Source organism: Rathayibacter sp. VKM Ac-2762 (genome assembly GCF_009866585.1).
Taxonomy (GTDB): Bacteria; Actinomycetota; Actinomycetes; order Actinomycetales; family Microbacteriaceae; genus Rathayibacter.
This window is the reverse complement of the sequence record NZ_CP047419.1, coordinates 1,411,482-1,524,654: the sequence shown is the minus strand read 5'-3', so window position 1 is coordinate 1,524,654 and position 113,173 is coordinate 1,411,482. Positions and strand designations below refer to the sequence as shown.

The following is a 113,173-nucleotide window of genomic DNA, read 5'->3' as shown; positions in this document are numbered from 1 at the left end:
TCAGACTGGGCGCGATGCCCTACGCGTTCCGCGGCGACGCCGCCGAGCTCCCCGATCTCGCCTGGCGCGGCTGCAGCACGCAGAAGGAGGTCGTCGACGCGATCGGAGCGTTCGGCGACACCCTCCGCGAGCGCAACGAGGCGGAGGAGCGGCGTCTCGCCTACGTGGCCGTCACGCGGGCGCGTCACCACCTCCTGCTCAGCGGCTCGTGGTGGGCCGGCCAGGCCAAGCCGCGCGGACCGGGCGTCTTCCTCCGCGACCTCGAGGAGGCCGGCACGATCCCGCCGCTGCCGACCGAGCCCGCGAACGAGGAGAACCCGCTCGAGCGGGCCCCGCGCACGTTCCGCTGGCCCCACGATCCGCTCGGCTCCCGCGGCGACCGGGTCCGCGCCGCCGCCGCCCGGGTCCGCAGCGCCGAGCCCGCTCTGCTCGGAGCGCGCGGCGACGACATCCGCCTGCTGCTCGCCGAGCGGGCGGTGCGGCTGGCCGGGGGCGAGCGCACGCCGCTGCCCACCCGCATCCCCGCCTCCCGGTTCAAGGACATCGTCAGCACGCCGGACGAGGTCGCCGCGCAGCTGCGCCGGCCGATGCCGGAGCGCCCCTACCGGCAGACCCGGCTCGGCACGACCTTCCACTCCTGGGTCGAGAACCGCTTCGGCGTCCAGGGCGGGGCGGAGGCGGTCGACACCTTCCCCGACGAGCTCGACGACGCCGGCCCCGCGTCCGTCGAGCAGGAGCGGCTCGACGCCCTGATCGCCACGTTCGAGCGCTCGGAGTGGGCCGACCGGCACCCGGAGGCGGTCGAGATCGAGATCCACCTCCAGCTCGCCGGCCACGTCGTCGTCTGCAAGCTCGACGCGGTGTACCCGACGGAGGACGGCGTGCAGATCGTCGACTGGAAGACCGGGCGGGCGCCGAAGGACGCCGCCGACCTCGAGCTCAAGCAGTTCCAGCTCGCGCTGTACCGGCTCGCCTACTCGCGCTGGCGGGGGGTGCCGCTCGAGAGCGTCGACGCCGTGTTCTACTTCGTCGCCGACGACCTCGTGCTGCGGCCCGAGCGGTTCTACTCCGAGCGCGAGCTCGCGGAGTCGCTCTCCTCGGCGACGGGAGCGAGCCCGCGGCCGTGAGCGGAGGAGCCCGTGCGGGCTCCCGGCGTGCGGTTGAGCAGCTCCTCGACCTCCGAGACCTCCAGCACCGGGCCGGTGTCGGTCGAGAGGGGCGCGGAGAGGTCGCCGAGCACGCTGTCGACCAGCGTGTCCAGCATGGCGACCGCGTCGTCCACGATGGCGGAGTCGTCGGTCTCGGTGCCGTGCAGCAGCCAGCGGGCGAGCTCGAGCTCGGCGTAGAGCTGGGCGCGCTGGCGGATCGTGCGGTCCACTGCTCCCGCGCGCATCCGGGAGTAGGCGGAGAGCGCCGTCTCCGAGCCCGGGGCGCTCAGCAGCCAGTGCAGGTCGCGCGCCGGGTCGCCGACCCGCAGCGCCGCCCAGCCGAGCACGGCCGCGACGACGTCGCCCGAGCGGAGGAAGGAGTCGGCGGTCATCGAGCCGTTCACCACGGTCGGGTCGAACTGCCAGAGCGCCTCGTCGGAGGAGGCCGACTCCCAGCGCGCGACGAGCGCCGCCGGGACGTGGCCGGTGTCGGCCGCGCGCTCGATCACCGCGACCGTCTCGTTCACGCTGTCGCGCGCGGTCGCGATCGGCAGGCCCGCCTCCTGGACGAACGACACCGGGAGCGAGTGGATCGCCCCGATGGCCCGGCCGATCGAGTCCGCGAGCCCGCTCTGCGCGGCCACGTCGTCGATGAGGACGCGATCTCCCTCGAGGTACTCGTAGACGACCGCGCGGGTGCCGTCGAACGGCGTCTGCCCGACGCTCTCCTGCAGATCGAAGGGCAGGCGGCTGCGGATGCCGGCGGTCAGCGCTCGGAGCGCGACGAGGTCGCCGAGCTGCTCCTGCTCCGCGAGCGCGGACGTGGGAACGCGCACGACGAGGCGGGCGCTCTCGCGCGTCGTCAGCAGGGCGGAGTCGAAGTCGCCGTGCGTCGAGGACGTGAAGGGGCGCGCGGAGCGGACGTCGAGGCCCTCGACGGCCGAGGTGGCCAGCGCGGCTAGAGTGAGATGGGATCTGGCCATGGTTTCCAGGGTAGGCGGCTCGTGCCCGGCCGGCCCGCCGCCACGCGCTGTCCCGCCGATGCCGTCGAAGGCCCGCGACAGCGGTCCTCGCGGCCCCCGTCACGAAATGAGCCCCGGATGTCACTGCCCTTCGCCGATCGCCTCCCGCTCTCGCGACAGGCGGCCGACCGCGACGGCGTCGGACGCTCGCGGCCCGCGCTCTTCGACGAGCTGCTCGCCGATCCCGCCACCCGCGTGCTCGTCCTGCACCACGACCGGACCCTGGTCGAGGCCGACCGCCTCCTCCTGCGCCGCCCCGAGGACGTGACCGCCGGAACCCTCCGGATCTACCTCGGCCGCACGCTCGCCGAGGCCCCCGGCGAGCCGGTCGGAACCCCCGTCATCGCGACCGTCCTCACCGACGCGGCCGCCGCCGAGCTCGAGCCCGACGAGGAGCGGTGGAGCGGCCTGCGCCCGATCGCCGAGCGCCTGAGCGACCGCGACGCGGGCCTGTTCACCGAGGCTCTCGCCATCGCGAACTGGCACGCCTCGCACGGCTACTCGCCCCGCAACGGCGACCCGACCGTCGTCGAGCAGGGCGGCTGGGTCCGCCGCTCGCCCACCGACGGCAGCCAGGTCTTCCCGCGCACGGATCCGGCGATCATCGTCTGCGTCCTCGACGCGGACGACCGCCTCCTCCTCGGCTCGAACGCGATGTGGGGCACCGGCCGCTTCTCCCTGCTCGCCGGCTTCGTCGAGCCGGGCGAGTCGCTCGAGGCCGCCGTGATCCGCGAGATCGGCGAGGAGTCGGGCATGCGCGTCGTCGACCCGCAGTACCTCGGCTCGCAGCCCTGGCCCTTCCCCGCCTCCCTCATGGTCGGCTTCATCGCCCGCCTCGCCGAGGACCAGTCCCCGGAGGATCTGCTCCCGGACGGCGAGGAGATCGTCGAGCTGCGCTGGTTCACCCGGCAGCAGCTGCACGACTCGCTCGAGTCCGTGCTGCTGCCCGGCCGCTCGTCCATCGCCCGCGCGATGATCGAGGACTGGTACGGAGGCGAGCTGGAGAACGGCCCGATCGCGTGACCCTGCTCGACGGACTCGATGAGGGGCAGCGCGAGGCTGCGGAGGCGCTGCTGGGGCCGGTCTGCGTCCTCGCGGGAGCGGGCACGGGCAAGACCCGGACGATCACGCACCGCATCGCGCACGGAGTGGCGACCGGCGTCTACACGCCCGGTCGCGTCATGGCCCTGACCTTCACGAGCCGCGCCGCGGCCGAGCTGCGCTCGCGCCTGCGGGTGCTCGGCGCCGGGGGCGTCCAGGCCCGCACCTTCCACGCCGCCGCCCTCTCGCAGCTCGGCTACTTCTGGCCGCAGCTGGTGGGGGGCACGATGCCCCAGCTGCTCGACGGCAAGGCCCGCCTGCTCGGGCACGCGGCCGAGCGGCTCCGCCTGAAGCTCGACACGGCGACGCTCCGCGACCTCTCGGCCGAGATCGAGTGGCGGAAGGTGTCCGCCCTCTCGCTCGAGCAGTACGCCGTCGCCGCCCGCACGCGCCCCCTGCCCGGACGGCTCACCCTGGAGCAGACGGTCGCGCTCGTGGACGAGTACGAGGGGCTGAAGGACCAGCGCCGCCAGATCGACTTCGAGGACGTCCTGCTCGTGACCGCCGGGATGCTCGAGTCCGAGCCCGCGATGGCGATGCAGGTGCGCGAGCAGTACCGCTTCTTCGTCGTCGACGAGTACCAGGACGTCTCGCCGCTGCAGCAGCGGCTCCTGGAGCTCTGGCTCGGCGACCGGAGCGACCTCTGCGTCGTCGGCGACGCCAGCCAGACCATCTACTCCTTCGCGGGTGCGCGGGCCGACTACCTCCTCGACTTCCCGTCCCGCTGGCCGGCCGCCACCGTGGTGCGCCTGGAGGAGAACTACCGCTCGGCCGTGCCGATCGTGCAGACCGCGAACCGCCTCATGCGGGGCAGGCCCGGCGCCCTCTCGCTCCACGCCGTCGCCGCCGCCGAGGCGCCGGAGCCCGCGATCGACGCCTACCCGGACGACATCGCGGAGGCGCGCGGGATCGCGGCGCGGGTCGCGGCCGACATCGAGGCGGGGGTGCGCCCCTCCGACATCGCGGTCCTCTTCCGCACCAACAGCCAGTCGGCGGTCATCGAGCACGCCCTGCACGAGCGGGGAGTGAGCGCGCACATGCGCGGCGGCAAGCGCTTCTTCGACCTCCCCGAGGTGAAGCAGGCCGTGATGCAGCTGCGCGCGGCGTCCGTGTCGATCAGCGGCGAGCCGCTGTTCAAGTCGGTGAGCGACGTCCTCCGCTCGCTCGGCTGGAGCGCCGAGCCCCCGTCGGCGCCCGGTGCGGTGCGCGACCGGTGGGAGTCGCTGGACACGCTGGCCCGCCTCGTCGACGAGGCCCCTGCCGGATGGACCTTCCGGCAGTTCACCGACGACCTGATCGCACGCCAGCAGGTGCACCACGAGCCGGACCGCGGCGCGGTCACCCTCGCCACGCTGCACTCGGCGAAGGGCCTCGAGTGGGAGTCGGTGCACCTGATGGGGCTCGCCGAGGGCCTGCTGCCGATCTCGTACGCCGCCGGCCTCGAGGCGATCGACGAGGAGCGGCGCCTCCTCTACGTCGGCATCACCCGGGCCCGCCGGCGCCTGCGCCTCTCGTGGGCGCGCTCGACGGTCGGCCGCGTCACGCGGAGGGAGCCGTCGCGCTTCCTCGAAGAGCTCGGCACGCGCACTCGGGGTGCGGCTCCCGCTCCCGCACGGTGAACGCTCCGGAGGCGTCGCTGTAGATCCGCTCGGCCCCGCGGAGCCCTCGCCAGCCCGCGAGCAGCCGCCGCAGCACGGCGTCGGCGGCCGCCACGGCGATCGCCGCGCTCGCGAGCGGCGTGCGGGTGGGGGCTGAGCGGCCGAGCACCTGGATCACGAGGCGCGCGCGATCCGGGTCGAGGTCCATCCGGTCCCGCTCGGCGCAGTGCAGGCACGGTCCGGACCCCGGCTCCACCAGGGGCCCGAGGCGCACCGATTCGTCGCCGAACACCACCGCCAGGTGCGGCACGTCGGCCGCGAGCCAGTGCGCGGCGCGGGCGGGGGCGACCGCGAAGTCGGCGATCAGCACGGCGAGGTCCGGCGTCCCGTCGTCGGCGAGCAGTGAGCAGCCCTCGCTCCGGAGCAGCGTGCGCAGTGCGTCCGGTGCCGCGCCCGTCCCCTCGACGACGACCCGCGGTGCCGGGGGAGGGCCTGGCTCGACGCTGCGCAGCAGGACCGGCCGGAGCGCCTCGAGCACCTCGTCGACCCGCGCCTCGCTCGCTCCGGCGCGCGCCGCGATCAGGCGGACGGTGCCGGCGCTGGTGCCCACGCGGAGGGCGTCGAGCAGCAGCTCCTCCGGGTAGCCGATGCCGTCCAGCACCGCGTGCGGCCGGTCGAGGCCGAGCTGCACCGCGGTCGCGGAGCGCCAGAGCAGGGGGAGTCGGGGATCGAGCCGGAGCACCATCCGGCGATCATGACCGAGACCGGCCCGGCGCCGCGCGAGTTGTCCACAGGCGGGCGCCGGACGGGGGGTCAGACGGGGCGGTCGCCCGTGGGGGAGGAGCCGCGGTCGTCGTCGTCCGGCGAGCCGGCGTCGTCGGTCGTGTCCGGAGCGTCTCCGGAGGCGCCGTCGCCCTCGCGCGGCATCGTGCCGTTCAGCAGGTCCTCCAGCGCGCGGTCCATCTCGTCGGGCTCCGGGGTCTCGCCGCGGGCCTCGGCCGTGAGCCGGGCGACGAGCGCGCTCGGGTCGTCCAGGTCCTCCGAGCCGGGGAGCAGGTCGGGGTGCGACCAGAGGGAGTCGCGGGCCTCGGGCCCGACGGCGTCGGTCACGGCCTGCCACATCGCGGCGGCCTCGCGGAGGCGGCGCGGGCGCAGCTCCAGGCCGACGAGGGTGGCGAAGGCGGATTCGGCCGGCCCGCCGGAGGCGCGGCGGCGGCGGACCGTCTCGGCGATCGCCCCGGCGCTGGGCAGGCGGGTGGTCGCCGCCGCGGTGACGACGTCGACCCACCCCTCGATGAGGGCGAGGACGGTCTCGAGGCGGCCGTGCGCGGCGAGCTGCTCCTCCGTCTTCGGCGGGATGAGCGCGCCGGAGGTCATCGCGTCGCGGAGCTCCTCGGGGTTCGACGGGTCGAAGCCCTCGGCCAGCTCCTCGAGGCGGGTGGTGTCGATGCTGATCCCGCGCGCGAAGTCGGTGATCTGCGAGATGAGGGCGAGACGGAGCCACTTGCCGTGCCGGAAGAGGCGGGCGTGCGCGAGCTCGCGGACCGCCAGGTACAGCTGCACCTGGTCGAGCGGGATGTCGAGGCCCTCGCCGAACGCGGCGACGTTCTGCGGCAGGATCGCCGCGTCGTTCTCCTCCAGCAGCGGGATGCCGATGTCGCCGCCCGAGACGACCTCGGCGGCGAGCTGCCCGACGACCTGGCCCAGCTGCAGGGCGAACAGGGTGCCGCCGATCCCGCGCATCATGCCCTCGGCACCGGCGATCATCGCCTGCATCTCCTCCGGGGCCTGCTCGCGGAGCACGCGGGTCAGCGCGTCCGAGATGCTCAGCGCCACCGGCTCGGCGAGCTGGGTCCAGACCGGCATCGTCAGGGAGATCCACTCGAGGCGGCTGATCGAGCGCGGCGTGCGGCTCAGCTCGGAGACGTACGCGACCTCGTCGAGCCAGAGCGCGGCGACGCCGAAGGCCGCGTCGATCGGAGCCCGCACGGAGTCGGACACCGGCGCGGACTCGGCGCGCGCGAGCTGCTTCGCCTGCTCGAGCGAGAGCGTCCAGTTGACGCCGCCGTCGCCGTTCTGCTGCATCGCGCTCTGCAGCTGCGAGAGCAGGTTCTGCAGGGCCACCGGGTCGTTCGGCAGTCCCGCCGCTCCGGCGAGCTGCGAGGGGTCGACCGGGCCGTTCCCCGAGAGGAACTGCCGCAGCATCTCCCGGAACTCGTCCTCGGAGCCGCCGCCCGCTCGGTCCGCACTGTCGCCATCGGCCATCGGGATCAGCCCTCCGTCGCTCACGTGAATCCGGTCGCCGCACCGCCTCCGCGGCCCTGCACAGGGCGCCGGTTCCGGCGCGACTCCCAGTCGTGCAAGCTACGTTAGCCCGAGCGCCCGGGGCCTCGGCGTGCAGAGCACCGCTCGGGCCCAGCCCGCTTCCGCCCGCCGCGAACATCCCGGCGGAGCCGCTCCACCCGTTGCCAGAAAGGCCCCCGTGTCGCTGTTCTCCGACGACCCGCGCCCCTCCTCCTCCCCGCGCCGCCCGTGGGTCGGACCGGTCGTCCTCCTCTCGGGTGTCGCCGTCGTGGTCGGTCTGGGCGTCGCGCCCGCCCCCTACGTGATCGAGCAGCCCGGCCCCGTGTTCGACACTTTGGGCAGCAGCAAGGACGTGCCCCTCATCTCGATCCCGGACCGCACCACCTATCCCACGGCCGGCACGCTCGACATGCTCACCGTGTCGGTCGTCGGCAACCCGCAGAGCCTGCCCACCTGGGTCGAGGTCGCGAGCGCCTGGTTCGACAGGACCAAGGCGGTCGTCCCGGTCGACGCGATCTTCCCTCCCTCCTCCACGGTCGAGGAGCGCGACGAGGCGAACCAGGCCGAGATGACCGACTCCCAGCAGGAGGCGATCGCCGCCGCGCTCACCGAGCTCGGCTACCCCGTCGAGCAGCGCGTCTCGGTCGTGCAGGTGCCCGAGGGCTCCCCGGCCGAGGGCGTCCTGGAGGCGGGGGACGAGATCCTCGCGGTCGCGGGCACCCCTGTCGCCGACGCGACCGCCCTGCGCGCGACCCTGCAGACCCTGGGCACCGGCTCCCCGGTGCAGGTCAGCATCGAGCGCGAGGGCGTCCGGCAGGAGGTGGAGGTCACGCCGCGCGACTCGAACGGCGCCGCCGTCATCGGCGTCCTCCCCGGAGCGGCCTTCGACTTCCCGTTCGAGGTCGACATCCAGCTGGACGACGTGGGCGGGCCGAGCGCGGGCATGATGTTCGCCCTCGGGATCATCGACAAGCTCACCGAGGGCGAGCTCAACGGCGGGCGGAGCGTCGCCGGGACCGGCACGATCGACGCGGCCGGCGAGGTCGGCGCCATCGGCGGGATCCGCCAGAAGCTCTACGGGGCGGAGGGTGCCGGAGCCGAGTACTTCCTCGCCCCCGCGACCAACTGCAACGAGGTCGTCGGCCACGTCCCCGACGGGCTCGACGTGCTCGCGGTCTCGACCCTCGACGACGCCCTCGCCGCACTGAAGGGCATCGCCGCGGGCGACACCTCCGGGCTGCCGGACTGCAGCACCGCCGCTCCCCTCGACTGATCCCGCCCGCCGACCCCGGGTCGACGCCCAGGTGAGCCGGACAGCCGTCGCATAGCATGGGTGGCCTCCCCTCACATCTCGACAGCAAGAGGCCCTCACGTGAGTTCCACAGCAACCGAAACCCCGCCGCGGAAGAGACGGAGCGTCCTCGCCGTCACTGTCGTGGTGGTGGCCGTCCTGGTGGTGGCGTTCTTCGTCTTCGCCGGTCTGTACACCGACATCCTCTGGTACGACCAGCTCGGCTTCCTCTCCGTGCTCACGACGCAGTGGGCGGCGGCGGGCGGTCTCTTCGTCATCGGCTTCGTCGCCATGGCCGTGCCGGTGTTCATCAGCCTGATGCTGGCGTACCGCCTCCGGCCGGTCTACGCGAAGCTCAACTCGCAGATCGACCGCTACCAGCAGGTCGTGGAGCCGCTGCGGCGCCTGGCCACCTTCGGGATCCCCGCGGTGCTCGGCCTCTTCGCCGGCGTCTCCTCCGCCACCCGCTGGCAGACGAGCCTCACCTTCTGGAACCGCACGCCCTCGGGCACCACGGATCCGCAGTTCGGCCTCGACACGTCGTTCTACCTCTTCGAGCTGCCCTTCTACCAGAGCATCGTCGGCTTCGCGTCGGCGGTCCTGCTGATCTCGGCGTTCGCGACCCTCGCCACCGGCTACCTCTACGGAGCGATCCGGGTGAACGGCCGCGAGATCCGCATCTCGAAGGCCTCGCGCATCCAGCTGGCGGTCATCGCCGCCCTCTACCTCGCCGTGCAGGCGGTCAGCCTCTGGCTCGACCAGTACGCGACGCTCGCGCAGCAGGGGCCCCGCATCACCGGCGCCACCTACTCCACCGTCAACGCGACGATCCCGGGCCTGCAGATCCTGGCCGGCATCGCGGCGCTGGTCGCGATCCTCTTCGTCGTCACCGCCTTCATCGGCCGCTGGCGCTTCCCGGTCATCGGCACCGCGCTGCTGATCGTGTCGAGCCTGCTCGTCGGCTCCCTCTACCCCTGGATCGTGCAGAAGTTCCAGGTCGAGCCCAACGAGCGCACGCTCGAGCAGCCCTTCATCCAGAACAACATCGACATGACGCGCCAGGCCTACGGCGTCAGCGACGTCGACGTCATCCCCTACGACGCGACCACCGACGCGGAGCCGGGCGCCCTGCGCTCGGACGCCGAGACCACCGCGAACATCCGCATCCTCGACCCCGCCGTCGTCACCGACGCGTTCTCGCAGCTGCAGCAGTTCCGCCAGTACTACAAGTTCGGCGACACGCAGAACGCGCTCGACGTCGACCGCTACTCCATCGACGGATCGACGCAGGACGCCGTGGTCGGCGTCCGCGAGCTGAACCTCAACGGCCTCGGCACCAACCAGACCTGGTACAACCAGACGCTGGTCTACACCCACGGCTACGGCCTGGTCGCCGCGTACGGCAACCAGCGATCGGCCGACGGCGAGCCGGTGTTCATCGAGTCCGGCGTCCCGACGACGGGCGACCTCGGCGACTACGAGCCGCGGATCTACTTCGGCGAGAACTCCCCGCCGTACTCGATCGTGGGCGGCAACGACTCGCGCGACATCGAGCTCGACTACCCCTCGGGCACCGACGGCGCGCAGCAGACCTACACGACCTTCGACGGCGAGGGCGGCCCCGCTCTCGACAACGTCTTCAAGAAGCTCGTCTACGCGATCAAGTTCCAGTCCGAGCAGATCTTCCTCTCGGACGGCGTGAACGACGACTCGCAGATCCTCTACGACCGCGATCCCGTGCAGCGCGTCCAGAAGGTCGCGCCGTACCTCAAGCTCGACTCCGACGCCTACCCGACCGTCGTCGACGGCCGCGTGAAGTGGGTCGTCGACGGGTACACCACCTCGGCCGACTACCCGTACTCGGAGGTGCAGAGCCTCTCGCAGGCGATCGCCGACACGAACACGCAGCAGCAGTTCCCGACCGACGACGTCAACTACATCCGCAACTCGGTGAAGGCGACCGTCGACGCGTACGACGGCAGCGTCACGCTCTACGCGTGGGACACCGAGGACCCGATCCTGCAGACCTGGCAGAAGATCTTCCCGACCACGGTGAAGCCCGTGAGCGACATGTCGGGCGAGCTGCTCAGCCACGTCCGGTACCCGGAGGACCTCTTCAAGGTCCAGCGCGCGGTCCTCGGCACCTACCACGTCACCGACGCGGGCTCCTTCTACTCCCGCGAGGACGCCTGGGCGACGCCGAACGACCCGACGAGCGGAGCCGCGACCACGGCCGCCGCGACCGGCACCAGCCTGCAGCCTCCGTACTACCTGACGCTGCAGACGCCGGATCAGGACGTGCCGTCGTACTCGCTCTACTCGACGTACATCCCGGCGAGCGTCCAGGGCGCGCAGGCCAGCCGCAACGTGCTGACCGGCTACCTCGTGGCCGACTCCGACGCCGGCTCGACGGCGGGCTCCGTGGCCGACGGCTACGGCACGCTCCGCCTGCTCGAGCTGCCGAAGGACGACACGGTGCCCGGCCCCGGCCAGGTGCAGAACGCGTTCACCACCGACCCGACGGTCGCGAACGAGCTGAACATCCTCTCCCGCGGCGACACCACCGTCACGAGGGGCAATCTGCTCACGCTGCCGGTCGGCGGCGGCCTGCTCTACGTCCAGCCGATCTACGTGCGCTCCAACGGAGACACGAGCTTCCCGCTCCTGCAGAAGGTGCTGGTCGCGTTCGGTGACGACATCGCCTTCGAGGACACCCTCGACGCGGCCCTCGACAGCCTCTTCGGCGGCGACTCGGGAGCCGACGCGGGCGACACCGGCACGCCGACGACTCCGGACGCCGGCACCGGCACCTCGGGCGGCGACACCGGAGGCGACGCGGGCGGCACGACCGGCGGCACCGGCTCCACGCCGGCCACGGGCGACCAGACGGCGCTGCAGCAGGCGCTGAACGACGCGCGGGACGCACTCACGGCTCGCGAGAACGCCCTCAAGGCGGGCGACCTCACCGCCTTCGCGGCGGCGGACGAGCAGCTGACCGAGGCGCTCTCGCGGGCGCTGCAGGCCGAGGGCGGCCAGTAGCCCGCATGGTGCAGGTCGACCGCGGCGAGCACCTCCGCTCGGGGGAGTGGCTCGAGCTGAACCGCACGTACTGGGAGGAGCGCACCGGCGAGGGTGCGCTCCACCCGGAGCTCGTCACCGCGGCGCTCCTCGACCCCGGGCCGAGGATCCTCCAGCTCGGCTCGGGCGACGGGCTCGACGCGCTCGAGCTCGCCGAGCGCGGCGCCCGCGTGGTGGGCGTCGACTTCTCGATGCCCGCGGTGCGCCGAGCACGCGCCGCCGCCGCGGACAGGGACCTCGCCGGCTCCGCCCGCTTCGTCTGCGCGAACCTCTACGAGCTGCGGCACATGCTGCCGGAGCCCGACTCGTTCGACGTCGTGCTCTGCAGCGCCGGCGTCGTCTCGTGGCTCCCCGACCTGGAGGAGTGGGCGCGGCTGGTGGAGTGGTTCGTCGCCCCCGGCGGCGCGGTGCTCGTCGCCGCGTCGTCGTCCGCTCCCGTCGACGCCGACGTCCGCACCTGGTCGCGCACCTCGTCCGAGCTCGCAGCCGCCCTGACGGCGGTCGGGCTGAGCGTGGACGGGAGCGCCGCGCTGCGCGCCGCCAAGCCCGCCTGAGACCGGAGCCCGCTCCCACCGCCGCGTCGATTTGCACCGGCGCCGGAACGCGTGTAATGTCTCTTCTTGTGCCGCGGGGTGGAGCAGTTCGGTAGCTCGCTGGGCTCATAACCCAGAGGTCGTAGGTTCAAATCCTGCCCCCGCAACAAGAAAGCGAAAGCCGGTCCTGAGAAGGGCCGGCTTTCGTCGTTAACACAGGTCGCGGACGTGCTGCCCGCGGCTGACAGTGGGCGGGCGGAGACCTCAATCGCCCTCGATCACGCTCAGCACGTTGCCCGCCGGATCGCGGAACCAGCAGATCGTCGGCCCGTGGCCGCGCATCACTCCGTCCGCATCGGTCGGCAGCGACGGGTCGTCGTAGATCGCCGTGGTGACGCCTGCCGCGTGCAGCTCGGCGACCGCCGCGTCGACGTCCTCCACCGAGAAGTTCAGGATCGTGAACGACGCCGGCTCGTGGTCCGGCTTCGGGTACGCGATCGCGCGGCCTCCGCCCGGCAGCCGGATGTCGAGGATCCCCATCGCGTTCAGCTCGACCTCGAGCCCGAGCACTCCGCCGTAGAAGGCCCGCGCCGCCTCCACGTCGTCCACGCTGAAGCCGCTGAAGGCCCTCTCGCTCCGGATCATCGCCGTCCTCCGTCCCGCGGCCGCACCGTCGCGCCCGCTCCGCTCCGGACGCTACTCCGGTCGCCCGTCCGCGTCACCGTCGGATCCGCCCGCGGCGCCGCCGACCGCGAGCCGGTCTCGCGCGACCCGCATCCGCGGACCGGCCTCCCGACGCTCCGCGCCGACGCGTGTGCCGGACCGGCCCGCACGTTAGGCTCGATCTCGATGCGAGGGGTGCTGCTGTGAGGGACGAACGCGGGGACGACGGCTCGAACGAGGGGCTCGGCGACCGCCCGACCCGGCGGAGCCCGCGGCAGGCGCCGCACGCGCTGCCCGCGGCACGCGTCGCCACTCCGGTCCTCACGCCCGTCCGCCCCGTGCGGCGCCGCCGGGGCCGTGTCTTCCGCGCGACCGTCAGCACGGTCGCCCTCGCCGCCATCGCGGGCCTCGTGGCGGTCTCCGCGCTCCCCGCCTACTCCTTCGACCCGGCACCCGATTCGCAGGCCGCCGTCGAGGCCGCCGCCCGCGTGCAGGCGCTCGGCAACCAGAAGCTCACCGTCGCGCCGACCGCGGTCCAGGAGCAGGTCATCCGCGACTCCTTCACCGCACCGACCCAGGCCCAGCTCGACGAGGCGGCCGCCCAGGCGCGCGCGCTCGCCGCTGCCGAGCAGGCCGCCCGCGACGCCGAGACCGCCCGCCTCGCCCAGGAGGCGCAGGCCGCGGCAGGCACGACCGGCGCGGACGGCGCCGCCGCGGGCAGCGGCGGCACCAGCACCTCGGTCACGCCCCGCGAGGAGGGCGACGACTACCCCTGGCGCGACCAGCTCACCGACGACCAGGGCGGCGGCCTCTCGCCGCTGCGGTACTACTACCGCGAGTGCGTCGACTTCGTCGCCTGGCGGATCAACCGCGACCAGGGCTCGACGAGCGCACCCTTCAAGTGGACCTGGGGCAACATGACCCCGGGCGGAGGCAGCGCCTACGCGTGGGCCGGCCAGTGGGCCTCCCACGGCTGGGTGACCAGCAGCACGCCCGTCCCCGGCGCGGTCGCCTGGTTCACCGGCAACCACGTCGCCTACGTGCAGGCCGTCAACTCCGACGGCACGGTCTCGCTCGAGGAGTACAACTGGGGCAACGACCACGCGTACCACAAGCGCACCATCCCGGCCTCCCAGGTCGCCCTCTTCCTCTACCCGCCGAGCTGATGACCGGCGCCGTCGGCATGGCCGTGGCGCAGTTCGCCCCCTCGACGGACCGGGAGGCGAACATCGCGACGATCGGGCGCCTGGCCCGGATCGCCGCCGAGCGCGGCGCGAGCATGGTGGTGCTGCCGGAGTACAGCTCCGCCTTCACCGATCCGCTCGGGCCCGAGCTGGTCGCGGCGGGCGAGGCGCTCGACGGCCCGTTCGTCACGGCTCTCGCGGCGCTCGCGCGCGAGCTCCGGATCCACCTCGTGGCGGGCATGGTCGAGGCGGTGGACGGGCGCCGCATCGCGAACACGCTCGTCGCGCTCGACCCCGAGGGCGCGCTCGTGGCCCGCTACCGCAAGCTGCACCTGTACGACGCCTTCGGCCAGACCGAGTCGGAGTGGGTCGCCGCGGGGGAGATCGCCGCACCCGAGACGTTCGAGGTCGGCGGCCTCGTCGTCGGGCTGCAGACCTGCTACGACCTGCGCTTCCCGGAGGTCAGCCGCTGGCTGGTCGACGCCGGGGTCGACGTCATCGCGGCACCGGCCGAGTGGGTGCGCGGCCCGCTCAAGGAGGCGCACTGGCGGACGCTGGTCACCGCCCGCGCGCTCGAGAACACGGTGTACCTCGTCGCAGCCGACCAGACCCCGCCGATCGGGGTCGGCACGAGCATGATCGTCGATCCGATGGGCGTCGAGACCGTCACCCTCGGCGAGGTCGAGGATGTCGCCGTCGCCTGGGTCTCGCGCGAGCGGATCGACGCGGCGCGCGCGAAGAACCCCGCTCTGGCGCTGCGGCGCTTCCGGGTGCTGCCGCTCTGACCGCCGCCCCGGCCCGACGGCGCCGGGCATCCGACCGAATCCGCTGAGGCCGGCTCCTCAGCGCGCCATGCGGGCGAGGCCCGCGACCGCCGTCTCCAGCACCTCGAACCGCTTGCAGAAGGCGAAGCGGACGAGCGAGCGGTAGGGAGCGGCGTCCTCGGGGCGGCAGAACGCCGACACGGGCACCGCCACCACTCCCGCGAGATCCGGGAGCGCCCGGCAGAGCGCGACCCCGTCGTCGTAGCCGAGCGGTGCCGCGTCCGCGACGACGAAGTAGCCGCCCGAGGAGGGCGCGACGCCGAAGCCCGCAGCAGCCAGGCCCGCCGACAGCAGGTCCTTCTTGGCCGCAAGAGTCTGCGCCGCGCCGGTGAAGAAGGCGTCCGGGAGCCCGAGCCCGAGGGCGACGGCCCCCTGGAACGTCGAGCCGCTGACGTAGGTGAGGAACTGCTTCACGGCGAGGACGGCCGTGATCAGCTCGCGCGGGCCCGTCACCCAGCCGATCTTCCAGCCCGTGGTGCTGAAGGTCTTGCCCGCCGAGGAGACGGACAGCGTCCGCTCGAAGGCTCCGGGAAGGGAGGCCAGCGGGACGTGCGGGGTGTCGAAGCGCAGGTGCTCGTAGACCTCGTCCGTCAGGATCACGGCGTCGTGCCGCTCGGCGAGCCGCACGATCAGCTCGCGGGTCTCGGCCGGGAGGACGGCACCGGTCGGGTTGTGCGGGTCGTTCACCAGGATGACGCGCGTGCGGTCGCTCACTGCGGCGGTCAGCTCGTCGTGGTCGACCGCGAAGGAGGGGCCGCGCAGGAGCACGGTGCGATGCACCCCTCCGGCGAGGGCGATCAGGGCTCCGTAGGCGTCGTAGTGGGGAGTGAAGGTGACGACCTCGTCGCCCGGCTCGAGCAGGCCCAGCAGAGCCGCGGCCAGGGCCTCGGTGGCGCCCGTGGTGACGAGGACCTCGCCGTCGGGGTCGAGGGCGATCCCGGAGAAGCGCAGCCGGTGCGCGGCGATCGCCTCGCGCAGGACGGGGAAGCCGGGACCCGGCGGGTACTGGTTGAGCCCGGACGCGATGGCGTCGCGCGCGGCGTCGAGGATCTCGCGCGGGCCGTCCTCGTCCGGGAAGCCCTGGCCGAGGTTCACCGCTCCGGTGCGCAGGGCGAGCGCGCTCATCTCGCTGAAGACGGTGGCGGCGACCTCGCCGCCGGGGCCGAGGAGGCCGGCGCCCGCCGCGGCGCGGGACCAGGATCCGGGAATGCTCACGTGCCCAGTGTGCCCGCTCGAGCAGTCCGGCCGGTTTCATTTCCCGCTCGCAGGCCCGTCATAAGAAACCCCCAGGTACGATCGCCAAGCTATCCCCGCTTGGAAGGAGCAGCACCCATGACCGAGAGTCACGAGGGTCCTCGTCAGCCGGAGGAACCCACCACGCCGACGGAGTCCGGCGCCCGAGAGGCGACCGAGCGCACCCCCGGCGAGAGCTCCGGAGCGTCGTCCTCGACCACCGGGCCCACCGAGCCGATCCACCGGGGCGGAGCGCACCGCGAGAGCGAGAACCCGACCGTCCCCTACCCCTCCTCCTCGGCCCCCCAGCCGCCGTACACGCCGAACGCGACGGCCGGCAACGAGGCGCAGCCCGTCTCCCAGCCCGCCCGCTACGGGCAGTACGCGCCGCCCGCCGCGAACACCCTGCACGGCTCCGAGGAGCCGCCCTCCTCGAGCCCCTTCGGCCCGGGCGCCGAGTACACCCCCGCCCCCACCGCCACGAAGCGCCGAGCCGGAGTGGGCGTCGTCGCGGCGCTCGCCATCGGCGCGGTCGTGGGCGGAGTCGCGGGAGCCGGCGTGTTCGGCCTCTGGTCCGCCTCCAACGGCGGCGGGACCCGCGTGGTCTCCGCCGGCGGCTCGCAGACGATCACGGTCAACAACGCCGAGGACGCGACGACCGCCACCGCGGTCGCCGCCAAGGCCACTCCGAGCGTCGTCACCATCGCGGTGAGCGGCAGCTCGTCCGCCGGCACCGGATCGGGCATCGTGCTCTCGAAGGACGGCTACGTCCTGACCAACACCCACGTGGTCACCCTCGACGGCGAGATCGCGAACGGCGCCGTCTCGGTCACGACCAGCGACGGCCGGATCTTCGACGCGACCGTCGTCGGCACCGACCCGACCCTCGACCTCGCCGTCATCAAGCTGACCGGCGCGACCGACCTCAGCCCGATGACGTTCGCGGACTCCACCAAGATCAACGTCGGCGACACGGCGGTCGCCATCGGCGCCCCGCTCGGCCTCTCCGGAACCGTGACCGACGGCATCGTCAGCGCGCTCAACCGCAGCATCCAGGTCGCCTCCTCGGCGGCTCCGGACGACTCGGGCGACAGCTCGAGCGGCGGCACCGAGAGCCCGTTCAACTTCGACATCCCGGGCCAGCAGGCGCCGACCCAGGCGAAGAGCACCATCTCGCTGCCCGTCATCCAGACCGACGCGGCGATCAACCCGGGCAACTCCGGCGGCGCGCTGCTCGACAGCGACGGCGAGCTGATCGGCGTGAACGTCGCGATCGCGAGCGCCGGCCAGTCCTCCTCGAGCGGCCAGTCCGGCAACATCGGAGTCGGATTCGCGATCCCCAGCGCGATCGCCGAGCGCATCGCGAAGGAGATCATCGCGAACGGCTCCGCCTCGCACGGCCTGCTCGGCGCGAGCGTCTCCGACTCGACCGCGGACGTCCTGGGCGCCCGCATCGAGGAGGTCTCCGGAGGCGGTGCCGCGCAGGCGGCCGGTCTCGCCAAGGGCGACATCATCACCGCGATCGACAGCACTCCGATCACGAGCGCGTCCGACCTCACCGCGCAGGTCCGCGCGCAGGCCGCGAACGCCGCGGTCGAGCTGACCTACGTCCGCAACGGCCAGAGCTACCAGGCGAAGGCGACGCTCGGCCAGATGGCCGCCGGCTGACCCTCCGCCGCCGCGCACAGCCCCTCGAGGATCCGTCCCCGGGGGGCTGTGCTCCGCCGCCGCGCACAGCCCCTCGAGGATCCGTCCCCGGGGGGCTGTTCCGCGTCCGGGCCCGGCCCGGGGCGCGGCGCTCCCCGCTGGTAGGGTGGTGGATCCCTGCGCCCGCGCTCCTCCCGCACGAACTGGACCCATGCAGCACGAGATCCCGGAAGACGACCTCTCCGACCTGCCCGGCGTCTCCTACGTCATGCCCGTCCTCAACGAGGTCGCCCACGTGCGCGCCGCGGTCGACTCGCTGCTGCACCAGGACTACACCGGCCCCTTCGACGTCGTCCTCGCCGTCGCCCCGAGCATCGACGGCACGGAGCAGCTCGTCGCCGAGCTGAGCGCGGCCGACCCGCGGATCCGCGTCGTGCCGAACGAGGTCGGCTCCACTCCTGCGGGCCTCAACGCCGCGATCCGCGCCTCGCGCCACCCGGTCGTCGTCCGGGTCGACGCGCACTCCGTCCTGCCGCCCGAGTACGCGCGCACGGCGGTCGAGGCGCTGCAGCGCTCCGGAGCGGCGAACGTCGGCGGAGTGATGGCGGCGGAGGGCCTCACCCCGTTCCAGCGCGCGGTCGCCCGGGCCTACGGCTCCCGCATCGGGCTGGGCGGCACGCCCCACCACGTGGGAGGCGAGGAGGGCCCGGCCGACACGGTGTACCTCGGCGTCTTCCGCCGCTCCGCCCTCGAGCGCGCCGGCCTGTTCGACGAGCGCTTCAAGCGCGGGCAGGACTGGGAGCTGAACCGGCGGCTGCGCGAGCGCGGCGAGGTCGTCTGGTTCACTCCGCGCCTCACCGTCACCTACCGGCCGCGGCCCTCGATGCGCGCGCTGCTCCGGCAGTTCCTCTCGACCGGGATGTGGCGGGGCGAGCTCACCCGGATGTTCCCGGCCTCGCGGTCGCTGCGCTACTTCGCTCCGCCCGTGCTCGTCGCGATGCTCGCGATCGGGCTGCTCGTCGGGCTGGCGGGAGTCGTCCAGGTGCTCGCCGGAGCCGCGCCCTGGCTCCTGCTCGGGTTCGCGGTGCCCGCCGCCTACCTCCTCCTGGTGGCGGCGGCCACTCTCGTGGTCGCGCGGCCGGACGGCGCGCGTGCGATGCTGTGGTTCGCCGTGGTCATCCCGGCGGTCCACGTGGCCTGGGGGACCGGCTTCGTGCTCGGCTTCGCCGGGCTGACCAGCAACATCTCCGCCCACCGCCACCAGCCGCGGTCCGACTCGCCGAGGGGCGCATGACCACGACGACGAGACCCCGCTCCATCGCCGAGCTGCGCGCCGTCGCGCAGCCCCCGGAGGTGCGCGGGCGCCGCAACGCCGAGCACTGGACGGCGTCGCTCTACCTGCGCCGCTTCTCGCCCTACCTGACCTGGCTGCTGCTGAAGACCTCGATCTCGGCGAACGGCGTCACCGGGCTGATGATCCTGGTCGGCTGGAGCGCGGCGGCAGCCCTCCTGATCCCGGGGATCGCCGGAGCGGCGCTGGCGCTGCTCCTCGGCCAGCTGCAGATGCTGGTGGACTGCTGCGACGGCGAGGTCGCGCGCTGGCGCCGCACGTCCTCGCCGGCGGGCGTGTTCCTCGACAAGGTCGGGCACTACACGACCGAGGCGCTGATCCCGATCGCGCTCGGACTGCGGGCGGCGGGCGTCCCGTTCGAGGCGCCGGCGGACTTCCTCTGGACGACGATCGGCTTCGCCCTGGCCCTGGTGATCGTCCTCAACAAGGCGCTCAACGACATGGTGCACGTGGCGCGCGCGAACGCCGGTCTCACGAAGCTGGCGGACACGAAGGGCGAGGCGGTGCCGTCCTCGTCCGGGCTGGCGGGGCTTCGCCGCGCGGCCCGCTTCCTGCCCTTCCACCGCCTCTACCACTCCGTCGAGCTGACGATGCTGGCCTTCGCGACCGCCCTCGTGGGCCTCGTCGTCGGAGCGGGCACGGCCGACCGGGTCCTCGTCGGGGCGCTGCTGCCGCTCGCCCTCCTCGCCCTGGTCGGCCACTTCGTCGCGATCATGGCGTCCAAGCGTGTCCGCTCCTGAGCCGCGGGTCGCCGTCGTCGTCCTGACGCAGGGGACCCGGCCCGACGACCTCGCCGCGGGGCTGGCCGGCGTCCTCGCGCAGGAGGGCGTCGAGCTGGACGTCGTCTGCGTCGGCAACGGCTGGGAGCCCGACGGCCTGCCCGAGGGAGTGCGCGCCCTGGCGCTGCCCGAGAACCTCGGCATCCCCGCGGGCCGGAACGCCGGAGTCGACGCCGTCGCGGGGGAGTACCTCTTCTTCCTCGACGACGACGCCCGGATCCCGTCTCCCCGCTTCCTCGTCGACGCGATCGCGCTGCTCGCCTCGAACCGCCGCATCGGCCTGGTGCAGCCCCGCGTCGACAGCACGGACGGCACGCCGAGCCCAAGGCGCTGGATCCCGCGGATCCTCAAGGGCGACCCCCGCCGCTCCGGCCCCGTCTTCTCGGTCTGGGAGGGAGCGGTCGTGCTGCGGCGCGACGTGTTCGCCCGGACGGGCGGCTGGGCGGCTCCGTTCTTCTACGCGCACGAGGGCATCGAGCTGGCCTGGCGGGTCTGGGACACGGGTCGCACCGCCTGGTACGCGGGAGAGCTCGTCGCCCAGCACCCGGTCATCCAGCCGACCCGTCACGCCGACTACTACCGGCTGAACGCGCGCAACCGCGTCTGGCTCGCCCGCCGCAATCTCGCCGCACCTCTGGCGCTCGTCTACGTGGGGTCCTGGACCGCGATCCAGTGCCTCCGCTGGCGGCGCGACCCGGCCGCCCTGCGCGCCTGGTTCGCCGGCTGGCGGGAGGGATGGCGCTCGGATCCGGGCGGCCGGCGCGTCCTCTCGGCCCGCACGGTGCTCCGGATGGCGTTCGCCGGGCGTCCGCCGATCGTCTAGCATCGGGGAATCCGCCCCCGCCGGGGCCCCCGAAAGGACGACGGTGTTCGATTCGACCCAGCTCTCCCCGCCCGAGCGCGCCGAGGCGGAGGCGACCCCTGCCGGACCGGACCTCCTGACGGCGGTCCGCGAGCGCCTCGGCGCCGTCGACGACGAGTTCTCCGGCCGCCTCGACGAGCACCTCCCGCGCCTGGTCGATCTGCTCGCCACGGTGTACGCCGGCCGCGACGACCTCGAGGACCAGCTGGTCGCGATCGTCGAGCTCGCCGCCGCCTCCTGGGAGGAGCGGCCCGAGGAGCTCCGCGCGCTCGACCGCGCCCGCGAGCAGCACCCGACCTGGTTCCTCTCGAACAAGGCTCTGGGCGGGGTCTGCTACGTCGACCGCTACGCGGGCGACCTCGAGGGGCTGCGCGCCGAGATCCCGTACCTCCGCGAGATCGGCCTGAACTACCTGCACCTGATGCCGCTCTTCGATGCGCCCGAGGGCGAGTCGGACGGGGGCTACGCGGTCTCGAGCTACCGGCGCGTGCGGCCGGACCTCGGCGACATGGAGCAGCTCCGCGGGCTGGCCTCCGAGCTGCGCGAGCAGGGCATCGCACTCGTGGTCGACTTCGTCTTCAACCACACCTCGAACGAGCACGAGTGGGCGCAGCGCGCGCTCGCCGGCGAGCAGCGCTTCGAGGACTACTACTGGATCTACCCGGACCGGGAGCAGCCCGACGCCTTCGAGCGCACGACGCGCGAGATCTTCCCGGACGACCATCCCGGCTCCTTCGTTCAGCTGGAGGACGGGCGCTGGGTCTGGGCCACGTTCCACCGCTACCAGTGGGACCTCAACTACTCCAACCCCGAGGTGTTCCGGGCGATGGCGGGAGAGATGCTCTTCCTCGCCAATCAGGGCGTCGACGCCCTGAGGATGGACGCGGTCGCGTTCATCTGGAAGGAGCTCGGCACCACCTGCGAGTCGCAGCCGCAGGCGCACTTGCTGCTGCGCGCGTTCAACGAGGTCTGCCGCCTGGCCGCTCCGGCGCTGCTGTTCAAGTCCGAGGCGATCGTGCACCCCGACGAGGTGATCGAGTACATCGACGTCGAGGAGTGCCAGCTCTCGTACAACCCGCTGCAGATGGCGCTCACCTGGGAGGCGCTCGCCACCCGTGACGTCCGTCTCCTCTCGCAGGCCCTCGAGCGCCGGCACGCCCTCCCCGAGGGCACGGCCTGGGTCAACTACGTGCGCGGGCACGACGACATCGGCTGGACCTTCGCCGACGAGGACGCCGCCGAGCTCGGGATCGACGCGGCCGGCCACCGCCGGTTCCTCAACGACTTCTACACGGACCGGTTCGACGGCACGTTCGCCCGCGGAGTGCCGTTCCAGGAGAATCCGCGCACCGGCGACCGCCGCGTCTCGGGCACCACCGCGTCCCTCGCCGGAGTGGAGGCGGGCGACGCCTACGGGATCGACCGCGTGCTGCTCGCGCACTCGATCGCCCTGAGCACCGGCGGGCTGCCGCTGCTCTACCTCGGCGACGAGGTCGGCCAGCTCAACGACCACGGCTACCTCGACGATCCGACGACGGCCGGCGACTCGCGCTGGGTGAACCGTCCCCGCCGCCCCGCGGAGCGCTACGACGAGCGCGAGGTCCCGGGGACGGCCGCGAGCGAGGTCTTCGGCGGGCTGCTGCACCTCATCGCCGTGCGCAAGGCCGTTCCGATGTTCGCGGGCACCGAGCTGAGCGTCTTCGACCCGGTCAACGACCACGTGCTCGGCTACCAGCGCCCCGGCGACGGGGAGTCGGTGCTCGTGCTCGCGAACGTGTCGGACGAGGTCCAGGAGGTCGCGGCCGAGCGGTTCGTCGGGTTCGCCGCGGAGGCGGTCGACCTGGTCACCGAGATCGCGGTCGACCTGCGCGAGGGCTTCCGTCTCGCTCCGCTGCAGTTCGTCTGGCTGAGGGTGACCCCGGCCTGATCGGCCCGCGCGACGCCCCCGGCGCGGGGGCCGTCGCCGGTACCCTGGGGCGGATGACTCCCGCTCCCCGTGCCCTGATCGCCCGCCTCCGCACCGACGCGCGACTCGCGCGCAAGGTGGGCGGCGAGCTGCTCGCGGCTCGCCGGGCCCGCCACGCGGTGACCCGGCTGCTCGCGGAGCGCGGGCCGCTGCCCGAGGGCCGGTTCGAGATCGGCGTCTACTTCGCCGACGGCGACATCAACCTGTACCAGCTGCGGCAGTGGTACCGGCCGCTGGCCGAGCTGGCGGAGACGCACCCGGTCGTGCTGCTCAGCCGCAACGCCGGCGCCGCGGAGGTGCTGCTGCGCGAGAGCCCGGTCCCGGTCGCCTACGTCCGCTCCGTCGCCGACCTCGAGAGCACCATCGCGAGCCAGCCGCTGCGGATCGTGCTCTACGTCAACCAGAACGCCCGCAACTTCCAGATGATGCGCTACGGGCGCCGCTGGCACGTCTTCGTCAATCACGGCGAGAGCGACAAGATGTACATGACGACGAACCAGTTCAAGGCGTACGACTACAGCATGATCGCCGGGGACGCCGCCCTCGCCCGGCTGCGCCGCGTGCTCTGGGACTACGACTTCGACAGGCGCGCCCTCGCCATCGGCCGTCCTCAGGCGGACCACTTCGCCGGCGCCGTGCCGTTCACGCCCGACGAGCGCCGCGTGGTGCTCTACGCGCCGACCTGGGAGGGCGACCGCCCCGCCGCGGGCTACGGCTCGATCCGGAGCCACGGCACGGCCCTCGTGCGCGGGCTCCTGGCCGACCCGCGGTTCCGGCTCGTCTACCGCCCGCATCCCCGCAGCGGCGCGGTCGACTCCGACTACGCCGCGGCCGACCGGGCGATCGTCGCGATGATCGCCGCCGCCAACGCGGCCGATCCGCGCGCCGGTCACGTGCACGACACCGGTGCCGAGCTCGGCTGGCAGCTCGCCGCCGCCGACCTCGCGATCCTCGACGTGTCGGCGATGGTCTACGACCGGCTGGCCACGGGGCGCCCGCTGCTGGTCACCCGGCCCGTCAGCGCCGAGGCCGAGGTCGACGAGAGCGGCTACCTCGGCGACGCGGAGTGGCTGCACGCCGAGGACGCCTCCGCGATCATCGCGCGGATCGACAGCGCCGAGCACGATCCGGAGTCGGTCGAGCGGCTGGAGCGCTGGGTGCACCGCTACTTCGGCGACACGTCGCCCGGAGCGGCCACGCGGCGCTTCCACGAGGCGATCGAGCACCTGCTCACCGAGTGGGAGCGGCACGCCGCTCTGCACCGGGGCGACGGCGCGGTCGACGACCACGATCCGGAGGGCTGAGCGGGCGGGAGCACCGCTCGAACGGCCGCGTCAAGGGTGGGCCGGTCGCCGGGCGGCCTCCCGGTGCCCCGCTACGCTCGTCCCATGATGACCCCGCGCGCCTTCGCCCGCTCCCGCCGGCGCCGGTCGGCACCCGCCCAGCCCGCGGTCGAGCCGGACATCGTGGTCTCCGCCGACCCGGAGAAGCCGGTCTTCACGATCCGCTCCTTCCGCATCGGCCTGTTCGGCGCGCTCGGCGTGCTGGTGGCGCTCGTCCTGGGCGGCCTCGTCGTGCAGCTGGGCACGGTGCTGACCTACATCTTCGTGGCGCTGTTCTTCGCGCTCGGCCTCGATCCGCTGGTCTCCTGGCTCGAGAGCAAGCGCCTGCCGAGGCCGCTCGCGATCACGGCGGTCTTCGCCGCGGTGGTGCTGATCTTCGCCGGCCTGCTGGTCTACATCATCCCGATCCTGGTCGAGCAGCTGACGATGTTCGTCACGAGCGCCCCGCAGATCGTCACCGACATCGCCTCGCAGCAGTGGGTGCTCGACCTCGAGCAGCAGCTGCGCGGCGTGATCGACATCGACGAGCTGATCGAGAGCGTCCAGAGCTTCATCGGCAACCCCAACAACCTGCTCTCGCTCGGCGGCGGACTGATCGCGGTCGGGACCGGGATCGCCAGCGGCGTGACCGGCGCCGTCATCGTGCTGATCCTGACGCTGTACTTCCTCGCGTCGCTGCGCTCGATGAAGGCCGTCGCCTACCGCTTCGCCCCCGCCTCGCACCGCGCGAAGGCGCACGAGGTCGGCGACGAGATCACCGGCGCCGTGGGCCGCTACGTGGTCGGCCAGGTCTCGCTCGCCGGCGTGAACGGCGTGCTCACGTTCATCCTGCTGCTCTCGATCGGCGCCCCGGTGCCGGCGCTGCTGGCCTGCGTCGCGTTCCTCGGCTCCCTGATCCCGCTGGTCGGCACGCTCTCGGGCGCCGTGATCATCTCGCTCGCCTGCCTCCTGGCCTCGCCGCTGACCGCGCTGGTCGCCGCGATCTACTACCTCGTCTACATGCAGGTCGAGGCGTACCTCCTCAGCCCCCGCATCATGAACAAGGCCGTCTCGGTCCCCGGTGCGGTCGTCGTGATCGCGGCGGTGGCGGGCGGCACCATCGCGGGCGTGCTCGGCGCCCTGGTCGCGATCCCGGTCGCGGCCTCGGTGATCATCGTCGTGCAGAAGGTCGTCTTCCCCCGTCAGGACGCCAAGTAGCGGACCGCACCGCGACGGCCGGTCCGCTCAGCGCCAGGGCGGCACCGCGCCGTCGACCGCAGCGCTGAAGCGGCGGACCGACTCCGGGACCGCGACGCCCTCCTCCGTCGGCACCGGCGCGAGCGTGCGGGTGACCAGCGGCACGACGCCCGCCCAGACCCCGGCCTCCGGCTCGTCGCCGGCTCCGTGCGCGCGCACCTTCAGGCTCGCCTCGGCCAGGGGGAGGCGCAGCACCAGCGTGGCCGCGATCTCGCGGGCGGTGCTCGCTCGCACCTCCTCGTCGCGCCCCGGCAGGAGGCGTGCCACCAGCAGATCGAGGGCCCGCGCCTTCTCCTCGCCCTCCAGCACCTCGGCCCGGCCGATCACCATCGCCGAGCGGTAGTTCATCGAGCTGTCGAAGGTGGAGCGGGCGACGACCAGTCCGTCGACCAGCGTGACGGAAGCGGTGAGGAGCGAGTGCCGCGCCGCCTCCCGCAGCAGTCCTCCGCCGCTCGACCCGTGCAGCAGGAGGGAGTCGCCGTCGCGGGCGAAGAGGATCGGCAGCACGATCGCGGCGCCGTCCCGCACGACGGCGACGTGGGCGACGAGCGCCTCGTCGAGCAGGGCGTGCAGCTCGGCGGGATCGGTGCGCTGGCGGTCGCGGAGACGGGAGACGCGGGTGCGGTCGGTGACGGGGAGGCTGTCCATGTCGGAATCGTCCCGCGCCGACTGGATCTGCCAGGATGCCACTGGGCCGCGATCGGAGTGGTCCAGAGCGGAGCGGTCGATGGCGTCGGGCGATCTGGAGATCCCGCTCCTCCTCGGGCCGTCGCCGCGCGGCTCGGTCCGCGCCGGGCTCGCCGAGGCGCTGCGCCAGGCGGTGCTGGACGGGCGCTACCGGGCGGGCGATCCGATCCCGTCGAGCCGCGTGCTCGCCGAGCGGCTCGGCGTCTCGCGGGGCTCCGTCGTCGCCGCGGTGGACCAGCTGGTGGGGGAGGGCTACCTCGTCGCCCACCCGCGCGCAGCGGTGACGGTCGCCTCCGACGGACTGCTGGCGCCGGCGCCGCAGGAGCCGCGGCCGGAGTACCGGGAGACCGTCGTCCCGCCCGCCGCGGCGGACCTGAGGCCGGGCCGGCCGGACACCCGCGCCCTCGACACCCCGGAGTGGCGGGCCGCCTGGCGCCTGGCGCTCGCCTCGCCGCCCTCGGCGCCTCCTCGGGGTTCCGGGGACCCGGCCCTGCGGGAGCAGATCGCCGAGCAGCTGCGCCGGTCCCGCGGCGTCGACGTGCAGGCGTCGGACATGGTGGTGACCAGCGGCACCGCGGGCGCCGTCGCGCTCCTGGCCCGCGCCGCCTCGGCCTCGCTCGGACGCGAGGTGCGCGTCGCCGTCGAGGACCCCGGCTACCCGGCCGTCCGGCGCCGCCTGCGCGCCGACGGGCACGAGGTCGTCGGCGTCCCGGTGCGCGGCGACGGCATCGACCTCGACGCTCTCGCGAGCTCCGGCGCGGACGTGGTCGTCGTGACTCCGTCGCACCAGTACCCGACCGGAGGCAGGCTCGCCCTCGCCGAGCGCCTGGAGCTGGTGCGCCGCGCGTCGGCCGGCCCCCTGCTCGTGGTGGAGGACGACTACGACAGCGAGTTCCGCTACGTCGGCGCCCCGCTGCCCGCGCTCGCCTCGCTCGACTCCGGCGGCGGAGTCGCCCATGTCGGGTCGTTCTCGAAGACCGTCTCGCCGTGGCTCCGCATCGCCTACCTGGCCGTTCCGCCGGCGTCCTGGCTCCGCGGGGCGCTGGCCGGCCTCGACGACGAGAAGGACGCCTCCGCCTCGGGTCCGACGCAGGCGGCGCTCGCGCAGTTCATGGCGAGCGGGGCGTTCCGGAGGCATCTCACGCGCTCGAGACGGCGCTACGCCCACCGCCGTGAGCTGGTCCACGCATTCGGGGAGTCGGTGCCGTGGGGGCGCGCGAGCGGACTCGACGGGGGTCTGCACGTCGTCCTCTCCCTGCCCGCGCCTCTGGACGCGCACGCCGTCGCGGCCGCGCTGCTCCGGGAGGGACTGCTCGTCGCCACTCTGCACGAGTACGCCCTGTCGGGACGGGCTGCGACCGAGGCGCTGGTCCTCGGCTACGGCCATGTCGGCGACCTCGAGCTCGCTGCGGCGCTGGACCTCGTCGACCGGACCGTCCGCGCGCTCGCCGCCGGGGCCGTCCGTGGTATCCCTGGAGGATGACCCGCGACTCCGCCCTGCACATCACCGACGATCCCGACGCCGACGCGCTGCTCAGCCGCGACCCGCTGGCGCTGCTGATCGGGATGCTCCTCGACCAGCAGGTCGCGATGGAGACGGCCTTCTCCGGGCCCCGCAAGATCGAGGAGCGCCTCGAGGCGGAGGGCGCCTCCTTCGACGCCGCGTCGATCGCGGGCTTCGACGAGGACGCGTTCTCGGAGCTCTGCCGGACTCCGCCCGCGATCCACCGCTACCCGGCGAGCATGGCGGGGCGCGTGCAGGTCCTCTGCCGCGCTCTGGTCGACGACTGGGACGGCGACGCCGCGGCGGTCTGGACGCGCGACGAGCCCGACGGCCGCACGGTCCTCGCGCGTCTGAAGGCGCTGCCCGGCTTCGGCGAGCAGAAGGCGCGGATCTTCCTCGCCCTGCTCGGCAAACAGCGCGGATTCTCGGGGGAGGGCTGGCGCGCGGCCGCGGGCGCCTACGGAGAGGAGGGCGCCTTCCGCTCGGTCGCCGACATCGTCTCGCCGGAGTCGCTGACGAAGGTCCGCGCCACCAAGCAGGCCGCGAAGGCCGCCGCCAAGGCGGAGAAGTAGGGCCGGGGGCGGCGGCCGGATGGATCGAGCGCTCGACGACGGTCCCGGTCGCCGTCTCCGCAGTCGCAGGCCGAGCAGCCCGACCCGATGATCCCCGCCGCCACCGCCCGGCTGCGCTTCCGCGAGATGACCGCTGAGGACCTCCCCGACATGGCGGACCTGCTCGGCGACCCGGTCGTGATGCGGTACTACCCCGCGCCGAAGGACCGCGAGCAGGCGGCCGCCTGGATCGAGTGGACCGGCGCAACTACCGCGAGCACGGCTTCGGGCTGTGGATCGTCGAGACCCTCGACGGCGAGTTCGTCGGCGACTGCGGGTTGACCTGGCAGCGCGTCGACGGCGGGATCGAGCTCGAGGTCGGCTACCACGTGCGGGCCGGTCTGCACGGCCGCGGCTACGCCACCGAGGCGGCTGCGGCCTGCCGCGACCTCGCGCTCGCCCACCGCCTCGCGGGACGACTCGTGGCGCTCGTGCACCCGGACAACGCCGCCTCGAGGCGCGTCGCCGAGAAGACCGGCCTCCGTGTGATCGCCGAGGACCGCGACGGCGGCGGACTCGTCCGCACCGTGCTCGGGATGCCGCTCGTCGGGCTCGGGCGCCGGCCTCGGGAACGCTGACCGAACGCCTCCGACGGCTCCGGACCATCGCGCGCGGAGCAGGCCCTGAGCTGGAGCAGATCCTGAGCTAGATCCGGTCCTCCAGCGCCGCGATCAGCGCCGCGCGGTCCTCACGGAGGATCGAGGCCCCGCCCCCCGGCACGGTCCGCACCTCGACGCCGCGGCCGGCGAGGACGCCGCTCAGCGAGCCGTGGCCCAGCGGGTCCTCCGGCATCACGGCGAGCGTCGGCACGGGGAACGTCTCGGGGGCCTCGGCCGCACCCCGTGCTGTCAGCCCGCCGGCGGAGTCCTGCTCCCAGAGCGCGTGGGCCGACACGTCGAGCTCGATCTGCTCGTCCGTCCAGATCGGGTGGCGGTGGCGGAGGGAGTCGGCGTCGCCCTTCTCGACGTGCGCGACCGAGCCGCCGCGGTGGAGCGCGCTCGTCAGTCCCCGGGCGTCCGAGAACGCGGGGTCGAGCAGGACGAGCCGGTCGGCGCCGTACTCGGGGGCGAGCCGGGCGGCGACGACGGCGCCGAGGCCGTGGCCGATGACGAGATCGGGGGTCTGCAGCACCGAGGCGCGGACGTCCGACGCCCAGCGCTCCGGCGAGTACACGGGCGACGCCGGCGAGCCGCCGTGACCGGCGAGATCGGGGGCCACCACGCGGTAGCCGTGCTCGTGCAGCGTCGGGACCAGGGCGTACCAGATCCGGGAGTCGGAGCCGAGGCCGTGGAGGAGGAGCGCCGTCCGCTCGCCCGTTCCGCCGTAGTCGCGGACGAACAGCGCCAGCGGCTCGGCCGGCGCGGCGGCCAGCGCCTTCCGCTCGGCGCGGGTCGGCTCGAGCACGAGGGTGTTGCCGAACGCCTGCGGTGCCGGCCCGAACGCGTCGCGCGCGCTCTGGATCACCTTGCGGCCCAGCATCGCGTTGCCGACGCCGCCCAGTGCCGCTCCGATCCCGAACGGCATCGCCCGGCCGACCAGGCCCGCGCCCTGCTGGGCGAGGAAGTGCTTGGCGAAGGACTTCTTCGCGCGGTCCGCCAGCTCGCCCACGAGGAAGGACGGCAGGCCCTTCGTGACCACGGAGCCCCAGTACTGGTTGAGGCCGCTGCCCCCGCCGACGGCCTGCCCGGCCACCTGGCGCACCATCTCGCTGCCGGAGGAGCCCATCATCAGCGTGAGCACGAGGGCCCGCGCGCGGTCCGGGTCCTCGAGCGGGATCCCGTGCACCTCCGTCACCGACTGCGCGAAGAGCGCGCTCGCCTCCAGGAACCCTGCGGCTCCCGCGCCGGAGAGAGCCACCGAGGCGGCCGTGCCGATGCCGGGGACGACGGCGGTCGCCCCGATCGCCGCGCCTCCCGCGGCCACGCTCGAGAGGTACTGCCGCTCGAGCGACGTGATGATCTGCTCCGGAGTCGCCCCGGGACGCCGGCGCCGCAGCAGGCGGATGTTCGCCAGCACGGCCGGGCGCTGCACCGCGAGGAGCCGGTCGAGCAGCTTCGCCAGCTGAGCGTTCTCGGAGCCGTCGGCCTGCTCCACCTCGCCGGCCCTCTCCACGGCGCGCTCGCGCTTGCGGTCCTTCTGGGCCATGTCGTGCACTCCTGCGTCCTCGGGCGCCGCGTGCGGGAGGGGTCAGTCGTCGGAGACGGTGCCCTGGACGGGCGGGCCCTCGGCCGGCGCCGTGCTGCTCCGCGGTGTCGGCGCGTAGTCCTCAGCGTAACGCGCGAGCACCTCCTCGATCGGCGCGTCCAGCACCAGGCGGCCCTTGTCCAGGTAGAGGCCGCGCGTGCAGAAGCGGCGGAGGTCGCGCTCGTTGTGCGAGACGAAGAAGAGGGTGCGGCCGGAGGCGAGCAGCTCCTCGATCCGCGCGTAGCACTTCTCGCGGAACGCCCTGTCGCCGACCGCGAGCACCTCGTCCACCAGGATGATCGGCTCCTCGAGCCGCGACACGACGGAGAAGGCGATGCGCACCTTCATCCCGCTCGAGAGGTGCTTGTAGGGGGTGTCGAGGAAGTCGCCGATCTCGGCGAACTCGATGATCGAGTCGAAGCGCGCGTCGACCTCGCGCTTGGACATCCCGTGGAGACCCGCGGTCAGGTAGACGTTCTCGCGGACGCTCAGGTCGGCCACGAAGCCGCCGGTGATCTCGATGAGCGGAGCGACGCCCCCGCGCACCTCCACCGCGCCCTCGTCCGGCAGCACCACGCCGGCGACGAGCTTGAGCAGCGTCGACTTGCCCTGACCGTTCCGGCCGACGACACCGATCGCCTCGCCCGCCCGCACCTGCACGTCGAGCCCGCGCAGCGCCCAGAACTCGCCGGGCCGCGAGCGGCGGGAGCGGCCGGCGAAGAGGTCCTTGAAGGAGCGGCGGCCCCGCCGGTTGCGGCGGAAGCGGATCCCGAGGCCGCGGCACTCGATGACCACCGGGGCGTCGGCCATCACAGCTCCTTCAGCACCGCGCGCTCGGAGCGGCGGAAGACGACGAGGCCCAGCGCCAGCACGAGCACCGAGATGCCCGCGGAGGCGAGGATGAGCGGGACGTCGAGCTCGCTCTCGAAGAACGCGGAGCGGTAGAGGGCGAAGATCCCGCTGAGCGGGTTGAGCGCCGCGAGCGGCCGGATCTGCTCCGGCAGGTTGGCCGTGGAGTAGATGATCGGCGACGCGTAGAAGAGGAACCGGAGCACGAGCTTCACGGCCCGCTCCAGATCGCGGAAGAACACCACGAGCGGGGCCACCAGCAGACCCACGCCGAGCGTGAGCACCGCCTGCAGCAGGATCGCCACGGGGAACAGCAGCGCCGCCCAGGTCAGGTGCGCGCCGGCGATCACGGCGAAGAGCACCAGCACCGGCAGGCTCGCCACGAACTCGATGCCCTTCGAGAGCACGATCCGCCCGACCCAGATGGTCCGCGGGATCGACGTCGACCGCACCAGCTTCGCCTCGCGGAGGAACGCGCGGGTCGCGTCGGACGTCGCCTGGTTGAACCACATCCACGGCAGCAGGCCCGCGAGCAGGAAGACGATGTACGGGTCCTCGCCGACGGTCCGCCGGAAGACGACGGTGAAGACGAAGAAGTAGATGCCCGACATGACGAGCGGGTCGAGCACCGACCAGACGTAGCCGAGCGCGCTCGTGGCGTACCGGACGGTGAGGTCGCGCCTGGTGAGCAGCCAGAGGGAGTGGCGGTAGCGCCAGGCCCGGGAGCGCCGGTGGCGCAGGGCCGTCTCGGTCGCGAGGGTGTCGGCCGTGCTCACTGCGCGACTCCTCCCGTCGGCTCCGCTCGAGCCGGGGGAGGAGCCGGGAGCGTCAGACGAAGAGGTTCGCGCGCTCGAGGTCCTCGGCGAAGTCCACCTCGACGGCGTAGAGGTCGGAGATGTCCATCGGCTCGACGAGCAGGCGGTCCTGCTCGATCGCCAACTCTATGCCACGCTCGAAGTAGTCCTGGGCGTCGACCCGGGCGAGCTGGCGCACCAGCGCGGCCTTGTCGGAGGCGGACACGTAGTTGATCCCGACCGCCTCGCCGAGGCCGCCGCGCACCGTCTTGGAGAGCTCCTGGATGAAGCCCTCGGCGCTCGTCGTGTACTTGACCTCCTCGTCCGACACCTTCGAGGTGTTGACGGTGACGAAGGAGACGTCCTTCGCGATCAGCGCGGCCGCGCGGTCGAGGATGCGCGGGTCGAAGACGACGTCGCCGTTCATCCAGAGCACGCCGCCCTGCCCGCTCGCCTGCAGTGCGCGGAGGAGGCTCTTGGAGGTGTTGGTCTGGTCGTACTGCTCGTTGTAGACGAACGTCGCCGAGGGGAAGGCCTCGATGATGTGCTCGAGCTTGTAGCCGACGACGATGCTCACCGGGACCTTCGTGCCGAAGGCGTGGTGGATGTTGTCGAACTGCTGCTGCATGATCGTCCGCCCGTCGCTGAGCGGCGTGAGCGGCTTGGGGAGGGAGCGGCCGAGCCGGCTGCCCATCCCTGCGGCGAGGATGACGACGGTGGCGGGGCTGCTGCTCGTCGAACCTGTGTGCATCATCGTGTGTTCTCCTCGAATTAACCGCTGCGTCTCGATCTGGTCGACTCCTCGGGTAGAGACCTAGTGTACAGTTCACGCCCCCCGGGGCCAGGGTGGTTGACCTCTCGCCGTGTCGCCGGGTGTCGGCGCGGGCGCCGGGGGCCCGCGGGCGAGTTGGTACCGTAGCCGGATGACGTCCGTGACGAACGCCGAGCCCGCTGAGGGTGCCGCGGATCCGGACGGCGCCTCGCCCGTCGTCTTCGAGCTGCACCAGCTGACCCGGACCTTCGGGAGGACGGTGGCGGTCGACCGCATCGACCTGGCCGTCCGCGCGGGGACCTTCTACGGGATCATCGGCCCGAACGGCGCGGGCAAGACCACCACGCTCTCGATGATGACGGGCCTTCTTCGACCCGACACCGGCCGCGTCCTCGTGCACGGCGTCGACGTCTGGAAGGACCCGTCGGCCGCGAAGCCGCTGATCGGGGTCCTGCCCGACCGCCTCCGGCTGTTCGACCGGCTCACCGGCGCCCAGTTCCTCGCCTACTCCGCCGCGCTGCGCGGCATCGACCTCGCCACGGCGAAGCAGCGCACGGTCGAGCTGGCCGAGGCGCTCGGCCTCTCCGACGCGCTGGAGCGCCTGATCTCGGACTACTCCGCGGGGATGGCGAAGAAGGTCGCCCTCGCGGCGGCGATGATCCACGCCCCGCGCGTGCTGGTCCTCGACGAGCCGTTCGAGTCGGTGGACCCGGTCTCCTCGGCCGCCGTGATCACCGTGCTGCGCCGCTTCGTCGAGGGCGGCGGCACCGTCGTCCTCTCCAGCCACGGGCTCGACTTCATCGAGCGCGTCTGCGACGACGTGGCCGTGATCGTCGGCGGGCGCGTGCTCGCCTCCGGGACGGTCGCGGAGGTCGCCGGCACCGCGACGCTGGAGGAGCGCTTCCTCGAGCTCGCGGGCGGCAAGCAGATCGCCGAGGGGCTGCAGTGGCTGCACGACTTCTCCGGCTGAGGATCGACGTCCTCCTGGGCGCGTTCCGCTCCGGGCCCGCGCGCTCGGCCGGCGCCGTCCTGGGCGTGCTCGTGGTCGTCGCGGTGACGGCCCTGCTGATCGCGGCGATCGGCGCGCTGCGCTCCTCCGACGCGGCGGCGGGCGCTCTCGTGACCGCCGGCGGCCTCGTCTCCGTCGGCTTCCTGGTGCTGCCCTTCCTGCTCGGCCCGCTCGACCCGATGGATCCGCGCGCGTTCCGCCTCTTCGGCCTTCCGCCGCTCCGCCTCGCCGGGGCGCTCGCCCTGGCCGGCCTCGTCTCGGTCCCCACGCTCGCCCTGCTGGTGGTCGGGCTCGCGAGCGCGCCGCTCGTCCCGGGCGCAGGCGCCTTCGCCGTGGTCGGCCCGCTCCTCGCGGTGGCGACGGCCTCCCTGTTCGCGCGGATCGGCCTCGCCGCCTCCGCCGCCCTCGTCCCCTCCCGGACCGCCCGCGAGCTGCTGGCCGTCCTCGGCCTGGTGCTGATGCTGGGCGGTCCCGCAGCCCTCGGCGCCGCCGCGCTGGTCGACACGGGGGACACCCCGGTGCTCGAGCGCTGGGGTGCGGCGATGGGGGCCACTCCGTTCGGTGCGGCGTGGATGATCGCCCCGGCCGCCCTGACCGGCGACGCGCTCGGCCCGCTCCTGCTGGCCCTGGCGACGCTCGTCGCAGCGGGCGCGCTCTGGTGGCTCGTCGTCCGCCTGCTGACGGAGCGGCCCGAGCGCACGCACCGGCCGCCGCGCGGCCTCCGGCTGGGCTGGTTCGACGTCCTCGGCTCGACCCGGACCGGCGCGATCGCGGCGCGCAGCATCACCTACTGGCTCCGGGATCCGCGCTACCAGGCGTCGCTCGTCGCCGTGCCGGTGCTGCCGGTCGCGGCCCTGCTGCTGCTCGCGGTCGTCGGCGTCCCCTTCCCGCTGCTCTCGCTGCTCCCGGTCCCGCTGATCGCGCTGTTCCTCGGCTGGTTCCTCCACAACGACGTCGCCTACGACGGCTCGGCGTTCTGGCTCCACGTGGCCGCGGGCGTCCGCGGCTGGTCGGACCGGCTCGGCCGCGCCTTCCCGACCCTCCTGCTCGGCGTGCCGGTCGTCGTGCTCGGCTCGCTGATCAGCAGCGCGACCTCGGGGCTCCCCGATGCGCTGCCCGTCGTGCTCGCGGTGAACACCTGCCTCCTGCTCGTCCCCGCCGGCGTCGCCAGCGCCGTCTCGGCACGGCTCGCCTATCCGGCTCCGCGCCCGGGCGACAGCGCGTTCACGCAGCCCCAGGCCCCCGGAGCCAGTGGCGCCGGTCCGCAGTCCCTCGCGTTCGGCCTGGGGTTGCTCCTCTCGGCTCCGGCCGTGGTGCTCGGCGTCCGGGCCCTGTTCGTCGACCCGGAGGCGGCGGGCGACGCCGTGCTCGTCGGCTTCGGCAGCGCCGTGGTCGTCTTCGCCCTCGGCGTGCTCCTCGGCGGCCGGCTGTTCGAGCGCCGCGCGACCGAGCTGGTCGCGTTCACCAGCCGCTACTAGCGCCGCCCGATCCGGAGCGCACGGCCGCGGGCCCGGGCTCCGCGCGTAGGATCGTCGGCATGATTCCGCGCGTCCAGAACAGCAGCACCGACCCCCTCGAGGGAGGCGGAGGAACCGCCACGCTCGACCGCGAGCTCGAGGAGCTCCTCAACCAGGAGTCCATCGAGCCGGGCGACCACGAGCGCTTCTCCCACTACGTGCCGAAGGACAAGATCCTCGAGAGCGCCATCACCGGCAAGCCGGTCCGCGCGCTCTGCGGCAAGAAGTGGCTCCCGGGCCGCGACCCGGAGAAGTTCCCGGTGTGCCCGGCCTGCAAGGAGATCTACGCGAAGATGAAGTGAGCGCCCGCCCGCTCACTCGTAGCGGGTCTGGATGACGGGCTCGCCGCGGCCGAGCCGGAGCGCGTCGATCGGCAGCTCGAGGACCGCGTTCGCGTGGTGCGCGCGGGCTGCCGCCACTCCCTCGATGCCGAGGTGCTCGGGACGGATCGTCCCGTCCTCGATCAGGGGGACGAGCAGCGCCCGCTCGCCCTCGCCGACGGCGCCCTCGGGGCCGGCGCCCACGTGCACGACCTCGGCCTCGGCGATCCCGTCGTCGGAGAGCAGACGGCCGGCGGCCTTCCGTCCGCCGATCGACGCCTTCGAGACCGACTTCTTCGCCACCGCGACCCACTCGCCCGCGTCGTCCTCGTGCGCGACCAGCTTGTAGACCATGCCCGCCGTCGGGTGGCCCGAGCCCGTCGCCACCGAGGTGCCGACGCCGTAGGAGTCGACCGGTGAGGCCGCGAGCGCGGCGATCCCGTACTCGTCGAGGTCGTTGGTGACGGTGATGCGCGTGCCGGTCGCGCCGAGCGCGTCCAGCTGCTGCCGGACGGCGGCCACCTGCTGGGGGAGGTCGCCGGAGTCGATGCGCACAGCGCCGAGGCCGGTGCCGGCGACGCGGACCGCCAGGTCGACGGCGGCCGTCACGTCGTAGGTGTCCACCAGGAGGGTCGTGCCGGGGCCGAGCGCGGCGACCTGCGCGCGGAACGCCTCCTCCTCCGAGTCGTGGAGGAGGGTGAAGGAGTGCGCGGAGGTGCCCATCGTGGGCACGCCGAAGCTGCGGCCCGCCTCCAGGTTCGAGGAGGCGCCGAATCCGGCGATGTAGGCGGCGCGAGCCGCGGCGACGGCGGACCGCTCGCCGGCGCGGCGCGAGCCCATCTCGGCGAGCGGTCGCCCGTCGGCGGCCGAGACCATCCGCGCGGCGGCGCTCGCCACGGCGCTGTCGTGGTTGAGGACGCTGAGCACCAGGGTCTCCAGCAGCACGCCGTCGGCGAAGGGCGCCTCGACGATGAGCACGGGGGAGCCCGGGAGGTAGACCTCACCCTCGCGGTAGCCCCAGACGTCGCCCCGGAAGCGGTAGTCGGCGAGCCAGTCCAGCGTGCGGGAGTCGACGACGCGGTTCTCGCGGAGCCAGGACAGCTCGTCGTCGCCGAAGCGGAAGCGCGAGATCAGCTCGAGGAGCCGGCCGGTGCCCGCGAGCACGCCGTAGCGGCGTCCGGGCGGGAGGCTCCGGGCGAACACCTCGAACATGCAGCGGCGGTCGGCGGTGCCGCTGCCGAGGGCGCCCTCGACCATCGTGAGCTCGTACCGGTCGGTGAGGAAGGCCGTGGAGTCCATCCGCTCAGTGTTCCACGGCCGCCGCCGCGCGGCCCAGGCGCGGGTGCCGGGGCTTGCGCACGCCGCCGGGCCCGGGAACGGCGTGCGGCCGGGACCGGGCCGCAGGGCGCGGGTAGGCTGTTCCTCCGTGACGGACGCACCGCTGGGCATCTTCGACTCCGGAGTCGGCGGGCTCACCGTCGCCCGCTCCGTGATCGACCAGCTGCAGAACGAGTCGATCGTCTACCTCGGCGACACCGCGCACTCGCCCTACGGGCCCAAGCCGCTCGCCGACGTCCGCGCCTACGCCCTCGACACCCTCGACACGCTGGTCGACCAGGGCGCCAAGCTGCTCGTCATCGCCTGCAACACCGCCTCGGCCGCGATGATGCGCGACGCCCGCGAGCGCTACACGCTCGGCCGCGGCATCCCGGTGATCGAGGTCATCCAGCCCGCCGTCCGCAGCGCTGTCCGCGACACGCGCAACCGCCGCGTCGGCGTGATCGGCACGGTCGGGACGATCCGCTCCCGCGCCTACGACGACGCCTTCGTCGCCGCGCCCGACCTGCAGCTGTTCACCGCCGCCTGCCCGCGCTTCGTCGAGTTCGTCGAGGCGGGCGTCACCTGGAGCGACGAGCTGCTCGCGGTGGCGGAGGAGTACCTCGCGCCGCTCAAGGCCGCGGGGGTCGACACGCTCGTCCTCGGCTGCACGCACTACCCGCTGCTGCGCGGTGCCATCGCGTACGTGATGGGGCCGGACGTCCGCCTCGTCTCGAGCGCCGAGGAGACCGCGCTCGACGTCTACCGGACCCTCGTGGCGCACGGCCTGCAGCGCACCTCCGCCGCGCCTCCGACCTACCGGTGGGAGGAGACGGGCTCGAGCGACTTCGTGCGCCTCGCCCGCCGCTTCCTCGGCCCGGAGGTCTCGAGCGTCGACCTCGTCGAGACCGGCACCATCAACCTGCGCGAGCTCGACCGGGCCGCGCTCCCGCACGATCGAGGGAGACCCGAGTGACCGACAGCACCGCATCGAAGGCCGCGCGCAAGGACGGGCGGGCGCCCGACGAGCTGCGCACCGTGACGATCGAGCGCGGCTGGAGCACCCAGGCGGAGGGCTCCGCGCTCGTCTCGTTCGGGAACACCAGGGTGCTCTGCACCGCCTCCTTCACGAACGGCGTGCCGCGCTGGCTGCAGGGCAAGGGCAAGGGCTGGGTCACCGCCGAGTACGCGATGCTGCCCCGCTCCACCAACTCCCGCATGGACCGCGAGTCGGTCAAGGGGAAGGTGGGCGGGCGCACGCACGAGATCTCCCGGCTGATCGGCCGGAGCCTGCGCGCGGTGGTCGACACGAAGGCGCTCGGCGAGAACACCCTCGTCATCGACTGCGACGTCCTCCAGGCCGACGGCGGCACCCGCACCGCGGCGATCACCGGCGCCTACGTGGCGATGGTCGACGCGATCGAGTGGGCGCGCGGCAAGAAGTACGTGGGGCAGAAGGCGCAGCCGCTGATCGACAGCCTCTCGGCGGTGTCCGTCGGCATCATCGACGGCGTGCCGATGCTCGACCTGGCCTACGTCGAGGACGTGCGCGCCGAGACCGACATGAACGTCGTCGTCACCGGACGAGGCCTGTTCGTCGAGGTGCAGGGAACCGCCGAGGGGGCCCCGTTCGACCGCCGCGAGCTCGACGCCCTGCTCGACCTCGCGGTCGCCGGCGCCTCCGACCTCGCCCGCATCCAGGCCGAAGCGCTCGCCGCGGAGCCCGGAGCGTGAGCTTGGACCTCGTCCTCGCCACGCACAACGCGGGCAAGGTGGAGGAGTTCCGCGCCATGCTGGCCGGCGCGCTCCCCGGAGTCGGCGTCCGCGCCTACGACGGACCCGAGCCCGTCGAGGACGGCGTGAGCTTCGCCGAGAACGCGCTGATCAAAGCGCGCGCGGCCGCGGCGCACACCGGCCTCGTGGCGCTCGCGGACGACTCCGGGATCTGCGTCGACGTCCTCGGCGGCGCGCCGGGCATCTTCTCGGCCCGCTGGTCGGGACGCGCGCACGACGCGACGGCCAACCTCGAGCTCCTCCTGGCGCAGCTGCACGACGTGAAGGCGGAGCACCGCGGTGCGCACTTCAGCTGCACCATCGCCCTCGTGGTGCCGGACTCCGTGCTCCCCGGCGGGCAGGAGACGGTGGTCGAGGGCCGCTGGGACGGCGCGATCGCGACGGCGCCGCGCGGTGCGAACGGCCACGGCTACGACCCGGTGTTCGTCCCCGAGGCCGGGGCGCTCACGGCGGCCGAGCTCGCTCCCGAGCAGAAGAACGCCCGGAGCCACCGCGCCCGCGCCTTCACCGCGCTGCGCGCCGAGCTCGCCGCCCTGTCCGCCCGGCTCTGACCCGGCGGGTTCCCACCGCGGGATGCCACTCCGGTGCACGCCTGTCGGCGTGCGGCGTGCCGGAGTGGCATCTCGCGGAGGCGGAGGTCAGGACTTCGGGTACTTGTCGTCCAGGGTGTCGGCGTCAAGCACGTAGGCGGCCGACTCGGTCGAGTCGGTCTCGGGGTCGGCGGCGAGCTTCGCCTTGCGCTGCTGCTGGAAGAAGTGGAACAGCGTCGGCACCAGCGCGAGCACGACCGCGCCGATCAGGATCACGTCGATGTAGTGCGAGACGAAGTCGGCGACCGGCGGGATGAAGGCGAGCAGCCACCCGATCAGGGTGACCCCGCTGCCCCAGATCAGGGCGCCGATGAGGTTGTAGAGGCTGTACTTGCGGTAGTTCATGTGGGCCACGCCGGCCGCGATCGGCGCGAAGGTGCGGACGATCGGCACGAAGCGCGCGAGGATCACGGCGAGGCCGCCGAAGCGCTCGAAGAACGCGTTGGTCCGCTTCACGTTCTCGATGCTGAAGAAGCCGGACTCCTTGCGCTCGAAGATGCGCGGGCCGGCCTTGTGCCCGATCAGGTAGCCGACCTCGCCGCCGACGAAGGCCGAGAACCCGACGGCCAGGCAGATGAGCCAGATCGGGACGCCGAGGCCGCCGTTCGAGGCGTTCTCGTGCGCCAGCAGGCCCGTGATGATCAGCAGCGTGTCGCCCGGGAAGAGGAAGCCGATCAGCAGTCCGGTCTCGGCGAACACGATGAGGCAGACCACGAGCACGCCCCAGGGGCCGAACGAGGTCAGGATCGTCTCCGGATCGAGCCAGGGGACGAGGGCGGCGTGATTCAACGGATCTCCAGTCGACGGGGGCCGGTGGCCGGTCGGCGGTCACGCGAGCGCGCTCAGCGTACCGGCCGATCCCGTGCGGAAGGAGGGACTCGAACCCTCACGCCTCTCGGCACAGGAACCTAAATCCTGCGTGTCTGCCATTCCACCACTCCCGCGTGCGGGCTCCAGTGTAGAGAGGAGGGCTCCGCGCCTCAGCCGCGGGAGGCCGCCCGGGGGAGGTACCGCGGGATCCAGCGGGCGAGCGCCCCCGCTCCGCCCAGACCGAGCACCCCCATCACGACGGCGGCGAAGGGGAGGGAGACGAGGGCGGTGAGCGCCGACACGACGATCGGGGCGGCGGCGTTGCCCGCGTCACCGGTGAAGCGGAACGCGCCGAGGAACGGGGCCGGATCGGCCGGGGGCGCGAGATCGGCGCCGATGGTCATCAGGATCCCGGAGCCGATGCCGTTCGCGGCCGCGAGCACGCAGGCCACGGCGACGAACCAGGGCACCGGATCGAGGGCGAGCACCGAGGCGGCGAGGGCGAGGTGGCCGAGCCCGAGGCCGATCATCGAGGGGATCGCGGTGGCGCCCCGGCCGAAGCGGTCCATCAGCTGGCCGCCGGCGTAGAAGAGGGCGAAGTCGAGCGCGCCGGCGATGCCGATGATGATCGCGGTGTCGGTCTCGGCGAGCCCGATGCTCACCGCCCAGAGGGGGAGGATCAGCGTCCGGCTCGCCCGTAGCGCCCCGATCACGGCGGCGCCGGTCCCCATCCGAGCGAGGACCCCGCGGTGCTCGCGCAGCGTCCCGAGCAGCGACTGCGGCGACTCCGGGACGGTCGCCGACGCCTCCGCGGCGACCACGTCCTCCGGAGCGGCGCGGTCGGCCGCGGCCTGCGCCCGCCGCAGCACCGTCGCGGGGTCGGGCACGAGCAGCAGGACCACGACCGCCGCCACGCAGCAGACGATGTGCACCCAGAAGACGGACTCGACGGAGCCGGTGAGGTGCACCACCCCGGCCGCCAGGAACGGGCCGATCAGCCAGCCGGCGCGGAACGCCCCGGCGAGGGCGCTGAGCGCGCGGGCGCGGTGCGTGATCGGGACGAACGACGTCATGAACGCGTGCCGCGCCAGCGCGAAGACCGCGGTCGCGAGGCCGATCACGAAGACGCCGATCGTCAGCCCGACCCATGACGTCGAGAGCAGGCACACCACGAGCCCGAGGATCGACGCGGCCGAGGCTCCGAGCATCGCGCCGCGCTCGCCGATCCGGGAGACGATCCAGCCGCTCGGGATGTCGCCCGCCAGCTCGCCGATCATGATCATCCCCGCCACGAGGCCCGCCAGGGCCAGCGTCGCGCCGAGGTCGCCGGCCGCGGCCGGCAGGAGGGGGATGATCGCCCCCTCGCCGATGGAGAAGAGGAGGGTGGGGAGGAAGGTCGACAGCAGCAGCGGCCCGACGGGGAAGGGGCGCGGAGCGGTGCTGGTCACCGTCCCCAGGGTACGCCCGGGCCGGAGGGCGGCCCCCGGCCCCCGGTAGTCTGGACGCACCATGCTGGACAACGACTTCACCGAGCAGATCACTGCTCTCCGCTCCACCTTCGCCGACATCCGCGCCGTCATCGACGTGGACGGCCTCCGCTCGAAGATCGCCGAGCTCAGCGAGCAGGCCGGCGCCCCCGACCTGTGGGACGACACGGCCAACGCGCAGAAGGTGACCAGCGCCCTCAGCCACCGCCAGTCCGAGCTCGCGCGGATCACCGCGATCGACCGGCGCCTGGACGACCTCGAGGTGCTCGTCGAGATGGCGAACGAGGCCGAGGACGCCGAGTCCGAGCAGGAGGCGATCGCCGAGCTCTCCTCCCTCCAGAAGGTCATGGGCGAGCTCGAGGTGCAGACCCTGCTCGACGGCGAGTACGACGACCGCCCCGCCGTGGTCACCATCCGCGCGGGAGCGGGCGGCGTCGACGCCTCCGACTTCGCCGAGATGCTCATGCGCATGTACCTCCGCTGGGCCGAGAAGCACAAGTACGCGGCGACCGTCATGGACGCCAGCTACGCGGAGGAGGCGGGCATCAAGTCGGCCACCTTCCAGATCGACGCCCCCTACGCCTTCGGCACGCTCTCGGTCGAGGCCGGAACCCACCGCCTCGTGCGGATGAGCCCCTTCGGCGCCGCGGGCAAGCGCCAGACCTCCTTCGCCGCGGTCGAGGTCATCCCGCTGATGGAGGAGGCCGGGGCGATCGAGATCCCGGACAACGACATCCGCGTGGACGTCTTCCGCTCCTCCGGCCCCGGCGGCCAGTCGGTGAACACCACCGACTCCGCGGTGCGCCTCACCCACCTGCCCACCGGCACCGTCGTGTCGATGCAGAACGAGAAGAGCCAGATCCAGAACCGCGCCGCGGCGATGCGCGTGCTCCAGTCGCGGCTCCTGCTGCTGCAGAAGGAGCAGGAGGCGGCCACCAAGAAGGAGCTCGCCGGCACCATCACCGCGAGCTGGGGCGACCAGATGCGCAGCTACGTCCTCGCTCCGTACCAGATGGTGAAGGACCTGCGCACCGACCACGAGGTCGGCAACCCCTCGCACGTGTTCGACGGCGATCTGGACGGCTTCATCGCCGCCGGGATCCGCTGGCGGAAGTCCTCCTAGCGCGGCTCGGGCGCGTCCCCACCGACGCGCCGCGCGCCCCCTCGGCGGACTCTTCGGGATCGTCGCTTACCCTCGTACCGACATGATTCGCTTCGACAACGTCTCCAAGCAGTATCGGGGCGGCACGAGACCCGCCCTCAACGCCATCGATCTCGAGATCCTCCGGGGCGAGTTCGTCTTCCTCGTCGGCGCCTCCGGCTCCGGCAAGTCGAGCTGCCTCCGCCTGATCCTCAAGGAGGAGCGCCCCTCCTCCGGGTCGATCCACGTGCTCGGGCAGAACCTCGGCAAGATCTCGAGCCGCAAGGTCCCGTACTTCCGCCGCAACATGGGCGTCGTGTTCCAGGACTTCCGGCTGCTGCCGAACAAGTCGGTCTTCGACAACGTCGCGTTCAGCCTCCAGGTGATCGGCAAGTCGAAGGGCTACATCCAGGAGGCCGTCCCGGACACGCTCAAGATGGTGGGCCTCGCGGGCAAGGCGTCGCGCCTGCCCCACGAGCTCTCCGGCGGCGAGCAGCAGCGCGTGGCGATCGCCCGCGCCGTCGTCAACAAGCCGGCCGTCCTGCTGGCCGACGAGCCCACGGGCAACCTCGACCCGACCACGAGCGCCGGCATCATGGCGCTGCTCGAGCGGATCAACGCGGGTGGCACGACCGTGATCATGGCGACCCACGAGGCCGGCATCGTCGACCAGATGAAGCGCCGCGTCATCGAGCTCTCGGCAGGCAGCATCGTCCGCGACGAGAGCCAGGGCGGCTACGGCCAGACCGAGAGCATCACCGTCGTCCACGACGGCGTCGTGGTCGTGGCGGCCGACGACCACGCGGTCGCCGAGCAGCCCGCGCCCCCGGCGATCATCGACAGCGAGCTCGCGCCCGCCGAGGTCCCCGAGATCGACCTGCGCCAGGAGGCCCCGGCCCCGCCGCCCGAGCCGGCCCGCCTCTCGCAGACCGCCGCCCAGCCCCGCGTCCCCGAGGGCCGCCGCTCCGCCGCCGTCGAGCCGGAGCGCGAGCCGGAGCCGGCCGCCGAGCCCGCCGCCGCCCCGCGCGTCGTCGAGCTGCAGAGCCAGACCGGTCCGATCTTCCTCCCCGCCGACACCGGCGCCCTGCCCGAGGAGTCGCTCGCCGCGCGCCTCGGCCTCCGCGCCCACGCGGGCGAGGGCGACGAGACCGGCGACGACCAGCAGAACGTAGGACCCGTCAAGTGAGATTCGCACTGATCTGGTCGGAGGTCGCCAGCGGCCTCCGGCGCAACGTCTCCATGGTCGTCTCGGTGATCCTGGTGACCTTCATCTCCCTCACCTTCGTCGGCACGGCGATCCTGCTCCAGATGCAGATCGGCCAGATGAAGAACTTCTGGTACGACAAGGCGCAGGTCGCGGTGTACATGTGCACTGCCACCTCCGGCGGCTCGAACTGCAGCGGCTCCGACGCCACCGCCGAGCAGATCGACGCGGTGCAGGGCCAGCTCGAGGGCGCCACGCTCGCGCCGTACATCGACCGCTCCTACTTCGAGGACCACGACCAGGCCTACGCGAACTTCCAGGAGCAGTTCGCGGGCAACCCGGTCGCCGAGTACGTCACTCCCGACCTGCTCAACCAGACCTTCTGGATCAACCTGAAGGACCCGACCCAGTCGGACGTCATCGTGGAGAGCCTGTCGAGCGTCTCGGGAGTCGAGAGCGTCACCGACCAGCGGCAGTACCTCGACCAGATCTTCTCGATCCTCAACGCGGCGAGCTACACGGCCATCGGCATCGCCGTCCTGATGCTCGTCGCGGCCGTGCTGCTCATCGCCACGACGATCCGCCTCTCGGCGTTCTCGCGGAGACGGGAGCTGGGCATCATGCGGCTCGTGGGGGCCTCGAACAGGTTCATCCAGACCCCGTTCATCCTCGAGGGGGTCTTCGCCGCGCTGGTCGGCTCGATCCTCGCGGGAGTCGCGGTGGTCGCCATCGTGCAGGTCTTCGTGCAGGGGTTCCTGGCGTACCGGATCCCGTTGACCTCCTTCGTGGGACTCGACGACGCTCTGATCGTCGTGCCGATCCTGATCGTGGTCGGCATCGTCCTGGCCGCGGTCTCGGCGAACGTCGCGATAGCGCGGTACCTGCGGGTCTGATCCCGAACCGGACGTATACTGGTGGGCTGTCCCGTTCGGGGCGGCCCACCGGTGCATCGCCCCGACGATGCCCGCCCCCTTCATCCGCTCGCGACCCGAGGAGCAGCCGTGCCCAGAGAACAGGGACAGAAGGTCGTCGCGACCAACCGCAAGGCGCGCCACGACTACCTCATCGAGGACACCTACGAGGCGGGCCTCGTGCTCACCGGCACCGAGGTGAAGTCCCTCAGGGCCGGCCGCGCCTCGCTGGTCGACGGCTACGCCTTCGTCGACGGGGGAGAGGCGTGGCTCGACGCCGTCCACATCAACGAGTGGGCCCAGGGCACCTGGACGAACCACCCGCCGCGCCGCAAGCGCAAGCTGCTGCTGCACAAGGCGCAGATCCTCAAGATCCACAACAAGGTGAAGGAGGGCGGGTACACGCTGATCCCGCTCTCGCTGTACTTCAGCGACGGCAAGGCCAAGGTCGAGCTTGCCGTGGCCAAGGGCAAGAAGGACTACGACAAGCGCCAGGTCCTCCGAGAGCGCCAGGACCGCCGCGAGGCGGACCGTGCGATGTCGACCCGCCGCCGCCTCGGCGAGTAGGCCCCGGCGGGCACTGTCCGACGGGTGCCGCGCAAGCCTCTTCTTCGCGCCCCGTGCTTTGGGAGACTGGGGCGCGTGACCTCCCCCGAGAACAGCGCCCCCGCCGCCCTGAGCGCCGCCGACGAGAAGACGCGGTGGCGCGCCTTCGCGGTGAGCGTCGGAGTCGCGGCCATCACGATCCTCGACCTCTCGAAGGTCAACGTCGGCCTGCCGTCGATCGAGCGCTCGCTCGGAGCGGATGCGAGCCAGCTGCAGCTGATCGTCGCGGGCTACGCGCTCGCCTTCGGACTGGCGCTCGTGCCGGCCGGCCGGCTGGGCGACATCCGCTCGCGCCGCCTGCTGTTCCTCATCGGGCTGACCGCGTTCACGGTGACGAGCCTGCTCTGCGCGCTCGCGCCGTCGATCGAGCTGCTCGTCGTCGCGCGCTTCCTGCAGGGCGTCGCTGCGGGCATCCAGATGCCCCAGGTCCTCGGGCTGGTGCAGCAGATGTTCACCGGCGCCGAGCGGGCCCGGGCCTTCGGGGTCTTCGGCGCGACCATCGGCCTGTCGACCGCCTTCGGCCCGACCCTCGGCGGCCTCCTGATCGCGATCGGCGGCGAGCAGGACGGCTGGCGCCTGCTGTTCTGGATGAACATCCCGCTGGGCGTCGCCGCGCTGGTCTTCGCCTGGAAGCTCATCCCGAAGAAGCGCTCGCGGCCCGAGGGAGACCGGTCCCTCGACCCGGTCGGCCTGCTCCTGCTGGCGGTCGCGATCTTCGCGTTCATGCTGCCGTTCCTGCTGACCACGGGCTCCTCCTCGGACTCGCCCTACCGCTGGTTCTGGCTGGTCCTCGCCGCGGCCGCCGCCGCCGTCTTCGTGCGCTGGGAGGCGCACTACGCCGCGTCGGGGCGGACGCCCGTCATCGACTTCCGCATCTTCCGGACCAGCTCCTACCGCAACGGCATCCTGGTCGCGACCTCCTACTTCGCCGCGATCCCGGCGACCTTCCTCCTCACCACGCTCTTCCTCCAGCAGGGGCTCGGCCTCGAGCCGGTGTTCGCCGGCATGGTGAGCATCCCGTTCGCGCTGACCTCGGCGGTGACCGCCTGGTACGGCGGCAAGCTCGTGCAGCGCTACGGCCGCGCACTGGTGGTGCTCGGCATCGTGCTCGTGGTCATCGGCTTCACGCTCGTGCTGCTCGCCGCCGAGCTCCTCCCGGCCGAGACCGCCGCCTATGGCATGGGTGCCGCGATGCTCGTCGCCGGTGCCGGCGGCGGCTTCGTCGTGTCGCCGAACCAGACGCTCACCCTCGCCGAGATCCCACCGGCGCAGGGCGGCGTGGCGGGCTCCGTGGGCCAGCTCGGCCAGCGCGTGGGCACCGCGGTCGGCACCGCCTGCGCCTCCGCCGTCTTCTTCGCGACGCTGGCGAGCGAGCAGGGGATGGCGGAGGGGCTGGACCGCTACCACGACGCCTTCCGCAACGGCTACTTCGTCACCCTCGGGCTGATCGCGCTCGCGCTCGTGCTGGGTCTGCTCGATCTGCGCCGCCGCCGGGTGACCGCCCGCGGAGCTGAGGTAGACTAGGACTCGTAACTCCACAGTGTGCGACGAACGACCCACTCCAGCGGCCTCCGGGCCGTCGAGTGCTCGCGGGGATGATCGGTTTCGACATTGCCTGCGAAACTGCGAGAAGCGGGTCGAGGATCCAGGGTCATCTCGTCAACGATCCCTGGAAAACACAGGTGCCGAACAGAAGCGCACCGACTTCGCTCTCGCTGCCTAAGCCAGAGTAGATAGTCCGTCAGCCCGTGGGTGCGTCCTCGCCCCGGATCCTGGCGTCATCTAGAGGACTTGCTGCGTCGTTACGCCTGAGGGCGACGCGGGACTTGCACTCGGGCTGGGCCCGTCGACCGATGCGCCGATGGTAACGGTCGGGGCCGAGCAGAACGCTCTCATCGGCTACACCCGTAGAAGGCGCAGAATCACAGCGATGGACGGGGGTTCGATTCCCCCCATCTCCACCACCGGTCGTCGTCGCACACTGGGAGCTCCGCTCCGCCGCCCTCACGACGGTCGCACGTCGAGCTGTCTGATCCGCCCGTAGAGGGTGAGCATCGCCAGCCGGTCGTCGTCGTCGTGCGCCGGGCCGGCGAGAGCCTGCGGCGGGGCCCAGTCCCGGTAGAGCACGCCCGGCGCCAGCACGGCGACGGCGGTGCCGGCCGGGTAGTGGGCGCTGCGGTCCACCGGCAGCTCGGCGAACGCGTCGGGCAGGAGCCGGTGCAGCACCTCCAGCAGAGGACGGAGGCGTACTGCTCGCGCCTCGTGCACGGAGAGGGTCACGGCGTTCATCGCGGCGAGCGCGGCCACCAGGTGCTCGGCGGCGTCGTCGTCGTCGCACCGCTCGGTGACCAGCAGCGAGACCACACCGCGCGGCTTCAGCCAGCCGAGCGTGGCGGCCTCGGCGTCGCCGTCCACCGAGACGACGCGGTCGGAGGCGTGGGCGTAGTCGTGCAGGAGCCGCGACCAGACGTCGCCCGGGCCGGGCCCGTCGACCTGCGCGACCGCCTCCGCCGCGGCGAGCAGGGAGCTCTGCCGGTGGAGCCTCGGGAACAGGCTGTCCGCCGGTCCCCAGTGCCGCTCGGCCGTGCGCGAGCGCTCGGGGGGTTCCTGATCGTGCCGGTCCTGCATGTCGACTCCTGAGCCGCCGGTCTCCGCGCCCCCTCGCGCCTGCCGGTCGTCCCTTCACCCTGCGCTCCGCCGGAGCGCGTGTCAATGAGCCGAACGGGGGTCGATCGGAGCCGTGGTCAGCGAGCGGAGCCGAAGAGGCTGCCGGTGGTGGAGTCGTCGGCCGGATCGAGGACCGCGCAGACGATCGTGCGGTCCCCGTGGCGCCAGCCGACTTCGGAGGGGACGAGCGAGCGGTACTCGAGGGCGGAGTCGCCGTAGGCGATCCCCATCACGGCGCCGAACTCCGGCTCGCAGCCCGCCTCGGCCTGGGCGAGCAGCGTGTTGCGGCTGGTGTAGCGGTCTCCGGGCTGCGCGAACGTGTGGAAGACCTCCAGTGCGTGCTCCTCGGCGCAGGGAACGACGTCCACGTCGGCGATGCGGTCGTCGCCCGGGTCGGCCAGGCAGTCGCCGCGCCGCAGCGAGAACACGTCGGTGACGCCGGCGGTCGCCACCGTGCCGCCCTCGTCACGCACGGCCTCCGGGCCGTCCGGCCCGACGACGGAGGAGCAGCCCGAGAGGAGCAGGAGGAGCGCCGCCGAGGCGAGCGCGGCCGTCCGGCTCCTCATCGCGGCGCCACGATCGCGAGCACCTCGTCGTGGAGCAGGCCGTTGGTGGCGACGGCGCTGCCGTGCCACGGCCCGTCCTCCCCGTCGGCGGAGGTGAAGCGGCCGCCCGCCTCCTGCACGATCGGCACCAGGGCCGCCAGGTCGTAGGGCTTCACGTCGAACTCGCCCGCACCGTCGAGGAGACCCTCGGCGACGAGCATGTAGGGCCACGCGTCCCCGTACGCCCGGTCGCGCCAGACGGCGCCGGCGAGCTCGAGCAGCTGCGGGAGACGGCCCGCGCCCTCCCACTGCTGGATGCTGTTGTAGCTGAAGGTCGCCGAGGCGAGCGTGTCGATCCCCGAGACGCGCAGCGGTCGCGGCTCGGCCCCGGCCTCCAGCTCGACGGCCCAGGCGCCGGAGCCCTCGGCCGCCCACCAGCGCGTGCCGAGAGCGGGAGCGGAGACGACTCCGACGACGGGGACGCCGTCGACCGCGAGCGCGATCAGTGTCGCCCAGATCGGGACGCCGCGGAGGAAGTGGGCGGTGCCGTCGATCGGGTCGAGGATCCACTGCCGCGAGGCCTCGCCCGAGGTGCCGAACTCCTCGCCGAGGATCGCGTCGTCCGGACGCTCGGCGGCGAGCAGCGCGCGGATCGCCCCCTCGACGGCGCGGTCGGCGTCGGTGACCGGGGTGCGGTCGAGCTTCGTGTCCACGACGAGGTCGAGCGCGCCGAACCGCTCCCGCGAGATCGCATCGGCCGCGTCCGCCAGGCGGAGGGCGAGTCGGAGGTCGTCGTCGAAGCTCTGGTCACTGCTCTGCGGGGTCACGCGACCACGATACCGGTGGGTCCCGCGGAGCCTCCGATCGGTGCCGCGGGCGTTCCGTCGCACTCGATTTGACGAGACGGGGGGAGACGCTGGTAATGTGATCCCTCGGTTCGGCACGCACGATCAGCCGGCCGGAACGCACCTCTAGCTCAATCGGCAGAGCAACTGACTCTTAATCAGTGGGTTCTCGGTTCAAGTCCGAGGGGGTGCACCACCAGCCCCGCACCTCCTCGTGAGGTGCGGGGCTTCGTCGTTCCCGGTCCGAGTCCGTTCCCGACCTCCTCGGAGCGCCCGCGGGGGGAGCGCCGGCCCGTGCTCGCTCGCTGGAGGGTGCGGCGGTCGACGGGTCGAGCAGCGGCAGGACTCCGCGGAAGCCGACGCTCGTGGAGCCGATCCCGATGTCGAGCGCGTCCGAGGCCCGGGCCTGATCGGCGGCGGCGGTCAGGCTCAGGGTGATGCCCGTCCGCCTGAAGGCCCGGGCGACGGTGCTCCAGGCGAGGTCGACGTCTCCATCCGCCGACGCCAACAGGCGCCTGAGCATCCGCACGGTGTCCGGCGCAGAATGCGGACCGACCCCCGTTCGCGTGGCAGGATCTCCGTTCGCTTCCGTTTCCCTCCAGAAAGGACCGATGTGCCCGAAGACGTCCTCCCCGTGATCGGCTCGATCGCGCTCGCCGTGGTGATCGCGGTCGTGATCGCCGTGGTCGCGACCGCCGTCGTCGCCCTCGTGCTGCGCTCGGTCGGCAAGCGCAAGACCTGGGCGCGCCTGCTGATCCGGCGTCTGCGCATCCCGTTCCGCGTGCTTCTGATGACCATCGCGGTCTGGGCCGCGCTCGCCGCCACCGTGACGGGCGACCCCTGGCCGGGTCTCGTGCAGCGGGTGTTCCAGATCGCCACGATCGGCGCGGCGGCGTGGGTGATCGGCTCCCTGTTCGTGTTCCTCGAGGACCTGGGCGCCGAGCGCTACCGGACCGACACGGCCGACAACCGCCGGGCACGCCGCCTCCGCACGCAGATGACGATCATCCGGAGGGTCGCCGTGGCGGCCGTCGTGGTCATCGCGATCGGCGCCTCGCTGCTGACCTTCCCCGAGGCCCGCACGGCCGGTGCGAGCCTCCTGGCCTCGGCCGGCGTGCTCTCGATCGTGGCGGGCCTGGCCGCGCAGTCGAGCCTCACGAACATCTTCGCCGGGATGCAGCTCGCCTTCAGTGACGCCATCCGCCTGGACGACGTGGTGATCGTCGAGACCGAGTGGGGGCGGATCGAGGAGATCACGCTGACCTACGTCGTCGTCCACCTCTGGGACGACCGCCGCCTGGTGCTGCCCACGAACTACTTCACGACCCAGCCGTTCCAGAACTGGACCCGCACCGGGTCCGAGCTGCTCGGCGCCGTCGAGCTCGACCTGGACTGGCGGGTGAGCCCCGAGCAGATGCGCGACGAGCTGCACCGCATGCTCGAGGAGACGGACCTCTGGGACCGGCGCACCAGCGTGCTGCAGGTGACCGACGCGACGGGCGGCTTCGTCCGGATCCGGGTGCTCGTCACCGCGAAGGACGCGCCGACGCTCTTCGACCTGCGCTGCTACGTGCGCGAGCGGCTCGTCTCGTGGCTGCACGAGAACGACCCCGTCGCCCTGCCGCGTCAGCGCGTCGAGATGGAGCGGGAGCCCGCTCCCGCCGCGACCCCGCGCCGGCACGGGTCCTCCGCCCCGGACAACCTGTTCTCGGGCGACGAGCGCTCGAACGAGCGGGGGGCGATGTTCACGGGTCTCATCGACCTGCGGGACACCCCGAAGCGGGACACCCCGAAGCGGGAGCTGCCGCCGCGGGAGTGACTCCTGCGAGGACGCCGCTCGCACGGCCGCACCCGGGGTGCGCGCGGCGAGCGGCGTCCCGCAGGGCGGTCAGCGGTTCACGGAGCTCATGTCGGCGTAGCGGTCGCCGACGGGGGCCTCGAGCGAGCCGAGGACGTCGAGCTGCTCCGCGGTCAGCACGAGGGCGTCCGCGGCGGCGTTCTCCTCGATGCGCGAGACGCGCTTGGTGCCCGGGATCGGAGCGATGTCCTCGCCCTGGGCGAGCAGCCAGGCGAGCGCCACCTGCGCGGCGGTCGCGTCCGCCTCTGCCGCCACACGGTCGACGGCCTCCACGATGCGGAGGTTCGCCTCCAGCGCTCCGTCGGCGAAGCGGGGGTTGTCGCGGCGGAAGTCGTCGCTGCCCAGCTCGGCGACCGAGCGGATGCTGCCCGTGAGGAAGCCGCGGCCCAGCGGCGAGTACGGGACGAAGCCGATGCCGAGCTCGCGGAGGACCGGCAGCACCTCCGCCTCGGGGTCGCGGGTCCAGAGCGAGTACTCGGACTGCACAGCGGTGACCGGGTGCACGGCGTGAGCGCGCCGGATCGTCGCGGGCGCCGCCTCCGAGAGGCCGTAGCCGCGGAGCTTGCCCTCCTGGATCAGCTCCGCGAAGGCCCCGGCGGTCTCCTCGACCGGGACGCCCGGGTCCATGCGGTGCTGGTAGTAGAGGTCGATGCGGTCGGTCCCGAGGCGCGCGAGCGAGCCCTCGACGGCGAGCCGCAGGTTCTCCGGGGAGCCGTCGAGTCCGCGGCCCCCGTCGCCGCGGTGGCGGATCATGCCGAACTTGCTCGCCAGCACGACCTCGTCGCGGCGGCCTGCCAGCGCGCGGCCGAGCAGCTCCTCGTTGGTGTACGGGCCGTAGATCTCGGCGGTGTCGAGGAACGTGACGCCCAGATCGAGGGCGCGGTGCACGGTGCGGATCGACTCCGCGTCGTCGGTGCCGGCGCCGGTGTAGAACGCCGACATGCCCATCGCGCCGAGACCGAGGCGCGAGACCTCGAGGGCGGCGACGTCGGATCCGAGGGTGATCGTCTTCATCAGTGGGTGGTCCTCTCCTGGTACGCCGCGATCTTGATGTCGATCGCGGCGAGGCTGGCGTGTGTCCGGGCGAGCTGCGCCTCGACCTCCTCGCGGTGCGTCCGGAGCAGCGCGAGGCGCTCCGGCTCCGTGGCGGGCCCGATCCGGAGGAGCCGGGCGTACTCGCGGATCCGCGCGATCGGCATCCCGGTCGAGCGGAGCTTGGTGAGGAAGTCGACCCAGCCGACGTCGGCCGGCCGGTAGCGGCGGTGCTGCGACGAGGCGCGCTCGACCGGGTCGAGCATGAGACCGGCGCGCTCGTAGTAGCGCAGGGTGTGCACGGTGAGACCGGTGACGGCGGCGACCTGCGAGATCGACAGCACCTCCGGCTCGGCCGGGGCGGCGGTGGCGGTGGACATGGCGTCAACCTACGACTTCGAGTGCGCTCGAGGTCAAGCGGGAGCGGGCGACTCAGCCGACCTCGCGGCTGAAGCCCAGGAGGGCCTCGGCGATGCGGGCGTCCGCCTCCTCGTGGCTGATGGTCGCCTCGCCGTCGCCCGCCTGCGGCCCGTACCAGCCGAAGTCGGCGTGGTTGGCGCCGTCGATCTCGACGAGGTCGGCGGAGGAGGGCAGCCGGACGCTCGCGTCGGCGACCTTCTCCGGCGTGCTGAGCCCGTCCTCCGATCCGCTGACACTGAGGACGGGGAGCCCGGAGCCCGAGAGGTCGTTCGCGCAGTAGCTGCCGAGCAGCACCAGGCCCGCCACGGCCGGGTCCTCGGCCCACTGGCAGGCCTTCACGCCGCCGAGGGAGTGGCCGCCGACGAGCCAGCGGTCGACGCCCTCGGCCTGGCTGGTGAAGGTCTCGAGCGAGCGGAGGTCGAAGAAGGCCAGGTGCAGGATCGGCCGCGTGATCACGACGGTCGCCCCGGCGTCGACCAGCGGAGCCAGGGTCGCCTCGTAGGAGGAGGCGTCGACCTTCGCTCCGGGGATGAAGACCAGGCCCGTGCCGGCCAGCTCGCCGGTCGAGGTCGGCGTCATCACGAGCGCGTCGTCCGTGCGCTGGACCGCGATCGCCGGATCGGCGCGCACGCGGGCGAGGGCGTCCTCGTCGGGGCCGCTGACGATCGAGCTCCAGGTGAGGAAGCCGAGGACCGCGACTCCGAGGACTCCGCCGATGCTCGCGAGAACGACGCGGCGGCGCCTCATCGGGCTGCCGCGATCGCGTCGGCCGCCTGCACCAGGGCGAGGTGGGAGAGGGCCTGGGGAGTGTTCCCCGCGTGCCGGCGGCCCTCGACGTCGTACTCCTCCGAGAGGAGGCCCACGTCGTTGCAGAGCCCGACGAGCCGGTCCATCAGGGTCCGCGCGTCGTCGATCCGGCCGGAGTCGGCGTACTGCCGGACGAGCCAGAAGGAGCAGGCGAGGAACGGGTGCTCGCCGCCCGCGAGGCCGTCGACCGAGGACTCGGTCCGGTAGCGGTGCAGCAGGCCGTCCTGCAGGAGCACGCGCTCCAGCTCGGCGACGGTGCCCAGCATCCGCGGGTCGTCGGCGGGGACGAAGCCGACCATCGGCAGCACGAGGAGCGACGCGTCGACCTCGGGCGAGCCGTAGGACTGCACGAAGTGGCCGCGCTCGGCGTCGAAGCCCTGGGCCTCGATCTCGGCGCGCACCTCGTCGCGGAGGCGCTCCCAGGTCTCGACCGGACCGGGCAGGCCGTTCTCGCGCACGGCGCGGACGCCCCGATCGAGCGCGGCCCAGATCATGACCCGCGAGTGCGTGAAGTGCCGCGGCTCGCCCCGGATCTCCCAGATGCCGTTGTCCGGCCGCTGCCAGTTGGTCTCGACGAAGCCCAGGAGCGCGCGCTGGAGCGGCCAGGAGAACTCCGTCTCGTCCACTCCGGCCACGCGGGCCTCGTGCAGAGCGACCATCACCTCGCCGATCACGTCCGCCTGGTACTGGTCGACGGCGGCGTTCCCGATCCGCACGGGGGAGGCGCCGTCGTAGCCGGGCAGGCTCGGCATCTCCCGCTCGGGCAGGTCGCGCTCGCCGGCGAGGCCGTACATGATCTGCACGTCCTCCGGCGCGCCCGCGACCGCGCGGAGCAGCCAGGCCCGCCACTTCTGCGCCTCCTGCTCGAACCCGTGCGCGAGCAGGGCCTGCAGGGTGAGCGAGGCGTCGCGGAGCCAGACGTAGCGGTAGTCCCAGTTGCGGGCGCCGCCGAACTGCTCCGGGAGCGAGGTGGTCGCCGCCGCGACGATGCCGCCGGTCTCGTCGTCGGTCAGGGCGCGGAGGGTCAGCAGCGAGCGGACGACGGCGTCGCGGTGCGGCCCGTCGTAGTCGATCGCCGACGCCCACTCGGACCACCAGGAGAGCGTGCGCTCCAGCGCGCGGTCGACGTCGAGGCGCTTCGGCGCCCGCTGGTGCGAGGGGAACCACGCCATCGAGAGGTCGACGACCGCGTCCGCGTCGACGTCGAACTCCGCCGCGTGGGCGTGGTCGACGGCCTTCAACCGCACTCCGCGCACCACGACCGCGTCGGGCCCGGCGACGGCGACGAGCAGCGGATCCTCGTCCGTCCCCTCCTGCCGCACCCACGGCACGGTGCGGGCGTAGTCGAAGCGGATGCGCAGCTCCTGCCGCATCCGGACGGTCCCCGACACTCCGCGCACCCGGCGCACCAGCTCGGCGCGCTCGTCGCGCAGCGGCATCACGTCGACCACCTCGACGACGCCGGTGGGCGTCGTCCACCGGGTGACCAGCGCGAGCGTGTCGCCGAGGTAGTGGCGCTCGCTCGTCGCCTCCCCGTCCACCGGCCGGAGCGACCAGCGCCCCTGGTCGTCGCCGCCGAGGAGGGCGCCGAAGACGGAGGCGGAGTCGAAGCGCGGCAGGCACAGCCAGTCGATCCCCCCGTCGCGGGAGACGAGAGCGGCCGTGCGGCAGTCGGAGAGGACGGCGTAGTCCTCGATCGGGGAGACCATGCGGCGATCCTCTCAGGTGCGGCTGTGGCCTCCCAGTCAAGGCGGAGCGGGGCTCTTCAGCGCCGCCGTAGGGTGAGCCGCATGGCACAGACCGTCTCGACCCTGCTCATCCTCGGAGCGACGGGGGACCTGTCCTCGCGGCTCCTCCTCCCCGCCGTCGGCCAGCTGCTGACCCGCGAGACCGACCGGCGGGTCCATCTCGTCGGCGCGGGACGCGAGGACTGGACCCAGGAGCACTGGCACGAGGTGCTGACCGCCTCCTTCGCCACCGTCGAGGCGCAGGGCGAGGGCGTGGACGCGCTCACCTCCGGCACGCGCTACCAGCAGGTCGACGTCACCGATCCGGAGGAGCTCGCCGCACTGCTCGCGAGCTGCGCCGGTCCGGTGGCGGTCTACTTCGCCCTCCCGCCGGCGATCGCGGCGAAGGCCTGCGAGGCGCTCGCCGCCCACGACCTGCCGGAGGGCACCGTGCTGGCGCTGGAGAAGCCGTTCGGGACCGACGAGGCGAGCGCGCACGCCCTCAACCAGCGCCTCGCCGCGCTGGTCCCCGAGGACCGCATCCACCGCGTCGACCACTTCCTCGGCCGCGCGACCGTGATGAACGTGCTCGGCCTGCGCTTCGCCAACCGGATCCTCGAGCCGCTGTGGTCGGCCGAGCACATCGAGAGCGTCGAGATCGTCTACGACGAGCAGCTGGCCCTCGAGGGGCGGGCGAGCTACTACGACGGCGCGGGCGCGCTGACCGACATGATCCAGAGCCACCTGCTGCAGGTCCTCGCGGTGATCGCGATGGAGCCGCCGTCCTCGCTCGACGCGGCCGACCTCCGGGACGCGAAGTCGATCGTCCTGCGCGCCACCCGCCTGCACGGCGACGACCCCGCCGCGAGCTCGCGCCGCGCCCGCTACACGGCGGGGACGATCGACGGACGCGAGCTGCCCGCCTACGCGGACGAGAAGGGCGTGGACCCCGCTCGCCGGACCGAGACGCTGGCCGAGCTGGTCGTCGAGATCGACACCTGGCGCTGGGCCGGCGTGCCGTTCACCCTCCGCTCCGGCAAGGCGCTCGGGGAGCGGCGGCGCGAAGTGGTCATCCGCTTCAAGCCGGTGCCGCACCTGCCCCGCGGCTTCGTCGGCACCGAGGCGCCGTCCGTGCTGCGGCTGTTCCTCGCGCCCGACCAGATGTCGCTCGAGCTGAACATCAACGGCCCCGGCGACCCGTACACGCTCGAGCGCGCCTCGCTGGAGGCGACCTTCGGCGCGGGCGAGCTGCTGGCGTACGGCGAGGTCATCTCGGGGATCCTCGACGACGACCCGTCGCTCTCGGTCCGCGGGGACGCCGCCGAGGAGTGCTGGCGCATCGTGCAGCCCGCGATCGACGCGTGGCACGCGGACCGGGTGCCGCTCGACGAGTACCCGGCGGGCAGCGAGGGACCCGGGAGCTGGCCGACGCTCTGACGGGCGGCCGGGGGAGGGGCGGCCGCGGGGGATCTCGAGACGGCGGCCGCGCCGCCTCCTCGATCAGCGGGAAGGGCGACGTCGCTCGTCGGGTCGGCCGGAGGGCGAGCCCGCCGGCCGACCGCTCGGGTCAGGAGCGGGTCGCGACGGGGGTGTCGACGGCGACGCCGGCGGGGGCCGGCTCCGCCCAGACGGCGATCGGCTTCGGCTCCCAGGTGAGGGCGGCCGGCTCCACCGGGGGAGTGGAGGCGCGCATCGCGGGGATCGCCTCGGTGACCGGGGACGACGTCCGCTCGGCGCCGGCGCGGAGCTGCTCCTCCTGGATGGCGGTGGAGAGCTCGTGGGCGAGGGAGCGCGCGAGCATCCCGTGGAAGATCGGATCGCGGTCGTCGTGGCTGCGGCGCGTGACGACCCAGGCGCCCTCGGATCCGACGAAGGCCGCGAGCCGCTCGTGGACGACGGCGAAGAGCTCGTCCTGCGTGAGGACGGGGGCCGACTCGACGACCTCGGGGGCCGCCTTGCGACGCCTCAGACGAAACCTCATGACGAACCCCGTTTCCCGTGCCGGCAGCGACTGGGAACAGTGTCCCCGCCACCGGGTCGGGAGACCGGCTGACACGCCGCCCCGCGGGGAGGCGGCGCGTCAGGAGGGCCTAGCGGTCGCGCTTCTTGCCGCGCTCCTCCTTGACGATCTCCTTCGAGTCGTAGGACACGGAGCCCAGGGCGACGGTGACCGAGATGGCCCAGCTGACCCACTGGAGGGCCAGGCGCCAGTCGCGCGGGCCCTTGCGCGTGGTCTGCAGGATCGACCAGCCGCCGACGATCGCGCTGATGACGCTGGAGTTGAGGATGAACTTGCGCATGCGTGTGCCTCCCGTGTTCACCCCGACGCTAGCGGGTGCGAAAGCTCTCAGAGGAACGCTTGACAGCACCGAGGGGTTGTCCCGCTACGGTGGACCGCCGCCGGGACCCGAATCCTCGAGCCGGGGCACGCCGAGGAGAACGGGAACGACATGCGCACGGCTGTGATCGGGGCGGTGCTCCTCGTCGTCGGGGCGGTAGCCGTCGTCACGGGGGTCCTCCCGATGGACGCGCTGGGCGAGCTGGTCGAGCGGACGGCGCCGATCCTCGGCTTCGTGGTCGCGGTGACCGTGGTCGCCGAGCTGGCCTCCGAGGCCGGCGTCTTCACCGTGGTCGCCGAGCGCTCCGCCGAGTGGGGCCGCGGGCGGACCGCGGTGCTCTGGCTGCTGGTGGTGGCGATGGCCGTCGTCAGCACGGTGTTCCTCTCGCTCGACACGACCGCCGTGCTCCTGACCCCGGTCGTGGTCCTGCTCGCGGCGCACGTGCGCGTCCCGCCCCTGCCGTTCGCGATGGCCACGGTCTGGCTGGCGAACTGCGCCTCCCTCCTCCTCCCCGTCTCGAACCTCACCAACCTGCTCGCGCAGCGGCGCCTGGGGGTCGAGGGCCCCTTCGCCTTCGCCGCGCTGACCGCGGTGCCCGCGCTCGTCGCGGCCGTCGTGCCCGTGCTGATCCTCGCGATCCGCTACCGGCGCGAGCTGGCCGGGCGCTACACCCCGGGGGAGCGGACGCCGGTGGAGGACCGGGTGCTGCTCGTCGGCGCGGGGATCGTCGTGGCGCTGCTCCTGCCGGCGCTCGTCTCGGGCCTCGAGGTGTGGATCCCGGCGACGGTCGCCGCGGTCGCGCTGATCGTCCTCTTCGCGGTGCGCCGTCCCGCGGCGCTCGCGCCCGCCCTCCTGCCGTGGCAGCTCGTCGTGTTCGCGTCGGGCCTCTTCGTGGCGATGGAGGCGGCGCACCAGCTCGGGCTGGGCGCGGCGCTCGCCGTGGTCGCGGGGGAGGGGAGCGGGACGCTCGACCTGCTGCGCCTCGCCGGCTCCGGCGCGGTCGCCTCCAACCTGGTCGACAACCTGCCCGCCTACCTCGCCCTCGAGCCCGTCGCGGCGGATCCGCTCCGCCTGGTCGCCCTGCTGATCGGCGTGAACGCCGGACCGCTGATCACCCCGTGGGCCTCGCTCGCCACCCTGCTCTGGCACCAGAGGCTGACCGCGCTGGGCGTGCACGTCTCGTGGCGCCAGTACGCGCTCCTCGGACTCGTCGCGGTCGTCCCGACGGTGGGCGGAGCGACGCTCGCCCTCGCCCTCGTGCAGGGCTGACCCCCCGTCCCCCGTGCGGGGCCGGCTGGTAGCCTCGACGGGCACGACGACGGCTCGACCGACGAAAAGGGACCACCATTCCTCCGCACTCCGCCTCCGCCTCCTCCGCCGCTGACAGGACCGACGCCGGGACCTCGGGAGGGACCGAGCGCAACGCTTTCGTGGTCGTCTCGAACCGCCTCCCCGTGGACCGCGTCGTGGCCGAGAACGGCACCGCCTCCTGGAAGACCTCACCCGGCGGGCTGGTCACCGCGCTCGAGCCGGTGATGCGCGCGAACGAGGGCGCCTGGGTCGGCTGGCCCGGCGTGGCCGATGAGGAGGTCGCCCCGTTCGTCGACAACGGCGTGCAGATCGTCCCCGTCGCCCTCAGCGCGCAGGAGCTCGAGGACTACTACGAGGGCTTCTCGAACGACACGCTCTGGCCGCTGTACCACGACGTGATCGCGCCCCCGACCTACCACCGCGACTGGTGGGACGCCTACGTGCGGGTCAACCAGCGCTTCGCCGAGGCGGCCGCGGCCGTGACGGAGGAGGACGGCGTGGTCTGGGTCCAGGACTACCAGCTCCAGCTCGTGCCCAAGATGCTGCGGGAGCTCCGGCCCGACGTCACGATCGGCTTCTTCAACCACATCCCGTTCCCGCCCTACGGGATCTTCGCGCAGCTCCCGTGGCGCCGGCAGATCGTCGAGGGCCTGCTCGGCGCCGACGTGATCGGCTTCCAGCGCCAGGGCGACGCGGGCAGCTTCCTCCGCGCGGTCCGGCGCCTGCTGGGCTACGACACCCGCAGCACGGTCGTCGAGGTCCCGGTCGAGGAGGAGGCCGTCGGCGGCACCCGCCGCGTCAACCGCTCGCGGCGCGGGGCGAGCGTGCGCCCGGTCGTCGCCCGGCACTTCCCGATCTCGATCGACTCCGCGTCGTTCGAGGCGATGGCGCGCACCCCCGAGATCCAGGCCCGCGCCGCCGAGATCCGCGCCGAGCTGGGCAACCCCGCGACGATCATGCTCGGCGTCGACCGGCTCGACTACACCAAGGGGATCGGCCACCGCCTGAAGGCCTTCGGCGAGCTCCTGGCGGACGGCCGCCTCACCTCCGAGGACGCGGTGCTGGTCCAGGTCGCGAGCCCGAGCCGCGAGCGCGTGGACACCTACCGGCAGCTGCGCGACGACATCGAGCTGCAGGTCGGCCGGATCAACGGCGACTACAGCACGCTCGGGCACCCGGCGATCAGCTACCTCCACCACGGCTACCCGCGCGAGGAGATGGTGGCGCTCTACCTCGCCGCCGACGTCATGCTCGTGACGGCGCTGCGCGACGGGATGAACCTCGTCGCGAAGGAGTACGTCGCGTCCCGCTTCGACAACGACGGCGTGCTCGTGCTGAGCGAGTTCGCCGGAGCGGCCGACGAGCTCAAGCAGGCCGTGCAGGTGAACCCGCACGACATCTCGGGGCTGAAGGACGCGATGGAGGCCTCGGCGCGGATGCCGCGCGTCGAGCGCACCCGGCGCATGCGCGCGCTCCGTCGCCGCGTGCTCGAGAACGACGTGGCGCGCTGGTCCGAGTCGTTCCTCTCCGCTCTCGCGGAGCACGCGGCCGGCCAGCAGCTCGACGTGCGGCCCGCCGCCCGCGGGCAGGAGGCGCCGCACGGCCAGGAGGCCGAGCACCGCGACGACTCGGCGCACGGACAGGCGGCCGAGCTCGAGCGGGAGGCCGCCGACGACCGCGAGCTCGACGGCGGCGCGCGATGAGCGAGGGAGTGCCCGAGCGGCTCGCGGCGGCGCTGCGGGAGCTCGCCGCGACCGATCGGCTCCTGGTGGCCCTCGACTTCGACGGCACCCTCGCGCCCGAGGTCGACGACCCCGCCCGCGCGCGGGCGCTCCCCGAGGCGCGCGAGGCCGTGCTGCGGCTCCTCGCCCTCCCCGGCACCCGGGTCGCGCTGGTCTCCGGCCGGGCGCTCGGGAGCCTGGAGGAGGTCTCGCAGCTGCCGGACGAGGCGCTGCTGGTCGGCTCCCACGGCATCGAGATCCGCCTCGACCCCGAGGAGGACGCGGTCCGGCTCGACGACGACGAGCTCGAGAAGGTGGGAGTGCTCGAGGACGTCCTGAAGGGCATCGCCCGCGGGATCGACAACGTCTGGATCGAGGACAAGCCCGCCGGCTTCGCCCTGCACACCCGCCTCGCGACCGAGCGCCACAGCCGCGTCGCCCACGTCGTCGCCCTCTCCGAGGCGCGCGCCGAGGTGCAGGGGGTCACCGTCCGCGAGGGCAAGAACGTCCTGGAGTTCTCGGTCCGCTCGACCACCAAGGGCGAGGCCGTGCAGCACCTCCGCCGCTACACCGGCGCGACCGCCGTGCTCTACGCGGGCGACGACGTGACGGACGAGGACGCCTTCGCGGTCCTCGGCTCCGGCGACGTCGGCATCAAGAGCGGCGAGGGCACCACCGCGGCCTCCTACCGGGTCCGCGGTCCCGAGCAGGTCGCGCACGCACTCCGGCTGCTCGCCGACCTGCGCGCGGAGTAGCAGCTCCCTCCCGGCGGTCAGCGCCGGCGGGTCCCAGATCGCCGACTCGCCGAGGACGGCCGTCCGCCGACGCGGGGAGCAGCCGTTCGCGACGGGTCGGAGATCCGCGGGGACGTCCGCATCCGGTGCCGCTGCCGGAGGCCGGGGCCGGGACGGGTGCGCGGGCCGGTCCGGGTCCGCCCGGCGAGCAGGGGCACCGCGCGCGAGGCGGTAGCCTCATCGCATGCCGGAAATCGATTGGAAGCCCCGCTCGCGCACCGTCACGGACGGCATCGAGGCCACGACGTCGCGCGGGATGCTGCGGGCGGTCGGGATGGGCGATGACGACTGGGAGAAGCCCCAGATCGGCATCGCGTCCTCGTGGAACGAGATCACCCCCTGCAACCTCTCGCTCGAGCGCCTCGCGCGCTCCGCGAAGGAGGGCGTGCACTCCGGCGGCGGCTACCCGCTCCAGTTCGGCACCATCTCCGTCTCGGACGGCATCTCGATGGGCCACGAGGGCATGCACTTCTCGCTCGTCTCCCGCGAGGTCATCGCCGACTCCGTCGAGACCGTGATGATGGCCGAGCGCCTGGACGGGACCGTCATGCTGGCCGGCTGCGACAAGTCGCTGCCCGGCATGCTGATGGCCGCGGCCCGCCTCGACCTCGCCGCCGTGTTCGTCTACGCCGGCTCGATCGCCCCGGGCTGGGTCAAGCTCTCGGACGGCACCGAGAAGGACATCACGATCATCGACTCCTTCGAGGCCGTCGGCGGCGTCAAGGCCGGGATCATGTCCGAGGAGGACGCCAAGCGCATCGAGTGCGCCTTCGCCCCGGGCGAGGGCTCCTGCGGCGGCATGTACACCGCCAACACCATGGCCAGCGTCGCCGAGGCGCTCGGCATGAGCCTGCCCGGCTCCGCCTCGCCCGCCGCCGCCGACCGCCGCCGCGACTACTTCGCCCGCAAGTCCGGCGAGGCCGTCGTCGAGCTGCTGCGCAACGGCACCACGGCCCGCGACATCCTCACCAAGGAGGCGTTCGAGAACGCGATCGCGGTGGCGATGGCCTTCGGCGGGTCGACCAACGTCATCCTGCACCTGCTCGCGATCGCCAACGAGGCCGAGGTCGACCTCACGATCGACGACTTCAACCGCATCGGCGACACGATCCCGCACATCGGCGACCTCAAGCCCTTCGGCAAGTACGTCATGAACGACGTCGACCGCCACGGCGGTGTCCCGGCCGTGATGAAGGCGCTCCTGGACGCCGGGCTGCTCCACGGCGACTGCCTGACGGTCACCGGGAGGACGGTCGCCGAGAACCTCGCCGCGATGGACATCGCGCCCCTGGACGGCGAGGTCATCCGCACCCTCGACAACCCGATCCACGCGACCGGCGGGCTCACCATCCTCAAGGGCTCGCTCGCCCCCGAGGGCGCGGTCGTCAAGACCGCCGGCTTCGACGCCTCCGTCTTCGAGGGTCCGGCCCGCGTGTTCGAGCGCGAGCGCGCCGCGATGGACGCTCTGACCGAGGGCCGGATCGAGAAGGGCGACGTGGTGGTCATCCGCTACGAGGGCCCCAAGGGCGGTCCCGGCATGCGCGAGATGCTCGCCATCACCGCCGCCATCAAGGGGGCCGGGCTCGGAAAAGATGTACTACTGTTGACGGACGGACGATTCTCAGGCGGCACAACCGGCCTGTGCATCGGCCACATAGCTCCCGAATCGGTGGACGCAGGTCCCATCGCATTCGTTCGCGACGGAGACCCGATTCGGGTCGACATCGCCGCTCGCTCGATCGACCTACTCGTCGACGAGTCCGAGCTCGCCGCCCGCCGAGAAGGCTGGGCCCCTCTCCCTCCGCGCTACACCCGCGGTGTCCTCGCCAAGTACGCCAAGCTCGTCCGCTCGGCAGCCGAGGGCGCCGTCACCGGGTGACCCGGCCCGCTCCGGCCGGCCGCGCACTCGCGTTCCCGGGCACTCGCCTCCGGCTCTGCCCGCCGCCGCACCACCTCCTGAAGGAATCGACACCCGCATGACTCCGGATCCGTCCGCCGTGCAGCCCGCACCGACGCCCCAGCCACCCCGACCCGCCCACGCTCCCGGGGCCGCCCCCGCGGCCGAGGTCCTCACCGGAGCGCAGGCGGTCGTCCGCTCGCTCGAGATGCTCGGGATCGAGGACGTCTTCGGCCTGCCCGGCGGCGCGATCCTCCCGGTCTACGACCCGCTGATGGACTCCTCGAAGATCCGGCACATCCTGGTCCGCCACGAGCAGGGCGCCGGCCACGCCGCCGAGGGCTACGCCTCGGCGACCGGCAAGCTCGGCGTCTGCATCGCGACCTCGGGCCCCGGAGCGACCAACCTGGTCACCGCGATCGCGGACGCCTACATGGACTCGGTTCCGATGCTCGCGATCACCGGCCAGGTGTTCTCGACGCTCATGGGGACCGACGCGTTCCAGGAGGCGGACATCGTCGGCATCACGATGCCGATCACGAAGCACTCCATCCTCGTGACGCGCCCCGAGGACATCCCCTCGGCCCTCGCCTCCGCCGCGCTGATCGCCACCACCGGCCGCCCCGGCCCCGTGCTGGTCGACATCACGAAGGACGCGCAGCAGGACCAGGCGCCGTTCCTCTGGCCGCCGAAGATCGACCTGCCCGGATACCGGCCGGTCACGAAGGCCCACGGCAAGCAGATCCAGGCCGCGGCCCAGCTGCTGGTCGAGTCGAGGAAGCCGGTGCTCTACGTGGGCGGCGGCATCATCCGCGCCCGCGCGGCCGCCGAGCTGAAGGCGTTCGCCGAGGCCTGCGGCGCTCCCGTGGTGACCACGCTGATGGCGCGCGGAGCGTTCCCGGACTCGCACGAGCAGCACCTGGGCATGCCCGGCATGCACGGCACCGTCCCCGCGGTGCTCGCGCTGCAGGAGGCGGACCTGATCCTCGCGCTGGGCTCGCGCTTCGACGACCGCGTGACCGGCAAGGCGGCGCTCTTCGCGCCCCACGCCAAGGTCGTGCACGTCGACATCGATCCGGCCGAGATCTCCAAGATCCGCACCGCCGACGTGCCGATCGTGGGCGACCTGAAGGACGTCCTCCCGGACCTCACCGACGCGTTCGCCAAGGCCTCCGCCGACGGCCGCGCCGACACCTCCGAGTGGTGGAGCTACCTCAAGGGCCTGCAGACGGAGTTCCCGCTCGGCTACACCGAGCCGAACGACGGCCTGCTCTCACCGCAGTACGTCATCAAGCGCATCGGCGAGATCACCGGCCCCGAGGGCGTCTTCGCCTCCGGCGTCGGCCAGCACCAGATGTGGGCGGCGCAGTTCATCAAGTACGAGCGCCCCAACTCGTGGCTGAACTCCGGCGGCGCCGGCACCATGGGCTACTCCGTGCCCGCGGCGATGGGCGCCAAGGTCGGCGAGCCCGAGCGCACCGTGTGGGCGATCGACGGCGACGGCTGCTTCCAGATGACCAATCAGGAGCTCGCCACCTGCACGATCAACGACATCCCGATCAAGGTCGCGGTGATCAACAACTCCTCGCTCGGCATGGTGCGCCAGTGGCAGACCCTGTTCTACGAGGGCCGCTACTCCAACACCGACCTCAACACGGGTCACGACACCGTCCGGGTGCCCGACTTCGTGAAGCTCGCCGACGCCTACGGCGCGCTCGGCATCCGCGTCACGAAGCCGGAGGAGATCGACGACGCCATCCGCCTCGCCATCGCCACCAACGACCGGCCCGTGGTGATCGACTTCGTCGTCAGCCGCGACTCCATGGTCTGGCCGATGGTCCCGCAGGGCGTCTCCAACAGCTACGTCCAGTACGCCCGAGACCACAGCCCGACCTGGGACGACGAGGAGTAGACCCGCATGACGCACCACGTTCTCTCCCTGCTCGTCGAGGACAAGCCGGGACTGCTCACCCGTGTCGCCGGGCTGTTCGCCCGCCGCGGCTTCAACATCGAGTCGCTGGCGGTCGGTCCGACCGAGCTGGCCGGGCTCTCGCGCATCACGGTCGCCGTGGACGTCGAGGACCTGCCGCTCGAGCAGGTCACGAAGCAGCTCAACAAGCTCGTCAACGTGATCAAGATCGTCGAGCTCGACACCGACCAGTCGGTCCAGCGCGAGCACCTGCTCGTCAAGGTCCGCGTCGACAACGTCACGCGCTCGCAGGTGCTCGAGGCCGTCACGCTCTTCCGCGCCCGCGTGGTCGACGTCGCGACCGACGCCCTGGTGATCGAGGTCACCGGCGACACCGGCAAGACCAATGCGTTCCTGCGGGTGATCGAGCCCTACGGCATCAAGGAGATCGCGCAGTCGGGCCTGCTCGCCATCGGGCGCGGCTCCAAGTCGATCACCGAGCGCGTCTTCAAGAACTGACCGCGAACTCTCCACTACAGAAAAGGACTCACCACGTGACCGAGCTCATCTACGACGCCGACGCCGACCTCTCCATCATCCAGTCCAAGAAGGTCGCGATCGTCGGCTACGGCTCGCAGGGCCACGCGCACGCGCAGAACCTCCGCGACTCCGGCGTCCAGGTCGTCATCGCGCTGAAGGAGGGGTCGAAGTCGACCGCCAAGGCCGAGGACGACGGCTTCGAGGTCAAGAGCGTCGCCGACGCCGCGGCCTGGGCCGACCTGATCATGATCCTCGCGCCGGACCAGCACCAGCGCGCGATCTACAGCGAGCAGATCGCCTCCGCGCTGACCGAGGGCAAGACCCTCGCCTTCGCGCACGGCTTCAACATCCGCTTCGGCTACATCGAGGCGCCCGCGGGCGTCGACGTCATCCTCATCGCGCCGAAGGCCCCCGGCCACACCGTGCGCCGCGAGTTCGTCGCCGGCCGCGGCATCCCGGACATCATCGCCGTCGAGAACGACGCGACCGGCACCGCCTGGGAGACCGCGAAGTCCTACGCGAAGGCCATCGGCGGCACCCGCGCCGGCGTCATCAAGACCACCTTCACCGAGGAGACCGAGACCGACCTGTTCGGCGAGCAGGCCGTGCTCTGCGGCGGCACCTCGCAGCTCGTCCAGTACGGCTTCGAGACCCTCGTCGAGGCCGGCTACCAGCCCGAGATCGCCTACTTCGAGGTGCTGCACGAGCTCAAGCTCATCGTCGACCTCATGTGGGAGGGCGGCATCGCCAAGCAGCGCTGGAGCGTCTCCGACACCGCCGAGTACGGCGACTACGTCTCCGGCCCGCGCGTCATCGACCCGCGCGTGAAGGAGAACATGAAGGCCGTCCTCGGCGACATCCAGAGCGGCGCCTTCGCGAAGCGCTTCATCGGCGACCAGGACGCGGGCGGACCCGAGTTCCAGGAGCTGCGCGCGAAGGGCGAGAAGCACCCGATCGAGGAGACCGGCCGCGAGCTGCGCAAGCTCTTCGCCTGGAAGCAGACCGACGAGGACTACACCGACGGCAGCGTCGCGCGCTAGCCGCACCGCGTCGACCGGGGGAGCCCCGGCCCGACGAGGGACCCGTCCACCGGGATCCCCTCGCCGGGCCGGGGCTCCTCCGCGTCCGGGGCGCGCCTACCGCTCGAGCTCGCGGACGAGACGGCGGAGACCGCCCTTCGGCGGGACGAGGACGGGGCCCGGCCACCGGGGCGAGAGGTGGTCGCCGAGCGTCACCCGGCGCAGCTTGCGGCCGACGAGGGGGAGGACCCAGTCGGCCGCCCAGCGGCGCTGCTCGCGCAGCCGTGCTCGGAGGCGGAGCGGCTCGGGAGCGTCCCAGGGCCCGGTCGAGATCGTGTGCGGCACGCCGAGCGTGTCGAGCACGCGGCCGGCCAGGACGCGGTGCCCGCGCTTGGAGAGGTGCATCCGGTCGGGCGACCAGAGCACGGGGGAGTGGAACTCCCGCATCGCCCAGTAGTCGACGAGGATCGCGCCCCGCTCGCGGGCGATCCGGCGGACGGCGCTGTTGTAGAGGTGGTTGCGGCGCAGGAACATCCGCGGGGCGGGCAGTCCCGGGATGTCGACGCCGGTGAAGAGCACGAGGGAGGCGCCGGTGGTCGCGAGCGCGTCGACGAGCGCCTCGTAGCGGGTGATCAGATCGACGGTGTCGGTGCCGAGGTCGAGGATGTCGTTGCCGCCGGCGTACAGCGTGATCAGGGTGGGGCGGAGCGCGAGGGCGGGCGCGAGCTGGTCCTCGGTGATCTGGGCGAGGCGCTTCGAGCGGACGGCGAGGTTCGCGTACTCCCAGCCCGGCTCAGCCTTCGCCAGGCGCTCGGCGACGCGGTCGGCCCAGCCGCGCACCCCGTTCGGCAGGCGCGGGTGCGGGTCGCCGACCCCCTCCGTGAAGGAGTCGCCGAGGGCGACGAAGCGGCGGCGGCGGTCGTCCATCCGCTCAGCCTCGCCCCCGGGGGAGGACGCGGGGTGTCCGCCGGGTGTCGGGGAGGCGGCGGCGGGCTCCGAGCCTCCTGCGAGGTGCGCGCGGCTAGGGTGTTGCGGTGATCGATGGTGGACCGGGCCGCTCCCCGGAGGACGACGACGCGGCGACCCCGCCGGTGGACCGCGGGCCGGACGCCGGCCCGGAGGAAGACGCCGACGACGAGGCCCTGGAGTGGGCGGGCGAGGGCGCGGACCCGACGCTCGCCGCGGGGACGGCGCGCGTGCGCCGGACGCCCCGCACGGTCGCGGGGGCGGGCCCGGCGGACGACGGCTCGGACGACGACGACTCCGAGGACGAGGACCCCGACGACGAGGCCGCGTCCTCGTCCGCTCTGCTGATCGCCGCGGGCATCGCGGCCGGCCTCTACCTCCTGTACGCCATCGCCTGGGCGATCACGGCGACGCGGCAGTCGCCGGTCGCCGCGGCCGGCTTCGCGGGCGATGCGCTCGGCGGCGCCCTCTACTCGCTCGGGCTCTGGCTGGCGGTCCTGGCGCCGCCGGTGTGGTTCGCCGTGGCGCTCCTCGCCACCCGCGACGCCCGGGTGCGCATCCGCGTGCTCTGGCTGGTCGCCGGACTCGTCCTCCTCGCTCCGCTGCCGTTCCTGAAGGGGGCCTGATGACCGACTCGACCCGGGCCACCCTCGGCGGGACCGGCCGGCGCGACCGGACCGGCCGTCGCCTGGCCGCCTCCGTCCTCGTCGCCGTGGTGTTCGCGCTCTTCTTCGCCTGGGACGTCTGGGAGGCGGTCGGCAACCTGATCGGCCTGAGCAGCTACGCGGCCTCCCTCGGCACCGACCTGAACCCGACGGGCTGGGCGGTGCTCCTGCTCGGCCTGGTGCTGCCGGTCGCCTGCTTCGTCGCCGCCGTCCTGCTCGGGCGCCGCCGGGGGCTCCCGGCGCGCATCGGACTGCTCGCGGCGGCCCTCTGCCTCTCGGCGGCGCTCTCGCTCGACGTGCAGCTCGTCCTCGGCGTCGAGAGCCTGGTCTCGCTGAGCTGACCGGCGGCGTCACACGGCGCGGGGCGCGCGCACCCCTCCGCTACAGTGACGGGGGGCTGCCGACGCCCCCGCCTCGGTGCCCGCTCCGTCCCCTCTCCGAAGGAAGCGCCTCTCGTGACAAAGCCGGTCGTCCTGATCGCCGAAGAACTCTCGCCCGCCACCGTGGACGCGCTCGGTCCCGACTTCGAGATCCGCTCCGTGGACGGCACCGACCGCCCGGCGCTGCTCGAGGCCCTCGCCACGGCGCACGCGATCCTGGTGCGCTCCGCGACGCAGGTCGACGCGGAGGCGATCGCCGCGGCCCCCTCGCTCCAGGTGATCGCCCGCGCCGGTGTGGGCCTGGACAACGTCGACATCACCGCCGCGACCGCCGCGGGCGTCATGGTCGTGAACGCGCCGACCTCGAACATCATCTCGGCCGCCGAGCTCACCGTCGGCCACATCCTGAGCCTCGCCCGCCACATCCCCGCCGCGCACAGCGCGCTCGCGCAGGGCCTCTGGAAGCGCTCGAAGTACACGGGCGTCGAGCTCTACGAGAAGACCGTCGGCATCATCGGCCTCGGCCGCATCGGCGCGCTGATCACCGCGCGCCTGCAGGCCTTCGGCGTGAACGTCGTCGCCTACGACCCCTACGTGACCAGCGCCCGCGCGCAGCAGCTCGGCGTCACGCTCCTCTCCCTGGAGGAGCTGCTGGCCGAGAGCGACTTCATCACGATCCACATGCCGAGGACCCCCGAGACGACGGGCATGATCTCGGACGATCAGCTGGCGCTGATGAAGCCGTCGGCGTTCATCGTGAACGTGGCCCGCGGCGGCCTCATCGACGAGGACGCGCTGCACCGCGCGCTCGTCGCGAAGACCATCGCCGGCGCCGGACTCGACGTGTTCGTCAAGGAGCCGCCGACCGGATCGCCGCTGCTCGCCCTCGAGAACGTGGTCGTCACTCCGCACCTCGGGGCCTCGACCGACGAGGCGCAGGAGAAGGCCGGCGTCTCGGTCGCCCGCTCGGTGCGCCTCGCGCTCTCGGGCGAGCTCGTGCCGGACGCCGTGAACGTCGCCGGCGGCGTGATCGACGAGTACGTGCGCCCCGGCATCCCGCTGGTCGAGAAGCTCGGCCAGGTCTTCTCGGGCCTCGCGGACTCGCCGGTCACCTCCATCGACGTCGAGGTGCGCGGCGAGCTGGCCGGCTACGACGTGAAGGTCCTCAAGCTGGCGGCCCTCAAGGGCGTGTTCACCAACGTGGTCTCGGAGACGGTGTCCTACGTCAACGCGCCGGTGCTCGCGGAGCAGCGCGGCATCGAGGTGCGCCTGATCACGGAGCCGGTCTCGGACGAGTACCGCAACGTGATCACGCTGCGCGGCGCGCTCTCGGACGGCTCGCAGATCTCGGTCTCGGGCACGCTGACCGGCACCAAGCAGGTCGAGAAGATCGTGGCGATCAACGGCTACGACGTCGAGGTCCCCCTCGCGAAGCACCTCGTCGTCATGAGCTACGTCGACCGCCCCGGGATCGTCGCGGTCTACGGCCGCGAGTTCGGCGACGCCGCGGTCAACATCGCGGGCATGCAGATCGCGCGCACCGAGGCGGGCGGCAAGGCGCTCTCGGTGATCACCATCGACTCCCCCGCCCCGGACGGCCTGCTCGAGAAGGTCCGCGTCGCGATCGACGCCGACCTCATGCAGGAGATCGACATCACTGAGCAGTGAGCACGCGGCGGTTCGCTCAGGTCGACGTCTTCGGCGCCGCGCCGTTCCGGGGCAACCCGGTGGCGGTCGTCATCGACGGCGACGGCGTGGGCGACGCCGCGATGGCGGAGTTCGCGCGCTGGACGAACCTCTCCGAGACGACCTTCCTCCTCCGCCCGAGCGACCCCGCGGCCGACTACCGGCTGCGGATCTTCACGCCGGGCGGGGAGCTGCCCTTCGCCGGGCACCCGACCCTCGGAAGCGCGCACGCCTGGCTCGCGGCCGGAGGGACGGCCCGCGCGGCGGGGGAGCTCGTGCAGGAGTGCGCCGCGGGTCTCGTCCGACTGCGGGTGACGGAGGAGGGCATCGCCTTCGCCGCCCCGCCCCGCCGGCGGACCGGACCGGTCGACGAGGCGACGCTCGAGCGGGTGGCCGCGGCTCTGCGGATCCCGCGCGCGGAGATCCTCGACCACGAGTGGGTCGACAACGGTCCCGGCTGGCTGGCCGTGCGGCTCGCGTCGGCGGAGCAGGTCCTCGCACTGCGGCCGGACCAGGCTCTCCTCGCCGGGCTCCCCGTCGGCGTCGTGGGCGAGCATCCGGCGGGAGGCGAGTGCGCGGTCGAGGTGCGGGCGTTCATCCCCGACGCCGGTGTGTCCGAGGATCCGGTGACGGGGAGCCTCAACGCGGGGATCGCCCAGTGGCTGATCGGCAGCGGCGTGCTGCCCGAGCGCTACACGGCCGCTCAGGGGGCGGCGCTGGGCCGAGCCGGGCGCGTGCGCGTCGAGAGCACGGACGGCGCGATCTGGATCGGCGGCGCGACGGTGACCCTGATCGACGGCGTCGTCGAGCTGTAGCGGGTCCGCCGGGGCGGCGCGGTTCAGCTCCCGAGGAGGCGCTGGACGACCGCGAGGACGTCCTCGGCCTCGCCGCGCGACGGCGAGCCCGTGGGGAGCAGGGCGGAGTTGTAGTAGAGCCCGTCGCTCATCAGGACGATCGCCCGGGCGACGAGCGGGTCGCCCACGGCGTCGGCGACCACCTCGTTCCAGCTGTCGTGGATCCGCGCGAGGCCGCCGCTGGCGCGCTCGTCGTGCCCCTGCGCGATGCGCGACACGGCGAGGATCGTGCGGTCGAAGGCCGAGTCGGCGGCGAAGGAGGTGCGCAGCAGGTAGGCGACCACGCCCTCGGGAGCGGCGAGGCTCTGCGCGACGTCCGCCTCCCGCCGCGCGTCGAGGCGCTGCAGGAGCCCGTCGACGAGGGCGTCCTTCGAGGGGAAGTGGTAGAGCAGCCCGCCCTTGGAGACTCCGGCCTCGCGGGCGACGGCGTCGAGGGTCGCGGCGCGCTCGCCCTGCTCGATGAGGAGATGCTCGAACGCGTCGAGGACGCGGTCGCGGGCGGGGGCAGGAGGCACGGCGACCATCCTACGGCGGATCAGTGGCGACTGTACCGGCTGGACGGTATACTCTCTCCGTTCTCCTCTGAAAGGTCGTCCCCGTGTCCGCGCGCACCGCTCCCGTCTCCACCCACGACACCGCCGGCGCCGCCGACCGGGTCGGGCGACGCGCCTGGGTGGCGCTCGCGGTGCTGATGCTCCCGGTGCTGCTGGTCTCGGTCGACAACACGGTGCTGAACTTCGCGCTCCCCTCGATCGCCGAGGATCTGGGCCCCTCCGGCACCGAGCTGCTGTGGATCGTCGACGCCTACCCGCTGGTGCTCGCGGGCCTGCTGGTGGCGATGGGCAGCCTCGGCGACCGCGTCGGGCGGCGGCGCCTCCTGCTGGTCGGCGCGGTCGGCTTCGCCGCCGTCTCGGTCGTGGCCGCGTTCGCTCCCACCGCCGCGGCGCTCATCGGCGCCCGCGCGGCACTGGGCTTCTTCGGCGCGATGCTGATGCCCTCGACGCTCTCGCTCCTGCGCAGCGTCTTCCCCGACCGCGACCAGCGCCGCCTCGCGATCGCGATCTGGGCGACCGGCTTCGCCGTGGGCTCGGGCATCGGCCCGCTGGTCGGCGGCGTGCTGCTCGAGCACTTCCCCTGGGGGTCGGTGTTCCTGCTCGCGGTGCCCGTGCTGCTCCCGCTGGTCGTCCTGGTGCCGATCCTGGTGCCGGAGTCGCGCGACCCGCAGCCCGGCCCGGACGACGTGGTCAGCATCCTGCTGTCGCTGGCGACCATGGCGCCGGTCGTCTACGCGGTGAAGTCCTTCGCCGAGCACGGGATCGACGTGGTCGGCGTCGCGGCGCTCGTCGTGGGCGTCGTCTCGGGAGTTCTGTTCGTCCGCCGCCAGCAGCGCCGGGCCTCGCCGATGCTCGATCTCTCGCTCTTCCGCCGCGGCTCGTTCAGTGCGGCGATCGTGGTCAACCTCCTCAGCGTCACCGCGCTGGTCGGCGGGCTCTTCTTCCTCTCGCAGCACCTGCAGCTCGTGGTCGGGCTCTCGCCCCTGGAGGCGGGCCTCGTGCTCGTGCCGGGCCTCGCCGTGATGATCCTGGCCGGGCTCGGCGTGGTGCCGATCGCGCGCCGCGTCGCTCCGCGCCTCGTCGTCCCGGCCGGACTGCTGGTCTCGGCCGTCGGGTACATCCTGCTGGCCCTCGGCAGCGGGGCGCCCGGAGGAGCGTCCGCGCTCACCGTCGCCGTCGCCTTCGCGTTCCTCGGCCTGGGAATCGGTGCGGCCGAGACGGTGTCGAACGAGCTGATCCTGGCCAACGCGCCCGCCGACAAGGCCGGTGCGGCCTCCGCCGTCTCCGAGACCGCCTACGAGCTCGGTGCCGTCCTCGGCACCGCGACGCTCGGCACGGTCCTCACCGCCGTGTACCGCGGGGGAGTCGTGCTGCCCGAGGGCCTCGACGCCGCGCAGGCGCAGCGGGCCGGGGAGACCCTCGGCGGCGCCGTCTCGGTCGCCGGCGAGCTGCCCGCCGACTCCGCCGCGAGCCTCGTCGCGTCGGCGAGCGCGGCGTTCGACTCGGGCGTCGGCTGGTCGGCCTGGCTCGGTGTCGTCCTCGTGCTGGCCGCCGCCGCGGTCGGCGCCTGGCGACTCCGCCGGAGCTGACGCTCCTCCTCTCCTCCCGAGGGAGGCCGCCCGGGACGCGCAGCGCCTCCCCGGCGGCCCTCGCCAGCCCGACGGGGGGCGCGTGCCCCGGACCGCGGCGCGGGCGGGCCGCGAGTACGCTGGGGGGACTCCGACCCCGTACGCCTGAGGACCGCCATGCCCCGCACCGTGAAGCTCGCCGTCATCCCCGGAGACGGGATCGGGCCCGAGGTGACCGCCGAGGCCGTCAAGGTCCTCGACGCCGTCACCGCCGACTCCGACCTGGTGCTCGAGACGACCACCTTCTCGCTCGGCGCCGCCCGCTACCTCGAGACCGGCGACGTCCTCACCGACGAGGACCTCGCGGCGATCGCGGGGCACGACGCGATCCTCCTGGGCGCCGTCGGCGGAGCACCGGGCGACCCGCGCCTCCGGGACGCGAACATCGAGCGCGGGCTGCTCCTGCGGCTGCGCTTCGAGCTCGACCACTACGTCAACCTGCGGCCCACCCGTCTCTACGCGGGCGTCCCCTCGCCGCTCGCGGCTCCCGGCGAGGTCGACTTCGTGGTCGTCCGCGAGGGCACGGAGGGGCCCTACGTCGGCACCGGCGGCTCGATCCGGCAGGGCACCCCGCACGAGGTCGCCAACGAGGTGTCGGTCAACACCGCCTACGGGGTCGAGCGCGTCGTCCGACACGCGTTCGAGCTCGCCCGCACGCGTCGCTCCCGGCTGACGCTCGTCCACAAGACGAACGTCCTCGTCTTCTCCGGCTCGCTCTGGAAGCGGATCGTCGACGAGGTGGGGGCCGCCTTCGAGGACGTGGCCGTCGACTACCTCCACGTGGACGCCGCCACGATCTTCCTCGTGACCGACCCTGCTAGGTTCGACGTCATCGTCACCGACAACCTCTTCGGCGACATCCTGACCGATCTGGCCGGCGCGATCAGCGGCGGCATCGGACTCGCGGCCTCGGGCAACATCAACCCCGACGGCGCGTTCCCCAGCATGTTCGAGCCGGTCCACGGATCCGCGCCCGACATCGCCGGACGGCAGCTCGCCGACCCGACCGCCGCGATCCTCTCGGCCGCGATGCTGCTGGACCACCTCGGCCGGAGCGACGAGGCCGCCCGCGTCACCGCGGCCGTGACCGCCGACATCGAGTCGCGCGACGGCACCCCGCGCTCCACGGCCGCGATCGGCGACTCCGTCGTCGCCCGCCTCCGCTGATCCCCCGCAGAAGGACACCACCACGATGAGCACCGACTCCGCCCCCGCCGACCTCGCCTTCGAGGTGACCGCCGCCCCCGCGCCCCGCTCCGCCGAGGAGCGCGCCCGGATCCTCGCGAACCCCGGCTTCGGCATGCACTTCACCGACCACATGGTCGGCCTCCGCTGGACCCGCACGGACGGCTGGCACAGCGCCCGCGTCGAGCCCTACGGCCCGCTCGCGCTCGACCCCGCCGCCGCCGTCCTGCACTACGCGCAGGAGATCTTCGAGGGGATGAAGGCCTACCGCCACGAGGACGGCTCCGTCTGGACCTTCCGCCCGGAGGCGAACGCGCGCCGCCTGCAGCGCTCGGCCCGCCGCCTCGCGCTGCCGGAGCTCCCGACGGACCTCTTCGTCGAGTCGCTGCGGCAGCTGATCGCGGTCGACGGCGACTGGGTCCCCTCGGAGCCGGAGACCAGCCTCTACCTGCGCCCGTTCATGTTCGCGCAGGAGGCGTTCCTCGGCGTGCGCGCGGCCGAGGACGTCGGCTACTACGTGATCGCCAGCCCCGCCGGCGCCTACTTCTCGGGCGGGGTCGCCCCCGTGTCGATCTGGCTCTCCACCTCCTACGCCCGGGCGGGCAAGGGCGGCACGGGAGCGGCGAAGACGGGCGGCAACTACGCCTCCTCCCTCCTTCCGCAGCAGGAGGCCTACAGCCACGGCTGCGCGCAGGTCCTCTTCCTCGACTCGCAGGAGTCGCAGTGGATCGAGGAGCTCGGCGGCATGAACGTGGTGCTGGTGAAGAAGGACGGCACGCTGGTCACCCCGGAATCGGACTCGATCCTCGAGGGCATCACGCGCGACAGCGTCCTGCAGCTCGCCGAGGACCGCGGCCACCGCGTCGAGCGGCGCCGCGTGAGCATCGACGAGTGGCGCGACGGGGTGGCCTCCGGCGACGTGGTCGAGGTGTTCGCCTGCGGGACCGCCGCCGTGATCACCCCGATCGCCGAGCTCAAGGGCGAGGGCTTCTCCTACGGCCGCGAGGGCGCGCCCGCCGGGGAGCTCACGATGTCGCTCCGCGAGGAGCTGACCGGCATCCAGTACGGACGCCGCGAGGACACGCACGGATGGATGACGAGGCTGGACGCATGAAGATCGCACGATTCGCCACGCAGCGCGACGGGGACAACGGGGGAGCGATCCACTTCGGGATCGTGGACGAGGACGACCTGGTCGTGCTCGCCGGCGACCCGATGTTCGCCGGGTTCGACACCACGGGGGAGCGCATCCCGATCGCGGAGGCGAAGCTCCTCGCGCCGGTGATCCCGCGCTCCAAGGTCGTCGGCATCGGGAAGAACTACGCCGACCACGCGGCCGAGATGGGCGGCGACGCCCCGGCGGAGCCGCTGGTGTTCCTCAAGCCGAACACGTCGGTCATCGGCCCGGACGAGGCGATCGTCCTCCCCGAGGACAGCCAGCAGGTGGAGTTCGAGGGCGAGCTGGCGATCGTGATCGGCGCCGTGGCCCGCAACGTCCGCGCGGAGGACTACGAGGACGTGGTCTTCGGGTACACGATCGCCAACGACGTCACCGCGCGCGACCTCCAGCGCTCCGACGGCCAGTGGGCGCGGGCGAAGGGCTACGACACCTTCTGCCCGCTCGGTCCGGTCATCGAGACCGAGTTCGTCTGGAACGAGAGCGCGATCGAGACGCGCGTCAACGGGCGCGTGCAGCAGTCGGGCAGCACCGGCGACATGATCCACGGGGTGCCCGAGCTCGTGGCCTACGTCTCGCGCATCTTCACGCTGCTCCCCGGGGACGTGATCCTCACCGGGACGCCCGCCGGCGTCGGGCCGATCGCGAACGGCGACACCGTCGCGGTGGACGTCGAGGGCATCGGCACGCTGTTCAACCCGGTGGTCGTCCGGCGCTGAGCCCGGGCCCTCCTCCGCGGAGGGACGAGCGCCTCCGGCCCGCGCGGATCCTCGGATCCGGCGGGCCGGACACGTCCGAGCGGGACGTCAGTCGGCGCTCGCCGGGTCGCTGCCGACCGCGCCCTCGGTCTCGTCCGGCAGGTCGGCGTCGCCGGAGACGGTGTCCCCTCCGCTGTCGCCGTCGGTCACGGCGTCCGTGACACCGCGGTCGATCGCGGTGCCCCCGGGAGCGGCCCCCGCGGCGGAGGCGTCGGGCGCGTCCTCGCCGGGCAGCACCGTCTGCGCGCCGCCGGTGTTCGGAACGGCGTCGCCGCCGGATCCGGGAAGGTCCTCGTTCACGTTCTGGTCGGCCATGTCGGCTCCTCTCGTCGGGGCTCCAGCCCAGCAGGCGACGGGCCCCTCCGCAGGACGTTGACAGCGCGGGGACGAGGGGGCAGAGGCGGGCCGCGAGGCCGGGCGACGCGCCTTCACCGTGCTCCCCGGCGCTGTCAAGCGGACTGCCTCCGGGGCCGTCTGGTCGTAGCGTCGAGCTATGAACTCCTCCCGCACCGACTCTGTCAGCCGCATCGCCCGGGAGGACTTCGGCTGGTCGTCGCTGCTCCCCGGTCAGCGCGAGGCGATCGAGTCGGCGGCCTCCGGGCGCGACACGCTGCTGGTGCTGGCGACGGGCGGCGGCAAGTCCGCGGTCTACCAGATCGCCGGAGCCGAGCGCGGCGGCGTCGTCCTGGTCGTCTCCCCGCTCGTCGCCCTGCAGGCCGACCAGCTCGCCGCGATCGAGGCGGCTCCGGCGGCCCCGCCCGCCGTCGCGATCAACTCCTCCCAGGGCGCCGCGGCCGTCGCCCGCGCCTGGGATCGGATCGACGAGGGCGGCCCGCTCTACGTGCTCCTGGCGCCCGAGCAGCTCGCCAAGCCCGAGAACGTGGCGCGCCTGGCGGCCGCGGGAGTGTCGCTCCTGGTCGTCGACGAGGCGCACTGCGTCTCCTCCTGGGGCCACGACTTCCGCCCCGACTACCTCCGCCTGGCCGATGTGCGCGGCGAGCTCGGCGACCCGCCGGTGCTCGCGATGACCGCCACCGCCTCCGGGCCGGTGCGCGACGAGATCATCGAGCGCCTCCGGATGACCGACCCCGAGATCCAGGTGCACGGCGTCGACCGTCCGGAGATCCGGCTGGTGGTGCACCGCCACGAGAGCGAGAACGAGAAGCGCGCCGCCGTGGTCGAGGAGGCGCGCAGCTGGACGGCTCCGGGCCTGGTCTACGTCGCCACCCGCAAGGAGACGGAGGCCTACGCGGCCGACATCGCGGCGGAGGGGCGCCGGGTCGCGGCGTACCACGCCGGACTCAAGGTGTCCGAGCGCAAGGTCGTGCACGAGCAGTGGCGCGCCGGCGAGCTCGACGTCGTCGTCGCGACCTCGGCCTTCGGGATGGGCATCGACCGGGCCGACGTCCGCTTCGTGCTGCACGCGACGACCACCGAGTCGCTCGACGCGTACTACCAGGAGATCGGCCGCGCGGGCCGCGACGGCGAGCCGGCGACGGGCGCTCTGCACTACCGCGCCGAGGACCTCGGTCTCCGCCGCTTCTTCGCCAAGCGCTCGGTCGACAAGGCCGCGCTGCGCGTGATCTGGGCGGCCGTCTCGGAGCAGCCGGGGCTCGACTCCGCGGCTCTCGCGAGGGAGCTGGGGAAGCCGGCCCGCACGATCGCCCGGATCGTCAACGATCTCGCGGACGCGGGGCTGGTGGAGACCGGGTCCGGTCTGCGCGCGACGCGCGAGGCCTCGGGTGACGAGGCCGTGCACGCGGTGAAGGAGGCTCTGGCCTCCCGCGAGCGGATCGCGGAGTCGCGCCTGTCGATGATGCGCGCGTACGCGGAGACCAGCCAGTGCCGCCGCCGGGTCCTGCTGGACTACTTCGGCGTGGAGTCGGCCGAATGGTGCGGCAACTGCGACGGCTGCGAGCGGCACGAGGCGAGCGGCGAGACCGTGGAGGCGCCCGTGGACGCACCTCTGAGCGTCGACGAGTCGGTGGAGCACCGCGAGTGGGGCGCCGGCACCGTGATGAGCGTGGAGGCCGACCGGGCGACGATCTTCTTCGAGTCCGAGGGCTACAAGGTGCTGTCGTTCCAGGCGCTCGAGTCCGGCGTCCTGCGCGAGCGCGAGCACGCCTCCGCCTGACCTCGGCTCTCCGCGCCGGCCGATCGCCGATCGCGGGACGCCGCTCCGGCACGGCAGGCACGGCGTGCCGTGTACCGGAGCGGCGTCCCGCGGAGGGTGATCAGACCTTCGAGACGGCCGAGCTCACGTCGGTGGGCTTCTCGTAGTCGCCGTCCGGGATCGCACGGAGGGCCTCGAGGACGTCGCCGTCCGCGCCCTCCTTCTCGGCGGTCTCGACGATCGTGTCCTTCGAGGCGGGGTAGTCGATGCCCGACAGGTACTTCTGGATCTGGATCGGGTTGGGTGCGTCCATCGTGCTGTCCTTTCGTCGCCTTGCTGAGTGTTACGAGTGCTCTTCGGCGAAGAGCCGGTCGAAGGCGTCGACGCGCCGGTCGGTGACCGTCGTGGGCGTCTCGAGGTGCACGGCGCCGCTGGGCACGAGGCCCGCGCCGCCGAAGCGCTCCATGACGCGCCACTGCGCGGCGACGTCCTCACCGCTGTGCTCCGGGGGCAGCTGCTCCCAGAAGTCGAAGCCGCCGACGGCCAGGAGGGCGTCGCGGCGGTAGAGGACGCACGCGCCCAGCCAGGCGACCCGGTACGCGCGCCAGGCGCCCTCCGGGACGTCGAGGCGGGCGGCGACGTGCGTGAGATTGGCCGCGTTGTGCAGCGGCCAGCGCTCGAACTCCGGGGTTCCGCGCCGCACCCGCTCGGGCTCCACGCGCTCCTCCCAGGTCTCGAACGACTCGGTCTCGTGCGGGCGCACGTCCTCGAGGTAGGACAGGCCCTGCACCGCGGAGCCGACGAAGCCGCAGTCGAGGCGCTCGAGGGCCTCGTGCAGCCGCGAGAGCGTGCCCGGCTCGAGCCACACGTCGTCGTCGAGGAAGAGGACGGCCGGGGCGGTGGCGAGGGAGAGGAGGTAGTGCCTCTGCTCCGCGAGCCCGCGCCGGGGCAGGTGCCGGCGCACCACCGGAGCCCGGCCCTGCGCCTCCAGCACGCGCAGCATCGCGAGGATCGTCGGGTCGCTCTCGGCGACCGCGTCGTCGGACTGGTCGCTGACGATCACGCGGAAGGGCGGGTCGTCCTGGGCGGCGAGTCCGGCGAGCGTGGCGGCGAGCTCGGCACGGCGGCCGACCGTCGGCACCAGCACGTCGATCAGCGGCTGCCGGGGAGCCTCCGGGAGCCCCCAGCGCCCGGACCACCGGCGGCTGGTCACGGCGCGGCCGATCGGATGCGCTGGACCATCTCGGTCGTGGAGTGCTCCGAGACGTAGCCGACCGTGGTGACGACGCCCCCGTAGGAGCGGACGACGGCCGCCTCCGCGAGCATGTCGGGGTTGTAGTCCCCGCCCTTCACGTAGACGTCGGGCTGCACGCGCTCGAGCAGCGGGATGGGGGTGTCTCCGCCGAAGAGAGTCACGTAGTCGACGCAGCCCAGCTCGGCGATCACACCCGCGCGGTCGCCCTCCGGGTTGATCGGCCGTCCCTCGCCCTTCAGCCGCCGGACGGAGTCGTCGTCGTTCACCGCGACCACGAGCACATCGCCGAGCTCGCGGGCCTGGCGGAGGTAGGCGGTGTGGCCGCGGTGCAGGACGTCGAAGCAGCCGTTGGTGAACACCACGCGGCGACCGCGGCGCGACTGCTCCGCGAGGACCTCGACGAGGGCGTCCTCGCCGAGCACGACGGCGCCGGGAGCGGCGAGGGAGGCGAGCAGGTCATCGCCCGAGCAGACGGAGGTGCCGGGACGCTGCACGACCACGTCGGCGGCGGCCTGCGCCAGATCGACGGCGGTGGCCAGGGAGCGGCCGGCGGCGAGGGCGAGGGTGGCGGTCGCGGCGAAGGTGTCTCCGGCGCCGGACGCCTGCTTCTCCTCCGCGGGCTGAGCGAAGGTGCGGCTGACCGTGCCGTCGGCGTCGAGGGCGGTGGAGCCGTCCCGGTCGAGGGTGACCACGACGTGCCGGGCGCCCGAGCGGGCGCGCAGGTCGTCCGCCGCGTCGCGCACGGCGGCGGCCCGCTCCGTCCCGCGGCCGAGGGAGCCGCCGAGCAGCCGCTCCGCCTCCTTGGCGTTCGGGGTGACGAGGTCCGGCCGGGCGAAGGCCCAGTCGGCGAGCTCGTGCGCGTCGATCACGAGGAGGCCGGGGCGCCCGACGGCGAGCAGGCGCTCGACGGCCTCGCGGAGGATCCCCGAGCCGTAGTCGCAGACCAGGACGGCGTCGGCGCCCGCGGCGGCCTCGGCGGCGGCACCGGCGAGCAGGGCCAGCTCGTCGTCGGCCGGGCGGTGCGGGCCGGAGTCGACGCGCAGCATCACGCTGTCGCCGCCGACCACGCGGGTCTTGATCGTCGTCGCGGCGCCGGTGCGGACGACCCGGGAGGTGTCCAGGCCGGCCCGCTCGAGCGCGCGCACGAGCCGGTCGCCCTCGGAGTCGCGTCCGGCCACGCCGACCGTGCGGACGACGGCGCCCAGCGCGCGCAGGTTGGCGGCGGTGTTGGCGGCCCCGCCCGCGACGTCGACGACGTCCTCGAGCCGCAGGACCGGCGCGGGCGCCTCCCGCGTGACGCGCTCCGCCTCGCCGAGCCACCAGGAGTCGAGGATGAGGTCCCCGATCACGGCGACGACCGGTGGGCGCTCGTGGACGTGCGCCAGGAGGGCGCTCGCCCGCTGGAGCGCCGAGCCCTCGAGGCTCATCGCGCGCCTCCCGGCAGGACGGGCAGGCCGAAGTGCACGACCGTGGTGGTGGTCATCTCGTCGAGCAGCTCCGGGCCGTAGCCGAAGCCGGAGCCGGATGCTCCGCGGGGCTGGGCGCTGCCGCCCGGCGCTCCTCCGAAGACGCCGTTGACCTTGACGGTGCCGACCGGCAGCGTCGCCGCGGCGCGGTGCGCGTGCTCCATGTCGGCGGTGAGGATCGAGGCGGCCAGGCCGTAGGGGCTCGCGGCGGCCAGGTCCAGGCCCTCGTCGAACGAGTCGACGACGCGGATCGGCGCGACGGGCCCGAAGGTCTCCTCCGTCATCACCAGCATCGACTCGGTGCAGTCGCCCAGGACGGTCGCGGGGTAGAAGGTGCCGTCCCCGGGAGTGCCGCCGGTGAGGGCGCGCGCGCCGCTGCCGAGCGCCTCCGTGACGTGCTCGTGGACGGCGTCGCGCATGCGGGCGTCGACGAGGCGGGGGAGCGGGCCCGCGCTCCAGCGGTCGGCCTCGGCGACCAGCGCCGCCGTGAACGCCTCGGCGATGTCGCGGTGCACGTAGATCCGCTCGACGGAGGTGCAGATCTGGCCGGCGTTGGCGAAGGCGCCCAGCGCGGCCTGCTCGGCGGCCCAGACCGGATCGACGTCGCGGTCGACGACGAGCGCGTCGTTGCCGCCGTTCTCGAGGATCACGTGCGCGCCGGTGACGGCGGCGACCCGGGCGAGCGCGCGGCCGGTGGCGGTCGAGCCGACGTGGGCGAGGACATCGACGCCCTCGGTGCGCGCCAGCTCGTCGCCGACCGCCCCGTCACCCTCGACCAGGGTCAGCACGCCCTCGGGCAGCGCCTCGGCGAGGATGCTCGTGAAGAGGGCACCCGTGCCCGGGCTGCGCTCGCTCGGCTTGTGCACGACGACGTCCCCGGAGACGATCGCGGCGCCCAGGAGGCCCGCGGCGACGGCGACCGGGTCGTTCCACGGAGTGAGGGCGAGCACGACACCGCGCGGGTGCGGCAGGGCCAGATCGACGTTGAGAGCCCCTCCGCGCAGGCTCCTCCCGCGGTGAAGCGGGCCGAGCTCGGCGTACTGGAGCAGCGTGTCGACACCGGCGCGGACGCCGCCCAGGGCGTCGCCGGCGGGCTTGCCCGTCTCCTGCGTGTTGAGGTCGGCGAGCTCCTGCTCGCGCTCGGCCACGCGGTGGGCGGCGGCACGGAGCAGGGCGCCGCGCTCGGCGGGCGCGGTGGCGGCCCACGCGGGGAACGCGGTCCGCGCGCGGCGGACGGCGTCGGCGGCGGTCGTGGCGGGGGTCGTGATGTCGATGGTCACGGTCACCTCTCGGTCGGGGGCGCCCGCGGAGTGGCGGACGCATCCGTCCGGTACCCGGGTGGTGCGCGCCTAGACACGCCGCCTCCGGAATCCGCCCCCGGATCGGCGACGGGCTCGCCCCCGATCCGGTTTCGGATCGGCCCCGGCGGGGAAGTGGAGGAGTGCACCGTCCCCGGAGCGGCGCCCGCGCGCCCTCCGCACCTGAGAGGAACCCGTCGTGGTCGCCATCGCCCCCCTCCGAGAGCCCTTCGCCGGAGTCGAGAGGATCGCCGTCCTGCGCGGCGGCGGACTCGGCGACCTGCTGTTCGCGCTGCCCGCCGTCGACGCCCTCGCGGCCGCCTACCCGGGAGCCGAGATCACCCTGCTCGGGACGCCCGCGCACCGGGTCCTGCTGACGGGCGTCGAGTCGCCGATCGCCGACGTCGAGATCCTGCCGGTGGCGCAGGGCGTCCGCGACGGAGAGGGGGAGGACCCCCGGGTCGTCGAGGACTTCACCGAGCGGATGCGCGCGCGCCGCTTCGACCTGGCCGTGCAGCTGCACGGCGGCGGGCGCTACTCCAACCCGTTCCTCCAGCGCCTCGGCGCGCGCCACACGATCGGGTCGCGCACCGACGACGCCGCAAAGCTCGAGCGCACGATCCCCTACGTCTACTACCAGCACGAGATGCTGCGGGCGCTCGAGATCGTCGGGCTGGCCGGGGCCGGAGCCGTCCGCCTGGAGCCCGTCCTGCCCGTCGACCCGGAGCGCCGCGACCGCCTGGCCGCAGTGCTGCCCGCGGGCGGCCCGCTCGTGCTGATCCATCCCGGAGCGACCGATGTCCGCCGCCGCTGGCCGAGCGCGTCGTTCGCCGAGGTGGCGACCGCTCTCCTCGACGACGGAGCGCGAGTGCTGGTGGTGGGAGACGCCTCCGACGTGCCCGCCGCCGATGAGATCGTCGCCGGAGCGCCGGGAGCGGTCTCCTGGGCGGGCGTCGTGGACCTCCCGGACCTGGCACCGCTGCTCTCGCTCGCCGACCTCGTGCTCGGCAACGACTCCGGCCCCCGCCATCTCGCCGCCGCGGTCGGTGCTCCGACGGTCGGCATCTTCTGGGTGGGCAACGCGATCAACGCGCAGCCCCTCGGACGGCAGCGCCACCGGGTGCAGCTGAGCTGGACCACCCGCTGCCCGGTCTGCGGCATCGATGTGACGCAGGTGGGCTGGACGGCTCCGCGCTGCGAGCACGAGCTCACCTTCGTCGACGACGTGCCGGTCGACCGCGTGCTCGAGGACGTCCGCGGAGTGCTCGCCTCCACCCGCTGAACCGCGAGATGCCACCTGTGGTGCTCGACATCGGCGTGTCGGCGGCACAGGTGGCATCTCGCAGCAGGGGGGATCCCGGGGTCCGCGTCAGCGGATCACGGCCAGGACGGCTCCTCCTCGTGCGTGATGACGAGCTCGCGGACCTCGCAGCCGCGCGGCTGGCCGAGGACGAACATGACGGCGTTCGCCACGTTCTCCGGGTCGTTCAGCAGCGCGTCCGGGCCGGGCTTGTACTGCTCGTCGCGGTCGTCGAAGAAGCGCGTCTTCATGCCCGACGGGATCAGCGTGGTCACGCCGATCTCGCCCTTGGTCTCGGCCGCGAGCGCACGGGTGAAGCCGAGCACGCCGAACTTCGAGGCGCAGTACGCGGTCGCGTCGGACACGGCCTTGATCGCCAGCGAGGACGCGACGGTGACGACGCGGCCGTGGGTCTCGGTGAGGAAGGGCAGCGCCGCGCGGACGACGGCCGCGGTGCCGAGGAGGTTCACGGAGATGACCCGCTCCCACTCCTCCGGCTCCACGTCGACGAGGCGGCCGCAGCGGTCGATGCCGGCCGCGGTCACGACGGCGTCGAGCCCGCCGTGCTCGCGGGCGATCTCGACGACCGCCTTCTCGGCCTCGCGGGTCTTCGCGACGTCGACCTGGTAGGCGGCGACGCCCTCCTTCACCGTCGAGACGTCGCGGTCGAGCACGATCGGGGTGCCGCCGGCGGCGGTGACCGCGGCGGCGACGGCCGCACCGAGCCCGGAGGCTCCTCCGGTGATCAGGACGCGGCCGATGGGGGTGGGAGTGGTGCTCATGGTTTCCTTCCGGGGGTGGTCTGCGGGCCTCGTGGGCCGCGGGTCAGCCGACACGCGCGAGCGCGGCGGCGAGATGGGTGGTCGAGCGGCCCGGGTGGTACGGCACGGTCAGGACCCGGCCGCCCCACTCCGCCACCGTCGCCGTCTCGGGGAGGGACTCGGCGGAGTAGTCGCCGCCCTTCACCCAGACGTCGGGGCGGATGCGGCGCAGCGCCTCGTCCGGCGTGTCCTCGCCGAAGACCAGCACGGCGTCGACGCACTCGAGCGCGAGCAGCAGGTCGACGCGGTCGTCCTCGGGGATGATCGGCCGTGCCGCGCCCTTGAGGCGCCGGACGGAGTCGTCCGAGTTGAGGCAGACGATCAGGCAGTCGCCGAGAGCGCGTGCTGCGGAGAGGGTGCGGGCGTGGCCGGCGTGGAGCAGGTCGAAGCAGCCGCCCGTCGCGACCACCGTTCCTCCTGCCGCGCGGACGGACTCGGCGACGCGCAGGGCGTCCACCCCGCCGCCGTGGAGGGGTGCGGGGTCGGCGGGAGCGGAGAGGGAGGCGACCCCTCCCGCGAGGAGGTAGGCGCCGGCTGCGGCGACCGCCGCCTGCACCGCCTCCGACGTGCTCGCACCCTCGGCGAGGGCGACGGCGGCGGACGCGGCGAACCGGTCGCCCGCGCCGCACGGGTCGGTGGGCGGCACGGCGACGGCCGGTGCGACGACCGGGACGCCGGCGCCGCGGGAGCGCAGCAGGGCGCCGGAGGATCCCATCGTCACGGTGACCGCACCGCAGCCCCAGCGCTCGAGGAGGGTGGTCGCGGCGGACTCGGCGCGCGTCACTCCGCGGCCGACGGCTCCCGAGAAGGCGGTGGCCTCGGCCAGGTTCGGGGTGGCGAGGGAGGTGGCGGCGACCGGCTGCGAGCCCCGCGGGTGCGGATCCCACACCAGCGGCACGGTGAGCGCGTCGAGCGCCGTGCGGAGCGACGGCTCCTCGGTCAGGCGGCGGCCGTAGTCGGCGACGATCACGGCGTCGGCGTCGGCGAGCGCGGCGAGCATCGCGTCGGTGACGCCGGGGACGGGCGGCGTCTCGCAGCCGCGGTCGATCCGCACGACGGCCTGGCCGGAGGCGGCGACGCGGGTCTTCACCGGCGTCGGCGCTCCCGAGGGCCCGGCGACCAGGCGGACGCCGGACAGCTCGGCGCGCAGCTCCGCCACGTCCGGATCCGAGTCCTCGGCGAGCGCGGTCACCAGCGTCACCTCGTGCCCGTCGCGGGCGAGCATCCGGGCGACGAGCCCGGCACCGCCGGCGCGGGCGCTGCGGGCCGACACGTCGACCACGGGGACGGGGGCGTCCGGGCTCAGCCGCTCGGCGGGTCCGGAGAGGTCGACGTCGAGCATCACGTCGCCGACGACGACGAGGCGCAGGCGGCTCACGAGGCGGCCGCCGTCCGCGCGCGGATCCGGTGCTCGAAGGCCCGGCAGAGCGCGTGCACGAGCACCAGCTGCGCCTCCTGCACGTTGGAGCCGTGGCCCTCGAGGGCGATCGCCTCGTCGCAGAGCTCGGTGAGCGGGTTCGGCCCCTCGCCGGTCAGCGCCCACGACCGGGCGCCCGCCGCACGGGCGGCCTCCGCGGCGTGGAGGAGGTTCGCGCTGCGTCCGCTGGTGGAGAGCAGGACCACGATGTCGCCCGCGCGGGCGTGCGCGGTGACCTGGCGCGAGAACACGTGGTCGAAGCCGTAGTCGTTGCCGATCGCGGTCAGGCTCGACGTCTCGGCGTGCAGCGAGATGGCGGAGAAGGGGACGCGGTCGCCGTCGAAGCGGCCGACGAGCTCGGCGGTGAGGTGCTGCGCCTCGGCCGCGGAGCCGCCGTTGCCCGCGGCGAGCAGGCGCGCGCCGGAGTGCAGGCGGTCGGCGAGCTCGACGCCCCAGGCGGCGATCCTGTCGGAGTGGCGCTCCAGCTGCGCGACCGCGTCGAGCGCGCGCGCCACGTGGTCGTCGACGAGGCGCCGGGCGGCGTCGGCCGGGGTGTCCAGAACGGTGTCGATGGTCGCACTGTCGATGGTCATCGTCGCGGAGCCGCCTTCCGGGTGGTGGGGGATGAGGGTGCGCTCGTGGCGCCGGTGAGGAGCGACTCGTCGCCGAGGCCGGCGAGGGTCGTGACGTAGGCGCGCTCGGTGTCGGCGGCGACGCGGTCCCAGGAGTAGCGGGACTCGACGCGCTCGCGGCCGGCGGTCCCGTAGGCGCGGGCGCGGTCGGGGTCCTCCAGCAGCGAGCCGAGGGCGGCGGCCAGGGCGACCGGGTCTCGCGGAGGCACGTGGACCCCGGTGACGTCCTCGACCACGGTGTCGATCAGGCCGCCCACGGAGGAGGCGACGACCGGTACGCCGCAGGCCATCGCCTCGAGCGGAGTGATGCCGAACGGCTCGTACCAGGGCGCGCAGACCACGACGTCGGCCGAGCGGAGCATCGCGGGCATCTCGGTCTGCGAGAGCTGGCCGACGAAGTCGACGCGGTCCGCGACGCCGAGGCTCGCGGCCACGCCGTGCAGCCGCTGGTACTCGGGGTCCGCCGTCAGCGCGTCGCCGGAGCCGGAGCCCCCGACGACGACGAGCTCGGCGTCGTGGCCGGCCGCGACCAGGTGCGCGAGCGCCTCGATCGCGATGCCCATGCCCTTGCGCGGCACCAGGCGTCCGATGGTCATCAGCCGCGAGCGCTCGCCGCGCGGCGCGACCGGGCCCTCGACCGAGAACCGGTCGATGTCGACTCCGCAGGGCACCACCGAGATGCGCGAGGTCGGCACGCCGAGCCCCTTGAGCTCGAAAGCCTCGTCCGAGCAGGTGGCGACGACGCCGTCGGCCTTCTGACCCACTCCGGGCTCGAGCCAGGCGCGCTCCTCGGGGCTGGTGTCGAGCGCGCCCTGCTGGCGGCGCTTGACCACGCCCAGCGCGTGGAAGGTGTGGAGGACGGGCACGCGCCGACCCGTGGCTCGCTCCACCCGCTCGGAGGCGTCGAGCGCGGCGACCCCGGACATCCAGAAGTGGCTGTGCACGAGGTCCGGCCGCTCCTGCAGCCACTCCTCGGCGAGGTCGACGGCGAAGTCGCCCATGAAGGGCAGCAGCTCGTCCTTGGACACCCGGCGCGGCGGTCCGGCGTCGATGTGCACGACCTCGACTCCCGAGGTGAAGGGCACGCGCCGGGGGAGGGAGGGGTCGTCGCGGCGGGTGTAGACGACGACGCGGTGGCCGCGGCGGGCGAGCGCGTCGGCGAGCGCCGCCACGTGGACGTTCTGGCCGCCGGCGTCGACGCCGCCGAGGGTCGCCAGCGGGCTCGCGTGCTCCGAGACCATGGCGATCGTCAGCGCGGGCGCGGCGGAGAGGTGCTGCTTCATCGGGTGCTCCCTTCCAGAGCGGGCTCCGGCGACCGGCGTCCGGGGAGGTCGGCGAGGACCTCGTCCCAGTCGCGGTGGAACCGGGCGAGGCCGTAGCGCGCGAGCGCGGCCTCGCGGGCGACGGCGCCGGCGCGGGCGGCGCGGTCCGGGTCCTCGACGAGCGCCCGGGCCGAGGCGACGAGGGCGTCGAGGTCGTTCGAGACCGCTCCGGCCTCGGGCGGGACGGCGCGCCCCGCCTCCGTCACGTCGAGCGCGACGACGGGCATCCCGAGGTGCATCGCCTCCAGCAGCGCGAGGCCGAGGGAGGTCCAGCGGAACGGGTGCAGGTAGACCCGGCGGCGGGCCAGGGCCGCGTGCATCGCCTGCGTGCGGACGTCGCCGAGGACCGTCACGTCCTCCAGACCCGGCAGCTCGGCGAGCCGGTCGGTCTTCATTCCGAAGACGTCCAGCGGAGCGACGGCGCCGAAGCGGGGGAGCAGGTCGGTCCCGGCGACCCGGCCCCGGCGGACGGGCTCGTTGACGACCACGCCGAAGTGCGGCAGCTCGCCGGTGTAGAGGGGACCCGGGTCGTGGATCCCGTGCTCGATCACCGTCGTCCGCGTCGATCCGGTGTCCCACATCAGGGCGTTGAAGTGGGTGACGTGGACGATCAGCAGGTCGTCGCGGTCGGCGAGCGGGTGGCGGTTGTCCGGCACGTCCCCGCGGGGGGTGTTGTGCTCCACGTAGACGGCGGGCACGTCGCGGCCGAGGCGTCGCCCGAGCAGGCGCTCGGCCTCGGCGAGCTCCTCGGGCCTCTGGAGGAGGACCGCGTCGACGTCGGCGTCGTGCAGCTCCTCGGGGGCGATCTCGACGGCGCTCGGCCAGTCGCGGCCGCCGGTGCCCAGGCCCCAGCCGTCGCGGGCCGGAGTCGTGGGGAGCAGGTAGGTGTGGGCGCCGCGGACGAAGGCGTCCGCCCAGCCGCCGTGCACGTGCCAGAGCAGGATCCTCATGCGATGGCCTCTCTCGGGGAAGTCGTGGGTCGGAGTCGGAGGGCGGCGGCGACCGCCTCCTCGGCGCTCACCTCCGCGAGGCACGGATGGCCGGGGACGGGGCACACGCGGGCGCGCGAGCCGGCGCAGGGCGCCTCCTGGTCGCCGAGCAGCGCGACCGGGACGCCGTAGGGCGCCCAGCGCACGGCCGGGACGACCGGCGCGAAGAGGCTCACCACGGGGGTGCCGACCGCGGCGGCGAGGTGCGCGGGGCCGGTGTTGCCGCAGATCACGACGTCGGCGCCGGCCAGCACCTCGGCGGCGTCGGCGAAGTCGGTGGCCCCGCCGACGTCGATGCCGCGGGTGCCCGCGACCTCGGCCGTGAGGGAGCGCTCGCCCGGGCCGCCGGTGACGACGACGGCGAGGCCCGCGTCCGCCAGCAGCTCGACGGCGCGGGCCGCGTTCGCCGCGGGCCAGGCGCGGGCTGGGACGGCTGCCCCGGGGTGCACGACCGCGTAGGGGCCGATCCCCCCGAGAGCGGCGGGCAGCACGCCCTCGCGGCGCACGCGGAGCCGTCCGTCGTCGCCGGCGGGCAGCGCGAAGCCGGCCGCCGCCGCGATCGCGAGCGCGCGCTCCGGCTCCGGCTGGTCCTCCTCGAGGGTCTCGCCCGGGACGAGGCGCACATCGAGCAGGGCGCCCGCGAAGTCGACCGAGGCGCCCGTGATGCGGGCGACACCGGCGAGGCGGAGCAGCAGGGCCAGCGGAAGCGGCGACTGGTGGAAGGAGGTGAGGATCACGGCCTCGTCCGGCGCGAACTCCTCGACGATCGCGCGCAGCTCGTCGACGAGCTCGGCGTCGACGGGGCGGGAGGCGTCGCCGATCCACGGGCACCACCAGGTGCGGACGGAGGAGGGACCCGGCAGCAGCGCGGCCGCGGGCGCTCCCTGCGGACCGCTCAGCAGCAGCACCTCGGCGTCGGCCGCGATCGCGCGGACAGCGGGTCCGCACAGCAGGACGTCCCCTGCGCTGTCCAGGCGGGCGACGAGCACGCGGCGCCTCACTCGGCGTCCTCGTCGGGCTGCATCGCGAGCAGCAGCTCGACCGCCTCGAGGAGCGTCGCCGCCTGCAGCGGAGCGGCGTCCACCTCCTCGGCGCGGGTGATCGGAGTCGGCACCAGCACTCCACGGGCGCCGGCCGCGGCGGCGGCGCCGACGTCGGCCCCGATGTCGCCGATCACGGCGAGGGATCGGGCCGGCAGTCCCAGCTGCTCGGCGGCGCCGAGCACCATGCCGGGCCGGGGCTTCCGGCAGGAGCAGCCGTCCTCCGGGCCGTGGGGGCAGAGCATCCACACGTCGAAGCCGCCGAAGAGCTCGTCCACGCGCCGGTTCACCGCGTCGGCCTGGCCGCGGTCGATGATCCCGCGGGCGATCCCGGACTGGTTGGTGACCACGCCCACGGCCAGCCCCGCCTCGCGCGCCCGCTCGACCGCGGCGAGGGCGGTGGGCATCGGGGAGACCTGCGCCGGGTCGCCGTTGTAGGGCACGTCGACCACGAGCGTCGCATCGCGGTCGAAGAGGATCCCCCGCAGGCGCGGGGCCCTCGCGCGCTCGTCGGCGCTCCGGGAGGAGGAGTCGTTCACCTTCTCCTCGTACCCCTCGACCGGGGATGTAAACCCCCTTCCGGAGAAGTCGGTCCGTCCGGGCGCGTCGCTCGCATCTGCGGGCGGCGCGTCTGAGGTGCGCGCAGCGGGGTACGGGGACTCCGACAGGAAGGAGGCGCCGTGCGCGCTCTCACCGCCCCGGACGGGACTCCGGAGATCCTCGCGCTGCGCGCCCTCAAGCTCGGCGACCTGCTCGTCGCCGTCCCGGCGCTCAAGGCCCTGCGCCGAGGCTTCCCGGACCACCGGCTGATCATGGCGACCACGCCCTGGCTCGAGCCGATCGTCGACCTGGTCGAGGGCCTGGACGCGCTCGTGCCCACCCTCCGCGGACTCGACGACCCGCTGCCGATGGCCGCCGGCCGGGTCGAGCTCGGCGTGAACCTCCACGGCAACGGCCCGGAGTCGCGGCTGCGGCTGCGCGAGATCGCGCCCGAGCGCACGCTCGAGTTCCGCGTCCCGGCGCTGGACCCGGGCGCGGGCCCGGAGGACCCGCGGCCGCTCTGGATCGACGGCGAGCTCGAGCGCGCCCGCTGGGCCCGCCTGGTGAACTCGATCGGTCTCGACGCCGACCCCGAGGACGTCGCGATCGCCGTCCCGGAGGAGCCCGCCTCGGCCCCCGGAGCCGCCGTCGTGCACATCGGGGCCTTCTACGGCTCGCGCGAGTGGCCGGAGGAGCGCTTCGCCGCGGTGGCCCGCTCCCTCACCGCCGAGGGGCACCGCGTCGTCTACACCGGGGGCGCGAACGAGGCCGACCGCGCCCGCCGCGTCGCCGAGCTCGCCGGCACGGGCGAGGTGCTGGCGGGGGAGCTCGCGCTCAGCGGGTTCGCCGCGGTCGTCGCGGCCGCCGAGGTCGTGGTGACCGTCGACACCGGAGCCGCGCACCTCGCCTCCGCGTACGGCGTCCCCTCGGTCGTGATCTTCGGTCCGGCACCGCCCGAGGCCTGGGGCCCTCCGGCCTCGGGTCCGCACGTCGTGCTGACCGACGCCTCCCTCCGCCGAGGCGACGTCTTCTCCGCCGAGCCGGACCCGGCGCTGCTCGCGGTCCAGGTCGACGACGTCCTCGCCGCCCTCGCGTCGCTCCCGTCGCGTGCCGAGGCCCACCTCAGGCGGACTTCAGCCGCGTCGCCGGTCGGACCGGAGTGACCGTGGCCACGCGGGCCCGGGGAGCGCGCGGCTGATGGCTGCGCGAGGGGGCGCCGAGCCGGTCGGCGAGCTGCGCGAGGATCCGCCGCTGCAGGCGCGAGACCTGCATCTGCGTCGTCCCCAGCGCGTCGGCGATCTGCTGCTGGGTCCGCTCCTCGACGAAGCGCATCCGCAGGAGCTCGCGCTGGCCCTCCTCGAGCTCGGCGAGGGCCTCGGCGAGCCCGTGCCGCCGGTCGATCTCGAGCAGCCGGTCGTCCTCGCCGCCGAGGGTGTCGCCCAGGCCGACGCCCCCCTCGCCCACGGTCTCGTCGAGGGAGAGCGGATGCCCCGCGAGGCGCGCGTCGGCCACCTCCGTCGCGTCCACTCCGAGGCGGCGGGCGATCTCCTGGTCGGTGGGGTGACGGCCGAGCTCCTGCGCGAGCTCGTCGGCGACGACGGCGGAGCGGCGGTGCAGCTCCTGCACGCCGCGCGGCGGCCGGATCATCCAGCCGAGGTCGCGGAGGTGGCGCTTGAGCTCGCCGGTGATCGTGGGGACGGCGAACGCGGCGAAGCTGTCGCCGCGCTCGGGAGTGAAGCGGCGGGCGGCCTTCACGAGGCCCACGTAGGCGACCTGGCGCAGATCCGCCCAGTCGCCTCCGCTCCGGGAGACCCGGCGGGCCATGGCCTCGGCCAGGCCCAGGTGGTCGAGCACGATGCGCTCGCGGATGCGCGCGCCCTCGGCGGCCTCCGCGCTCACAGCCGCCTGGAAGAGCGAGAGCGTGCGGGCGTCCTTCTCCTCCCGCGCCGCCTCGGTGAGGACGCTCGGACGGTCGGTGCGGGTGTCGAGATCGATCGTGCTCATCAGTGCTCCTTCCGGGCACGCTCGCGCGGAGGCCCGGCGCGGCCTGCGGTGCGGCGCTCAGGCCCTCTCGACGAGAGGCCCGAGGTCAGCGCACCACTGCTCCTGCCCGCTCCGGGAGTCCGTTGACTCGGAGCAGTGCTGTCCGGTAGAAGCACTGCCCGCGAGGCGGGTCCGTGCCCGCGGTCGAGGCGCTGCCACCCCCGCGGTCCCGGGCGCCGCACCGCCTCCCGCCGGTAGGATCGGCCTCGTATGTCTGAGCTCACCCCGCCCCTGGAAAGCGCGCCGGACGCGCACCCGTTCACGACCGCGACCGGGAGCGACGTCCGCGTCCGCTTCTGCCCGTCGCCGACCGGGACCCCGCACGTCGGCCTCATCCGCACCGCCCTCTTCAACTGGGCGTACGCGCGCCACACCGGCGGCACGTTCGTCTTCCGCATCGAGGACACGGACGCCGCCCGCGACAGCGAGGAGAGCGTCGAGCAGATCCTCGACGCGCTGCGCTGGCTGAGGCTCGACTGGGACGAGGGCGTCGGGGTCGGCGGCCCGCACGGCCCGTACCGGCAGTCCGAGCGCACCGACGTCTACCTCGACGTGATCGCGCGGCTGACGGCGTCGGGGCACCTCTACGAGAGCTACTCCACGGCCGAGGAGATCGATGCGCGCAACGAGGCGGCCGGCCGCGCGAAGCAGCACGGGTACGACAACCACGACCGCGACCTCACCGAGGAGCAGCGCGCCGCCTTCCGCGCCGAGGGCCGCGCCCCGGCGCTGCGCCTGCGCGTGCCGGACGCCGACCTGTCCTTCGACGACCTGGTCCGCGGCCCGATCACGTTCCCCGCGGGCTCCTTCAGCGACTTCGTCGTGGTGCGCCCCAACGGCCAGCCGCTCTACACGCTGGTGAACCCGGTCGACGACGCGATCATGCAGATCACCCACGTGCTGCGCGGCGAGGACATCCTCCCCTCGACCGCCCGGCAGATCGCGCTGTACCACGCGCTGATCGACATCGGAGTGACGACCTTCGTCCCGCGCTTCGGGCACCTCCCCTACGTGATGGGCGACGGCAGCAAGAAGCTCTCCAAGCGCGACCCGTCCTCGAACCTCTTCCACCACCGCGACCGCGGCTTCATCCCGGAGGGCCTGGTCAACTACCTCGCCCTGCTCGGCTGGTCGCTCACGCACGACCGCGACGTCTTCTCGATCGACGAGATGGTCGCCGCCTTCGACGTCGCCGACGTGAACCCCAATCCGGCCCGCTTCGACCTCAAGAAGGCCGAGTCGATCAACGGCGACCACATCCGCCTCCTGGCCGTCGACGACTTCACCGAGCGGACGATCCCGTACCTCGTGGCGGCCGGAGTGCTCGCGGGCGAGCCGACCGCCGAGCAGCGCGCGGTGCTCGACGCCGCCGCGCCCCTCGTGCAGGAGCGGATCGGCCTGCTCGGGGAGGCCCCCGGCATGCTCGGGTTCCTCTTCACCGCGTCCGAGGCGCTCGAGTACGACGAGGACGCGCTGAAGGGCCTGCCCGCGAACGCCGGCGAGGTGCTCGCCGCCTCGATCGGCGCCCTCGAGCTCGTCCCCGCGTCCGAGTGGCTGACGGCCTCGATCCAGGAGGCGCTCGCCTCCGCGCTGATCGAGGGCCTCGGCCTCAAGCCCCGCATCGCCTACGGGCCGCTGCGCACGGCGGTCTCCGGACGCCGCGTCTCGCCGCCGCTGTTCGAGTCGATGGAGATCCTCGGCAAGCAGGAGTCGATCGCCCGCCTCGACCGCCTGGGCGCTCACCTCGGCACCTCCCGGCAGGCCTGACCGTGGCGGAGACGGTCGGCGGACGCTACGACGTCGTCGTGATCGGCGGGGGCCCCGCCGGGCTCTCGACCGCGCTCAACCTCGTCCGGGCGCGCCGCAGCGTGCTGCTGCTCGACAGCAACCGCCCGCGGAACGCTGCGACCCTGCACTCGCACGGGTTCCTCACCCGCGACGGCATCTCGCCGCTCGAGCTGCGCCGCCTCGGCCGCGAGGAGTTCGAGCGCTACGAGGCCGCCGAGGTGCACAACGCCCTCGTCACGTCGGTCGAGCGCTCCGGCGGCGAGTTCGTGGTCGGCGCGCGCGGCGTGCGCGGCAGCGCGGACCGCTCCGTCGTCGCCACCGCCGTCGTGGTCGCCGCGGGGCTCCTCGAGACGCCGCCCGCGCTCCCGAGCCTGCGCGCCTACTACGGCACCGCCGTGCACAGCTGCATGGAGTGCGACGGCTACGAGAAGGCGGGGGAGGCGCTCGCCCTGATCGGCGAGACCGACGACCTCGCGGAGCGGGCCATGCTCCTCTCGCAGTGGTCGACCGACCTGATCGTCTTCACCAACGGCGTCGGGACGGTGAGCGACGCCGACGAGTCGCTGCTCGCCTCCATCGGCATCCGGGTCGACCGGCGCCCGGTCGCCGACCTCGCCGGGGAGCGCGCCGAGATGACCGGCGTCCGCCTCGTCGACGGCGACGTCGTGCCGCGCACCGGCGCGTTCGTCCGCCCCGTCTGGACGCCCGCGCTGGACTACCTGGACGCGGCCGGCCCCGACCGCGACGCCGACGGCTTCCTCCGCGTCGACGCCGGTGGCCGCACGTCCGTCCCCGGCCTCTACGCCGCCGGCGAGGTCACCCCTCCCGGCCCGCAGCAGCTGATCGTCGCCGCCGGATCGGGCGCCCAGGTCGCCTCCGCGATCAACCGCGACCTCGTCCGCGCCCGCCTCGGCGAGGCCGCCCCGGAGTCCGAGGGCAGCGTCGTCCGCGGCTCGATTTGAGCGGGATGCCCGCGTAGGGTACTGTCGTCTCTCGGCGCTCGGGTCTCGATCCGGTCGCCGCCTGGTCCCGGGATCACCTCCGGATGACCATTGGGGTATGGTGTAATTGGCAACACGGCTGATTCTGGTTCAGTTGTTCTTGGTTCGAGTCCAGGTACCCCAGCACTGATCTCCTCCGCGGCACTCCGCGCGACGCCCTCGTTCGTGGCGGCCTCGTCCGGGCCCGCCCCCTCGCGAACCGCTCTCGGCGGCGTCCGCAGTATCCCCCCTCCGGCCGACGCGGCCGTCCGAGGCGCTGTGACACGATGGAACCTGTACGTCTCTCAGGTACCCGCGTCGCGCGGGTCGGACGAAAGGTCGCCCGCCCATGGAACCGGATCTCCTCTGGATCGTCCTCGCCGGAGTCGCCGTCGGCGCACTCCTGCTGATCGCCCTCATCGGCTTCTTCCTCTTCCGCGCCTGGTACCAGGTGCCGCAGGCCGACGAGGCGATCGTGATCGTCGGGAAGAAGCAGAAGGGCGAGGACGGCCTCACCTCGAACATGACCGTCATCACCGGCGGCGGCGCGTTCGTGAACAAGCTGACCCAGCGGTCCGACCGCATCTCGCTGCGCTCCCGCCAGATCAAGATGGAGCCGGTCGCGCAGACCAAGAACGGCGTGACCATCCACCTCGCGGGCGTCGCCCTGGTCAAGATCGGGTCCACGGCCGACCAGGTCCGCGCCGCCGCCGAGCGCTTCGCGTCGCAGGACCAGTCGATCGACGTCTTCACCACCGAGCAGCTCGAGGGCGCCCTCCGCGGCGTCGTCGCGAAGCTCAGCGTCGAGGAGGTCATGCAGGACCGGCAGAAGCTGGGAGACGAGATCGCCGAGGGCATCAAGGGCGACCTGCTCGCCCAGGGCCTCGTGCTCGACTCCTTCGCCATCCAGGGCGTCACCGACCGCAACGGCTACATCGAGGCGCTCGGTGCGCAGGAGATCGAGCGCGTCCGCCGCGAGGCCGACGTCGCGCGGATCAACGCGGCCCGCGAGGTCAAGGCTCGCCAGCTGGCCACGGACGAGGCGAACCTGATCGAGCAGACTGCCTACGACAAGAACACCGCCGCCGCGAAGTCCGAGGTCGGCCGCGCCAACGCCGAGGCCGAGCAGGCCGAGAACCTGGCCCGCGCCGAGCGCGAGCAGGCCGTCCTCGTGCAGCGCGCCGAGAACCGGCAGGCCGAGCTCGACGCCGACGTCAAGCGCGTCGCGGACGCCGAGAAGTACCGCCGTCAGACCGAGGCCGACGCCGACGCCTACGGACGCGAGAAGAAGGCCGAGACGGACCGCCAGGTCGCGCAGCAGGTCTCCGACGCCGAGGCCTACGCCGTCCAGCGCCAGGCGGAGGCGCGCCAGGCGTCCGCCGCCGCCGAGGCCGCCGCCGTGAGCGCCCGCGCCGAGGCCGAGGCCCACGCACTGCGGGCCAAGGCGGGCGCCGAGGCCGAGGCGCTGCGCGCGAATGCGACCGCCGAGGCGGAGGCCATCCGCGCGAAGGGCGAGGCGAGCGCGGCGGCCATCGCGGCCGAGGCGGAGGCGCTCCGCGAGAACCAGGAGGCGATCCTGGGTCGCGAGCTCATCGGGCAGCTGCCCTCGCTCATGGCCGAGTTCGCGAAGGGCTACCAGAACGTCGGCTCGGTGACGCTCATCGGCGGCGACACCGCCGGCACCCACATCGCGCGCGAGCAGGCGGCGGGTCTCGCCGCGACGTTCGACAGCGTCAGGTCGGCGACCGGCGTCGACCTCGGCGCGATCCTCCAGGGCCAGGCCTTCGGCCGGGGGATGGCGACCGGCGGCACCGTCGTTCCGACCGGCGCGTCGGTGGCGACGGGATCGGGTGACGCCCCGCGTCCGTCCGGCACCGGCGACCCGACCGCCGTGGCCTCCACGAGCTGACCGCAGGGTCCCGCTGATTTCCGGCGGTTCCACCACCGCCGCCGTGCTCGTCGGTGGGCGCCCGTCGGCGTCCGCCCTCGAGCACGGCGTGCGGCGTTCTGCGCGACCGGGTCGTGCCCCTGCCCGGCGTCGAGCGGCCCCGCTCAGGCCAGCGGCTTGCGCATCTGCAGGGACGTCGTCTCGTAGCCGAGCGACTCGTACAGAGCCCGCGCGGCGGTGTTGAAGCCGAACACGTTTAGCGCGAGGGCGGAGCCGCCCTGGGAGCGGACGTGCGACTCCGCGAGCAGCATCGCCGCCCGGCCGAGGCCGCGGCCGCGCTCGGCGGCGTCGATCTGCACGTCCCAGACGTATCCGACGCCCTCGAGTCCGCTCGGGTGCGGGCCGAGCCAGAGCGACCCGACCGCGCGGCCGTCCTCGGAGACGAGGAGCACGTCGTGCCCGGCGGCGGGGGAGCCGCCCGGGAAGTACTTCTCGTACGAGGCGTCGGCGTTGCGGGTCGCGGCCGCCTCGTCGTCGCCCGCCCGCATCCGGTCCTCGATGTACGCCGAGCGCTGGACCCGCATCCAGGCGGCGAGAGCGGCGGCGGGAATCGGCTCGAGCGTGACGGTCATAGCCTCACGATCCCACTCCTCACCGCCCCCCGCGATCGATCCGTCGCGGACGGCCCGCAAAGGATCCGCGGACGGGCCGTTCGCGACGGATCGCCGCCGGCCCGGATCAGTCCGGGGTCCGCTCCGCGTGCTTCCGCTTCCCCAGGCGGGTGGCGAGGAACAGCAGCGTCCCCACGACCACGTAGCCCGCCGTCGCCAGCCAGACCACGCCCGTCTGCTGCGTCAGCAGCACCACGCTCGCGATGGTCGCGAGCACCGGCACCACGCGCGGCACGGAGTAGTGGGCGTGGTCGACGCGGTCCTTCTTCAGCACCAGCACCGACACGTTCGCCGCGATGAACACCAGCAGGAGCAGCAGCACCGTCGTCTCGGCGAGCGTGCCGACGTCGCCGATCAGGCTGAGCAGCATCGTCACTCCGCCGACGACCACGATCGACACCCACGGCGTGCGGCGGCCCGGCAGCACCTTCCCGAAAGCGCTCGGCAGCAGCCCGGAGGTGGCGAGCCCGAAGCCGACCCGCGACGCCATCACCATGAACAGCAGAGCGCCGTTCGCGATGGCGACCAGCGCGATCAGGCCGAACAGCCACGGCGGCACCGCCACTCCGCTCGCCGCGACCACGTCCAGCAGGGGGCCGCTGGAGGCCGCGAGCTCGTCGTTCGGCAGCACGATCACGGCGCCGAGCGCGATCAGGAGATAGACCACGGCGGCGGTGATCAGCGCACCGAAGAGGGCCCGCGGGTAGACCTTCGAGGGGTTCCGCACCTCCTCGGCCATGTTCGCCGCGGCCTCGAATCCGAGGAACGAGAAGAAGGCGACGATCGAGGCGGCGAACGCCCCCTGCAGCGGAGCGACGTCGGGGTTGAACTCGAGCACGCGGGAGGCGTCGCCGTCGCCGGAGCCGAAGAAGACCGCGGCGCAGACGATGACGATGACCAGTCCGCTCACCTCGATCACCGAGGCGACCAGGTTCGCGGTCAGCGACTCCTTCACCCCGCGCAGGTTCACCAGGGTGAGGATCGCGATGAAGACGATCGCGGTGGGGATCGGCGGCACGTCCAGCAGAGCCCCGAGGTAGTCGCCCGCGAACGCGTTCGCCAGGGAGGCGGCCGTCGTGATGCCGGAGGCCATCATCAGGAAGCCGATCAGGAACGAGAGGTACGGCTTCCCGAATGCGCGGTCCACGTAGCGCGCCGCCCCTCCGGCGTGCGGGTACTTGGTGATCAGCTCGGCGTACGTGCCCGCGGTGAGCAGGGCGACGACCAGCGCGATCAGCAGCGGCAGCCAGATCACGCCGCCCACGTCCTCCGCCATCGTGCCGACCAGGGTGTAGATGCCGGCTCCGAGCGTGTCGCCCACGATGAAGGCGAACAGCAGCGGTCCGGTGATCACCCGCTTGAGCGACGCCTTCCCGGGAGCGGTCTCGGCGGTGTCCGTCGTGTCGGTCATCCGGACACTCCACCGAAGCGGAGGGTCCGAGCGCAAGCCTCGCCGCCCGATCGCTGCGAGATTTCTCATCATCGCGGCCCGTGTGGCAGGGGCCCGGGCGGCGAGGCCTCCCACAGCGCGCTGATCCCGGGACTCGGGCGATCGGCCGCATCAGAGGGAACGGACCCGGTGCGCACAGGGTGAACAGGGGGCGACCGCGCGTGCCGCCGCGCGCCCGCACTGGGTAGGCTGGAGCGCTTCGTCGTGAGTGGAGCGGTCGCGGAGGAATCATGGGCAAGAAGCGCAACCAGGGACGATCCGGAGGCGGTCAGGGCGGGTCCGGCGGTCAGGGCGGCGGCCGCACGGCCGAGACCGCGCTGATGGTGCGGTTCCGCAGCTGGTACCGCTCGCACCTCGCCGAGGTGGGCATGCAGCACGAGCACCTCGAGGCCGACGAGGCCGTCGAGGTGCTGACCGACCTCTTCGCGATGACCCGCGACCTGCGCCCGCGCGGCTCCTTCGCCCAGCCCGACGCCGAGCTGCTCGAGGCCGTCTTCGACCAGATCGAGGCCGACCTGTCGGGGGAGGAGAGCGAGGCCGACCTCGACGACACCCTCTTCACCGTCGCCGAGGTCGTCGAGCACTTCCTCGACTTCCTCACCGACGAGGACCTCTGGACCGGCACCGACGAGGAGCTGGACGAGTGCCAGGCCGTCCTCGACGAGGTCCTCGACCTCGCCGGCTCCTTCGTGGAGGCCGTGCTCGACGACCTCGCCGAGCTCGACGAGGTCCCGGCCGAGGAGCAGCTCTCCGCCGTGCGCGCCACCGCTCTCGTGCACGCCGCCGACGTCGTGGTCGAGCACCTCGCCGCCGACGACGGCGCGACCCTCACCGAGCGCGCCGCCCGCGAGATCGCGGTCGAGGCGGGCATCTCCTCCGCGGGATCCACCCCGAGCGACGACTCCGTCCGCATCCCGGTCTCGGCCTGGTGGGACGCGCTGGTCGGCTCGGCCGTGCTCGAGCAGGAGGGATCCGCCGCAGGTCTCGGCGAGGCCGCCGTGCTCTGGCGCAGCTCCGACGCGCACGAGGCCGCCGCCGAGCGCATCGCCTACGTCGCCCGCTTCCTCGAGCAGTGGATCCTCAGCGCCCAGACCGCGCTGGCGGCCGCCGACACCGAGGACGGTGCCTTCTCCCCGGAGGAGCGCGCGGTCACCACCACCGACGCCGTGCTGGTCCGCATCGCGGTAGCCTGCCAGGCCGAGATCCACCCGGGCCTTGTCGTCGGCGAGCTGGTCGACGAGCTGGCAGCCGACTCCGGAGTCTCGCTCGACGAGGCCCTCGACGAGCGCGAGCGCATGGTCGGCACGGCCGAGCGGATGCTCGACGACACCGCCGAGCTCGGGCTGCTGCTGCACTCGCCCGAGTTCGGCTACGCGGTGCCGGAGGGCCTGGCGCCCGTCCTCGCCTCCGTCGTCCGCGCGACGGTCGTCCTCCTCGGAGAGCGCGAGGCCACCCGCCTCGAGATCCTCGACGAGGCGACCCAGGACACGGCGACGGCCTACGCGCTCCACGTCGCCCTGCTCGGGACAAAGCCCGTCGTCTGGCGGCGCCTCGAGCTCTCCTCCGAGTCGTCGCTGCGCGATCTGCACCTCGCGCTCCAGCTCTCGCTGGGCTGGACCGACGCGCAGCCGCACTACTTCAGCGTGGGCGTGCCCGACGAGGAGCAGGCTCCGATCGGCTCGCCGTCCGACGCGGAGGAGTTCGGCGCCGACCTCGTGGACGAGGCGGGCGTCGCGCTCGCCGAGGTGCTCGAGCAGGAGCAGGACGAGCTCTTCTACGTCTACGACCTCGAGGACGAGTGGCGCCACGTCATCCGTCTGGAGTCGATCGCGCCGCTGTCGTCGGCTCTGCCGCGCTGCACGGGCGCGCGCGGCGCGGCTCCGCTCGACGTGCCGGGAGGCCCCGCGGCCTGGGCCGACACGGTGCGGGCGGCGACCGACCCGTCCTCGGCCGACCACGCGGAGGCGCTCGAGGCTCTCGGCCTCGCCGCCGGAGCCTCGTTCGATCCGGCCGCGGTCGACGTCGACGGCATCAACCGCTCGCTCGGACTCCTGCGCTCCGCGGTCTGACGCCCGCCGGAGGGCATCACCGGAGGAGGCCCCCGCTCCCGCTCACCGCGGGCGGCGGGGGCCTCCTCCGGTGTGGGGCGTCACGGGGTGAGCAGCAGCTTGCCGATGTGGCCGGAGGAGCGCATCACGTCGTGCGCCCGCTCGGCCTCGGCGAGCGGGACCACCTCGTCCACCACCGGGCGCACCGTCCCGGCGGCGACCAGCGGCCAGACCTCCGCGCGCACCCGCGCGACGATCGCGCGCCGCTCCTCCAGGGGCCGGGCGCGGAGGGTCGTGGCGTGCACCGCCCCGCGCTTGCGCATCAGCACCCCGAGGTCGAGCGAGCCCAGCGCGCCGGACTGGTTGCCGATGAACACCACGCGCCCGCCCACAGCCAGCGCCTCCAGGTCGCGGGCCAGGTAGTCGCCGCCGACGGGGTCGAGGATCACGTCGACGCCGCGCCCGCCTGTCGCCTCGCGGATCCGCTCGACGAAGTCCTCCTCGCGGTAGTCGATCAGGACGTCGGCGCCGAGCGCGCGGCACGCCTCGAGCTTGCGGGCGCTGCCGGCCGTGACGGCGACGCGGGCGCCGAGGGCGGCGGCGATCTGGATGCCCGTGGTCCCGATCCCGCTCCCGCCGCCGTGGAGGAGGACGGTGTCGCCGGATCCGAGCCCGGCCACCATCACGAGGTTCGACCAGACGGTGGACGTCGTCTCCGGGAGGGCGGCGGCCGAGACGAGGCCGACGCCGTCCGGCACCGGCAGCACCAGGCCCGCGTCGACCGCGACGTACTCCGCGTAGCCGCCGCCGGAGAGCAGCGCGCAGACCTCGTCGCCCTCCGCGAACCCGGTCGCGTCCTCGCCGAGCGCGACGACCGTGCCGGACACCTCCATGCCGAGGATCTCGGAGGCGCCGGGCGGCGGCGGGTAGACCCCGCCGCGCTGGCCGAGGTCGGCGCGGTTGACGCCGGCGGCCGCGACGCGGACGAGGACCTCGCCGGGTCCGGGGGAGGGCGTCGGCACCTCCTCCAGCACGAGTCGGGAGTCGGGGCCGGGGTTCTCGATGCGGATCGCCTGCATGAGGGGGATGCTACGCCGCGGGCCTCGGCGCTCGCGGTGCTCCCGCCCGGCTCAGCGCTGCTCCGCCAGGAACGCCAGCACCGCGTCCTTGAAGCCCCGCGCGGGCACGGTGCTGGTGTGGTCGCGGCCGGGGACGCTCACGAACCGCGCCCCCGCCTCCGCCGCCAGCAGCTCTCCGCCGGGAGCGATCGGATCCGCGCCGCCGGTCACGAGCAGCGTCGGCAGGCCGGGGTGCCGCCCGTGCTCCGGGTGCACCCCGCCGCGGACGCCGTCGGCCACCGCCACCAGCGCTGCGAGGTCGTTGCCCTGCACGCCCTCCGCCATGCCGATGAAGGCGCGGGTGAAGCCGTCGTCGATCTCGCCGCCGGAGGCGACGCGGGCCCGGGCCGCCTCCGCGTCGAAGGAGCGGAGGGACTCGCCCACGGTCAGCCCGCCGAGGCTCAGCGATGCGAGCCGCTCCGGGTGCTCGAGCCCCAGCACCCAGCTCATCCGGGCGCCGAGGGAGTACCCGAGCACGTGGGGCGCGTCGAGGTCGTAGGAGTCGAGCACCCGCACCAGGTCGGCCACCATGGCGTCCACGCTGTAGGCGTCGGAGTGGTGCGGCTTCTCGCTCGCGCCGTGCCCGCGCTGGTCGAGCGCGACGACGCGGTACCCGGCCCGGTGCAGCGTCCGCAGCCAGCCCGACGTCTCCCAGTTGAGCACGGCGTGGGAGGCGAAGCCGTGCACGGCGAGGACGGTCGGGGCGCTCTCCTCGCCGACGGAGTAGGTGGCCAGTCTCACTCCGTCGTCGGCCACGACGTACACGGGCGGAGGGAAGGCGATCACTCCACCACCCTGCCCGCCGCCGCGGGGTCGAGGGGGCACCGCGCCGCGGACACGCCGGGCGGAGTCCCCGTAGCGGAGAGAGGCCGGGCCTGGTGTCCCCGGACGGTCAGCGCGGCGGACGGGTGGAGCGGGCGAAGGGCACGGCGATCCAGAGGCGCACGGTGCGTCCCTGGCCGGACCGGATCCCGAGGACGACGCACAGCACGAGGTTGAGCACGGCCAGCGCGAGGATCGCCGAGATCGTCGCGAGCGGCCAGTCGGCGCCGAGCGAGTCGCGCACCGACACCAGCGCGAGGTGCAGCGGGACCAGCATCAGCTGGAGCGCGAGGTAGGTGAGCTGCCAGTTGACGGCGACCAGCCCGTTCCGGTCGCTGAGGGTGCCGATCCGTCGCCGCGACCCCCACACCATCACGGTCGCCGTGAGGGAGATCACGGGGGAGATCACCACGAAGCCGGCGAGCGCCGAGAGCCCGGCGAACCAGACGGCACGGGCGCCCTTGCGGTCCCGGGTGCGGTGCCGCAGCTCGTCGTCGTCCATCGCCGCCTCCTCGCGCCGGGACCAGTCTCGCACCCGCCCCCGCGTCGAGGCGGGGGATCGCCCCCGAGTTCCGGGGGTTCCCCGGATGGGGCGGGTCCGGGCGCGTCCGTAGCGTGAAGGCATCGCCGGAGCACACCGGCAGCACCGTCGGCCCGCCCGGCGGCACCGCATCCCGCCGGGCGACCGGCACCCGAGAAGGAGCACACCGTGACCACCGACGACCGCACCGCCCGCCTCTCCACCCCCGCCGACGAGCAGCCGACCGTGGACCTGGGCGCGACCGCCGTCCTCACCGAGGAGCGGCCGTCCGCCGGGGAGCGCCCCGCCGCCGAGGAGCCCGCCTCCTCGCAGCAGGCCCGCGCCCCCTACGGCACCCCCGCCGTCCCGCCCGCGGCGCTCGCCCCGGCGCCCTCGACCCCGTTCTCGCTCACCAGCCTGATCCTCGGCGTCACCTCCGTCTTCTTCGGACTGACCGTGATCGCTCCGGCCGCGGGCCTCGTCTTCGGCATCCTGGGCCTGCGGAGGGAGCCGACCGGCCGCACGCTCTCGATCTGGGGCATCGTGCTCAACTCCGTCATGCTCGGCCTCGTCCTGCTGTTCGCGATCGCCGTGCTCGTCGTGGTCGTGCTCGTGCCGCTCGCGGCCCTCGCGTCGGGCAGCGACTACCGCTGATCCGCCGCTTCCCGCGTCCCGCGCCTCCTGTCCGCTCCGGCGGCGGGAGGCGCGGTCGTTCCGCGCCCGTCTACCGGACGCTCCGCGCCCGCGTCCGCCGCCGCCCCGCGCCCCGGCGATAGGCTGGCCGCGCAGTTCGCGAGCCCCCTGCACCCTCCGGGGCCGCACGACGACAGCAACGGAGCTGGACGTGACCCTCGCACCGAGCACCCTCCCCGACCGCGACCCGGAAGGCAGAGCCCTGGACGACACCGAGACCCCCGCCACGCGCACCGAGAGCGACTCCCTCGGCTCGATGGAGATACCCGCCGAGGCCTACTGGGGCATCCACACGGCGCGGGCCCTCGACAACTTCCCGATCTCGAAGCGCCCCATCTCGATCTACCCCGATCTCGTCCGGTCCCTCGCCACGGTCAAGCTCGCGGCCGCCCGGGCGAACACCGAGCTCGGCAGCCTCGCCCCCGCCAAGGCCGAGCTGATCGAGACCGCGTGCCGCCGCATCATCGACGGCGAGTTCCACGACCAGTTCGTGGTCGGGGTGATCCAGGGCGGCGCCGGCACCTCGACGAACATGAACGCGAACGAGGTCGTCGCCAACGTCGCACTCGAGATCGGCGGCTTCGAGCGGGGCGACTACGCCCACCTGCACCCGCTCGACGACGTCAACCGCAGCCAGTCCACCAACGACGTCTACCCGACCGCGATCAAGATCGCGATGACCTGGTCGCTGCGCCGCCTGCTCGACGAGCTGGCGCTGCTGCGCGAGTCGTTCTCCCGCAAGGCGGTCGAGTTCGGCAGCGTCCTGAAGGTCGGCCGCACGCAGCTGCAGGACGCGGTGCCGATGACGCTCGGCCAGGAGTTCCACGGCTTCGCGACGACCCTCGGCGAGGACCACGCCCGTCTCTCCGAGACCATCTGGCTGCTCGCCGAGGTCAACATCGGAGCCACCGCGATCGGCACCGGCATCACCGCCGATCCGCGCTACGGCGCGGCCGCGGTCCGCCACCTCAACGAGATCACCGACCTCGACCTCGAGATGGCGCAGGACCTCGTCGAGGCGACGAGCGACACCGGCGTCTTCATGTCGTTCTCGAGCGCGCTCAAGCGCTCCGCGATCAAGCTGTCCAAGATCTGCAACGACCTGAGGCTCCTCTCCTCGGGCCCGCAGGCCGGCTTCGGTGAGATCAACCTGCCTCCGCGCCAGGCGGGATCCAGCATCATGCCCGGCAAGGTGAACCCGGTCATCCCCGAGGTGGTCAACCAGGTCGCCTACTCGGTGGCCGGGGCCGACGTCACGGTCACGATGGCGGCCGAGGCGGGTCAGCTCCAGCTCAACGCCTTCGAGCCGGTGATCGCGCACTCGCTGCTGCAGAGCATCACCTGGATGACGCAGGCCTGCAGGACGCTCCGCGAGAACTGCATCGACGGCATCACCGCGAACGTCGACCGGCTCGAGGCCATGGTCGCCTCCTCGGTCGGGGTCGTGACGGCGCTCACGCCGAGCATCGGCTACACCGCGTCCGCCGCCCTCGCGAAGGCCGCCCTCGCGACCGGCCGCAACATCGCCGACCTGGTGGTCGAGGCGGGGTTGATGTCGCGCGAAGAGGTCATGAGGCTCATCTCGCCGGCCCGACTCTCGGGCATCGAGGCGATGACCGCGGCGCTCCCGATCATCGACCCCGCGCCGGAGGCGTGACCGCGGCCGCGAGGCGCGCCCCGGCGTAGCTGCGCCAGGGCGCCCAGCGGCGCCCGGCCTCGGCCAGCCCGCGCTCGCCGGCGGGCAGGCCGCGCGCCGCCGCGCCTCGCCGGAGCACGGGATCCCCTGTGAGCAGGACGTCGGGATCTCCGGTCGCCCGCTGTGCCACCTCGGCCGCCGTGGCCGCGTCGATCCCGGGGACCGCCAGCAGCTGCTCGGCGAGCTCCTCTCGGTCGGCGTCGAGCCGCAGGGCTCCCTCGGCGAGCAGCGTGCAGGTCCGCACCAGCACGTCGGCGGATCCGCGGAGCACGTCGGCGGCGTGCTCGGCGATCACCGCGGGGGAGGGGAAGGCGCGTGCGATCGATCCGCTCGCCACGGACTCCGGGAGCGTCGCGCCGAGCGCCGCGACCAGCCGTGCGGCCTCCCGCCGGCCGAGCAGCGCGCGCACCAGCGTCTCGGCCGGATCGACGGAGCCGGGCACGCGGACACCGGGGCGGGCGGCGACGCTCGGAGCGAGTGCGGGATCGGCCGCGAGGGCCTCGTCCACGGCCCGGGCGTCCGCGTCCAGGTCGAGAACCCGCCTCACCCGGGCGACCAGCGGCCCGACGTCGGCGACGGAGACGAGCGTCGCGCTGCAGCGGACGCTCTCCCCGTCCGCCGCCAGCCGCACCAGTGCCGCGCCCCCGGGCAGGACGAGCGAGCGCGCGTAGCCGCCGGGGGACGCCTCCTCGATGCCCGGGAGCGCGGCGCCGCCGAGCACGTCGAGCACCCCGGGATCGAACGGAGCCCGCACTGCCAGCCGGAGCTCCAGCGTGGTCGCGCCGTCGTGGACGCTCGCCTCGGAGCGCGTGCCGCGGGCCGAGGCGCGCAGGGCCGTCGGGGTCCGCTCGTACACCTCCGCCAGGGTCGCGTTGAACTGCCGGATGCTCGTGAAGCCGGCGGCGAAGGCGACGTCGGACACGGGCAGGTCGGTGCTCGTGAGCAGGAGCCGGGCGGTCTGGGCGCGCTGGGCGCGCGCGAGGGCCAGCGGAGGCGCGCCCAGCTCCTCGCGCAGGATGCGGCCGAGGTGGCGCGCGCCGTAGCCGAGCCGTGCGGCCAGCCCCTCGACCCCCTCGCGGTCGACCACTCCGTCCGCGATCAGCCGCATGGCGCGCGCCGCCGTGTCGTCGCGCAGGTTCCACTCGGGGGAGCCGGGGACGGCGTCCGGCAGGCAGCGCTTGCAGGCGCGGAGCCCTGCCTCGTGCGCGGCGGCGGCCGTCGGGTAGAAGCGCACGTTCGCGCGCCGCGGAGTGATGGCGGGGCAGCTCGGACGGCAGTAGATGCCGGTGGAGTGCACGCCGGTCAGGAACCGACCGTCGAACCGGGAGTCGCGGGAGGCGACGGCGCGGTAGCGCTCCTCGAAGAGCGGATCGGAGTCGGGCACGCCTCGAGCCTCGCACGCGGCGGCGTCGAGGAGGAGCGGGAATCGGACACGGGCGTCCGCACCCCGGCCCTCCTCCACGCGCCCGGCGCGTGTCAACCGCCGACAGCGCACCCGGCCCGTGCCCTACTGTCGGCCCCATGAGCGCCTATCCGCCGCCCGCACCGCCCGCCACCGCCCGCCCCTCCGTCGTGCCGACCGTGCTCGGCTCGATCGGCGTGGCGCTCCTCGGGATCCTGCTGCTGCTCGTGCTCGCCTACGTGGTCCTCGGACTCGGCGTCAGCGCCGCGGGGATCTGCGCGGTCATCGCCCTCGTCCCGCTGACCGTGGTCCTGCTGGGCGTCCGCTGGGTCGACCGGTGGGAGCCGGAGCCCGCGCTGGGCCTGTGGTTCGCGTTCCTCTGGGGCGCGGCCGGGTCCGTCGCGATCGCGCTCCTGGTCGACCTCGGCGTGCAGATCGCCGTCTACGCGTCCGGGCAGCAGCCGAGCGGATCCGACTTCGTCGGCGCCGTGATCCAGGCGCCGCTGGTCGAGGAGACGGCCAAGGGGATCGGCGTCCTCCTCGTCCTGCTGATCTGGCGCCGGACCTTCGACGGACCCGTCGACGGCATCGTCTACGCGGCCGTCGTCGCCTCCGGGTTCGCCTTCGTCGAGAACATCCTCTACTTCGGCAGCGCGCTGGTGGAGGGCGGTCTCGGCTCGCTCGCCGTGACCTTCTTCCTCCGCGGGGTGCTCTCGCCCTTCGCGCACGTGCTCTTCACCGCCTGCACGGGCGCGGCCCTCGGCTTCGCCTCGAACCGGCCCGCCGTCGCGCGGCTGCCCATCGCCCTGCTCGGGCTGGCGCTCGCCGCGTTCCTGCACGCGCTCTGGAACGGCTCGTCGTTCCTGGTGTCCGACTGGTTCGGCTTCTACGGCGTGGTCCAGGTGCCGCTGTTCGCGGTCGCCGTGGTCGTGGTGGTGCTGCTGCGCCGGCAGGAGCGGCGCGTGACGCTCCAGCGGCTCGACGACTACGCCGTCGCCGGCTGGCTCTCGCCGGCCGAGGTGCGGATGATCGGCACCGCGGAGGGGCGCCGCACCGCCGCTCGCTGGGCCCGGAGCGCGGGAGGGGACCGGCCGCGGGCGATGCGGGACTTCCTCCGCTCGGCGACGCGGCTCGCGCACCACCGGCAGCACCTCCTGCTCGGCCGCGGCGGACGCACCGGAGCGGTCGACGAGCAGGTCCTGCTCGACGAGCTCGTCGCCCGCCGGGCGGTGCTCACCCGCTGAGCCGGGGCCGCCCCCGCTCAGCCCCGGCGCGCTAGGCGGAGGCGCTGCGCACGCGGCGCTCGCCGGCCGTCACGGGCACGCCGAGCCGGTTCTGCGCGGGCGGCAGCGGGCAGTTGTAGTGGGGCGAGAAGCCGCACGGCGGGATGTACGCCCGGTTGAAGTCCAGGAGCACCGGACCGCGGGTGCCCGCGTCGGCCGCGCCGCCGATCCGCTGCACGACGAGGAAGCGGCCGACGGGGTAGCTCGCGAGCTCCGGGTCGTCGCTGCGGTTGGTCGGGTCGCCGAACGGGACGAGGAGCGTGCCGCCGTCGTCGAACGCCGCGACCGTGTACTCGCGGGCGCGCCCGTCGTCCACGAGCGAGAAGGTGATGTCGCCGGGCACGACGAGCTCGCGGGTGGCGCCGTTGTCGCGCAGGTGCTCGAACGGGACCGTGCGATCCTCGGCGACCGGCTCGAACCACGCCTCGAGCACCCAGGCGGCGTCGAACGGGAAGGTCTCGATGGCGTCGAAGGAGCGGATGCCGTCGGAGGCCGCGTCCCAGACGCGGTAGCCGTACTCGGGCTCGCCGGTGTCGAGGTTCTCGCGGCGCATCCGCGTCAGGGTCGCCGAGGGGCCGTAGCCGGCCAGCGCCTGCTCGTCGTCGACGCTCTCGCCGGGCTCGAGCCAGCGCGTCTCGACGAGGGCGAGATCGCCCCGGGGTCCGGTGACGCGCTCGACGCGTCGGGCGAGCCACGACTCCCAGTCGGCGCGTGCCGACTCCGTGAGGTCGATCGAGGCGCGGGAGGGGGCGGTGACGCTGCTGCTCGGAGTGGCCATGGGGCGTGCAACGCGGGGCCGTCCGGTTCTCTTCCCGGTCGATGACCGGACGGAGGACGGGCTCCCGCGAGAAAGAGCTCGACGCCCTGCGGCAGCGGCAGGGCCGGCTGCTCGGACGGGGCGTCGAGCTCTTCGTGAGAGAGAGGATGCTCCTCCGCGGCGCCGAGCGCAAGAGGCATCCGGATCCCGCTGTCGGGACGGGCCGCTTCGGATCGCTCGGTAGACTGGACCGCCTGTTTTCCCGCGGCCCCCGGAGCGCATCCCGCGCCTCCCGGCCCGCGGCGGCGGACCCTCGGAAGGCGGACGATGACGGACGGCAGCACTGTGCAGGCCACCGAGCTCTCTCGGGAGCGCGACTACGTGGCGGCGCTCTACGCCCGCCTCGACGAGCTGATCGCCCAGGCCCGCGAGGCTCTGGACACGGTCCGCATCGAGAGCGTCGGCGGCAACCACCAGAGCCGCTCCGAGCGCGACGCCTACGCGCGGCTCTACGAGGACCGCATCCGCTCGCTCACCGGCGCCGACGACCGGCTCGCCTTCGGCCGGCTGACGCTCGCGGACGCCGACGCCGAGCACCGCTACATCGGCCGGATCGGCCTGCGCGACGAGGAGCAGGACACGCTGCTGCTCGACTGGCGCGCCCCGCAGTCGGCCGCGTTCTACCAGGCCACCGCCGCCCGGCCGATGGGGACGCGCGCCCGGCGCCACCTCACCACTCGGGGCCGCGAGGTCCTCCGCTTCGAGGACGAGGTCTTCGACGAGGAGCTGCTGCGCGAGGGCACCGTGCTGCAGGGCGAGGGCGCGCTCATGGCGGCCCTCGGTGCGCAGCGCACCGGCCGGATGCACGACATCGTCGCGACCATCCAGAGCGAGCAGGACCGCATCATCCGGTCCGAGCTGCGCGGCGTGCTCGTCGTGCAGGGCGGGCCGGGCACCGGCAAGACCGCGGTCGCCCTGCACCGGGCCGCCTACCTCCTCTACTCCTACCGCGACCGCATCGCCTCCTCCGGCGTGCTCGTGGTCGGCCCCTCACGCTCCTTCCTCCGCTACATCGAGGCGGTGCTGCCCTCGCTCGGCGAGACGGGTGTCGTCCTCTCGACGCTCGGCCAGCTCTACCCGGGCCTCGACCTCGTCGAGGAGGACGTGCCCGCGGTCGCCCGCGTGAAGGGCTCGGCGCGCATGGCGGAGCTGCTCAAGCGCGCGGTCCGCTCCCGCCAGACCGTCCCGGCCGAGACCCAGGTGCTCGACGTCAACGGCGAGAAGCTCCGTCTGGAGCCGCAGGACGTGGAGCGCGCGATCACCCGCGCGCGCGACACCCGCAAGCCGCACAACGAGGCGCGCGTCTCCTTCGTCAAGACGCTGCTCTCGCAGCTCACCCGCCAGCTCGCCGATCAGCTGCGGAGCCACGGCAGCACGGTCGACGAGGCCGACGAGGCGGTGCTGCGCGAGGACGTGCGGACCGCCCACGACGTCCGCGTCGCTCTCAACACCGCGTGGATCCCGCTGACCCCCGAGAAGCTGCTGCAGGACCTCTACGCCCGTCCGAACTGGTTCGCGACCCTCACGCCGCGCTGGACCGCCGCGCAGCGCTCCCTCCTCCGCCGAGACCGCGACGCTCCGTTCACGGTCTCCGACGTACCGCTGCTCGACGAGGCCGCGGAGCTGCTCGGCGCCTACGACGACCACGCCGACGCCTCGAAGAAGGCCGAGAAGGAGCAGCGCAAGCGCGACGTCGAGAACGCGGAGGCCGCCATCCGCAACATGGGCGTCGACGGCCTCGTCAACGCCAAGGACCTCGCGGCCGGCTTCGCCGAGCGCTCGGTGCTCGGGACCACCGCCGAGCGGGCCGCGGCCGACCGCTCCTGGACCTACGGGCACGTCGTGGTCGACGAGGCGCAGGAGCTCTCGCCGATGCAGTGGCGGGTGCTGCTGCGCCGCTGCCCGATGCGCTCGTTCACGATCGTGGGCGACGTCGCGCAGGCGTCCGGCGCCTCCGCCGCCTCGAGCTGGGACGCCGCGCTCCGCGACACCTTCGGCCGCCAGGGCCGGGGAGTGGAGGCGGCGCCGTGGCGCCTTGAGGAGCTGACGGTCAACTACCGCACGCCCGCGCAGATCGTCGCCTTCGCCGAGCGGACGGCGCGCGAGAACGGGCTGGAGATCACGCCGGGGGAGGCCGTGCGCTCCACCGAGTGGCCGGTGCGGACGATCCGCGATCGCGGCGACGCGAGCCTCGCCGAGCGGGTGCTGGGGGCCGTCGTCGAGGACCGGGCGATCGAGGCGGAGGGGACGCTGGCGGTCATCGCGCCCGACGACGACCTCGCCGCGATCGCCGAGCGCCTCGAGGAGCGGTTCGGCCGGGAGGTGGGCCGCGGAGCGACCGGGCTCGACCGCGCGATCGCCGTGCTGTCGACGAACGACGCCAAGGGGCTCGAGTTCGACTCCGTGATCATCGCCCGCCCTCGCCTCATCGCGCAGACCGGCGAGCGCGGCGCCGCATCGCTCTACGTCGCGATGACCCGGCCGACGCAGCGCCTCACGCTCGTGGAGTGAGTGCTCGCAGCCCGCTCCCAGACTCCGCTCCCGAGCGCCGTAGGATCGAGGCATGAGCAGCGAGAACCTGACCAAGCCCGAGGTCGACGCCCCTGAGGGCCCGGCCCCCGACACCCTCGTCGTCGAGGACATCGTCGTCGGCGACGGCGCCGAGGCGCAGCCCGGCTCGACCGTCGAGGTCCACTACCTCGGCGTCGAGTACGACACCGGCGAGGAGTTCGACTCCTCCTGGAGCCGCGACCAGTCGATCAACTTCCCCCTCAACAACCTCATCCGCGCCTGGCAGCAGGGCATCCCGGGGATGAAGGTCGGCGGCCGCCGCAAGCTGATCTGCCCGCCCGCGCTGGCGTACGGCCCGGCCGGCGGAGGGCACCCGCTCTCCGGCAAGACCCTGATCTTCGTGATCGACCTGCTCGGCACCAAGTAGCTCCGAGCACACGACGAAGGCGCAGCTCCTAACGGGGCTGCGCCTTCTTCACGCGGTCGACCAGCTCGCGCCAGGCTCCGTCGAGCTCGGTCTCGCCGAGGCGGACGTGGTGCGTCTGCACGCGGATCTCGTAGACGAAGCGGTCGGCCCGGCCGGGGGACTCGCCGTCGGCGGCGTCCCAGGGGAGCGAGCCGAGCAGGTCGCGCCAGGCGCGCTCGTCGGGCTGCTGCTCGACGTCGACCCGCCACACCCGGCGGAGGCCGGCGAAT

104 protein-coding genes, 4 tRNA genes and 1 other RNA gene (2 of these 109 only partly in view) are annotated in these 113,173 nt (G+C 73.5%); 63 read left to right on the top strand and 46 right to left on the bottom strand.

Annotated elements, in window-relative coordinates; all coding sequences use genetic code 11:
- A protein-coding gene (locus tag GTU71_RS07225) for an ATP-dependent DNA helicase (protein ID WP_159939562.1) crosses the window boundary here: on the top strand, positions 1-1,127 show its 3' portion. Its footprint begins 2,086 nt before the window's first position; the window shows 1,127 of its 3,213 coding nt (coding positions 2,087-3,213); its start codon lies beyond the left edge, outside the window; the stop codon is at positions 1,125-1,127.
- Here GTU71_RS07225 and GTU71_RS07220 read toward each other — a convergent pair.
- Positions 1,064-2,131, bottom strand: coding sequence for a phosphotransferase (locus GTU71_RS07220; RefSeq protein WP_159939561.1), 1,068 nt, complete (start codon positions 2,129-2,131; stop codon positions 1,064-1,066). The genes GTU71_RS07225 and GTU71_RS07220 overlap by 64 nt on opposite strands.
- A 117-nt stretch (positions 2,132-2,248) precedes the next feature.
- Between GTU71_RS07220 and nudC the strand changes: the two genes are divergently transcribed.
- Positions 2,249-3,193, top strand: a complete 945-nt coding sequence (nudC, locus tag GTU71_RS07215; protein ID WP_104262666.1) for an NAD(+) diphosphatase — start codon at positions 2,249-2,251, stop codon at positions 3,191-3,193.
- Positions 3,190-4,890: an ATP-dependent helicase gene (locus GTU71_RS07210; RefSeq protein ID WP_104224836.1), complete on the top strand. Its 1,701-nt coding sequence runs from the start codon at positions 3,190-3,192 to the stop codon at positions 4,888-4,890. The genes nudC and GTU71_RS07210 overlap by 4 nt, the downstream gene beginning before the upstream one ends.
- Here GTU71_RS07210 and GTU71_RS07205 read toward each other — a convergent pair.
- Both GTU71_RS07205 and GTU71_RS07200 read right to left on the bottom strand, forming a co-directional pair.
- Positions 4,811-5,614 (bottom strand): hypothetical protein, encoded by an 804-nt coding sequence (locus GTU71_RS07205; protein ID WP_104327466.1) that lies wholly within the window; start codon positions 5,612-5,614, stop codon positions 4,811-4,813. The two genes, GTU71_RS07210 and GTU71_RS07205, sit on opposite strands and share 80 nt — an antisense overlap.
- A 68-nt stretch (positions 5,615-5,682) precedes the next feature.
- Complete coding sequence (locus GTU71_RS07200; RefSeq protein WP_104238192.1) at positions 5,683-7,134, bottom strand: zinc-dependent metalloprotease; 1,452 nt, start codon at positions 7,132-7,134, stop codon at positions 5,683-5,685.
- A 217-nt stretch (positions 7,135-7,351) separates the two neighbouring features.
- Between GTU71_RS07200 and GTU71_RS07195 the strand changes: the two genes are divergently transcribed.
- From GTU71_RS07195 to GTU71_RS07180, 4 genes are all read left to right on the top strand, one after another.
- A complete protein-coding gene (locus GTU71_RS07195; protein ID WP_104233183.1) occupies positions 7,352-8,446 on the top strand; it encodes a PDZ domain-containing protein in 1,095 nt (364 codons plus the stop codon).
- A 99-nt stretch (positions 8,447-8,545) separates the two neighbouring features.
- Positions 8,546-11,503, top strand: coding sequence for a UPF0182 family protein (locus tag GTU71_RS07190; protein ID WP_181027225.1), 2,958 nt, complete (start codon positions 8,546-8,548; stop codon positions 11,501-11,503).
- 5 nt (positions 11,504-11,508) lie between these two features.
- Complete coding sequence (locus GTU71_RS07185) at positions 11,509-12,096, top strand: methyltransferase domain-containing protein (protein WP_159939560.1); 588 nt, start codon at positions 11,509-11,511, stop codon at positions 12,094-12,096.
- Between the two features lie 72 nt (positions 12,097-12,168).
- Positions 12,169-12,242: transfer RNA gene (locus GTU71_RS07180), tRNA-Met, on the top strand.
- 97 nt (positions 12,243-12,339) lie between these two features.
- On the opposite strand, the gene GTU71_RS07175 is transcribed toward GTU71_RS07180, so the two are convergent.
- Complete coding sequence (locus tag GTU71_RS07175) at positions 12,340-12,720, bottom strand: VOC family protein (protein ID WP_104226951.1); 381 nt, start codon at positions 12,718-12,720, stop codon at positions 12,340-12,342.
- A gap of 221 nt (positions 12,721-12,941) precedes the next feature.
- On the opposite strand from GTU71_RS07175, the gene GTU71_RS07170 reads away from it, so the two are divergent.
- Complete coding sequence (locus GTU71_RS07170) at positions 12,942-13,904, top strand: CHAP domain-containing protein (RefSeq protein ID WP_104262670.1); 963 nt, start codon at positions 12,942-12,944, stop codon at positions 13,902-13,904.
- Positions 13,904-14,707 (top strand): carbon-nitrogen hydrolase family protein, encoded by an 804-nt coding sequence (locus GTU71_RS07165; RefSeq protein ID WP_104262671.1) that lies wholly within the window; start codon positions 13,904-13,906, stop codon positions 14,705-14,707. The genes GTU71_RS07170 and GTU71_RS07165 overlap by 1 nt, the downstream gene beginning before the upstream one ends.
- Positions 14,708-14,764: 57 nt before the next feature.
- On the opposite strand, the gene GTU71_RS07160 is transcribed toward GTU71_RS07165, so the two are convergent.
- A complete protein-coding gene (locus tag GTU71_RS07160) occupies positions 14,765-15,961 on the bottom strand; it encodes an aminotransferase class I/II-fold pyridoxal phosphate-dependent enzyme (RefSeq protein WP_159939559.1) in 1,197 nt (398 codons plus the stop codon).
- Positions 15,962-16,078: 117 nt separating this feature from the next.
- On the opposite strand from GTU71_RS07160, the gene GTU71_RS07155 reads away from it, so the two are divergent.
- From GTU71_RS07155 to GTU71_RS07125, 7 genes are all read left to right on the top strand, one after another.
- Positions 16,079-17,647 carry a trypsin-like peptidase domain-containing protein gene (locus GTU71_RS07155; protein ID WP_104272714.1) on the top strand — a complete coding sequence of 523 codons (1,569 nt, stop codon included), beginning with the start codon at positions 16,079-16,081 and terminating at the stop codon, positions 17,645-17,647.
- A gap of 190 nt (positions 17,648-17,837) precedes the next feature.
- Positions 17,838-18,920, top strand: coding sequence for a glycosyltransferase family 2 protein (locus GTU71_RS07150; RefSeq protein WP_181067779.1), 1,083 nt, complete (start codon positions 17,838-17,840; stop codon positions 18,918-18,920).
- Positions 18,917-19,717 carry a CDP-alcohol phosphatidyltransferase family protein gene (locus tag GTU71_RS07145; RefSeq protein WP_104223579.1) on the top strand — a complete coding sequence of 267 codons (801 nt, stop codon included), beginning with the start codon at positions 18,917-18,919 and terminating at the stop codon, positions 19,715-19,717. Before GTU71_RS07150 ends, GTU71_RS07145 begins: the two co-directional genes overlap by 4 nt.
- Positions 19,704-20,579: a glycosyltransferase gene (locus GTU71_RS07140; protein WP_159939558.1), complete on the top strand. Its 876-nt coding sequence runs from the start codon at positions 19,704-19,706 to the stop codon at positions 20,577-20,579. Before GTU71_RS07145 ends, GTU71_RS07140 begins: the two co-directional genes overlap by 14 nt.
- Positions 20,580-20,694: 115 nt before the next feature.
- Positions 20,695-22,545, top strand: a complete 1,851-nt coding sequence (locus tag GTU71_RS07135) for an amylosucrase (protein ID WP_159941132.1) — start codon at positions 20,695-20,697, stop codon at positions 22,543-22,545.
- A gap of 53 nt (positions 22,546-22,598) precedes the next feature.
- Complete coding sequence (locus tag GTU71_RS07130; protein WP_244229610.1) at positions 22,599-23,888, top strand: hypothetical protein; 1,290 nt, start codon at positions 22,599-22,601, stop codon at positions 23,886-23,888.
- A gap of 84 nt (positions 23,889-23,972) precedes the next feature.
- Positions 23,973-25,124 carry an AI-2E family transporter gene (locus GTU71_RS07125; RefSeq protein ID WP_244229611.1) on the top strand — a complete coding sequence of 384 codons (1,152 nt, stop codon included), beginning with the start codon at positions 23,973-23,975 and terminating at the stop codon, positions 25,122-25,124.
- Between the two features lie 27 nt (positions 25,125-25,151).
- Here the strand turns inward: GTU71_RS07125 and GTU71_RS07120 are convergent, their stop codons facing one another.
- Positions 25,152-25,811, bottom strand: coding sequence for a pyridoxamine 5'-phosphate oxidase family protein (locus tag GTU71_RS07120; protein WP_159939557.1), 660 nt, complete (start codon positions 25,809-25,811; stop codon positions 25,152-25,154).
- Positions 25,812-25,890: 79 nt separating this feature from the next.
- Between GTU71_RS07120 and GTU71_RS07115 the strand changes: the two genes are divergently transcribed.
- The 4 genes from GTU71_RS07115 to GTU71_RS07105 all read left to right on the top strand — a co-directional run bounded on the left by GTU71_RS07115 (position 25,891) and on the right by GTU71_RS07105 (position 28,543).
- Positions 25,891-27,333, top strand: coding sequence for a PLP-dependent aminotransferase family protein (locus GTU71_RS07115; RefSeq protein ID WP_159939556.1), 1,443 nt, complete (start codon positions 25,891-25,893; stop codon positions 27,331-27,333).
- A complete protein-coding gene (locus GTU71_RS07110; RefSeq protein WP_104283829.1) occupies positions 27,330-27,926 on the top strand; it encodes an HhH-GPD-type base excision DNA repair protein in 597 nt (198 codons plus the stop codon). The genes GTU71_RS07115 and GTU71_RS07110 overlap by 4 nt, the downstream gene beginning before the upstream one ends.
- A gap of 87 nt (positions 27,927-28,013) precedes the next feature.
- On the top strand, positions 28,014-28,247 hold the full coding sequence (locus GTU71_RS16580) for a GNAT family N-acetyltransferase (protein WP_347877621.1): 234 nt from the start codon (positions 28,014-28,016) through the stop codon (positions 28,245-28,247).
- Positions 28,160-28,543 carry a GNAT family N-acetyltransferase gene (locus GTU71_RS07105; RefSeq protein WP_347877619.1) on the top strand — a complete coding sequence of 128 codons (384 nt, stop codon included), beginning with the start codon at positions 28,160-28,162 and terminating at the stop codon, positions 28,541-28,543. Before GTU71_RS16580 ends, GTU71_RS07105 begins: the two co-directional genes overlap by 88 nt.
- Before the next feature lie 67 nt (positions 28,544-28,610).
- Here GTU71_RS07105 and GTU71_RS07100 read toward each other — a convergent pair whose 3' ends face one another.
- From GTU71_RS07100 to GTU71_RS07085, 4 genes are all read right to left on the bottom strand, one after another.
- The gene (locus tag GTU71_RS07100) at positions 28,611-30,110 is read right to left on the bottom strand and encodes an alpha/beta hydrolase (RefSeq protein ID WP_159939555.1); all 1,500 of its coding nucleotides are present in this window, start codon (positions 30,108-30,110) and stop codon (positions 28,611-28,613) included.
- Positions 30,111-30,152: 42 nt separating this feature from the next.
- The gene (locus tag GTU71_RS07095) at positions 30,153-30,959 is read right to left on the bottom strand and encodes an ABC transporter ATP-binding protein (protein WP_104223571.1); all 807 of its coding nucleotides are present in this window, start codon (positions 30,957-30,959) and stop codon (positions 30,153-30,155) included.
- Complete coding sequence (locus tag GTU71_RS07090; protein ID WP_104223588.1) at positions 30,959-31,738, bottom strand: ABC transporter permease; 780 nt, start codon at positions 31,736-31,738, stop codon at positions 30,959-30,961. Before GTU71_RS07090 ends, GTU71_RS07095 begins: the two co-directional genes overlap by 1 nt.
- A gap of 88 nt (positions 31,739-31,826) precedes the next feature.
- Positions 31,827-32,543, bottom strand: a complete 717-nt coding sequence (locus GTU71_RS07085; RefSeq protein ID WP_104226983.1) for a phosphocholine cytidylyltransferase family protein — start codon at positions 32,541-32,543, stop codon at positions 31,827-31,829.
- Between the two features lie 172 nt (positions 32,544-32,715).
- Here GTU71_RS07085 and GTU71_RS07080 point away from each other — a divergent pair, with 172 nt between their 5' ends.
- The 3 genes from GTU71_RS07080 to GTU71_RS07070 are packed head-to-tail and all read left to right on the top strand — an operon-like array spanning position 32,716 to position 35,392.
- On the top strand, positions 32,716-33,534 hold the full coding sequence (locus GTU71_RS07080) for an ABC transporter ATP-binding protein (protein WP_104223570.1): 819 nt from the start codon (positions 32,716-32,718) through the stop codon (positions 33,532-33,534).
- Complete coding sequence (locus tag GTU71_RS07075) at positions 33,510-35,051, top strand: ABC transporter permease (RefSeq protein WP_159939554.1); 1,542 nt, start codon at positions 33,510-33,512, stop codon at positions 35,049-35,051. Before GTU71_RS07080 ends, GTU71_RS07075 begins: the two co-directional genes overlap by 25 nt.
- Before the next feature lie 59 nt (positions 35,052-35,110).
- Positions 35,111-35,392, top strand: a complete 282-nt coding sequence (locus GTU71_RS07070) for a DUF3039 domain-containing protein (protein WP_104223568.1) — start codon at positions 35,111-35,113, stop codon at positions 35,390-35,392.
- A 12-nt stretch (positions 35,393-35,404) separates the two neighbouring features.
- On the opposite strand, the gene GTU71_RS07065 is transcribed toward GTU71_RS07070, so the two are convergent.
- A complete protein-coding gene (locus GTU71_RS07065) occupies positions 35,405-36,709 on the bottom strand; it encodes a nicotinate phosphoribosyltransferase (protein ID WP_159939553.1) in 1,305 nt (434 codons plus the stop codon).
- A 127-nt stretch (positions 36,710-36,836) separates the two neighbouring features.
- Here GTU71_RS07065 and murI point away from each other — a divergent pair, with 127 nt between their 5' ends.
- Genes murI through rdgB form a run of 3 tightly spaced genes read left to right on the top strand, consistent with a single transcriptional unit; the run spans position 36,837 to position 39,072 of the window.
- Positions 36,837-37,703, top strand: coding sequence for a glutamate racemase (gene murI, locus GTU71_RS07060; protein WP_104223566.1), 867 nt, complete (start codon positions 36,837-36,839; stop codon positions 37,701-37,703).
- Complete coding sequence (gene rph / locus GTU71_RS07055) at positions 37,700-38,461, top strand: ribonuclease PH (protein WP_159939552.1); 762 nt, start codon at positions 37,700-37,702, stop codon at positions 38,459-38,461. The genes murI and rph overlap by 4 nt, the downstream gene beginning before the upstream one ends.
- Positions 38,458-39,072 (top strand): RdgB/HAM1 family non-canonical purine NTP pyrophosphatase, encoded by a 615-nt coding sequence (gene rdgB / locus GTU71_RS07050; RefSeq protein ID WP_104223564.1) that lies wholly within the window; start codon positions 38,458-38,460, stop codon positions 39,070-39,072. Before rph ends, rdgB begins: the two co-directional genes overlap by 4 nt.
- 87 nt (positions 39,073-39,159) lie before the next feature.
- Here the strand turns inward: rdgB and GTU71_RS07045 are convergent, their stop codons facing one another.
- From GTU71_RS07045 to GTU71_RS07035, 3 genes are all read right to left on the bottom strand, one after another.
- Entirely contained in the window at positions 39,160-39,900 is a 741-nt protein-coding gene (locus GTU71_RS07045; protein ID WP_159939551.1) for a VTT domain-containing protein, read from the bottom strand.
- A 74-nt stretch (positions 39,901-39,974) separates the two neighbouring features.
- Positions 39,975-40,055 (bottom strand) — tRNA-Leu (locus GTU71_RS07040).
- Positions 40,056-40,091: 36 nt separating this feature from the next.
- Positions 40,092-41,369 (bottom strand): MFS transporter, encoded by a 1,278-nt coding sequence (locus tag GTU71_RS07035; protein WP_244230655.1) that lies wholly within the window; start codon positions 41,367-41,369, stop codon positions 40,092-40,094.
- A 61-nt stretch (positions 41,370-41,430) separates the two neighbouring features.
- On the opposite strand from GTU71_RS07035, the gene prfB reads away from it, so the two are divergent.
- The 6 genes from prfB (at position 41,431) to ssrA (ending at position 47,234) form a co-directional block, all read left to right on the top strand.
- Positions 41,431-42,531, top strand: coding sequence for a peptide chain release factor 2 (gene prfB / locus GTU71_RS07030; RefSeq protein WP_104226967.1), 1,101 nt, complete (start codon positions 41,431-41,433; stop codon positions 42,529-42,531).
- Positions 42,532-42,613: 82 nt separating this feature from the next.
- Entirely contained in the window at positions 42,614-43,735 is a 1,122-nt protein-coding gene (gene ftsE, locus GTU71_RS07025) for a cell division ATP-binding protein FtsE (RefSeq protein ID WP_104233202.1), read from the top strand.
- The gene (gene ftsX, locus GTU71_RS07020) at positions 43,732-44,646 is read left to right on the top strand and encodes a permease-like cell division protein FtsX (RefSeq protein WP_104223559.1); all 915 of its coding nucleotides are present in this window, start codon (positions 43,732-43,734) and stop codon (positions 44,644-44,646) included. Before ftsE ends, ftsX begins: the two co-directional genes overlap by 4 nt.
- A 108-nt stretch (positions 44,647-44,754) precedes the next feature.
- The gene (smpB, locus tag GTU71_RS07015; protein WP_104223558.1) at positions 44,755-45,231 is read left to right on the top strand and encodes an SsrA-binding protein SmpB; all 477 of its coding nucleotides are present in this window, start codon (positions 44,755-44,757) and stop codon (positions 45,229-45,231) included.
- A 75-nt stretch (positions 45,232-45,306) separates the two neighbouring features.
- On the top strand, positions 45,307-46,794 hold the full coding sequence (locus GTU71_RS07010) for an MFS transporter (RefSeq protein WP_104223557.1): 1,488 nt from the start codon (positions 45,307-45,309) through the stop codon (positions 46,792-46,794).
- A gap of 67 nt (positions 46,795-46,861) precedes the next feature.
- Positions 46,862-47,234, top strand: a transfer-messenger RNA (tmRNA) gene (gene ssrA / locus GTU71_RS07005).
- A gap of 40 nt (positions 47,235-47,274) precedes the next feature.
- On the opposite strand, the gene GTU71_RS07000 is transcribed toward ssrA, so the two are convergent.
- From GTU71_RS07000 to GTU71_RS06990, 3 genes are all read right to left on the bottom strand, one after another.
- Positions 47,275-47,898 carry a hypothetical protein gene (locus tag GTU71_RS07000; RefSeq protein WP_159939550.1) on the bottom strand — a complete coding sequence of 208 codons (624 nt, stop codon included), beginning with the start codon at positions 47,896-47,898 and terminating at the stop codon, positions 47,275-47,277.
- 116 nt (positions 47,899-48,014) lie between these two features.
- Positions 48,015-48,503: a septum formation family protein gene (locus GTU71_RS06995; RefSeq protein ID WP_104238162.1), complete on the bottom strand. Its 489-nt coding sequence runs from the start codon at positions 48,501-48,503 to the stop codon at positions 48,015-48,017.
- The gene (locus GTU71_RS06990) at positions 48,500-49,309 is read right to left on the bottom strand and encodes an inositol monophosphatase family protein (protein ID WP_159939549.1); all 810 of its coding nucleotides are present in this window, start codon (positions 49,307-49,309) and stop codon (positions 48,500-48,502) included. Before GTU71_RS06990 ends, GTU71_RS06995 begins: the two co-directional genes overlap by 4 nt.
- A gap of 138 nt (positions 49,310-49,447) precedes the next feature.
- Here GTU71_RS06990 and GTU71_RS06985 point away from each other — a divergent pair.
- Positions 49,448-49,523, top strand: a tRNA-Lys gene (locus GTU71_RS06985).
- A 417-nt stretch (positions 49,524-49,940) separates the two neighbouring features.
- Positions 49,941-51,146, top strand: coding sequence for a mechanosensitive ion channel domain-containing protein (locus GTU71_RS06980; RefSeq protein ID WP_244230654.1), 1,206 nt, complete (start codon positions 49,941-49,943; stop codon positions 51,144-51,146).
- 69 nt (positions 51,147-51,215) lie between these two features.
- On the opposite strand, the gene GTU71_RS06975 is transcribed toward GTU71_RS06980, so the two are convergent.
- From GTU71_RS06975 to GTU71_RS06960, 4 genes are read right to left on the bottom strand one after another with little or no spacing between them, the layout of a single operon-like run.
- The gene (locus GTU71_RS06975; protein ID WP_104268707.1) at positions 51,216-52,199 is read right to left on the bottom strand and encodes an aldo/keto reductase; all 984 of its coding nucleotides are present in this window, start codon (positions 52,197-52,199) and stop codon (positions 51,216-51,218) included.
- On the bottom strand, positions 52,199-52,597 hold the full coding sequence (locus GTU71_RS06970; RefSeq protein ID WP_104257259.1) for a MerR family transcriptional regulator: 399 nt from the start codon (positions 52,595-52,597) through the stop codon (positions 52,199-52,201). The genes GTU71_RS06975 and GTU71_RS06970 overlap by 1 nt, the downstream gene beginning before the upstream one ends.
- Positions 52,598-52,649: 52 nt before the next feature.
- Complete coding sequence (locus GTU71_RS06965) at positions 52,650-53,384, bottom strand: alpha/beta hydrolase (RefSeq protein WP_159939547.1); 735 nt, start codon at positions 53,382-53,384, stop codon at positions 52,650-52,652.
- Positions 53,381-55,153, bottom strand: a complete 1,773-nt coding sequence (locus tag GTU71_RS06960) for a glycoside hydrolase family 15 protein (RefSeq protein WP_104328552.1) — start codon at positions 55,151-55,153, stop codon at positions 53,381-53,383. Before GTU71_RS06960 ends, GTU71_RS06965 begins: the two co-directional genes overlap by 4 nt.
- An 81-nt stretch (positions 55,154-55,234) precedes the next feature.
- On the opposite strand from GTU71_RS06960, the gene GTU71_RS06955 reads away from it, so the two are divergent.
- On the top strand, positions 55,235-56,608 hold the full coding sequence (locus tag GTU71_RS06955) for a glucose-6-phosphate dehydrogenase (protein ID WP_208543617.1): 1,374 nt from the start codon (positions 55,235-55,237) through the stop codon (positions 56,606-56,608).
- 130 nt (positions 56,609-56,738) lie between these two features.
- Here the strand turns inward: GTU71_RS06955 and GTU71_RS06950 are convergent, their stop codons facing one another.
- Positions 56,739-57,152 carry a hypothetical protein gene (locus GTU71_RS06950; protein WP_159939545.1) on the bottom strand — a complete coding sequence of 138 codons (414 nt, stop codon included), beginning with the start codon at positions 57,150-57,152 and terminating at the stop codon, positions 56,739-56,741.
- 109 nt (positions 57,153-57,261) lie between these two features.
- Positions 57,262-57,471: a hypothetical protein gene (locus tag GTU71_RS06945; RefSeq protein WP_104223546.1), complete on the bottom strand. Its 210-nt coding sequence runs from the start codon at positions 57,469-57,471 to the stop codon at positions 57,262-57,264.
- A 150-nt stretch (positions 57,472-57,621) separates the two neighbouring features.
- Here GTU71_RS06945 and GTU71_RS06940 point away from each other — a divergent pair, with 150 nt between their 5' ends.
- From GTU71_RS06940 to ilvC, 7 genes are all read left to right on the top strand, one after another.
- Positions 57,622-58,779, top strand: a complete 1,158-nt coding sequence (locus GTU71_RS06940) for an SLC13 family permease (protein WP_159939544.1) — start codon at positions 57,622-57,624, stop codon at positions 58,777-58,779.
- A gap of 161 nt (positions 58,780-58,940) precedes the next feature.
- Positions 58,941-60,524, top strand: a complete 1,584-nt coding sequence (locus GTU71_RS06935) for a trehalose-6-phosphate synthase (RefSeq protein WP_159939543.1) — start codon at positions 58,941-58,943, stop codon at positions 60,522-60,524.
- On the top strand, positions 60,521-61,297 hold the full coding sequence (gene otsB, locus GTU71_RS06930) for a trehalose-phosphatase (RefSeq protein ID WP_104250141.1): 777 nt from the start codon (positions 60,521-60,523) through the stop codon (positions 61,295-61,297). Before GTU71_RS06935 ends, otsB begins: the two co-directional genes overlap by 4 nt.
- Positions 61,298-61,520: 223 nt before the next feature.
- Entirely contained in the window at positions 61,521-63,215 is a 1,695-nt protein-coding gene (gene ilvD, locus GTU71_RS06925) for a dihydroxy-acid dehydratase (RefSeq protein ID WP_104233215.1), read from the top strand.
- 97 nt (positions 63,216-63,312) lie between these two features.
- Positions 63,313-65,145: an acetolactate synthase large subunit gene (locus tag GTU71_RS06920; RefSeq protein ID WP_104283817.1), complete on the top strand. Its 1,833-nt coding sequence runs from the start codon at positions 63,313-63,315 to the stop codon at positions 65,143-65,145.
- A 6-nt stretch (positions 65,146-65,151) separates the two neighbouring features.
- Entirely contained in the window at positions 65,152-65,661 is a 510-nt protein-coding gene (gene ilvN / locus GTU71_RS06915; RefSeq protein ID WP_104223540.1) for an acetolactate synthase small subunit, read from the top strand.
- 35 nt (positions 65,662-65,696) lie between these two features.
- On the top strand, positions 65,697-66,722 hold the full coding sequence (ilvC, locus tag GTU71_RS06910; RefSeq protein ID WP_104223539.1) for a ketol-acid reductoisomerase: 1,026 nt from the start codon (positions 65,697-65,699) through the stop codon (positions 66,720-66,722).
- Between the two features lie 96 nt (positions 66,723-66,818).
- Here the strand turns inward: ilvC and GTU71_RS06905 are convergent, their stop codons facing one another.
- Positions 66,819-67,628 (bottom strand): SGNH/GDSL hydrolase family protein, encoded by an 810-nt coding sequence (locus tag GTU71_RS06905; protein WP_159939542.1) that lies wholly within the window; start codon positions 67,626-67,628, stop codon positions 66,819-66,821.
- Positions 67,629-67,735: 107 nt separating this feature from the next.
- On the opposite strand from GTU71_RS06905, the gene GTU71_RS06900 reads away from it, so the two are divergent.
- From GTU71_RS06900 to GTU71_RS06885, 4 genes are all read left to right on the top strand, one after another.
- Positions 67,736-68,293: a hypothetical protein gene (locus tag GTU71_RS06900; protein ID WP_159939541.1), complete on the top strand. Its 558-nt coding sequence runs from the start codon at positions 67,736-67,738 to the stop codon at positions 68,291-68,293.
- Positions 68,293-68,673, top strand: coding sequence for a hypothetical protein (locus tag GTU71_RS06895; protein WP_159939540.1), 381 nt, complete (start codon positions 68,293-68,295; stop codon positions 68,671-68,673). Before GTU71_RS06900 ends, GTU71_RS06895 begins: the two co-directional genes overlap by 1 nt.
- A 114-nt stretch (positions 68,674-68,787) precedes the next feature.
- Positions 68,788-70,380, top strand: coding sequence for a phosphoglycerate dehydrogenase (gene serA, locus GTU71_RS06890; protein WP_104223535.1), 1,593 nt, complete (start codon positions 68,788-68,790; stop codon positions 70,378-70,380).
- The gene (locus tag GTU71_RS06885) at positions 70,377-71,213 is read left to right on the top strand and encodes a PhzF family phenazine biosynthesis protein (RefSeq protein WP_159939539.1); all 837 of its coding nucleotides are present in this window, start codon (positions 70,377-70,379) and stop codon (positions 71,211-71,213) included. The genes serA and GTU71_RS06885 overlap by 4 nt, the downstream gene beginning before the upstream one ends.
- A 23-nt stretch (positions 71,214-71,236) precedes the next feature.
- On the opposite strand, the gene GTU71_RS06880 is transcribed toward GTU71_RS06885, so the two are convergent.
- On the bottom strand, positions 71,237-71,776 hold the full coding sequence (locus GTU71_RS06880) for a TetR/AcrR family transcriptional regulator (RefSeq protein ID WP_167305250.1): 540 nt from the start codon (positions 71,774-71,776) through the stop codon (positions 71,237-71,239).
- Positions 71,777-71,850: 74 nt separating this feature from the next.
- Between GTU71_RS06880 and GTU71_RS06875 the strand changes: the two genes are divergently transcribed.
- The 4 genes from GTU71_RS06875 to GTU71_RS06860 all read left to right on the top strand — a co-directional run bounded on the left by GTU71_RS06875 (position 71,851) and on the right by GTU71_RS06860 (position 76,515).
- Complete coding sequence (locus GTU71_RS06875) at positions 71,851-73,395, top strand: MFS transporter (protein WP_244230653.1); 1,545 nt, start codon at positions 71,851-71,853, stop codon at positions 73,393-73,395.
- A gap of 156 nt (positions 73,396-73,551) precedes the next feature.
- The gene (locus GTU71_RS06870) at positions 73,552-74,601 is read left to right on the top strand and encodes a 3-isopropylmalate dehydrogenase (RefSeq protein WP_104223533.1); all 1,050 of its coding nucleotides are present in this window, start codon (positions 73,552-73,554) and stop codon (positions 74,599-74,601) included.
- Positions 74,602-74,626: 25 nt separating this feature from the next.
- A complete protein-coding gene (locus GTU71_RS06865; protein WP_159939537.1) occupies positions 74,627-75,733 on the top strand; it encodes a branched-chain amino acid aminotransferase in 1,107 nt (368 codons plus the stop codon).
- Positions 75,730-76,515, top strand: a complete 786-nt coding sequence (locus GTU71_RS06860) for a fumarylacetoacetate hydrolase family protein (RefSeq protein ID WP_104233223.1) — start codon at positions 75,730-75,732, stop codon at positions 76,513-76,515. Before GTU71_RS06865 ends, GTU71_RS06860 begins: the two co-directional genes overlap by 4 nt.
- An 87-nt stretch (positions 76,516-76,602) precedes the next feature.
- Here GTU71_RS06860 and GTU71_RS06855 read toward each other — a convergent pair whose 3' ends face one another.
- Complete coding sequence (locus tag GTU71_RS06855; protein ID WP_159939536.1) at positions 76,603-76,869, bottom strand: hypothetical protein; 267 nt, start codon at positions 76,867-76,869, stop codon at positions 76,603-76,605.
- A 178-nt stretch (positions 76,870-77,047) separates the two neighbouring features.
- On the opposite strand from GTU71_RS06855, the gene GTU71_RS06850 reads away from it, so the two are divergent.
- A complete protein-coding gene (locus GTU71_RS06850; RefSeq protein ID WP_104274356.1) occupies positions 77,048-78,688 on the top strand; it encodes a RecQ family ATP-dependent DNA helicase in 1,641 nt (546 codons plus the stop codon).
- 100 nt (positions 78,689-78,788) lie between these two features.
- Here GTU71_RS06850 and GTU71_RS06845 read toward each other — a convergent pair whose 3' ends face one another.
- Genes GTU71_RS06845 through GTU71_RS06830 form a run of 4 tightly spaced genes read right to left on the bottom strand, consistent with a single transcriptional unit; the run spans position 78,789 to position 82,668 of the window.
- Positions 78,789-78,980 (bottom strand): DUF2795 domain-containing protein, encoded by a 192-nt coding sequence (locus tag GTU71_RS06845; protein WP_104223528.1) that lies wholly within the window; start codon positions 78,978-78,980, stop codon positions 78,789-78,791.
- 30 nt (positions 78,981-79,010) lie between these two features.
- Entirely contained in the window at positions 79,011-79,880 is an 870-nt protein-coding gene (locus GTU71_RS06840; RefSeq protein ID WP_208543616.1) for a glycosyltransferase family 2 protein, read from the bottom strand.
- Positions 79,877-81,349, bottom strand: coding sequence for a D-glycero-beta-D-manno-heptose 1-phosphate adenylyltransferase (gene rfaE2, locus GTU71_RS06835; protein ID WP_159939535.1), 1,473 nt, complete (start codon positions 81,347-81,349; stop codon positions 79,877-79,879). Before rfaE2 ends, GTU71_RS06840 begins: the two co-directional genes overlap by 4 nt.
- A complete protein-coding gene (locus GTU71_RS06830) occupies positions 81,346-82,668 on the bottom strand; it encodes an aldehyde dehydrogenase family protein (protein ID WP_244230652.1) in 1,323 nt (440 codons plus the stop codon). The genes rfaE2 and GTU71_RS06830 overlap by 4 nt, the downstream gene beginning before the upstream one ends.
- Before the next feature lie 217 nt (positions 82,669-82,885).
- Here GTU71_RS06830 and GTU71_RS06825 point away from each other — a divergent pair, with 217 nt between their 5' ends.
- Entirely contained in the window at positions 82,886-83,968 is a 1,083-nt protein-coding gene (locus GTU71_RS06825) for a glycosyltransferase family 9 protein (RefSeq protein WP_159939533.1), read from the top strand.
- A 95-nt stretch (positions 83,969-84,063) separates the two neighbouring features.
- Here GTU71_RS06825 and GTU71_RS06820 read toward each other — a convergent pair whose 3' ends face one another.
- From GTU71_RS06820 to GTU71_RS06790, 7 genes are read right to left on the bottom strand one after another with little or no spacing between them, the layout of a single operon-like run.
- Positions 84,064-84,768 (bottom strand): SDR family oxidoreductase, encoded by a 705-nt coding sequence (locus GTU71_RS06820; protein ID WP_159913504.1) that lies wholly within the window; start codon positions 84,766-84,768, stop codon positions 84,064-84,066.
- 43 nt (positions 84,769-84,811) lie between these two features.
- Positions 84,812-86,176 (bottom strand): PfkB family carbohydrate kinase, encoded by a 1,365-nt coding sequence (locus GTU71_RS06815; RefSeq protein WP_104239116.1) that lies wholly within the window; start codon positions 86,174-86,176, stop codon positions 84,812-84,814.
- A gap of 5 nt (positions 86,177-86,181) precedes the next feature.
- Positions 86,182-86,817 (bottom strand): SIS domain-containing protein, encoded by a 636-nt coding sequence (locus tag GTU71_RS06810; protein ID WP_159939532.1) that lies wholly within the window; start codon positions 86,815-86,817, stop codon positions 86,182-86,184.
- On the bottom strand, positions 86,814-88,109 hold the full coding sequence (locus GTU71_RS06805; RefSeq protein WP_159941128.1) for a glycosyltransferase: 1,296 nt from the start codon (positions 88,107-88,109) through the stop codon (positions 86,814-86,816). Before GTU71_RS06805 ends, GTU71_RS06810 begins: the two co-directional genes overlap by 4 nt.
- Before the next feature lie 26 nt (positions 88,110-88,135).
- On the bottom strand, positions 88,136-89,128 hold the full coding sequence (locus GTU71_RS06800) for a glycosyltransferase (protein ID WP_104233231.1): 993 nt from the start codon (positions 89,126-89,128) through the stop codon (positions 88,136-88,138).
- Positions 89,125-90,168: a glycosyltransferase family 9 protein gene (locus GTU71_RS06795; protein ID WP_159939531.1), complete on the bottom strand. Its 1,044-nt coding sequence runs from the start codon at positions 90,166-90,168 to the stop codon at positions 89,125-89,127. Before GTU71_RS06795 ends, GTU71_RS06800 begins: the two co-directional genes overlap by 4 nt.
- Positions 90,165-90,746, bottom strand: a complete 582-nt coding sequence (locus tag GTU71_RS06790; protein ID WP_104226264.1) for an HAD-IIIA family hydrolase — start codon at positions 90,744-90,746, stop codon at positions 90,165-90,167. Before GTU71_RS06790 ends, GTU71_RS06795 begins: the two co-directional genes overlap by 4 nt.
- Positions 90,747-90,887: 141 nt before the next feature.
- On the opposite strand from GTU71_RS06790, the gene GTU71_RS06785 reads away from it, so the two are divergent.
- The gene (locus GTU71_RS06785; protein ID WP_159939530.1) at positions 90,888-91,910 is read left to right on the top strand and encodes a glycosyltransferase family 9 protein; all 1,023 of its coding nucleotides are present in this window, start codon (positions 90,888-90,890) and stop codon (positions 91,908-91,910) included.
- Here GTU71_RS06785 and GTU71_RS06780 read toward each other — a convergent pair.
- Positions 91,870-92,751: a sigma-70 family RNA polymerase sigma factor gene (locus GTU71_RS06780; RefSeq protein ID WP_159939529.1), complete on the bottom strand. Its 882-nt coding sequence runs from the start codon at positions 92,749-92,751 to the stop codon at positions 91,870-91,872. The two genes, GTU71_RS06785 and GTU71_RS06780, sit on opposite strands and share 41 nt — an antisense overlap.
- Positions 92,752-93,000: 249 nt before the next feature.
- Between GTU71_RS06780 and gltX the strand changes: the two genes are divergently transcribed.
- From gltX to GTU71_RS06760, 4 genes are all read left to right on the top strand, one after another.
- Positions 93,001-94,557, top strand: coding sequence for a glutamate--tRNA ligase (gene gltX / locus GTU71_RS06775; RefSeq protein ID WP_159939528.1), 1,557 nt, complete (start codon positions 93,001-93,003; stop codon positions 94,555-94,557).
- Between the two features lie 2 nt (positions 94,558-94,559).
- The gene (locus GTU71_RS06770) at positions 94,560-95,540 is read left to right on the top strand and encodes an NAD(P)/FAD-dependent oxidoreductase (RefSeq protein ID WP_104276156.1); all 981 of its coding nucleotides are present in this window, start codon (positions 94,560-94,562) and stop codon (positions 95,538-95,540) included.
- Between the two features lie 91 nt (positions 95,541-95,631).
- A tRNA-Gln gene (locus GTU71_RS06765) sits at positions 95,632-95,703 on the top strand.
- 204 nt (positions 95,704-95,907) lie between these two features.
- Positions 95,908-97,467 (top strand): SPFH domain-containing protein, encoded by a 1,560-nt coding sequence (locus tag GTU71_RS06760; RefSeq protein ID WP_104226268.1) that lies wholly within the window; start codon positions 95,908-95,910, stop codon positions 97,465-97,467.
- A 143-nt stretch (positions 97,468-97,610) separates the two neighbouring features.
- Here GTU71_RS06760 and GTU71_RS06755 read toward each other — a convergent pair whose 3' ends face one another.
- Together GTU71_RS06755 and GTU71_RS06750 are read right to left on the bottom strand one after the other, a co-directional pair.
- Entirely contained in the window at positions 97,611-98,078 is a 468-nt protein-coding gene (locus tag GTU71_RS06755) for a GNAT family N-acetyltransferase (RefSeq protein ID WP_159939527.1), read from the bottom strand.
- A gap of 106 nt (positions 98,079-98,184) precedes the next feature.
- Positions 98,185-99,528, bottom strand: a complete 1,344-nt coding sequence (locus GTU71_RS06750) for an APC family permease (RefSeq protein WP_104226270.1) — start codon at positions 99,526-99,528, stop codon at positions 98,185-98,187.
- A 269-nt stretch (positions 99,529-99,797) separates the two neighbouring features.
- Here GTU71_RS06750 and GTU71_RS06745 point away from each other — a divergent pair, with 269 nt between their 5' ends.
- Positions 99,798-101,636, top strand: a complete 1,839-nt coding sequence (locus GTU71_RS06745) for a plasmid pRiA4b ORF-3 family protein (protein WP_104337401.1) — start codon at positions 99,798-99,800, stop codon at positions 101,634-101,636.
- 80 nt (positions 101,637-101,716) lie between these two features.
- Here the strand turns inward: GTU71_RS06745 and GTU71_RS06740 are convergent, their stop codons facing one another.
- The 3 genes from GTU71_RS06740 to GTU71_RS06730 all read right to left on the bottom strand — a co-directional run bounded on the left by GTU71_RS06740 (position 101,717) and on the right by GTU71_RS06730 (position 104,057).
- Positions 101,717-102,694, bottom strand: a complete 978-nt coding sequence (locus GTU71_RS06740; RefSeq protein WP_104255551.1) for an NAD(P)H-quinone oxidoreductase — start codon at positions 102,692-102,694, stop codon at positions 101,717-101,719.
- Between the two features lie 51 nt (positions 102,695-102,745).
- Positions 102,746-103,519 carry an alpha/beta hydrolase gene (locus GTU71_RS06735; protein WP_159939526.1) on the bottom strand — a complete coding sequence of 258 codons (774 nt, stop codon included), beginning with the start codon at positions 103,517-103,519 and terminating at the stop codon, positions 102,746-102,748.
- A gap of 106 nt (positions 103,520-103,625) precedes the next feature.
- Positions 103,626-104,057 (bottom strand): DUF4870 domain-containing protein, encoded by a 432-nt coding sequence (locus GTU71_RS06730; RefSeq protein WP_159939525.1) that lies wholly within the window; start codon positions 104,055-104,057, stop codon positions 103,626-103,628.
- Between the two features lie 207 nt (positions 104,058-104,264).
- On the opposite strand from GTU71_RS06730, the gene GTU71_RS06725 reads away from it, so the two are divergent.
- Positions 104,265-104,729, top strand: coding sequence for a DUF4190 domain-containing protein (locus GTU71_RS06725; protein WP_104250160.1), 465 nt, complete (start codon positions 104,265-104,267; stop codon positions 104,727-104,729).
- A 241-nt stretch (positions 104,730-104,970) separates the two neighbouring features.
- The gene (locus GTU71_RS06720) at positions 104,971-106,425 is read left to right on the top strand and encodes an aspartate ammonia-lyase (RefSeq protein ID WP_258060401.1); all 1,455 of its coding nucleotides are present in this window, start codon (positions 104,971-104,973) and stop codon (positions 106,423-106,425) included.
- On the opposite strand, the gene GTU71_RS06715 is transcribed toward GTU71_RS06720, so the two are convergent.
- Positions 106,400-107,848: an Ada metal-binding domain-containing protein gene (locus GTU71_RS06715; protein WP_167305249.1), complete on the bottom strand. Its 1,449-nt coding sequence runs from the start codon at positions 107,846-107,848 to the stop codon at positions 106,400-106,402. The genes GTU71_RS06720 and GTU71_RS06715 overlap by 26 nt on opposite strands.
- A gap of 137 nt (positions 107,849-107,985) precedes the next feature.
- Here GTU71_RS06715 and GTU71_RS06710 point away from each other — a divergent pair, with 137 nt between their 5' ends.
- Positions 107,986-109,110 carry a PrsW family intramembrane metalloprotease gene (locus GTU71_RS06710; protein ID WP_104233243.1) on the top strand — a complete coding sequence of 375 codons (1,125 nt, stop codon included), beginning with the start codon at positions 107,986-107,988 and terminating at the stop codon, positions 109,108-109,110.
- A gap of 31 nt (positions 109,111-109,141) precedes the next feature.
- Here GTU71_RS06710 and GTU71_RS06705 read toward each other — a convergent pair whose 3' ends face one another.
- Positions 109,142-109,927, bottom strand: a complete 786-nt coding sequence (locus GTU71_RS06705) for a DUF1684 domain-containing protein (protein ID WP_159939523.1) — start codon at positions 109,925-109,927, stop codon at positions 109,142-109,144.
- Between the two features lie 306 nt (positions 109,928-110,233).
- Here GTU71_RS06705 and GTU71_RS06700 point away from each other — a divergent pair, with 306 nt between their 5' ends.
- Together GTU71_RS06700 and GTU71_RS06695 are read left to right on the top strand one after the other, a co-directional pair.
- Positions 110,234-112,477, top strand: coding sequence for a UvrD-helicase domain-containing protein (locus tag GTU71_RS06700; protein WP_159939522.1), 2,244 nt, complete (start codon positions 110,234-110,236; stop codon positions 112,475-112,477).
- A 52-nt stretch (positions 112,478-112,529) separates the two neighbouring features.
- Positions 112,530-112,904: an FKBP-type peptidyl-prolyl cis-trans isomerase gene (locus GTU71_RS06695; RefSeq protein WP_104226280.1), complete on the top strand. Its 375-nt coding sequence runs from the start codon at positions 112,530-112,532 to the stop codon at positions 112,902-112,904.
- A gap of 28 nt (positions 112,905-112,932) precedes the next feature.
- On the opposite strand, the gene GTU71_RS06690 is transcribed toward GTU71_RS06695, so the two are convergent.
- Positions 112,933-113,173 carry the 3' portion of a protealysin inhibitor emfourin gene (locus GTU71_RS06690; RefSeq protein WP_104239032.1) on the bottom strand. Its footprint extends 29 nt past the window's final position, so 241 of the gene's 270 nt are visible here — the last part of the coding sequence; the start codon falls outside the window, past its right edge; it ends in the stop codon at positions 112,933-112,935.

Coding starts and splice junctions, on each gene's coding strand:
- GTU71_RS07220 (WP_159939561.1), bottom strand. CDS start 2,131: ATGGCCAGATCCCATCTCACTCTAGCCGCGCTGGCCACCTCGGCCGTC.
- nudC (WP_104262666.1), top strand. CDS start 2,249: ATGTCACTGCCCTTCGCCGATCGCCTCCCGCTCTCGCGACAGGCGGCC.
- GTU71_RS07205 (WP_104327466.1), bottom strand. CDS start 5,614: ATGGTGCTCCGGCTCGATCCCCGACTCCCCCTGCTCTGGCGCTCCGCG.
- GTU71_RS07200 (WP_104238192.1), bottom strand. CDS start 7,134: ATGGCCGATGGCGACAGTGCGGACCGAGCGGGCGGCGGCTCCGAGGAC.
- GTU71_RS07185 (WP_159939560.1), top strand. CDS start 11,509: ATGGTGCAGGTCGACCGCGGCGAGCACCTCCGCTCGGGGGAGTGGCTC.
- GTU71_RS07175 (WP_104226951.1), bottom strand. CDS start 12,720: ATGATCCGGAGCGAGAGGGCCTTCAGCGGCTTCAGCGTGGACGACGTG.
- GTU71_RS07165 (WP_104262671.1), top strand. CDS start 13,904: ATGACCGGCGCCGTCGGCATGGCCGTGGCGCAGTTCGCCCCCTCGACG.
- GTU71_RS07155 (WP_104272714.1), top strand. CDS start 16,079: ATGACCGAGAGTCACGAGGGTCCTCGTCAGCCGGAGGAACCCACCACG.
- GTU71_RS07150 (WP_181067779.1), top strand. CDS start 17,838: ATGCAGCACGAGATCCCGGAAGACGACCTCTCCGACCTGCCCGGCGTC.
- GTU71_RS07145 (WP_104223579.1), top strand. CDS start 18,917: ATGACCACGACGACGAGACCCCGCTCCATCGCCGAGCTGCGCGCCGTC.
- GTU71_RS07130 (WP_244229610.1), top strand. CDS start 22,599: ATGACTCCCGCTCCCCGTGCCCTGATCGCCCGCCTCCGCACCGACGCG.
- GTU71_RS07125 (WP_244229611.1), top strand. CDS start 23,973: ATGATGACCCCGCGCGCCTTCGCCCGCTCCCGCCGGCGCCGGTCGGCA.
- GTU71_RS07120 (WP_159939557.1), bottom strand. CDS start 25,811: ATGGACAGCCTCCCCGTCACCGACCGCACCCGCGTCTCCCGTCTCCGC.
- GTU71_RS07115 (WP_159939556.1), top strand. CDS start 25,891: ATGGCGTCGGGCGATCTGGAGATCCCGCTCCTCCTCGGGCCGTCGCCG.
- GTU71_RS07110 (WP_104283829.1), top strand. CDS start 27,330: ATGACCCGCGACTCCGCCCTGCACATCACCGACGATCCCGACGCCGAC.
- GTU71_RS16580 (WP_347877621.1), top strand. CDS start 28,014: ATGATCCCCGCCGCCACCGCCCGGCTGCGCTTCCGCGAGATGACCGCT.
- GTU71_RS07100 (WP_159939555.1), bottom strand. CDS start 30,110: ATGGCCCAGAAGGACCGCAAGCGCGAGCGCGCCGTGGAGAGGGCCGGC.
- GTU71_RS07095 (WP_104223571.1), bottom strand. CDS start 30,959: ATGGCCGACGCCCCGGTGGTCATCGAGTGCCGCGGCCTCGGGATCCGC.
- GTU71_RS07085 (WP_104226983.1), bottom strand. CDS start 32,543: ATGCACACAGGTTCGACGAGCAGCAGCCCCGCCACCGTCGTCATCCTC.
- GTU71_RS07080 (WP_104223570.1), top strand. CDS start 32,716: ATGACGTCCGTGACGAACGCCGAGCCCGCTGAGGGTGCCGCGGATCCG.
- GTU71_RS07070 (WP_104223568.1), top strand. CDS start 35,111: ATGATTCCGCGCGTCCAGAACAGCAGCACCGACCCCCTCGAGGGAGGC.
- GTU71_RS07065 (WP_159939553.1), bottom strand. CDS start 36,709: ATGGACTCCACGGCCTTCCTCACCGACCGGTACGAGCTCACGATGGTC.
- prfB (WP_104226967.1), top strand. CDS start 41,431: ATGCTGGACAACGACTTCACCGAGCAGATCACTGCTCTCCGCTCCACC.
- ftsE (WP_104233202.1), top strand. CDS start 42,614: ATGATTCGCTTCGACAACGTCTCCAAGCAGTATCGGGGCGGCACGAGA.
- GTU71_RS07000 (WP_159939550.1), bottom strand. CDS start 47,898: ATGCAGGACCGGCACGATCAGGAACCCCCCGAGCGCTCGCGCACGGCC.
- GTU71_RS06995 (WP_104238162.1), bottom strand. CDS start 48,503: ATGAGGAGCCGGACGGCCGCGCTCGCCTCGGCGGCGCTCCTCCTGCTC.
- GTU71_RS06975 (WP_104268707.1), bottom strand. CDS start 52,199: ATGAAGACGATCACCCTCGGATCCGACGTCGCCGCCCTCGAGGTCTCG.
- GTU71_RS06970 (WP_104257259.1), bottom strand. CDS start 52,597: ATGTCCACCGCCACCGCCGCCCCGGCCGAGCCGGAGGTGCTGTCGATC.
- GTU71_RS06965 (WP_159939547.1), bottom strand. CDS start 53,384: ATGAGGCGCCGCCGCGTCGTTCTCGCGAGCATCGGCGGAGTCCTCGGA.
- GTU71_RS06960 (WP_104328552.1), bottom strand. CDS start 55,153: ATGGTCTCCCCGATCGAGGACTACGCCGTCCTCTCCGACTGCCGCACG.
- GTU71_RS06955 (WP_208543617.1), top strand. CDS start 55,235: ATGGCACAGACCGTCTCGACCCTGCTCATCCTCGGAGCGACGGGGGAC.
- GTU71_RS06950 (WP_159939545.1), bottom strand. CDS start 57,152: ATGAGGTTTCGTCTGAGGCGTCGCAAGGCGGCCCCCGAGGTCGTCGAG.
- GTU71_RS06945 (WP_104223546.1), bottom strand. CDS start 57,471: ATGCGCAAGTTCATCCTCAACTCCAGCGTCATCAGCGCGATCGTCGGC.
- GTU71_RS06940 (WP_159939544.1), top strand. CDS start 57,622: ATGCGCACGGCTGTGATCGGGGCGGTGCTCCTCGTCGTCGGGGCGGTA.
- otsB (WP_104250141.1), top strand. CDS start 60,521: ATGAGCGAGGGAGTGCCCGAGCGGCTCGCGGCGGCGCTGCGGGAGCTC.
- ilvD (WP_104233215.1), top strand. CDS start 61,521: ATGCCGGAAATCGATTGGAAGCCCCGCTCGCGCACCGTCACGGACGGC.
- GTU71_RS06920 (WP_104283817.1), top strand. CDS start 63,313: ATGACTCCGGATCCGTCCGCCGTGCAGCCCGCACCGACGCCCCAGCCA.
- ilvN (WP_104223540.1), top strand. CDS start 65,152: ATGACGCACCACGTTCTCTCCCTGCTCGTCGAGGACAAGCCGGGACTG.
- GTU71_RS06905 (WP_159939542.1), bottom strand. CDS start 67,628: ATGGACGACCGCCGCCGCCGCTTCGTCGCCCTCGGCGACTCCTTCACG.
- GTU71_RS06895 (WP_159939540.1), top strand. CDS start 68,293: ATGACCGACTCGACCCGGGCCACCCTCGGCGGGACCGGCCGGCGCGAC.
- GTU71_RS06880 (WP_167305250.1), bottom strand. CDS start 71,776: ATGGTCGCCGTGCCTCCTGCCCCCGCCCGCGACCGCGTCCTCGACGCG.
- GTU71_RS06870 (WP_104223533.1), top strand. CDS start 73,552: ATGCCCCGCACCGTGAAGCTCGCCGTCATCCCCGGAGACGGGATCGGG.
- GTU71_RS06865 (WP_159939537.1), top strand. CDS start 74,627: ATGAGCACCGACTCCGCCCCCGCCGACCTCGCCTTCGAGGTGACCGCC.
- GTU71_RS06860 (WP_104233223.1), top strand. CDS start 75,730: ATGAAGATCGCACGATTCGCCACGCAGCGCGACGGGGACAACGGGGGA.
- GTU71_RS06855 (WP_159939536.1), bottom strand. CDS start 76,869: ATGGCCGACCAGAACGTGAACGAGGACCTTCCCGGATCCGGCGGCGAC.
- GTU71_RS06850 (WP_104274356.1), top strand. CDS start 77,048: ATGAACTCCTCCCGCACCGACTCTGTCAGCCGCATCGCCCGGGAGGAC.
- GTU71_RS06845 (WP_104223528.1), bottom strand. CDS start 78,980: ATGGACGCACCCAACCCGATCCAGATCCAGAAGTACCTGTCGGGCATC.
- rfaE2 (WP_159939535.1), bottom strand. CDS start 81,349: ATGAGCCTCGAGGGCTCGGCGCTCCAGCGGGCGAGCGCCCTCCTGGCG.
- GTU71_RS06820 (WP_159913504.1), bottom strand. CDS start 84,768: ATGAGCACCACTCCCACCCCCATCGGCCGCGTCCTGATCACCGGAGGA.
- GTU71_RS06810 (WP_159939532.1), bottom strand. CDS start 86,817: ATGACCATCGACAGTGCGACCATCGACACCGTTCTGGACACCCCGGCC.
- GTU71_RS06800 (WP_104233231.1), bottom strand. CDS start 89,128: ATGAGGATCCTGCTCTGGCACGTGCACGGCGGCTGGGCGGACGCCTTC.
- GTU71_RS06780 (WP_159939529.1), bottom strand. CDS start 92,751: ATGAGCACGATCGATCTCGACACCCGCACCGACCGTCCGAGCGTCCTC.
- gltX (WP_159939528.1), top strand. CDS start 93,001: ATGTCTGAGCTCACCCCGCCCCTGGAAAGCGCGCCGGACGCGCACCCG.
- GTU71_RS06760 (WP_104226268.1), top strand. CDS start 95,908: ATGGAACCGGATCTCCTCTGGATCGTCCTCGCCGGAGTCGCCGTCGGC.
- GTU71_RS06755 (WP_159939527.1), bottom strand. CDS start 98,078: ATGACCGTCACGCTCGAGCCGATTCCCGCCGCCGCTCTCGCCGCCTGG.
- GTU71_RS06750 (WP_104226270.1), bottom strand. CDS start 99,528: ATGACCGACACGACGGACACCGCCGAGACCGCTCCCGGGAAGGCGTCG.
- GTU71_RS06745 (WP_104337401.1), top strand. CDS start 99,798: ATGGGCAAGAAGCGCAACCAGGGACGATCCGGAGGCGGTCAGGGCGGG.
- GTU71_RS06740 (WP_104255551.1), bottom strand. CDS start 102,694: ATGCAGGCGATCCGCATCGAGAACCCCGGCCCCGACTCCCGACTCGTG.
- GTU71_RS06730 (WP_159939525.1), bottom strand. CDS start 104,057: ATGGACGACGACGAGCTGCGGCACCGCACCCGGGACCGCAAGGGCGCC.
- GTU71_RS06710 (WP_104233243.1), top strand. CDS start 107,986: ATGAGCGCCTATCCGCCGCCCGCACCGCCCGCCACCGCCCGCCCCTCC.
- GTU71_RS06705 (WP_159939523.1), bottom strand. CDS start 109,927: ATGGCCACTCCGAGCAGCAGCGTCACCGCCCCCTCCCGCGCCTCGATC.
- GTU71_RS06700 (WP_159939522.1), top strand. CDS start 110,234: ATGACGGACGGCAGCACTGTGCAGGCCACCGAGCTCTCTCGGGAGCGC.
- GTU71_RS06695 (WP_104226280.1), top strand. CDS start 112,530: ATGAGCAGCGAGAACCTGACCAAGCCCGAGGTCGACGCCCCTGAGGGC.